This is a genomic window from Bacteroides sp. 51 (assembly GCF_010500965.1).
Lineage (GTDB): Bacteria > Bacteroidota > Bacteroidia > Bacteroidales > Bacteroidaceae > Bacteroides.
Genome location: NZ_QVMI01000028.1, coordinates 1 through 98,846, shown reverse-complemented (window position 1 = coordinate 98,846; position 98,846 = coordinate 1). Strand labels below are relative to the sequence as shown.

72 protein-coding genes, 2 tRNA genes and 3 pseudogenes are annotated in these 98,846 nt (G+C 43.2%); 34 read left to right on the top strand and 43 right to left on the bottom strand.

The window, feature by feature from the left end:
- Window positions 1–259 precede the first annotated feature (259 nt).
- Window positions 260–1,669, top strand: a complete 1,410-nt coding sequence (locus D0T87_RS18195; protein WP_163176671.1) for an alkaline phosphatase — start codon at window positions 260–262, stop codon at window positions 1,667–1,669.
- 48 nt (window positions 1,670–1,717) lie between these two features.
- On the opposite strand, the gene D0T87_RS18190 is transcribed toward D0T87_RS18195, so the two are convergent.
- The 3 genes from D0T87_RS18190 to radC all read right to left on the bottom strand — a co-directional run bounded on the left by D0T87_RS18190 (window position 1,718) and on the right by radC (window position 3,623).
- Window positions 1,718–2,482 (bottom strand): UDP-2,3-diacylglucosamine diphosphatase, encoded by a 765-nt coding sequence (locus D0T87_RS18190; protein WP_163176669.1) that lies wholly within the window; start codon window positions 2,480–2,482, stop codon window positions 1,718–1,720.
- A gap of 3 nt (window positions 2,483–2,485) precedes the next feature.
- Complete coding sequence (locus tag D0T87_RS18185; protein ID WP_163176666.1) at window positions 2,486–2,797, bottom strand: iron-sulfur cluster assembly protein; 312 nt, start codon at window positions 2,795–2,797, stop codon at window positions 2,486–2,488.
- A 124-nt stretch (window positions 2,798–2,921) separates the two neighbouring features.
- Window positions 2,922–3,623 carry a DNA repair protein RadC gene (gene radC, locus D0T87_RS18180; RefSeq protein WP_163176664.1) on the bottom strand — a complete coding sequence of 234 codons (702 nt, stop codon included), beginning with the start codon at window positions 3,621–3,623 and terminating at the stop codon, window positions 2,922–2,924.
- Between the two features lie 257 nt (window positions 3,624–3,880).
- Between radC and D0T87_RS18175 the strand changes: the two genes are divergently transcribed.
- Window positions 3,881–5,839, top strand: coding sequence for an LruC domain-containing protein (locus D0T87_RS18175; protein ID WP_163176662.1), 1,959 nt, complete (start codon window positions 3,881–3,883; stop codon window positions 5,837–5,839).
- 68 nt (window positions 5,840–5,907) lie between these two features.
- On the opposite strand, the gene D0T87_RS18170 is transcribed toward D0T87_RS18175, so the two are convergent.
- Both D0T87_RS18170 and efp read right to left on the bottom strand, forming a co-directional pair.
- Complete coding sequence (locus tag D0T87_RS18170; RefSeq protein WP_163176660.1) at window positions 5,908–6,897, bottom strand: glycosyltransferase family 2 protein; 990 nt, start codon at window positions 6,895–6,897, stop codon at window positions 5,908–5,910.
- 118 nt (window positions 6,898–7,015) lie between these two features.
- The gene (gene efp, locus D0T87_RS18165; protein ID WP_163176658.1) at window positions 7,016–7,582 is read right to left on the bottom strand and encodes an elongation factor P; all 567 of its coding nucleotides are present in this window, start codon (window positions 7,580–7,582) and stop codon (window positions 7,016–7,018) included.
- 168 nt (window positions 7,583–7,750) lie between these two features.
- On the opposite strand from efp, the gene rpmH reads away from it, so the two are divergent.
- The 5 genes from rpmH (at window position 7,751) to D0T87_RS18140 (ending at window position 11,964) form a co-directional block, all read left to right on the top strand.
- Window positions 7,751–7,912, top strand: a complete 162-nt coding sequence (rpmH, locus tag D0T87_RS18160) for a 50S ribosomal protein L34 (protein WP_163176656.1) — start codon at window positions 7,751–7,753, stop codon at window positions 7,910–7,912.
- A 127-nt stretch (window positions 7,913–8,039) separates the two neighbouring features.
- Complete coding sequence (locus D0T87_RS18155) at window positions 8,040–8,672, top strand: PASTA domain-containing protein (RefSeq protein WP_163176654.1); 633 nt, start codon at window positions 8,040–8,042, stop codon at window positions 8,670–8,672.
- A 26-nt stretch (window positions 8,673–8,698) separates the two neighbouring features.
- Window positions 8,699–9,769 (top strand): RluA family pseudouridine synthase, encoded by a 1,071-nt coding sequence (locus D0T87_RS18150; protein WP_163176649.1) that lies wholly within the window; start codon window positions 8,699–8,701, stop codon window positions 9,767–9,769.
- A complete protein-coding gene (locus D0T87_RS18145) occupies window positions 9,766–10,743 on the top strand; it encodes a D-alanine--D-alanine ligase (protein ID WP_163176647.1) in 978 nt (325 codons plus the stop codon). The genes D0T87_RS18150 and D0T87_RS18145 overlap by 4 nt, the downstream gene beginning before the upstream one ends.
- Before the next feature lie 72 nt (window positions 10,744–10,815).
- Window positions 10,816–11,964 (top strand): 1-acyl-sn-glycerol-3-phosphate acyltransferase, encoded by a 1,149-nt coding sequence (locus D0T87_RS18140; protein WP_163176645.1) that lies wholly within the window; start codon window positions 10,816–10,818, stop codon window positions 11,962–11,964.
- Window positions 11,965–12,197: 233 nt separating this feature from the next.
- Here D0T87_RS18140 and D0T87_RS18135 read toward each other — a convergent pair whose 3' ends face one another.
- Window positions 12,198–13,154, bottom strand: a complete 957-nt coding sequence (locus D0T87_RS18135) for an acetylornithine carbamoyltransferase (RefSeq protein WP_163176643.1) — start codon at window positions 13,152–13,154, stop codon at window positions 12,198–12,200.
- Between the two features lie 131 nt (window positions 13,155–13,285).
- Between D0T87_RS18135 and D0T87_RS18130 the strand changes: the two genes are divergently transcribed.
- A complete protein-coding gene (locus D0T87_RS18130) occupies window positions 13,286–13,750 on the top strand; it encodes a hypothetical protein (RefSeq protein ID WP_163176641.1) in 465 nt (154 codons plus the stop codon).
- Between the two features lie 7 nt (window positions 13,751–13,757).
- Here the strand turns inward: D0T87_RS18130 and D0T87_RS18125 are convergent, their stop codons facing one another.
- The 10 genes from D0T87_RS18125 to ribD all read right to left on the bottom strand — a co-directional run bounded on the left by D0T87_RS18125 (window position 13,758) and on the right by ribD (window position 24,705).
- A complete protein-coding gene (locus tag D0T87_RS18125) occupies window positions 13,758–15,008 on the bottom strand; it encodes a glutamate-5-semialdehyde dehydrogenase (protein WP_163176639.1) in 1,251 nt (416 codons plus the stop codon).
- Window positions 15,009–15,015: 7 nt separating this feature from the next.
- Complete coding sequence (proB, locus tag D0T87_RS18120) at window positions 15,016–16,098, bottom strand: glutamate 5-kinase (protein WP_163176637.1); 1,083 nt, start codon at window positions 16,096–16,098, stop codon at window positions 15,016–15,018.
- Between the two features lie 126 nt (window positions 16,099–16,224).
- A complete protein-coding gene (locus tag D0T87_RS18115; protein WP_163176635.1) occupies window positions 16,225–16,497 on the bottom strand; it encodes a DUF2007-related protein in 273 nt (90 codons plus the stop codon).
- A gap of 154 nt (window positions 16,498–16,651) precedes the next feature.
- Complete coding sequence (murI, locus tag D0T87_RS18110) at window positions 16,652–17,494, bottom strand: glutamate racemase (RefSeq protein WP_163176633.1); 843 nt, start codon at window positions 17,492–17,494, stop codon at window positions 16,652–16,654.
- A gap of 76 nt (window positions 17,495–17,570) precedes the next feature.
- Window positions 17,571–18,086: an OmpH family outer membrane protein gene (locus D0T87_RS18105; protein ID WP_163176629.1), complete on the bottom strand. Its 516-nt coding sequence runs from the start codon at window positions 18,084–18,086 to the stop codon at window positions 17,571–17,573.
- A 61-nt stretch (window positions 18,087–18,147) separates the two neighbouring features.
- Window positions 18,148–18,663, bottom strand: a complete 516-nt coding sequence (locus tag D0T87_RS18100; protein WP_163176678.1) for an OmpH family outer membrane protein — start codon at window positions 18,661–18,663, stop codon at window positions 18,148–18,150.
- 24 nt (window positions 18,664–18,687) lie between these two features.
- Window positions 18,688–21,324 carry an outer membrane protein assembly factor gene (locus D0T87_RS18095; RefSeq protein ID WP_163176627.1) on the bottom strand — a complete coding sequence of 879 codons (2,637 nt, stop codon included), beginning with the start codon at window positions 21,322–21,324 and terminating at the stop codon, window positions 18,688–18,690.
- Window positions 21,325–21,356: 32 nt separating this feature from the next.
- Window positions 21,357–22,073 carry an isoprenyl transferase gene (locus D0T87_RS18090; RefSeq protein WP_163176625.1) on the bottom strand — a complete coding sequence of 239 codons (717 nt, stop codon included), beginning with the start codon at window positions 22,071–22,073 and terminating at the stop codon, window positions 21,357–21,359.
- Between the two features lie 8 nt (window positions 22,074–22,081).
- Complete coding sequence (locus D0T87_RS18085; protein WP_163176623.1) at window positions 22,082–23,524, bottom strand: DUF6242 domain-containing protein; 1,443 nt, start codon at window positions 23,522–23,524, stop codon at window positions 22,082–22,084.
- A 134-nt stretch (window positions 23,525–23,658) separates the two neighbouring features.
- Window positions 23,659–24,705 carry a bifunctional diaminohydroxyphosphoribosylaminopyrimidine deaminase/5-amino-6-(5-phosphoribosylamino)uracil reductase RibD gene (gene ribD, locus D0T87_RS18080; RefSeq protein WP_163176621.1) on the bottom strand — a complete coding sequence of 349 codons (1,047 nt, stop codon included), beginning with the start codon at window positions 24,703–24,705 and terminating at the stop codon, window positions 23,659–23,661.
- A 47-nt stretch (window positions 24,706–24,752) separates the two neighbouring features.
- Here ribD and prmC point away from each other — a divergent pair, with 47 nt between their 5' ends.
- The 7 genes from prmC (at window position 24,753) to D0T87_RS18045 (ending at window position 29,860) form a co-directional block, all read left to right on the top strand.
- Entirely contained in the window at window positions 24,753–25,586 is an 834-nt protein-coding gene (prmC, locus tag D0T87_RS18075) for a peptide chain release factor N(5)-glutamine methyltransferase (RefSeq protein ID WP_163176619.1), read from the top strand.
- On the top strand, window positions 25,583–26,050 hold the full coding sequence (locus tag D0T87_RS18070) for a regulatory protein RecX (RefSeq protein WP_163176617.1): 468 nt from the start codon (window positions 25,583–25,585) through the stop codon (window positions 26,048–26,050). Before prmC ends, D0T87_RS18070 begins: the two co-directional genes overlap by 4 nt.
- 83 nt (window positions 26,051–26,133) lie before the next feature.
- Window positions 26,134–26,772, top strand: a complete 639-nt coding sequence (pyrE, locus tag D0T87_RS18065) for an orotate phosphoribosyltransferase (RefSeq protein WP_163176615.1) — start codon at window positions 26,134–26,136, stop codon at window positions 26,770–26,772.
- A gap of 99 nt (window positions 26,773–26,871) precedes the next feature.
- The gene (locus D0T87_RS18060; RefSeq protein ID WP_163176613.1) at window positions 26,872–27,282 is read left to right on the top strand and encodes an SRPBCC family protein; all 411 of its coding nucleotides are present in this window, start codon (window positions 26,872–26,874) and stop codon (window positions 27,280–27,282) included.
- Between the two features lie 114 nt (window positions 27,283–27,396).
- Complete coding sequence (gene argH, locus D0T87_RS18055; protein ID WP_163176611.1) at window positions 27,397–28,731, top strand: argininosuccinate lyase; 1,335 nt, start codon at window positions 27,397–27,399, stop codon at window positions 28,729–28,731.
- A 19-nt stretch (window positions 28,732–28,750) separates the two neighbouring features.
- Window positions 28,751–29,737: an aldo/keto reductase gene (locus D0T87_RS18050; RefSeq protein ID WP_163176609.1), complete on the top strand. Its 987-nt coding sequence runs from the start codon at window positions 28,751–28,753 to the stop codon at window positions 29,735–29,737.
- 50 nt (window positions 29,738–29,787) lie between these two features.
- Window positions 29,788–29,860 (top strand) — tRNA-Gly (locus tag D0T87_RS18045).
- 534 nt (window positions 29,861–30,394) lie between these two features.
- On the opposite strand, the gene D0T87_RS18040 is transcribed toward D0T87_RS18045, so the two are convergent.
- Both D0T87_RS18040 and D0T87_RS18035 read right to left on the bottom strand, forming a co-directional pair.
- Complete coding sequence (locus tag D0T87_RS18040; RefSeq protein ID WP_163176606.1) at window positions 30,395–30,856, bottom strand: transposase family protein; 462 nt, start codon at window positions 30,854–30,856, stop codon at window positions 30,395–30,397.
- Window positions 30,857–31,115: 259 nt separating this feature from the next.
- Entirely contained in the window at window positions 31,116–31,835 is a 720-nt protein-coding gene (locus D0T87_RS18035; RefSeq protein ID WP_163176604.1) for a hypothetical protein, read from the bottom strand.
- Between the two features lie 251 nt (window positions 31,836–32,086).
- Between D0T87_RS18035 and D0T87_RS24700 the strand changes: the two genes are divergently transcribed.
- A complete protein-coding gene (locus D0T87_RS24700; RefSeq protein ID WP_163176602.1) occupies window positions 32,087–33,124 on the top strand; it encodes an IS1634 family transposase in 1,038 nt (345 codons plus the stop codon).
- Window positions 33,094–33,609, top strand: a complete 516-nt coding sequence (locus D0T87_RS18025) for a transposase (protein WP_239063757.1) — start codon at window positions 33,094–33,096, stop codon at window positions 33,607–33,609. Before D0T87_RS24700 ends, D0T87_RS18025 begins: the two co-directional genes overlap by 31 nt.
- A 442-nt stretch (window positions 33,610–34,051) precedes the next feature.
- Here the strand turns inward: D0T87_RS18025 and D0T87_RS18020 are convergent, their stop codons facing one another.
- From D0T87_RS18020 to tnpA, 11 genes and pseudogenes are all read right to left on the bottom strand, one after another.
- Complete coding sequence (locus D0T87_RS18020; protein WP_163176598.1) at window positions 34,052–34,489, bottom strand: hypothetical protein; 438 nt, start codon at window positions 34,487–34,489, stop codon at window positions 34,052–34,054.
- A 13-nt stretch (window positions 34,490–34,502) separates the two neighbouring features.
- Window positions 34,503–34,979, bottom strand: a complete 477-nt coding sequence (locus D0T87_RS18015) for a DUF805 domain-containing protein (protein WP_163176596.1) — start codon at window positions 34,977–34,979, stop codon at window positions 34,503–34,505.
- A 5-nt stretch (window positions 34,980–34,984) separates the two neighbouring features.
- Window positions 34,985–35,707 (bottom strand): hypothetical protein, encoded by a 723-nt coding sequence (locus D0T87_RS18010; RefSeq protein ID WP_163176594.1) that lies wholly within the window; start codon window positions 35,705–35,707, stop codon window positions 34,985–34,987.
- 65 nt (window positions 35,708–35,772) lie between these two features.
- Window positions 35,773–37,125: a hypothetical protein gene (locus D0T87_RS18005; RefSeq protein WP_163176592.1), complete on the bottom strand. Its 1,353-nt coding sequence runs from the start codon at window positions 37,123–37,125 to the stop codon at window positions 35,773–35,775.
- 12 nt (window positions 37,126–37,137) lie between these two features.
- Window positions 37,138–38,106, bottom strand: coding sequence for a hypothetical protein (locus tag D0T87_RS18000; protein WP_163176590.1), 969 nt, complete (start codon window positions 38,104–38,106; stop codon window positions 37,138–37,140).
- Window positions 38,107–38,131: 25 nt separating this feature from the next.
- Window positions 38,132–39,211 (bottom strand): hypothetical protein, encoded by a 1,080-nt coding sequence (locus D0T87_RS17995; RefSeq protein WP_163176588.1) that lies wholly within the window; start codon window positions 39,209–39,211, stop codon window positions 38,132–38,134.
- A 1,521-nt stretch (window positions 39,212–40,732) separates the two neighbouring features.
- Window positions 40,733–41,875: an IS256 family transposase gene (locus tag D0T87_RS17990; protein WP_370526906.1), complete on the bottom strand. Its 1,143-nt coding sequence runs from the start codon at window positions 41,873–41,875 to the stop codon at window positions 40,733–40,735.
- 304 nt (window positions 41,876–42,179) lie between these two features.
- The gene (locus D0T87_RS17985) at window positions 42,180–48,239 is read right to left on the bottom strand and encodes a DEAD/DEAH box helicase (protein ID WP_163176586.1); all 6,060 of its coding nucleotides are present in this window, start codon (window positions 48,237–48,239) and stop codon (window positions 42,180–42,182) included.
- Complete coding sequence (locus D0T87_RS17980; RefSeq protein ID WP_163176584.1) at window positions 48,236–51,397, bottom strand: hypothetical protein; 3,162 nt, start codon at window positions 51,395–51,397, stop codon at window positions 48,236–48,238. The genes D0T87_RS17985 and D0T87_RS17980 overlap by 4 nt, the downstream gene beginning before the upstream one ends.
- A gap of 66 nt (window positions 51,398–51,463) precedes the next feature.
- A complete protein-coding gene (locus D0T87_RS17975; protein ID WP_163176582.1) occupies window positions 51,464–52,474 on the bottom strand; it encodes a YafY family protein in 1,011 nt (336 codons plus the stop codon).
- A 266-nt stretch (window positions 52,475–52,740) separates the two neighbouring features.
- A pseudogene (gene tnpA / locus D0T87_RS17970) lies at window positions 52,741–53,180 on the bottom strand (IS200/IS605 family transposase).
- Window positions 53,181–53,291: 111 nt separating this feature from the next.
- Here tnpA and D0T87_RS25170 point away from each other — a divergent pair.
- Window positions 53,292–53,423, top strand: coding sequence for an ORF6N domain-containing protein (locus tag D0T87_RS25170; protein ID WP_370526909.1), 132 nt, complete (start codon window positions 53,292–53,294; stop codon window positions 53,421–53,423).
- Between the two features lie 579 nt (window positions 53,424–54,002).
- Here the strand turns inward: D0T87_RS25170 and D0T87_RS25165 are convergent.
- Window positions 54,003–54,314, bottom strand: a pseudogene (locus D0T87_RS25165) (ATP-binding protein).
- Window positions 54,315–54,563: 249 nt separating this feature from the next.
- Here D0T87_RS25165 and D0T87_RS17955 point away from each other — a divergent pair.
- The 4 genes and pseudogenes from D0T87_RS17955 to D0T87_RS17940 all read left to right on the top strand — a co-directional run bounded on the left by D0T87_RS17955 (window position 54,564) and on the right by D0T87_RS17940 (window position 62,572).
- A complete protein-coding gene (locus tag D0T87_RS17955; RefSeq protein WP_163176580.1) occupies window positions 54,564–60,611 on the top strand; it encodes a hypothetical protein in 6,048 nt (2,015 codons plus the stop codon).
- 742 nt (window positions 60,612–61,353) lie between these two features.
- Window positions 61,354–61,437: transfer RNA gene (locus D0T87_RS17950), tRNA-Leu, on the top strand.
- A 369-nt stretch (window positions 61,438–61,806) separates the two neighbouring features.
- A pseudogene (locus D0T87_RS17945) lies at window positions 61,807–62,394 on the top strand (hypothetical protein).
- Window positions 62,395–62,404: 10 nt separating this feature from the next.
- Window positions 62,405–62,572 carry a hypothetical protein gene (locus D0T87_RS17940; RefSeq protein ID WP_163176578.1) on the top strand — a complete coding sequence of 56 codons (168 nt, stop codon included), beginning with the start codon at window positions 62,405–62,407 and terminating at the stop codon, window positions 62,570–62,572.
- Window positions 62,573–63,090: 518 nt separating this feature from the next.
- On the opposite strand, the gene D0T87_RS17935 is transcribed toward D0T87_RS17940, so the two are convergent.
- Both D0T87_RS17935 and D0T87_RS17930 read right to left on the bottom strand, forming a co-directional pair.
- Entirely contained in the window at window positions 63,091–63,951 is an 861-nt protein-coding gene (locus D0T87_RS17935) for a hypothetical protein (protein WP_163176576.1), read from the bottom strand.
- Window positions 63,952–64,030: 79 nt separating this feature from the next.
- Window positions 64,031–66,034 (bottom strand): HAMP domain-containing sensor histidine kinase, encoded by a 2,004-nt coding sequence (locus D0T87_RS17930; protein WP_163176574.1) that lies wholly within the window; start codon window positions 66,032–66,034, stop codon window positions 64,031–64,033.
- Between the two features lie 197 nt (window positions 66,035–66,231).
- Here D0T87_RS17930 and D0T87_RS17925 point away from each other — a divergent pair, with 197 nt between their 5' ends.
- The 8 genes from D0T87_RS17925 (at window position 66,232) to D0T87_RS17890 (ending at window position 77,013) form a co-directional block, all read left to right on the top strand.
- Window positions 66,232–66,900 carry an ABC transporter ATP-binding protein gene (locus D0T87_RS17925; protein WP_163176572.1) on the top strand — a complete coding sequence of 223 codons (669 nt, stop codon included), beginning with the start codon at window positions 66,232–66,234 and terminating at the stop codon, window positions 66,898–66,900.
- Between the two features lie 14 nt (window positions 66,901–66,914).
- A complete protein-coding gene (locus D0T87_RS17920; RefSeq protein ID WP_203558726.1) occupies window positions 66,915–68,204 on the top strand; it encodes an ABC transporter permease in 1,290 nt (429 codons plus the stop codon).
- Between the two features lie 2 nt (window positions 68,205–68,206).
- Window positions 68,207–69,466, top strand: a complete 1,260-nt coding sequence (locus D0T87_RS17915; RefSeq protein ID WP_163176570.1) for an ABC transporter permease — start codon at window positions 68,207–68,209, stop codon at window positions 69,464–69,466.
- 54 nt (window positions 69,467–69,520) lie between these two features.
- Window positions 69,521–71,227, top strand: coding sequence for a helix-turn-helix domain-containing protein (locus tag D0T87_RS17910; RefSeq protein ID WP_163176568.1), 1,707 nt, complete (start codon window positions 69,521–69,523; stop codon window positions 71,225–71,227).
- A 132-nt stretch (window positions 71,228–71,359) separates the two neighbouring features.
- Complete coding sequence (locus D0T87_RS17905) at window positions 71,360–73,462, top strand: fimbrillin family protein (protein WP_163176566.1); 2,103 nt, start codon at window positions 71,360–71,362, stop codon at window positions 73,460–73,462.
- Between the two features lie 27 nt (window positions 73,463–73,489).
- Window positions 73,490–73,729, top strand: coding sequence for a hypothetical protein (locus D0T87_RS17900; RefSeq protein WP_203558725.1), 240 nt, complete (start codon window positions 73,490–73,492; stop codon window positions 73,727–73,729).
- A gap of 615 nt (window positions 73,730–74,344) precedes the next feature.
- A complete protein-coding gene (locus D0T87_RS17895; protein WP_163176564.1) occupies window positions 74,345–75,706 on the top strand; it encodes a sigma-54 dependent transcriptional regulator in 1,362 nt (453 codons plus the stop codon).
- Between the two features lie 8 nt (window positions 75,707–75,714).
- Window positions 75,715–77,013: a PAS domain-containing sensor histidine kinase gene (locus D0T87_RS17890; protein WP_163176562.1), complete on the top strand. Its 1,299-nt coding sequence runs from the start codon at window positions 75,715–75,717 to the stop codon at window positions 77,011–77,013.
- 29 nt (window positions 77,014–77,042) lie between these two features.
- On the opposite strand, the gene D0T87_RS17885 is transcribed toward D0T87_RS17890, so the two are convergent.
- The gene (locus D0T87_RS17885; RefSeq protein ID WP_163176560.1) at window positions 77,043–79,910 is read right to left on the bottom strand and encodes a glycoside hydrolase family 2 TIM barrel-domain containing protein; all 2,868 of its coding nucleotides are present in this window, start codon (window positions 79,908–79,910) and stop codon (window positions 77,043–77,045) included.
- A 300-nt stretch (window positions 79,911–80,210) separates the two neighbouring features.
- Complete coding sequence (locus tag D0T87_RS17880) at window positions 80,211–81,485, bottom strand: acetylxylan esterase (RefSeq protein WP_163176559.1); 1,275 nt, start codon at window positions 81,483–81,485, stop codon at window positions 80,211–80,213.
- A 183-nt stretch (window positions 81,486–81,668) separates the two neighbouring features.
- Between D0T87_RS17880 and D0T87_RS17875 the strand changes: the two genes are divergently transcribed.
- On the top strand, window positions 81,669–83,285 hold the full coding sequence (locus D0T87_RS17875; protein ID WP_163176558.1) for a beta-N-acetylhexosaminidase: 1,617 nt from the start codon (window positions 81,669–81,671) through the stop codon (window positions 83,283–83,285).
- Window positions 83,286–83,392: 107 nt separating this feature from the next.
- Here D0T87_RS17875 and D0T87_RS17870 read toward each other — a convergent pair whose 3' ends face one another.
- The 9 genes from D0T87_RS17870 to D0T87_RS17830 all read right to left on the bottom strand — a co-directional run bounded on the left by D0T87_RS17870 (window position 83,393) and on the right by D0T87_RS17830 (window position 92,007).
- Window positions 83,393–83,584: a DUF2007-related protein gene (locus D0T87_RS17870; RefSeq protein WP_163176557.1), complete on the bottom strand. Its 192-nt coding sequence runs from the start codon at window positions 83,582–83,584 to the stop codon at window positions 83,393–83,395.
- Between the two features lie 526 nt (window positions 83,585–84,110).
- The gene (locus tag D0T87_RS17865; RefSeq protein WP_163176556.1) at window positions 84,111–85,772 is read right to left on the bottom strand and encodes an AMP-binding protein; all 1,662 of its coding nucleotides are present in this window, start codon (window positions 85,770–85,772) and stop codon (window positions 84,111–84,113) included.
- Between the two features lie 91 nt (window positions 85,773–85,863).
- Window positions 85,864–86,418 carry a helix-turn-helix domain-containing protein gene (locus D0T87_RS17860; protein ID WP_163176555.1) on the bottom strand — a complete coding sequence of 185 codons (555 nt, stop codon included), beginning with the start codon at window positions 86,416–86,418 and terminating at the stop codon, window positions 85,864–85,866.
- A 117-nt stretch (window positions 86,419–86,535) separates the two neighbouring features.
- Window positions 86,536–87,315, bottom strand: a complete 780-nt coding sequence (proC, locus tag D0T87_RS17855) for a pyrroline-5-carboxylate reductase (protein ID WP_163176554.1) — start codon at window positions 87,313–87,315, stop codon at window positions 86,536–86,538.
- A 99-nt stretch (window positions 87,316–87,414) separates the two neighbouring features.
- Window positions 87,415–88,539 carry an aspartate aminotransferase family protein gene (locus D0T87_RS17850; protein ID WP_163176553.1) on the bottom strand — a complete coding sequence of 375 codons (1,125 nt, stop codon included), beginning with the start codon at window positions 88,537–88,539 and terminating at the stop codon, window positions 87,415–87,417.
- A gap of 120 nt (window positions 88,540–88,659) precedes the next feature.
- Window positions 88,660–89,628, bottom strand: coding sequence for an N-acetyl-gamma-glutamyl-phosphate reductase (gene argC, locus D0T87_RS17845; protein ID WP_163176552.1), 969 nt, complete (start codon window positions 89,626–89,628; stop codon window positions 88,660–88,662).
- Window positions 89,625–90,827 (bottom strand): argininosuccinate synthase, encoded by a 1,203-nt coding sequence (locus tag D0T87_RS17840; RefSeq protein ID WP_163176550.1) that lies wholly within the window; start codon window positions 90,825–90,827, stop codon window positions 89,625–89,627. Before D0T87_RS17840 ends, argC begins: the two co-directional genes overlap by 4 nt.
- Before the next feature lie 24 nt (window positions 90,828–90,851).
- A complete protein-coding gene (locus D0T87_RS17835) occupies window positions 90,852–91,451 on the bottom strand; it encodes a GNAT family N-acetyltransferase (RefSeq protein ID WP_163176548.1) in 600 nt (199 codons plus the stop codon).
- Between the two features lie 88 nt (window positions 91,452–91,539).
- Window positions 91,540–92,007: an arginine repressor gene (locus tag D0T87_RS17830; RefSeq protein WP_163176546.1), complete on the bottom strand. Its 468-nt coding sequence runs from the start codon at window positions 92,005–92,007 to the stop codon at window positions 91,540–91,542.
- Window positions 92,008–92,788: 781 nt separating this feature from the next.
- On the opposite strand from D0T87_RS17830, the gene D0T87_RS17825 reads away from it, so the two are divergent.
- The 3 genes from D0T87_RS17825 (at window position 92,789) to D0T87_RS17815 (ending at window position 98,690) form a co-directional block, all read left to right on the top strand.
- Window positions 92,789–95,254: a glycoside hydrolase family 9 protein gene (locus D0T87_RS17825; protein WP_163176543.1), complete on the top strand. Its 2,466-nt coding sequence runs from the start codon at window positions 92,789–92,791 to the stop codon at window positions 95,252–95,254.
- Window positions 95,255–95,294: 40 nt separating this feature from the next.
- A complete protein-coding gene (locus D0T87_RS17820; protein ID WP_163176541.1) occupies window positions 95,295–96,107 on the top strand; it encodes a ThuA domain-containing protein in 813 nt (270 codons plus the stop codon).
- Between the two features lie 111 nt (window positions 96,108–96,218).
- Window positions 96,219–98,690, top strand: coding sequence for a CotH kinase family protein (locus D0T87_RS17815; protein ID WP_163176539.1), 2,472 nt, complete (start codon window positions 96,219–96,221; stop codon window positions 98,688–98,690).
- Window positions 98,691–98,846 lie beyond the last annotated feature (156 nt).

Sequence of the window (98,846 nt, the reverse complement as noted above, 5' to 3'; positions counted from 1 at the left end):
ACATGCAACTCAATTTTATGCTAATAATGTCAAAGAACTATGGAGGATAATAACCTCAAATACAAAATATTACAAGAAAACTTAACAGCCCTGCCTCCAAAGGGGGATAAGCTGCGCTATAAAGCGGTACCGCAAGGTATCCCCCTTTGGAGGGGGTAGGGGGAGGATAGTTAAAACAGCTTTTTTGTTTATTAAATCTGGCATGTGCAAACAAAATCACTACCTTTGTTACTCATGACTTAATAATTAACATAATATTATGAAGAGAACTATTCACGTATTATTGTTTGCCGTACTCGCCACAGCGGTGTTTGCACAAGGAAAGGCAAAGTATGTATTCTATTTCATTGGCGATGGAATGGGTGTTAACCAGGTAAATGCTACCGAGATGTACCAGGCAGATGCCGAAGAGAACCGTATCGGGATAATCCCTTTGCAATTCAGCCAATTCCCAGTGATTAACATGGCCACGACCTTCTCTGCGAATGCTCCGGTTACCGACTCGGCAGCCGCTGGAACTGCCCTGGCAACAGGCGAGAAAACCTATAACTCTGCTATCGGAGTTGATGAACAAAAACAACCCCTGACTTCGGTTGCCGAAATGGCAAAACGCTCCGGAAAGAAGGTCGGAGTGACCACCAGTGTAAGCGTTGACCATGCCACTCCATCTGCTTTTTATGCGCATCAACCCAATCGTAGCATGTATTACGAAATAGCACTCGACCTGCCTAAAGCAAACTTTGATTTTTATGCCGGTGGTGGATTTCTTAAACCCAATACAACATTCGACAAGCAAGAAGCTCCAGGTATTTTCCCAATCTTTGAGGAAGCCGGTTATACAGTAGCAAGAGGATATAATGATTTCAAAGCCAAATCTTCTTCTGCCAAAAAGATGATACTGATTCAGGAAGAAGGTGCCAATCCGGGATGTTTATCTTATGCAATAGACCGTAAGGAGAACGATTTAACCTTATCGCAAATCACAGAAAGCGCTATCTCTTTCCTTACTAAGAATAACAGTAAAGGCTTCTTCCTGATGGTAGAAGGCGGAATGATCGACTGGGCATGTCATGCTAACGATGCTGCAACGGCTTTCCATGAAGTAGCTGATATGGATGCTGCAATCAAAGTGGCTTATGAATTTTATAAAAAGCATCCGAAAGAAACCCTTATCGTAGTTACTGCCGACCATGAAACGGGTGGTATTACCCTGAAAGGTGGAAAACAAGGTATGCAGTTAAAAGCATTGAAACACCAAAAGCAATCGCTGGGAACTTTATCAGCCCGCATCACACAATTGCGTAAACAAAAAGAACATAAAGTAAGCTGGGAAGAGATCAAAGCACTTCTTGGTGAAACGATGGGATTCTGGACCGAACTTCCAATGAAGTGGGAACATGAAAAACTACTTCGTGATAGCTATGAAGAATCTTTCTCAAAAGCCGGCAACCTGGCTATGGAAGAAAGCCTGTATACCAAGCTCGAGCCGATTGCAGCTAAAGCAAAAGATGTAATCAACGATATTGCCGGACTGGGATGGAGCACAGGTGGCCACTCTGCCGGATATGTTCCTGTATATGCCATCGGCGCAGGCTCCGAACTGTTTAAGGGCAAAATGGATAATACCGATATCCCAAAACGTATTGCAAAAGCTGGCGGCTATAAATAGCAGCCCGCATGGAAACCTCGCAGCGGCACATTGCCGCTGCCTCGTCCCCTAAGGTTGGGTTTCTCCTTCGATGTATTCTTCGAGGAAAAGGTTTTCTCCGTCGAAGACGGCATAGGAGAAGTATGAGATCCAATCGCCTAGAATCATCATGCGTGCCGTTCTGCTTAACATCAGGTCGAGCATGATGTGGCGGTGTCCGTAGATGAAGTAATTAATATTGGGGTGAGCTTTAAGGTACTCTTTCGAATAAAGAACAAGGAATTCCTTATTCTCCCCCATATATTCGGGCTCTTTACCATCTTCGCGTTTCAGCCGGCTGTGCTTGGCCCAGTTTAAACCCCATTCCAGCGTCCAACCGGGGTGAATAGCAGCAAATATCTTTTGTAATACAGGGTTACGAAATGCGGAGCGGAGAAATTTGAACGTCTTGCCCGGGTCGCCCAAGCCATCTCCATGAGCCAGGTAGAACTCCTTGCCGTGTATCTCGGTGGTCAGTGGCTCATAGTGCATAATGACACCACACTCTTTGGTGAGATAGTCCTTGCACCAGATGTCATGATTGCCAATGAAGAAATGCACTTCCACCCCCATATCGGTCAGCTCGGACAACTTACCCAGGAAACGGGTATACCCTTTGGGTACCACGTTCTTGTACTCGTGCCAGTAGTCGAACATATCGCCCAGCAGATAAACAGCCGATGCTTTATGTTTGATACTATCCAGAAAGTTCACAAGGCGGCGCTCTTGTGTACGTCCCGATTTAATGGCCCTTGACCCCAGGTGGGCATCCGAAAGGAAATAAATGTTCTTCATCCGCTATAAAAATCCGAGTTCCAGTTTGGCTTCTTCACTCATCATGTCTTTGTCCCATTCCGGCTCAAACACAAGATTGACGGTGGTAGATGTCACTCCCTCTACCGATTCCACTTTCATGCGTACGTCTTCCATGATAAAATCGGCTGCCGGACAGTTGGGAGCAGTCAGAGTCATGTCGACAACCGTTGCTCCGTCTTCCGATACATCAATCTTATAAATTAACCCCAGGTCGTAAACATTAACCGGGATTTCCGGGTCGAATACTGTCTTTAGTACTTCGACTATCTTTTCTTCAATTTCGAATGTAGTCATACTTAAAATGCTTTATTAATGCAAAGATAGTTTTTAAATTGAGAATTGAGAATTGAGAATTGAGAATTACGATGCCGATCTGGTTTTATATTTGTCATCCGCATGGTAATTCTCAATTCTCAATTTACAAGAGTTCTCCTTTATCTGCGAAACTATAATACTCTCCATCACAAATAATAACATGATCGGAAAGGCGAATGTTCATCGTTTGTGCTCCCTGGGAAACGGCAGTTGTAAGTCTTTTGTCGCTTACACTTGGTGTAGGGTTGCCCGATGGGTGATTATGGATCAGCACAATTCCTGTGGCTCGTTGCAGTATAGCCTCGCGTAGAATCAGGCGTACGTCGGCATATGTTCCGTCTATTCCTCCGGTACTTATCCGTACTTTATCAATGACCTTACTGCTTTGGTTGAGAAGAAGAATCCAGAACTCCTCTTGTGAAAGATCGCACAAAAGAGGGTGGAATATCCGGTAGATATCTGTCGAGCATGTGATCTGGGTACGCTCCTTGATTTCCTGCATCTTTCTTCTTTTTCCGAGTTCCAGTGCAGCCATGACTGTTGTAGCCTTTGCCGGGCCAATGCCCTTAAAATCGGAAAAGTTGCGGTAAGTCCACTTGCCCAACTCATTCAGGTTGTTATCACAAGCCAGAAGGACTCTGCGCATAAGTTCTACGGCGCTTTCTTCTGTATTGCCGGAGCCAATAAGAATGCCCAGCAGTTCTGCATCGCTGAGTACATCTATGCCCTTCGCTATCATTTTCTCGCGTGGGCGGTCTTCTTCTGCCCATTGGTTGATGCTGGGCTTTTTGTTCGTCGTATACATTTGGGTTTGTGTTTTTAGAGCGGCAAAGGTAATGAAATTGTTTGGTGTAACTCGATGTGGCGTTGATAAATATTTTTCTAATGAGGATTTACGCCTTGTTTGTAATTGCATAGAAATGAGCTCATAATGAATGAAATTGCAAACGATTGCATAGAATTTACTATCAAAAGTTGTATATGTTGATCGGCTGTACAAAAGATTGTGCATAGATTTGTCGATAAAAGGAGACTATATTGTATAACTTTAATATTGATGCTATGAGAAAGAGAAGTGGTAACTTTTTTGCAATTAGCTGTCTGCTAGCTACAATTTTTTTTCTAACCGGCTGTCAGGACAAAGACTATTATGAACCTAAAGTGCCCGGGGAAACTGTAAATTCTAACCCCTCGCTGGCTGAATTCTCGACTACCCGGACCGTGACATTAGACTTTTCCTATCAGGTGCCCGATGGATGCGGAGCAGCGTTCGACCTGTATGCAGAGAATCCGTATACGTTCCCTGAAAATGGTCAGCCTGTCCTTCAGTCTGGTGCGGAACCCATTGGGAGTGGTATATTTGTAGGCGGTGCGAATCGTTTAACCAAGATGCTTCCTTCGTACGTGGAGGAACTGTATGCATATTCGGCGAGTCCGTTGGTTCCCAATCTGCTATATGCTAAGATTGTGGATGGAGTTGCTTCTTTCGAGAGGGTCGAAGCAACAGCTCAAAGAACGACCTCGCGTGCTGCAGGTGATTTCTGGAACAGAGACGCAAGTCTCTTCCTGGGTCAATACGGCAACCGCTTGGATGTAGATGCCAAACACCGGCCCAATTATATTGCATATGCCAATGCAATTCCTCAGTCAACGTTGACTCGTATTGCGAATACGTTTCCCGAAAAAGTACGTGCCGGTGAGGAGTATTACACTGATGCTTCCATGTATCTTCAGCAAGATGCGAAAGTCTGGGTAGGGATTATCGGGAATGGTGCATGGTGGGATAATACCCTTAGTTATTTCTGTTATAAAGGAAAGAAGGAGGATTTGCAAGCCATGGACCGGATGGATGTGACCGAGGTCGTTGCTATTCCTTCTCTGGTTCTTCGCGATGGTGGCTTGCAGATTGGCGATTATGTGCAGTTGAAGTATTATAATGCTGAAACCGGAATGCTCGAAGAAGAGTTCCCGAAAGGAACGACTATTGGTTGGATGTTGCGCTCACAGAGTTATAACTCGGCCAACCAAACGCTGGTGCAATACCCTTATGGTATATTTTACTCTGTAATAGGTTGGAATGTGGAAAACGATAAAACTCTCCGTAACCACACAATGGCTTTTAACGCAGGTACTCAGCAGAATCCTTTTATTTGTTTCGGCTTTGAAGATGAATATAATGATAATGGAAAGGGCGACCGTGATTGCAATGATATAATCTTCCATGTGGCAACAGACCCTCATGATGCCATTAATCCTCCTCCTGTTATTGATCCGGTAGATGATATTATCACTTATGACAATAGCTTGGGAGTGGTAGCATTTGAAGATTATTGGCCTAGAAAAGGAGATTATGATTTGAATGACGTAGTCGTGAAATATACCTCATCGGTAAAGTTGGTTAAAACGGCTAATGAAGCTGTGGCATATGCAACAGAGATTCAGGATTGCTTTGGCCTGATTCATACAGGTGCCGACTATAAGAACAGTTTCTCTTATAAAATTCCTTTTGCGATGTCCGATATTGAAAGCATTGAAGTAGATGATGTAGAGTCATCCTATACAGACGATGGCGATGGCGTTATTATTGATCTGTGTAAAGATGTGACTGCCGCAATAAAGCCATACCAGGACCCGGTTACGCCTAAAGTCTATAACATAACTGTTAAACTGCGGAATAACCGTATATCCCAGGAGGTGTATAATCAGAATCCGGCTCCTTATAACCCATTTATCTCTCCGGCGGCGGGGGTAGAGGTGCATCTGCCGTTCTATAAACCGACAAGTAGGGCAAATATCTTGCTCTTCGGAACGGAAGATGATCGGTCAAACCCAAGTAAAGGTCTTTATTATGTAAGCGGCGAAAACATAAACTATCCGTTTGCGATCCATCTTTCCGGTATCGGAGGATTTGTAATCCCAACAGAGACGAAGAGTATAGACGTAACTTATCCGGATTATACGAAATGGGTAGAAAGTGGTTTTGAGAGATACTTAGATTGGTATTCCCATCCAAACAAATAAGGATTATAAAGCAAGGTTAATTTCAAAAAGGGGTATGGCTGCGGGATGCAATCATACCTCTGTTCTTTTTACTTGTAGAAGTTCTTGTTGAATGCGGAAAACTCATCTTTGCCCAACACGCACCTCTGCCACCAGGCACGCAAGAATCCGGTGCCATATCCGATGAGTTGAACGAAAGAAGCGGCCACGGCATACATCCCGATAATGAGGCTCTTGTTCTGTATAGAAGCATCTATGGTCACTAATAAAGCATAGCATGCAATAGGAAGAAAGCTATATAGGCAAAATATAGCGCCGATAAGGAAAAAGGCAACGCCTATGGTAAATGCAGCGGGAAGCAAATGCACCAGTTTAAGTGATTCGGGATACTTCTTGTATAGATTAATCCGGGCTATTCCCGAGTTGTGCACCTGTTTGAAGAACTTCCTCAGGTCGGTGCGGCGTTTATGGTATACCCATGCATCTGGGAACAGCCGGCATGTGTATCCGCCTTTGAATATGCGAATGCTGAAATCAATATCCTCGCCAAACCGCATATTGGAGAATCCACCCAACGCTTCGTAAACCTCTCTGCGTATTCCCATGTTGAAACTCCGCGGGTAGAATTTATCCATTTTCTTCTTCCCGCCACGGATACCGCCGGTGGTGAAGAAGGAAGTCATTGAGTAATTGATTGCTTTCTGTATACGGGTGAAAGATTCGTGCGCCTTATCCGGGCCACCAAATGCATCGGCCTCACTCCTTTGCAACTCTTTCTCTATTGCTTCAAAATAACCCTCCGGAAGAATACAATCCGAATCAAGTATAATGAGGTATTCGCCCTGGCTTCTTTCGGCTCCGTAGTTGCGCGACTGTCCGGGGCCGGAATTGGGCTTGGTAAAGTACTTAATATCTAAAGTTGAAGCGTATTTGTCCACCACATCCTTGCATGGAACGCTGGAACCGTCTTCCACTACAATCACCTCAAAATGGGTATACCGCTGTAATGTGAGGCTATGCAACAATTCATCCACTTCATCGGGACGATTGTAGACGGGGATGATGATGGAAAATTTCATGGAATGAAATTTTCAGTTGACAGTTAACAGTTGACAGTTGACAGTTACCATGCGGATGAATTAAAAATAAGAACCTGCATAGTAACTTTCAACTTTCAACTTTCAACTTTCAACTGAATTAACCTTTTACTCTTCCCTGGTAAGAGCCGTCTCTTGTATCAATTTCGATCAGTTCGCCTTCGTTGATGAACAATGGAACGCGTACGGTAGCACCGGTTTCGAGCGTTGCAGGTTTCGTTGCGTTGGTTGCTGTATCACCTTTAAGTCCTGGCTCGGTGTAAGTTACTTTAAGGGTCACTTTTACGGGAACTTCGGCGTAAAGTACAGTTTCTGATTCAGCATGTGATACTACATCTACGATATCACCTTCTTTCAGGAAGTCAACACCTGTGATCAGTTCTTTAGCGATAGGAATTTGCTCGAAGGTTTCCTGATTCATGAAGTTGTAGCCCATATCATCCAGATACAGGAATTGGTAAGGACGACGTTCGATGCGAACTTCTTCAATCTTCACGCCTGCGTTGAATGTTTTTTCAAGTGTACGTCCTGTAGTTACACTTTTCATTTTAGTGCGAACGAAGGCAGCGCCTTTTCCGGGTTTTACATGCAGGAATTCCGTAATGAAATAATAGTGACCGTCGAGGTCGATACACATACCGTTTCTGATGTCTGAGGTAGTAGCCATAGATTTGAGTTTATAAGTTTTTGAGTTTATTGGTTGCAAAATTAATGTAAATCGGTAAAAATCACACTATGTTTTGACTAAAAAAGACTTAACTCTTGGTTTATTTGAAAAAAGTACCTATTTTTGCAACCCAATTCGTGAGAATAATAACGTAAACAATATATAGTAATGAAAAGAACATTTCAACCCTCTAACAGAAAGAGAAAGAACAAACACGGTTTCCGTGAAAGAATGGCTTCTGCTAACGGTCGCAGAACATTGGCTGCGCGTCGTGCTAAAGGTAGAAAGAAACTAACTGTTTCTGACGAATACTGCGGAACCAAGAAATGATTTTCCGAATAGGCCTGATATGATAGGCTTATCGCTGAGAAATACAAGGAAGTGAAGGTTTTATTAAGATTACCTTTACTTCTTTTGTTTTTTATACTATCTTTGAAGCACATAAGCTACTATAGTTATGACAATAAAAGAATTCTTCTCTTTTAAAAAGAACCGCTTCTTTTGGATAAACCTTCTGGCTATGATCATCGTGGCCGGCGTGTTGGTGTTTGTTGTCCTGAAGGCGCTCGATTCATATACCCGTCATGGTCAGGCAATTATCGTACCTGATGCCAAGGGGAAAACCGTACATGAAGCACAAGACCTTTTCGGTGCTGAAGGATTGCAATGCATCGTAACAGACTCGATGTATGTGAAAGAAAAACCCGCAGGGAGCATACTTGAACATGTGCCTTCGAGCGGACAAAAGGTGAAAGAAGGAAGGGTGATCTATCTTACCATTAACACGTTGAACGTTCCCACGCAAATCATTCCCGATGTGGCCGATAATAGTTCTTTGCGTCAGGCTGAGGCTCGCCTGCTGGCGGCCGGTTTTAAACTGACCAAGCATGAACCGACCCGGGGCGAGAGGGACTGGGTGTACAACATTAAGTATAAAGGGCGTGTTCTGGCGGCGGGTGAAAGAGTACCCGTAGGCTCAACCCTGACCCTGGTTGTGGGCGATGGTGCCGGCGAATCTTTTGAAAGCGACAGCACAGTGGAGGCACCCGTAATAGACGATGGTGGAGCAGCCGATGAATCCTGGTTTTAGTAGACTAGCAGACAAAGAAACAGCACATGGTTGAAGAATATTCGGACGATATAGATAATGATCTTGACGATATCGAATCCGTAGGCGGTACCGGCGAGCTATACGAGCACTTTCGGGTGGTGGTAGATAAAGGCCAGGCCATGACGCGGATAGATAAGTATTTATTCGAACGTATCGTCAACGCTTCGCGCAACCGGATTCAGAAAGCGGCCGAAGCAGGTTGTGTGATGGCCAATGGCAAGGCGGTTAAGAGTAACTACAAGGTGAAGCCGTTGGATGTGATTACACTCATGATGGACCGTCCGCGTTATGAAAACGAAATCATTCCCGAAGATATTCCGCTGGATATAGTCTACGAAGACGAGGCGCTGATGGTGATCAACAAGCCGGCGGGGCTGGTTGTGCATCCGGGGCATGGTAACTATACCGGGACGCTCGTCAATGCCATTGCCTGGCACCTTAAGGATAACCTCGATTATGATGCTAATGACCCGCAGGTGGGGCTGGTGCATCGTATCGATAAGGATACTTCCGGACTATTGGTGGTGGCCAAGACGCCCGATGCCAAGACGAGTCTCGGCTTACAGTTCTTCAATAAAACCACCCGCCGCAGATATCGGGCGCTGGTATGGGGAATTGTTGAAGAAGATTCGGGAACAATCGTGGGCAACATTGCCCGTAACCCGCGCGACCGTATGCAGATGGCCGTATTCTCCGACCCGGAGATCGGGAAACATGCCGTAACCCACTATAATGTAATTGAACGTATTGGTTATGTAACGCTGGTAGAGTGTATTCTGGAGACGGGGCGCACGCACCAGATTCGTGTGCACATGAAATACATTGGCCATGTATTGTTCAATGACGAGCGCTATGGCGGGCATGAAATCCTGAAAGGAACCCATTTCAGTAAATATAAGCAATTTGTAAATAACTGTTTCGACATTTGCCCGCGACAGGCATTGCATGCCATGACGCTGGGATTTAAGCATCCGGTGACCGGCGAGGAGGTGGACTTTACATCGCCGCTGCCCGAAGACATGACCTTGCTTATCGACAAGTGGAGAGGCTACATTAGTAATCGAGAATTAGAATGAAACGTATTATAGCTATCGTTGCGGGAGGGGATTCTTCCGAACTGCCCGTTTCCCTGCGTAGTGCAGAGGGCATTTACTCCTTTATTGATAAGGAGAAATATGAGTTATATATTGTAGAGATGCAGGGCCTCCGCTGGGAAGTCCGCCTGCCCGATGGTATGGCGCCGGTAGACCGTAACGATTTTAGTTTCACGCACGATGGCGCGAAGGTGAAGTTCGACTTTGCTTATATCACCATTCACGGTACCCCGGGCGAGAACGGGTTGCTGCAAGGCTATTTCGATATGATACACGTGCCTTACTCCTGCTGTGGCGTGTTGCCTGCTGCGCTGACCTTCAATAAGTTCGCCTGCAATCAATACCTGAAAGGTTTTGGCATTCGCGTATCCGAGTCGCTGATGCTTCGCCGTGGTTTTGAGATACTGGACGAGGAGGTGATCGGTAAAGTCGGCCTACCCTGTTTCATTAAACCCAACCTGGGCGGGTCTAGCTTCGGAGTATCGAAAGTAAAGACCGCGGAAGATATACAGCCGGCCATCGAGAAGGCGTTCGAAGAAGCCGACGAGGTGATGATCGAGGCGTTTATGCAAGGTACGGAAGTAACTTGCGGCTGTTATAAAACAAAAAAGAAAGAAGTTGTGTTTCCTATAACAGAGGTGGTGACTAAGAATGAGTTCTTTGATTACAGTGCCAAATACAACGGCGAATCGGACGAGATCACGCCCGCCCGTATTCCGGACGATGTGGCAGAGCGTATCCAGTTGCTCACCTCGGCCATTTACGATATTCTGGGGTGTTACGGTATTATCCGCGCCGATTATATTATAACCGAAGGAAACAAGATCAACCTCCTGGAAGTCAATACGACTCCCGGAATGACGGCCGCCAGCTTTATCCCCCAGCAGGTACGGGCCGCCGGAATGGATATTAAAGATGTAATGACAGATATAATAGAAGATAAATTCAGAAGCTAGAATTCAGTAGCTAGAAGTAAGTTACTACTAGCTTCTTACTTCTTACTTCTAACAACTCAAAACCCATAACTTATGAACACAGCTGAATTTGATGAAATCCGCCCTTACCATGACGAAGAGCTACCCCAGATCTTTGACGAGCTGCTTTCGGACCCTGCTTTCAGGCAAGTAGCTGCAAGCGTTTTCCCGGAAATCCCTTTCGAATTGCTGGAAAAGAAAATGCGTGGCAGCAAAACAAAGAGAGACTTTCAGGTAGCTTTCAGCTATACGCTGATGTGGAAGCTGGCTAAAGCGCATTCCGATGGGTTAACGTTGGATCACTCCGCCCTGAAGGATAAGACGAAGGCGTATACCTATATCTCTAACCACCGGGATATTATACTGGATTCCGGATTCCTGTCTATCCTGCTCCTGGACGAGGGAATGGATACGGTGGAAATCGCCATCGGCGATAACCTGCTCATCTACCCCTGGATCAAGAAACTGGTGCGGGTAAACAAGAGCTTCATCGTTCAGCGGGCGTTAACGATGCGTCAGATGATGGAGTCGTCGGCCCGCATGTCGCGCTACATGCATTATACGATTGCGCACAAGAATCAGTCCATTTGGATTGCACAGCGCGAGGGTCGTGCCAAAGATTCCAACGACCGTACGCAAGAGAGTGTACTGAAAATGCTGGCTATGGGCGGCGAAGGCGATGTGGTCGACAAGTTGATGGAGGTCAATATCGTGCCTCTTGCCCTTTCATACGAATATGATCCTTGCGACTTCCTGAAAGCGCAGGAGTTTCAGTTGAAACGCGACATCGAGGGGTATAAGAAAACCGTGCAGGACGACCTCCGCAACATGGAAACGGGACTGATGGGCTATAAAGGCCGCGTTCACTTCCAGGTGGCTCCTTGTTTGAATGACGAACTGGCGCGGCTGGACCGCTCGCTGCCTAAAACGGAATTGTACCGGCAAATCGCTTCGTTGATCGACACGAATATCCATCGCAACTACCGCATGTATCCGGGCAACTATATCGCGCACGATCTGTTGGAAGGCGCCACCGCCTTTGAATCTCACTATAGCAAAGAGGAAAAAGAGCGTTTTGAGCTTTACCTGAAAGGGCAGTTGGATAAGATTGAAATAGCCAATAAAGACGTACCTTACCTCTATAATAAGCTGCTGGCGATGTATGCCAATCCGTTGAAGAACCATTTGGAAGCATGCAAATGATGCGGAAATAGCGCACGCTTTTCTTTGTGAGATAGGCGGGAATTTATTTATGTGACGGATAAACGCTAAAATGCCAGTTTCTTATGCTTGCTGACACCCGGGTGTGAACCCTGCTGACACCCGGGTGTCAAGGCCATTCACACCCGGGTGTCAGCAAGCATAAGAAACCGGCATTTTTTATTATTCAAGGTTCTTTTTAAAACCAGCGGCGGTTGCAATCAACTTTCCGTGGACTATTTCAGCCCTTCCAGCATTCTTTTCAGCACCACCGTTGCCGATATTTCGCGGTTGGCCGCCTCGGGAATAACGATAGACTGCGGACCTTCAATCACCTCGTCCGTAACAATCATATTGCGGCGCACAGGCAGGCAGTGCATGAAATACGCATTGTTGGTAACAGCCATCTGCCGGTCGCTTACCGTCCAATCGCGGTCTTTACTGAGGATCTTTCCGTAATTCTCGCCCGAGTAGGCCGCCCAGTTCTTGGCATAAATGAAATCTGCCCCTTCGAAAGCCTTCATCTGATCGTACTCCACCTTAGCCTTTCCCACGAAGGCCGGATCAAGTTCATAACCTTCGGGATGAGTAATGACAAAGTCGTAATCCGTTTCGTTCATCCACTCGGCAAAAGAGTTCGGTACCGCCTGTGGTAGCGGACGTGGATGCGGCGCCCAGGTCATTACCACCTTCGGGCGGGCTGTTTTCTTATATTCTTCGATCGTAATCAGGTCGGCAAAGCTCTGCAACGGGTGGCGCGTAGCGGCTTCCATCGAGAACACCGGACGTCCGGAAAGCTCGATGAACTGATTGATAATCGTTTCCTGGTAATCAAAGTCACGGTCTTCAAACCGCGCGAAAGCACGCACACCGATGATATCGCAATAACATCCCATAACCGGAATGGCTTCGCGGATGTGCTCGGGCTTGTCGCCATCCATGATCACTCCTCTCTCCGTTTCCAGCTTCCAGGCACCCTGGTTGATGTCGAGCACAATCACATTCATACCCAGGTTCGTTGCCGCCTTCTGCGTGCTCAGACGGGTGCGGAGGCTGGAATTAAAGAAAATCATCATCAGGGTTTTGTTCCGCCCCAATTCTACGTATTTAAAACGGTCGTTCTTGATCTCGAAAGATTCTTCTACGGCTTTCCTCAGATCGCCAATATCATGTACGTTTGTAAACTGTTTCATGCTTATTTAAATTAAAATGGACGGCAAGTTAGACATAAAGTGTTATATTTGCAAGACATGCATTAAAATAATGAATATGAAGAAGCTAGCCTATAAAAGGTTCACTACCCGAAGAGTGCCCAATAGGTTCTATGGTCTATGCATTTACCGTAGACTATACCACGAATGAATTCCTCGGCGGCTACACCGTGCCGTTCCCTGCCGGAAGCAAATCTTTAAAGATGGCCTACGACTACAAGTCGCCAGGTGATTTCGGTAGCGTAAGATGGTACGACGAGCTGAGTGGAACCGACTTGTTTGCCGGAACCATCGTGTGGATGGGAACAGGCAAGCGGACTTTCCCCGAGAATATCTCTCCCGCCAGTGACTTTGCCAAAGTAGACAAACCTGCTGTAATGCCTTCCGTGTATCCCCTCTATCATGGTGATGCCCTGGCCGAGTACAAAGACTATGCTCCAATCTGGAAAGCCATAGCCAACCTACAGGCAGTAAGCTGGGTAGAAGAAACAACCCCGACTTACGCCTATTTGTACGCCCCAAGCGTAGGCGAAGGCGATCCGAAAGAATGGTACTGGGTGTTCTTCCTGATACACTAAACGATACTTAGCTGCGTATCTGCCCCTCTCCCTCGATAATCCATTTATACGAGGTGATTTCTTCCAACCCCATAGGGCCGCGCGCATGTAACTTCTGGGTGCTGATACCGATTTCGGCACCCAACCCAAACTGTGCTCCATCCGTGAATGCAGTCGATACGTTCGTATAAACACAAGCAGCATCTATCAACTGCTCGAACAGGTGCGCATGCTCCTTGCTTTCGGTGACGATACATTCGCTGTGCTTTGACCCATGCTCGGTGATGTGACCGATGGCTTCTGCCAAGTCCCCGACCGTCTTTACAGACATGGTGTAGGACAGAAACTCCGTGCCGAAACTCTCGGGCGTGGCAGGCTGTAGCCATTCTGCCGGATAATGTCCATTCAGCGCCTCATACGCTTCCGTATCGGCATAAATCAACACATTGCTTTCAGATAACTCGCGGCACAAAGCAGGCAGGTCAGCCAGCCGTTTCCTGTGAATAATCAAACAATCCAGACTGTTGCATACGCTGACCCTGCGCGTTTTCGCATTATTAATGATCGGTGCACCTTTGCCGGCGTCACCATATTCGTCGAAATACGTATGGCAGATGCCCGCCCCCGTCTCAATAACCGGAATCGTGGCATTCTCGCGCACGAAGTTGATCAGATTGCTGCTGCCACGTGGAATAATCAGGTCTACATGCCCAACCGCATGCAATAGCTGGCTCGTAGCTTCGCGGTCGGGCGGAAGCAAAGTTACAACAGCAGGATTTACACCAAACTGTTCCAACACCGCATGTATCACACCGACAATCGCTTTGTTCGATTCATAAGCATCTGTACTTCCTTTCAATACACAAGCACTTCCGCTTTTGAAGCAGAGCGAAAACACATCAAAGCTAACGTTAGGGCGCGCCTCGTAGATAATGCCGATCACTCCGAAAGCCACACTGATCTTCTTAAGCCGCATGCCATTAGGCCGTACCGTTTCCCGCAGCACGCGTCCGAGTGGAGAGGGTAGGGTAGCTACGTTCTTCATATCATCGGCTATTCCCTTCAGACGCTCTTCGGTAAGCATCAACCGGTCGTACTTGGGGGCGTTCTTGTCCATGCGGGCAAGATCCTTAGCGTTCTCTTCCAGGATATAAGCACTGTGGCCCACTGTAGCATCGGCTACGGCAACCAGTATTTCATTGATCTGCTTGTCGGTAAGGAGTACCAACTTGCGGCTTGCCTCGCGGGCAGCGACTAGTATTTCGTTTATCTGTTTCATGCGGATATTACTCTAAACAAAGATAATCATAATGCACAATGGCCTTCTTGCCATGTTTGCCTATCAGCGTGCGAGCTTGTTCCGAACTGTAACTTGTCCGTCCTACGCCAATCTGCTTTCCTTTATCATCCATAATGCGGACGATATCGTCTTTCTCAAACTCGCCTTCAATCCGTGTCACCCCAACGGGCAGAATACTGACGGCTTTATCCGAGTTCATCACCTCCGTAGCGCAACTGTTGATGTGTACCTCTCCTTTGGCAAACCCTTCGCTGTGTGCAATCCACTTCTTTACGCTCGAAGCGGCTTCTTTGGCCGGGATAAAGCGCGTGCAAATCGTTTCGTCCGGACGTTGCAGAAGATCCACCAGGATATTATCTTTCTTACCATTGGCAATGATAACCGTAATTCCCTCATCGGCCACCTTGCGGGCAATGTTTGTTTTCGTAATCATTCCCCCGCGGCCAAAGCTGGAACGGGACGTTTGTATATAACTCGACAAGTCTTTGCCTTGCTCAATCTCGCGTATAACAGATGTGCCGGGCTCGGATGGCGGGCCATCATAGATACCATCAATGTTGCTGAGGATAATCAACGCCTGTACGTCCATCATAGCGGCGATCAGTCCGGAAAGCTCATCATTGTCGGTAAACATCAATTCCGTAACCGAAATCGTATCATTCTCATTGACAATAGGAATGACGCCATTGTCGAGCATCACAGTCATGCAGTTCCTTTGGTTGAGGTAATGCCTGCGGGTACCAAAGTTCTCTTTTGTTGTAAGCACCTGTCCGACGGGAATTTCATGCTCGCGGAACAACTCATAATAACGGTTGATCAGCTTGGCTTGCCCTACTGCGGAGAACAGTTGGCGTTGATCTACACTATCCAGCTTCTTGGGTGTCTTAATCTCACTGCGTCCGGAAGCCACCGCCCCCGAAGATATAAGAATAACCTCCACGCCGTTCTTGTACAGCTCTGCCACCTGATCGGTAATGGCCGACATACGCGTAACATCCAGTGTCCCATCCCGGCGGGTAAGGACATTGCTTCCTATCTTAACTGCGATTCGTGTAAACTGTTGATCCATTTCTCTAACAATTTGAAAGCGCAAATATAGTGTTTTTTGTCGAATAGCGGCACCTTGCCGCAAAACAATGAACCCGAAACAAGTCGAACTTGTTCCGGGCGGGTATAGGGTTATTTCTCTAGTCTCTTATTCTAATTCCAGATCAACTTCTCCCTCTTTTTCTTTTTCTAATTCTCTGTTTCTCTCCTGGCTCTTAATGATTTCCGTAGCAGACTCATAATCGTCTTCATTTACCAGAATAGCTACTTCCGGACTGATATATGGTGCAAGCGTACCCATAATGCCATCCTTTACTATAGCTTCAATTCCACTACTTTCCAACAAACCTTTTGTAATTTCGGCTTCCCATGGAGAACCGGTAAATACTTCAACTAATAGGGTATCGTCTTTTCCTTTCATAAGCGTATGTATTAATCGGTTGCGTTATATACAAATATAACAAAATCCCGATACATATTGTTGCATCGGGAGAAAAATAATTAATAAAACAAAGGTTATCATCTCGCTGATGGTTTGCCACCCGCATGGAATCCTGCCAGTGGCGGCTCGCCACTTATTCAATGGTAATACGTTGTGCCGTTATTCTTTCGTTCAGGAAGATAGATGCAGATTCGCGGAATTTATCTTCTGACTCGGTGGTATAGAACCGGCATGAACCACCTTTGGTGCACTTCCCATCCATTTCGGGATGCCGGTGCAGATAATCTTTCAGGCTGGCTGCAACATATTCACCCTGCGAAACAACGGTCACACCATCCGGAACGAATCGCTTGATTTTATTTGCCAGCAAAGGATAGTGCGTACACCCCAGAATGATTGTATCTATCTTACGGTCTTTGTACATCAGGCTATCTATATCCTTCTGCACGAAGAAATCCGCTCCCAAACCATGTGCTTCGTTGTTCTCTACCAGAGGAACCCACATAGGACATGCCTGTCCATGCACTTCTATATCCGGGAATAACTTATGAATCTCCAAAGGATACGATTCCGATTTAATTGTTCCCGATGTGGCCAGTACCCCTACATGGCGGCTGTTGGTAATATTGCCGATGCATTCTACCGTTGGGCGGATAACCCCCAATACCCGGCGTTCCGGATCAATGCCCGGCAAATCATTAATCTGAATGCTTCTTAACGCCTTGGCCGATGCGGTATTGCAGGCCAGTATAACCAGATGGCACCCCATCTCGAATAGCTTGTTTACCGCCTGTAGCGTAAACTCATATACGATCTCGAATGAGCGCGTTCCATAAGGCGTGCGTGCATTATCCCCCAGATAAATATAGTCATACTCGGGCAATGCCTGCCGGATCTTACTTAAAATAGTAAGTCCACCATAGCCGGAATCAAATACTCCGATAGCACCCGGAAGTTTGGATAATTCTTCTTTCATAGCTTTAAAGAAAAACGCGGATGGACGCTGATTCGCTCCATCCGCGTTCTCCGCGTAATATATAATTAGCCTCTAATTATTTAATACCAACTCTGGTTTTCACTTTCGTTGTGATGTCAACGCTAAGCTTGTCATTAACGAAAGGAATATATGTTCTTGACAAGTCAAATACATATACCATACTTTCTTCCTGACCAACAGCTTTGATAGCATCTTCTACCTTCTTAGAGATAGGAGCCATCAGCTCTTGAGAAGTTCTTTGTAGTTCCTGATAAGCATCTTGTTGGAACTGCTCGCTTCTTTCTGCCATGTCTTGAATTTCTTTTTGTCTTCTCTCCTGGATATTTGCAGGCAGGCTACCTTCCTGTACAGCTTGTTGGAATTCCTGGTATTTCTTTGTCAGTTCTTCATTGGTTCTCTGCATCTCATCTTTGTATTTGTTTTCCAAAGCCTGGATATCAGAAACAGCTTTAGTATATTCAGGCATCAGAACGATAATTTCCTGAGAATAAACATGACCGAACTTAACAGTTTGTGCAAACACACCCATTGGGATAATAAGCATGATTACGAGCGCAATTTTCTTTAGCATAGTCTTATAATTTACTTTTTTAATGATAATGTTCTTAATAACAGCGTACAAATGTATGAAATTAATTTGAATATCCTAATTTTGATAGGACTTCATTGCTTATATCAATACGTGGCGAGGCAAAGATAATACTTGTGGCCGTAGCTCTGTCAACCACAACCGAGTAGCCTTTCTGTTCGGCTATCTCTTTAACCGCTTCGTAGATATCATCCTGAATGGGTTGCATCAGCGCTTGCTGGCGTTTGGTCAATTCACCTTCAGGTCCAAAGTATTTGCGTCTGAGTTCGCTCACACCCTTTTCTTTCGAAATAACCTCTTCTTCCTTTTTGGTTCTTTGCTCGTCGGATAAAGAAGCATATTTGGACTGATAATCTTTATAGGTATTTTGCGCTTCCTGAGACACTGTTTCGATTTCGTTCTGCCACTTCTGTGACAGTTCATTCAGTTGCTCATTAGCAAGTCCGTAAGCAGGTATCTTTTCCAAGATATATTCCATGTCAATCAATGCATACTTCTGTGCGTTTGCTGTAACACTTACGGCAAACATAAGAAGGAGGAACAGAATAGATTTTCTCATCATGTTTAGTTTTAGTGATACAAATTAGAATTCCTGACCTAAGATAAAGTGTAACTGCGAGCCGCTATATTGCTTGCTGCCGTTGATCTTGTCGAAACCATAAGCCCAGTCGATACCCATCATACCGATCATTGGCAGGAAGATACGAACGCCGACACCAGCCGAACGTTTCAGGTCGAACGGATTGAATTTACTTACATCGCTCCATGCGTTACCCGCTTCAAGGAAACCAGACATATAGATACTTGTTGTAGGTTCCAGCATAAGTGGGTATCTCAGTTCAAGTCCGAGGCGGGAATAAGCGTAACCCATTGAACTACGGTTAGGTGTCAAAGCACTGTTTTCGTAACCGCGTAGCGCAACACTTTCAGTTGCATAGCTGGAATACCCTGTCATACCGTCACCCCCTACGTCGAAGGTTTCGAAAGGAGATTTCTTATTCTTATTATAGTGTCCCAGCAAACCGTATTCTACGCGTGTCATGATAACCAGTGGCTTCTTGGCAGCACTCAATGCAGTATATGTTTTGGATTTGAATTTCCATTTGTGGTATTCAACCCATTTGTGCATCTTGTTAACGTCTTCCTGTTTCGAAAGGTCATATTTGCCATAGTCTACTCCATCAAACAAAGAATAAGGAGGCGTTGCCTGTACAGAGAATGAGAACTCAGAACCGCTACGTGGGAAGATCGGGTAGTCAATAGAACTTCTGCTCAACGTAAAAGCCAGACTGATATTGTTACAGTTACCATCTGTTACAGGGAAATAAATCCATTCACTCAGAATGTACTTCTGGTAAGAAAGCTCGGCAGATAAAGTAAAGTAGTCATCCGGCCATTTCAGACGTTTACCCCAGCCCAATGCAAGTCCGAACATCTTGATTGATTTATCCGGGTCGTAATAGTTCTCATAGTTATTATAACCATAGTTATATGAACCATATCCACCGTATCCGCCATAGTAGCTGTTGTATGCGTTATTCATATAAGCATCGTTATAATAACGGCTACTGATATCAGATTGCAATGAGAAGAATGCCGATACAGAGAATGAGTTCGGACGTTTTCCACCAAACCAGGGGTCGAAGAATGAGATACTATAAGATTGATAGTAGTCGGCATTCGTTTGTCCGCTGATGGTTAATGTTTGTCCGTCTCCCTGTGGCAAGATACCACGGTAGTTGTCGGTTTTCTTCACCAGGTTGCCTATAGAGAAGTTGGTGAACTTCAAACTTAACTTACCGATAATACCTGTCTGTCCCCAACCCGCAGAGAATTCTACCTGGTCGTTTGCTTTGGAAACAAGGTCATAGCCAATGTTTACCGTACCGTTAACCTGGTCAGGTTGGATGTCGGGTTGTATGTTTTCCGGGTCGAAGTGTCCCATCTGCTGTATTTCACGCATAGAACGCATCAGGTCTTCCTTGCTGAAGAGTGCTCCCGGACGGGTACGAAGTTCACGACGCACAACGTTTTCGTACAAACGGTCATTACCATTTATCGTGATTTTGCTGATTGTAGCCTGATTACCTTCGTAGATTCTCATTTCAAGGTCGATGGAGTCGCCTACAATATTCACTTCTACCGGATCAAGGTTGTAGAACAGGTATCCGTTATTATAATATAGGTTACCAATCGCATCATCGTCTGTGCTTATACGTTCATCCAATAATTTCTGGTTGTACACATCGCCTTTCTTCATACGAAGCAGGTAGTTCAGTTGATCCGATGGGTACAATGTATTACCTACCCAGGTGATGTTGCGGAGATAGTATTTATCGCCTTCTTCCAGTTCCAGGAATACATCTACTGTTCTATTGTCATAGTTGGTAACACTATCTACTATAATACGTGCATCCCGATATCCCAACTCATTATATTTATCAATAATTCGTTGTTTATCCGCTTCGTAGTTTTCGTTTACGAATTTCTTGGTACGGAAGAAGTTCACCAGTTTACCTTTTTCGTTGGTTTTCTTCATCACCCTCTTCAACTTGGAAGTCTTAAGAGCTTCATTACCAACGATTGTAATCTGGTTTACTTTTACTTTCTCATGCTTATCGATATTAACATCTACAAGAACCTGGTTCTCATTGCTTGGATCGTCTTTCTGTGCAATCGTTACTTCGGCGTTCTTAAACCCTTTATCGTCGAAATAGCGTTTGATAAGCGTTTTTGCACGGTCTATAAGGTTCGGCGTAATCTGGCTGCCTTTTACCAGTCCGAGGCGGGCTTCCAGATCCTGGCGTTCCGATTTCTTCACCCCGTTATAGCGGATGTCTGAAATACGTGGGCGTTGCGCCAACTTAATCTTGAGATATATCTTATTGTCTTCAATCTTCTCGGCGGTGATTTGTACGTTCGAGAATAACCCGTGGCGCCAGTAGCGTTTGATCGCCTGGGTGATTTCGTCACCAGGTACGGTAATGGTCTGTCCAACCGAAAGGCCCGATAGCCCGATCAGGACGTAATCTTCGTAATTCGTGACTCCCTCTACACTAATGCCACCAATTTCATATTTCTTAGGTGTACCCGAGTATAAAATGACCGGTTTAGGTGTTTCGTCGTCAGTAGTCGCCTCTACATCCTGTGCGGTTGCCGTAGCGGCAAAGCAAAACAGGCAGATGAATGCTACGAATATAAAAGAATAACGATAGTGCATCTATATTATGATTTTAGTTACTATGCTTTTGATTAATTGACTTGCTCACTGGTTTTACCAAAACGGCGTTCACGGCCTTGATAATCTTCGATTGCCTTATAGAAAGCTTCTTCTTTGAAATCAGGCCAGAACGTATCACAAAAATATAACTCGGAATAAGCACATTGCCATAATAAATAATTGCTTAACCGTAGTTCTCCGCCAGTCCGTATTAATAGGTCGGGGTCTGGCATGAAGCTAGTGCGGAGGTGAGATGCTAAAATATGGCTGTCTATGGCATCGACAGACATTTTTTCTGCTTGTACCTCACGTGCAATTTGTTTTGCAGCCTCTGTAATTTCCCAACGTGAGGAATAACTTAAGGCTAAAACCATGCACATGCCATCATTGTGGGCCGTATTCTTTATGCAGGAATTAAGGCTGTTCTGTACATCGGCCGGCAATTTGTCTATCTCGCCGATCACCCGGAAGCTTATGTTGTTCTTAAGGAAGATTTCTTCTTCCAAAGAATTGACCAGTAGGTTCATTAGTGCTGAAACCTCATCTGAAGGGCGGTCCCAGTTCTCTATTGAAAATGTATAAAGCGTAAGGTATTTGACTCCTAACCTTGCAGCAGCTTCGGCTATTGTGTGGACGGTTTCTGCACCAGCCTGATGACCAAAACTACGTTCTTTCCCACGCTGTTTCGCCCATCGGCCATTACCATCCATGATAATTGCGATATGCTGAGGTATACGGTCTAAATCCATGCCGGTTTTTACTGTTTGTCGAAGGTTACTCTGTTCAGCTTACCTCTCCAGACTTCATCTGAATAAGAATCTCCCTTTCCCCAACCCATCCAGATGTAGTTGTCCTTATCAAGGGTTATTGCATATCCTTTTCTTCCTTTAAACTTGCTTACGCCCTCATCATTGGGAAATAGGAATCCTCTTTCGATTTTTGTCCACACCATTCCGTTGATTGATGTGTATATGGTAGAAAAGTCATTCTCGGAATCCGAACCATATGCACCACCAAAGGCGTAAAGAGTATTTCCATAATATAATATGGTGGGTTCTTTCCATTTAGGTAAGGAGTATTTTTCGGTGGTTTCCAAAGGTGCCCAGTCTGTACCATCTTCACTGAACCATGGGGTAGTGGCGGTGGCATCATCTGATGGAGTTCCAATCAGCATTGCTTGTTGTCCGCCTGTAAGAGTGGTAAATGATTTTGTAGCCGATAGTTTACCTGCCGGGAAGCCTGGTGAGCCATTAAGCGGTTTTGGTACAATTTGTCCTCTTTCCCATATGAGATTTCCTGACTCATTAAGTGTGGCTGTGGCAAATGACCTGCCATGTTCATCTTCTATAATTCCTGCAATCGTCTTATCTGCCTCTTTGTTATTCTTATCGGTGAAGACCGTGATGAATGTTTCTATGGAAACAGGTGACGAGAATTTTTCTGATGGGAACTGGCTAGGTACGGATGTCCAGGTGGCGCCATCTTCAGAACGATATGTCGTTTGTCCGTCTGTAGTATAAAGTGCATCTTTAAATACAAGGGTAGATTCAATATTCAGCCCTGTATTTGGTAAACCTGTATATGAAATAGACTCCCAGTTGTTTGTCGATGGGCCCTTATATATCTGTAAATTTGCACCATCAGATGCGAACATCAGAACATTGCTGCCTAAAGAAACCATTTTAGTTCTTTGGGTGCTGCTAACCTGTCCTCCCGAGAATGAATTAGTGTAAGATGTTGTTCCCCATACCAACGAGTCCGGATCAACCTGATGTCTATTCACCCAGATTTTATAGGTTTTCTTTGTTTCCCCATTTTCGGCATGTACCTCAAATTCAAGTGGTTTTACGGTAATCCTGCCATCTTCATAAACCATTGTTTGTTTGAAATCTACAGAGTCATTCGGATTAAATATGGTATCACCTGTAAGAATCCATGGCGTATTAGCCGACATTGTTGTAACCAATATCTTATTGATAATGGTGTCGGAACCGTAAGGTACGGAGTCTTGATTGTAAATCTCTCCTTTAATCTGGTCAATTGTAAATTTGTAACTTACGCCATAAATCTTATCTATTCCGAACGCTGTAATTGTATCGTCCGATCCTAATTCATAGTTATTGTCTGAATCCAGGCATGAAGTGATTGCAAGCGATAGGATGAAGAAACTTGCGATTATAGCTAAAAACTTTATTTTCATTTGGGGTGACTATGTTATTTACAAGGTGCAAAAATAGGAACATTTTTCTCTATATTAAACAATGCAGGCAAGTTTTATATAAAATTATAGATAATACGGGCGATTTCCTCGATGAAAAGTATAATATAAGGGGGTTATCGGGCATTTTCCCTGGTATAATGAAGCGTGTAAATACCGAAAATCTTTTCAATAAAATAACGGTTCGGGGAGCCGATTTTAGGTGATTTAACACCTGATACCAACTCGCTTTCGCTTCTTTCTACATAGATTTCATCCCAAAGTTCATCGTCAATGAATGACTGTAATAGCCGACTGCCTCCTTCGACCAGCAGTGTTTGTATCCGCCGGTGGTTGAGATCGGCCATGATTTGGGGAAGTAGGGGCTTTTCATGGTTCAATGTGAGATATTCTACATGGGCTGTGTCCGGATGTTCTTTTAGTGTATAAACCAGTGTGGGTATATTCCCATCAAAAAGATTCAATGATCGTCTCAGACTCAGATGTTTATCAAGTACAACGCGAAGTGGGTTTTTGCCGTACCAGTTGCGTACGTTGAGTGACGGATTGTCTAGTGTTGCCGTATTGGTTCCTACCATAATGGCGTCTGCTTCGGCTCTTTTTTTGTGGACCAACATGGAGGTATGGTCTGTTGATAGTTTGGCAGCCGTTCCGTCTGTGCGGTTGATGTCTATAAATCCGTCAGCAGATTCGGCCCATTTCAGTATGATGTATGGGCGGTGGAGCGTGCTTGCTGTAATGAAATGACTGATGAGTTTGCGGCATTCCTCTTCCAATACGCCCACAACAACTTCCCGTCCGGCTTCCCGCAGCTTTTGTATGCCTCTTCCGGCTACTTTTATAAACGGGTCCTGGCAGCCGATTACAATTCTTGGGATTTGCTTTTCGATGATAAGGTCAGCGCAAGGCGGTGTTTTACCGTAGTGCGAACAGGGTTCGAGGCTTACATATATGGTCGATCGTTTCAAGAGTGATTCATCTTTTACGGACCGGATAGCATTGACTTCGGCGTGTGCTTCGCCACATCTGATATGGTATCCTTCGCCGATGATTTTACCATCACATACAATAACCGCACCTACCATGGGGTTGGGTGAGACGTTGTTCTGCCCGTTTCTGGCTAGTTGAATGCAGCGCCGGATGTAGATTTCATCTTCTTTCATCTGTTCTATTCTTGTAAAAGAGTTATCTTTGTGATTCGAAAATCAAAATGAACCATATTGTAGCCTATATTACTGATTCTTTGCAGGGGCTTTATCCTCGCCAAGAGTTGCAAAGCCTTGCTATGATCGTCTGTAAGGACCTGCTTGGTCTGGATGATATAGACATCTACTTGCGCAAAGATATTAAATTATCCGATAATCAGCAGTGCTTGCTGGAGCAGACTGTTAAACGATTAAAAAATCATGAGCCTATCCAATACATACGTGGAACGGTTGATTTTTATAGATTATCTTTTCATGTAGAACCGGGCGTACTTATTCCCCGGCCTGAGACGGAGGAGCTTGTTGACCTTATCCTGAAAGAGAATTCCGGTCCGGTTCGGGTACTTGATATTGGTACGGGCAGTGGTTGTATCGCTATCTCACTGGCTAAGCATTTGCCCGATGGGCAGGTGGATGCCTGGGATGTTTCTGATAAAGCACTGGCTGTCGCCCGGGGTAATGCCGGCCGTTTGGGCGTTTCTGTAAACTTTGCTCAGGTAGATGTACTTGGCGTTGAAAATGAAGATGATAAGTATCACATCATTGTTAGCAACCCTCCTTATATTGCTGAAAAGGAAAGAGGGACCATGGATAAGAATGTGTTGGATTGGGAGCCGGACCAAGCATTGTTTGTTCCCGATCATGATCCTCTATGTTTCTATCGCCATATTGCACAACTCGGATTGAATATGCTTGTGTCGGGAGGCAGGCTTTATTTTGAGATCAATCAGGCGTATGGACCCGAAACATCTGAACTGTTGAATGCATTAAATTATAAAGACGTTCAACTAATAAAAGATTTATTTGGAAATAACAGAATGATAATAGCAACCAGATGAGTACAATAACAGAAGAAGCGGCATTAAGGCGTATGGCTAGCTATTGTGCCAAAAGTGAGCACAGCCGTACCGATGCGTATGAGAAATTTAAAAGATGGGGATTTAGTGGTAAAGTCATCGACGGAATGTTGGAGGCTCTGGAAACCGGTGGTTTTATTGACGACGAGCGCTTTTGCCGGAGTTTTGTGAACGATAAGTTTCGTTTTAACAAATGGGGCCGTCTGAAAATCGGGCAGGCATTAGCTCTGCACAAAATCCCATCCGATATTGCCCACCGCTATTTGAGCGAGATTGACGAAGAAGAATATGTGAATGTTCTGCAAAAGTTGATCAATACTAAAACGCGTAGCGTACAAGGTAAAAATGAGAGGGATAAAGATGCTAAACTAATCCGCTTTGCGGCCAGCCGTGGCTTCGAAATGCGATATATTAAACAATGTTTAGGAGCATTGGATGATGAGTAGTCTAAAAAAGATACGTTTTTTCTTTTCCCAATTCATTCTATTTCTTTATTTTTGCATCTAATATTATCATAGTTCGATTAGTTATGAAGAATTTAGAGAGAATTTTTGCAGAGAAGTTATTGAAAATTAAAGCGATAAAACTTCAACCGGCCAATCCATTTACCTGGGCTTCCGGATGGAAATCACCGTTCTACTGTGATAATCGCAAAACACTTTCTTATCCCTCTCTTCGTAATTTTGTGAAGATTGAAATTACACGCCTCATATTAGAACGATTCGGACAGGTGGATGCTATTGCTGGTGTGGCAACCGGTGCTATCCCTCAGGGGGCTTTGGTGGCCGATGCTTTGAATCTTCCGTTTGTGTATGTTCGTTCTACCCCTAAAGATCACGGATTAGAGAACCTTATCGAAGGCGAGCTTCGCCCCGGAATGAAAGTTGTGGTTGTTGAAGACCTTATCTCTACCGGCGGAAGTAGCCTGAAAGCTGTTGAAGCTATTCGTCGCGATGGTTGCGAAGTGATTGGTATGGTGGCTGCATTTACGTATGGTTTCGATGTTGCAGTAAAAGCTTTCAAAGACGCTAAGGTGCCTTTGGTAACGCTAACCAACTACGAAGCTGTTCTTGAGGTTGCTTTACGCACCGAATACATTGACGAGGATGATGTAAAAACACTGGAAGAATGGCGTAAGGACCCTGCTCATTGGGAACCGCGCAATTAATAGATATAAAATAAACGTTTTGCATAGAGGCACATAGGCACAGAGTTACTTCTCGGAACCCTGTGCTTGCGTGTCTCTCTATGTTTTATAAAGATTATTATGAGTAAATTCGAAAGTAGTGTCAAGGTCATTCCGTTCGGTCAGGAACGTGTGTATGATAAACTGTCTGATTTGAATAACCTGGAGTCTGTAAAAGACCGGATTCCGGCAGACAAAGTACAGGATATGAGCTTTGACCAGGATACCCTGACCTTTAATGTATCGCCCGTAGGTGAGATCACACTAAGAATCATTGAACGTGAACCACATAAATGCATTAAGTTTGAAACAACGAAATCGCCCATGCCTCTGATGCTATGGATACAGATTGTTCCAGTTTCAGAAGAGGAGTGTAAGATGCGTTTGACCGTTGATGTAGATATCAATCCTTTTATGAAAGGCATGATTCAGAAACCATTGCAAGATGGGCTGGAAAAGATGGCCGATATGTTGGCTTTGATACAGTATTGATTCAGTAGCTAGTAGCTAGAAGTAAGTAGTAAGGTTCTGTCTTTACCGTGCAAGAGCCATAAGCCTGACTTCTAGCTTCTAGCTACTAACTTCTAACTTCTAACTACTGAGAAAATGAAACTTTGGGAAAAGAATGTTCAGGTAAATAAAGAGATAGATCGTTTTACCGTAGGACGTGATCGTGAAATGGATCTATATCTGGCAAAACATGATGTTATGGGCTCTATGGCGCATATCACCATGCTGGAAAGTATAGGCTTACTGACATCCGAAGAGTTGCAGGCTTTGCTTGCCGGACTTAGAGATATCTACGCTGAAATAGAAAAGGGCGAGTTTGTTATTGAAGATGATATAGAAGATGTACATTCTCAGGTGGAACTTCTTTTGACTCGCCGTTTGGGCGATGTGGGTAAGAAAATCCATAGCGGACGTTCGCGTAATGATCAGGTTCTACTCGACTTGAAACTCTTTACCCGTGCCCAGATCAAAGAGATTGCAGAAGATGTAGAAACTCTTTTCCAGGTACTGATTGACCAAAGTGAGAAGTATAAGAATGTATTGTTGCCTGGATATACACATTTGCAGATCGCAATGCCATCATCTTTCGGGCTTTGGTTTGGTGCTTATGCAGAAAGCCTTGTCGACGATATGATGTTCTTGCAGGCTGCATATAAAATGTGTAACCGTAATCCTTTAGGCTCTGCTGCCGGATATGGTTCCTCGTTTCCGTTAAACCGTACGATGACCACCGAACTGTTGGGCTTCGACTCCATGAACTATAATGTAGTTTATGCACAGATGGGGCGTGGTAAGATGGAGCGGAATGTGGCCTTTGCCTTGGCCAGCATTGCCGGAACCATCTCTAAACTGGCATACGATGCTTGTTTATATAATAGCCAGAACTTTGGTTTCGTGAAGCTTCCCGACGAATGTACCACAGGTTCGAGCATCATGCCTCATAAAAAGAATCCTGATGTGTTCGAGCTTACGCGTGCAAAATGCAACAAACTTCAGGCACTGCCCCAGCAAATCATGATGATTGCTAATAATCTTCCGTCCGGCTACTTCCGCGACTTGCAGATCATCAAAGAGATATTTATTCCCGCTTTTGAAGAATTGAAAGATTGCCTGCGCATGACTGCCTATATCATCAAGGAAATGAAAGTGAACGAACATATTCTTGATGATGATAAATACCTGCTGATTTTCAGCGTGGAAGAAGTGAACCGTCTGGCTCGCGGAGGCATGCCATTCCGCGATGCATATAAAAAAGTAGGTCTGGATATCGAAGCGGGTAATTTCTCGCACGATAAACAAGTTCATCATACGCACGAAGGCAGTATTGGCAATTTGTGCAATGAGGCAATCAACCTGCTTATGCAGAATGTAATTGACGGTTTTGATTTTTGCCGTGCAGAACAGGCGGAGACAACTTTGTTAAATTCATAACTCATAACTTATAACTCCCATGTACAACCCTTCTGAAACCCGCTATTCCGGAAAGATGTTGTATCAATATTGCGGCAATAGTGGTTTAATGTTACCTCGTATTTCATTAGGTCTTTGGCATAACTTCGGCGATGTCGACGATTTTGGCGTTGCTACCGATATGATTAAATATGCTTTCGATAATGGGGTGACTCATTTTGACCTGGCCAACAATTATGGTCCCTCTCCCGGTTCTGCCGAAACAAACTTCGGGCGAATCCTGAAAGAAAACTTCTCCGGCTATCGCGATGAGATGATTATTTCCTCGAAAGCAGGGCACGAAATGTGGCCTGGTCCTTATGGCGACAGAAGTTCGCGTAAAAACCTTATGGCAAGCATTGATCAGAGTCTGCGGCGTACAGGTCTGGAATATTTTGATATATTTTATAGCCATCGTTATGATGGGGTGACTCCTGTAGAAGAAACGATACAGGCGTTAATTGATATTGTTCGCCAGGGTAAGGCGCTATATGTTGGTATATCTAAATACCCTACCGATAAGGCTCGTGTGGCTTATGAAATGTTGAAATCGGCTGGTGTTCCTTGTCTGATTCATCAGGACCGGTACAGTATGTTTACCCGTGAGGTGGAAGATGGTACGTTGCAGTTGGCGCATGAATATGGTTGTGGGTTTATTGCTTTCTCGCCATTGGCACAAGGATTGCTGACGGATAAATACCTGCATGGTATCCCTGAAGGTTCCCGTGCTGCCCGGTCTACCGGATTCCTGAAACGCGAACAGGTGACGGAAGAAAAGGTAGAGGCCGTTCGCCGCTTAAATGAAATTGCTAAACGCAGAGGGCAGACGTTGGCTCAGATGGCTTTGGCCTGGGTGCTGAATCATGAGTTTGTGACTTCCGTTATTATCGGTTCAAGCTCAGTCCGCCAGTTGTCCGACAATCTGGATACATTGAACAGACTTGATTTTTCTGCGGAAGAACTCCAGGAAATTGAGAAAATACTATAGAAAAGTTTGGCGGGTAAATGAAAACCTTTTATCTTTGCACCCGTTAAAACGCGAAAGTAGCTCAGTTGGTAGAGCATAACCTTGCCAAGGTTAGGGTCGCGGGTTCGAATCCCGTCTTTCGCTCGAACCTAAAAGGACATTTTAGAGAAAAATAAGGAAATAGCCTCCCAAATAGTTAATTTGAGAGGCTATTTTTTTATTTTTTCCATCCTAAAGGACAATAGAAGGTCATATAAAGACAATGGATGGATGTTAAATCGGTACCTGTTTAAATACAAAGAGAATAGTACCGATTTCCATCATTAGTCTTTCATTTGTCCTACCATGTATATGTAATATTTGCCTGTGTATCTGGAAATAAAAATAAAGTACCAAATGGGCGTGATACAACATATCACTAAATGGGAAAAATGCAGGTAGTCGAAATTTTCGACTACCTTGTAGTAGTTATTTCCTCTAATATTGCTTACTTAATGGATAAAAGGCAGATTTACAACTTTTGTAGTTCTTTCAAAGTTAGGTGGCCCATTGTCATCGCCTCCTTTTAATGGTTATTATATTTTTCATTCTGATTGGATACGTGAGAGGATTGAGCTATGCAGTCTTTCTTTAGTTACAAAGGATGATTTCGCTTTTTTATATTAGACATTATATAGATTAAAGTTTTACATACCTGATTCTTTGCGTTATTCTAAAGTTGTGTAATCCGCAAGCTAATAGAATCACCATATCTTCAAATTCGAATTTATGGCATCTAAATCGTTCTTTGACAATACGACATTTTTTCACTCCCCCGATAGCATGTTCCACTTTGATACGAATACCAGAAATACGTTTGTTTTCTTTCTTCTGTATCTCTGTGAGTTCTTTCCCTTTAGGTTTCTTGATAGGCATGCATACCTGGACTCCTTCGGGTTTGTGCCCGACGAACCCGGTATCCTGCCATAATCTATACCTTTGGGGAGATTTAATGGCTGTGTGCCCATATTTCGATTTCCAATAATGGAAACAGGATACGGAGTAAGCCTCATTCTCACAAAAGTCTTTGATGGTGAGTCCACTCTGTTGCTGGCGGTCAAGAATTGACAGAAAATCTTCTTTGCTCATTATGTGTCTCATGATCTACTTTTTTAATTGCAAAGTAAGAGACATCCGGACAGTAGGGCAACGGGTACTTTATCGGGTGCTTACGATATAACATTGATAAATAGTGATAAACCCAAGGTGGTCAAAATTTTCGACCACCTTGAAAAGCTAGCATTTTATCTAACAATTCTACACCAATGAGTGAAAGAATTCAGTATACATCAAGCCTACCTGATACGAATTATTAAGAGTATAAAAAGGGAAAAGTGGGTTCCATTGTTGATATATTTTTTTATTCTTCAGTCAGAGTTGGACTCATATCCCCGTCTTTCTTATTTTCTAATTCCACTTTAATTCTTTCATACCTTTTCTGTCTAAAAAACTTTTTTAAACAAATATACGTATATAATATTATGCTGAACATAATCAGAATAATCATGAAAGTAGCTATATATCGTACGAATTTAGAGAAATCTTTAAAAAATACAATATCAAATTTACAGTATCCGTTACTATCGTGAATATAAAATGCAAGTGAGTGACATGGGAAACGATTAATTACCCGACCCTTAAAATGTAGTGTTAGATAGTCTTCCTTTTCGAAGCTTTTATCTCCCGTTGGGAGTAGATGTTTTTTAGTTTCATTATTTATTGAATAATGAAACTGGTGATGATGCTTTTTTCGATCTTCAATATTACTTTCCAATAATATATCACATTTAAGAGCATGCCTTAAACTGTCGAAAGTAATTATTGTTTCACTTTGGTGTGTACCTAATGCATATTCATAATAAACCGGGATAATAATATCTGACGATATATCAAACAGTTCCGTATAGTTTTCTTCAAGCGGAAAGAACCTGCCATGTCTTTCTCCAAACCGACGTTTAAGGATCGGATAGATATTAATTTCTTTTCCTGTAGTGGGTGATATTTCATAATTTTTTCCTCCAAAATAATAAAAGGTATTGAAATACGGACTTTTATTGAACCTGCTGATAATATTTTCCAAGTCTTTTTTTGAAGTGGGAGTAATACTTTCATGTATATAATCAGAGAAAANATATATGAATAATGAGGAGATTTATTTATATTTACTGTCTGATCATTACAGCTATATTCTTCTAGAATATTTTCAAATAATTTTACAAAATCTGTTTTCCTGTTTTCGACACTTTGCTTTTTCCATTTTCCATCTATCTATAATACAGTCATTTAACTTTTAAAATTTGCTTATTTGGGTGTCCCGCCTTATTTTTGTGGATGTTTATCCGAAAGAAGAAGAATAAATCAGGCAGCACCAGTATTCAAATCATATCTAAAGAACGTGGTGGCTATCGAGTTTTGGAGAGTGTTGGTGTGGGTCGAAGCGAACAAGATATTTCCACCTTAATGCTTAAAGCCCGCAGCCTGCTGAAACAGCTACAAGGCAATCTCGATCTATTTGTTGACGAAGAAGAATCGGTCTATGAGTTGATATTATCCAACCTAAGCAATGATCATATACAAGTTGCCGGTCCAGAGTTGATTTATGGCAAACTCTTCGACAAGATAGGCTTTAACAAGATAGAAGAGCCAATGTTTCGTCATTTGGTTATAACGCGGCTCTATAATCCGGGCAGTAAACTAAAGACAATCGATTACTTGCGTAATTATTTGGGGATACACAAAGACATCCAAGAGGTATATCGATTTTTAGATAAGCTTAATAATCGTCTGAAGGAACAAGTCGAAGACATCAGCTATGCTTATACGACAACGGTTCTAAAAGGATCTCCCGGCGTTGTGTTTTATGATATGACTACTCTTTATTTTGAGGCTTCGGATGAAGATGATCTACGAAAGACCGGCTTCTCAAAAGACGGCAAACATCAATGTCCTCAAATCTTTCTGGGTCTTTTGGTAGGCTATGGAGGCAATCCCATTGGTTATGACATATTTGAGGGCAATATTTTTGAAGGGCACACACTCATTCCTGTCCTGGAAAAGTTCGAGAAACGCTTTTCTTTAAGCAAACCGATTGTAATAGCCGATTCGGGGTTATTGTCCAAATCCAACATCCAATTATTGGAAGAAAAGGGTACGAATACATCCTTGGTGGTCGTCCAAAAAACGAGACTGAGCGTGTTAAGGCGCAGATATTATCCTTGTGTTTATCCGATGGAGATTGCACAGTTATTAAAAAGACAGAAACGCAACGCATTATCGTCTCACTTTCGCAGAAACGAGCGGATAAAGACGCACATAACAGAAGCAAAGGGCTTAAGAGATTGGAGAAGAAAATCAGTTCGGGAAAGCTAACCAAGTCCAACATCAACAATAAAGGCTACAACAAGTACTTGAAAATGGAAGGAGAAGTCCTAATAAAAGTTGATTATGAGAAATATTACGCTGATGCCAAATGGGATGGATTAAAAACATTTATCACCAACACCAAGCTCTCATCGGATAAAGTAATAGAGAACTATGCACATTTATGGTTCATCGAAAGAGCCTTCAGGATGAATAAGACCGATTTAAGAATCCGTCCAATCTATCATCGTCTAAGGAATAGAATAGAGGCACATATTTGCATTTCATTTACGGCATACAGCATCTTGTTAGAATTGGAAAGAATATTAAAGGATTGCAAATCAAGAATATCATTAAAACATGCCGCTGAACTTACCAAGAGAATGTATCAAATAAACATAATGCTCCCATCTTCAGGAAAAACAAAACAATACCTATTAAATATGGACAAAGAGCAAAAAGAGCTATACGCAATTATACTCAAAAATTCATAGGGTGTCCCATTGGCGAAAACAGGAGGTATTGAAATACGGACTTTTATTGAACCTGCTGATAATATTTTCCAAGTCTTTTTTTGAAGTGGGAGTAATACTTTCATGTATATAATCAGAGAAAAAATATATGAATAATGAGGAGATTTATTTATATTTACTGTCTGATCATTACAGCTATATTCTTCTAGAATATTTTCAAATAATTTTACAAAATCTGTTTTCTGATTATTGTCTTTGTCATCTTCATATTCTTTTATAAAGGAAAAAATCTCTTCCAAAGTATATGGCTCATCTTTTTTAAATGTTTTAGACGTAATAGGGTTTTTACCAAAGCAAATAATGCTAATTTCGTATTTTTTCTCTACACTGGCTACAAAATCCAGCAGTTTAAACTTATAAATATCATATTCTTTTAATTGAGGATTAGTACCGTTGATAGGTTTTATTTTTCGCAGAAAACGCTTACAAGGTTGGGCCTGATGTGCTTATTAAATTCCTGTGAGATATCTACTCTGGATTCTTTTTTATAAATCCGTTTTAATACATTCTCAAGCTGCCAGTCTGATTGTGTAATAACATCATTGTCTATTGAAATTACCAATTCGGCTATGGCGGTTAATGGGAATAATTCCCAGTAATATCTAAATGCAATTTTTAAATTGAACGCCTTAAGGGTAAAGAACAAGAATAAAGAAACTACAAAAGATAAGATGAAAACAAAATAAAAGTTAGATGATTCTTTTTTCAACTCTGAAACAAGTATAAAACCAAAAATGAATATTAGAATAAGAAAGACAATTTTCCATACGGGATGCCCCCATTCAAGCTTTGGCTCGTTCAGGTTACGAATAGGGGGAGAATTCCATTGATCTCGTTTCATTATCGGGTATTTTCTATTTTTTGTTTTTCATTTGGTCGAAATACTGAACTACTTTCTGAGGTCTTGGGTCAATACCATAATTATTCTGACCATTGGTTCCGGGAATAAATGTTATTAAAATATTATATACAGGTAGGAGGAAATACCAACCGCTTTTGTTAGTGTCATGCATCCGTTTTGCTCCCTGTATCAACACGAAAATAATTGAGAGGACAGGCAAAATGATATTGTTGAATACCTCAAATATATTATATGTTATCAGGAATGTTTTGTTCCTTACCTCTCCTCCGCCAATTTCCAGCCAACGCAGATACTCAGGGAAAGCGTAAAACCCCATGATAAAATTGGAGATAATTAACAGGCTGATTGCAAAAAACAATCGTAAAAAAAAACTTCTCCTTCTTACCCGCCCTTTAGTAAGAAAATAGCTTACTTCATCGTTGCCCGATTTGGGTGTTTTATACTTGTAAATATTCTGAGCTTTTTCCATAATATTTAATAAATGCCTTTATCTTCATTGCCTCTGATTCTTACTTCCTTCTGGTCTTTTTTATCGACTTTACTGTAATACAAATCTTTAACAGCCTGATATTGTTTTCCCAAAGCTTCTGCACTCTGTTCACAGGTATTAATACTTATCGTAGAGAGGTGAAGCTCGTCTATACGACGGATAAGATTTCTCCTAACTTTCTTCGGCACCTGAACAGTTTTGCTTACATTGGTGGGTTTTTGCAGGATATAAACCGACACGTTGCCTTCATCGTAACCACTGCTTTCATTTCTCCACCAGTTTTTAAGCCTTAATATAAAAGTATGACTACTTTCAGGAGGTATATCAATATACCTTGTCGTTGGTTTTATATCGCTCCATTTCTCATTTTTTTCGTTATATTCCTTACCTGATATTCTTGCCGCAAAAGAGTTGGTATATTCTCTATTGTTATTTTTTATCGTAATAAAGTGTACTACCTCCTGTCCATTAATTTTTCCTTTGGAATCTTTTTTATATTCTCTTTTTAGCTTATGCTCCACTACCGAATAAGACACTAGTGTATCTACAAAAACGGTAGTATTGTCCATTGTATCCTTTGTTATATAGTAATCTTCGAAACGCGTTATCCATTCTGCTTTTTCTATTTCTACCTGTTTGCAGTCTCCTGCACAGGAAATTAATAGAAAAAGCGGAGATACGAAGATTAATTTGATTGCTGATTTCATTGCTGATTCCACATAATAATTATATAGTAAGTTGTATGTATAAGACCTGATTGTCAAACTTATTTTTAAGGCATTGCAATCGTATATTCTTGTTCGCCTAATAAATTATCATTCAGAAAAGCTTGAATAACAATTTTCGTATTTTCTCTAAGTTTTTGCCTTTCCTGTTGATTCACTACTAACTTTCCATTTTTCTCCATATATACCAAATTTGCTAGTTCATTTGGAATAATTTGAAATACAAGGTCACTTATTCTAGTCGTTGTACCTTTAGGTTTTATACTATCTTGTGATAGAATTGTATAATATTTTCCCATCTGATTAAGTGGTTTAAAATTTACCGTTGTGGCAGGCTTGGCAGTAGCCAGAGCATGAGTACCACTAGTACCAGTACTATTAACCACACCACCATCCCCAGACTCAGTGCTATCTTTTTTTTCTTCACCAGCACCTTTCTCTTTTTCTCCATCTTTATCAGCCTTTTCCTGACTCCCTGCCGTAGCTTCCGTAGGAGGTTTGCTGTTTTTGTTAAAGGAGATCCACTTATCCAGAGAGGTACTTGTACCAAAAAAAAATGCTATGAAAAGAATCATATAAACTGCCGAAGTAACTATAAAGATTTTAGTTCTTTGACTTACCTGTTTTGTCAGTTTATTAAGCTTATCATTTAATTCTTTTAAGTCATCCTTGTCTTTTGAAGTACCACCTGTAGGCGCACCACTATTCATTTGAGGTTTGGTTGCCATCGGTTTTCCCTGAAGTTTTTCGGATATTGGAGGTTCCTCTGCTTCAACCCCTTTTAACGCATGTATGCATTCATCTGCTTCTTCGAATGGTGCCCTGTTCAGTATATCTTTGAAAAGTTCTTTGTTTGTAGAGAAATAAATGTCTTTACAATTATAAATCCTATCATTTAAAGAATCTATTCCATTGAAATTTTCCAGATAAAATAAGGTCAGTTTATTATCGAGAGGTTTCGGCAATTGGTCAGAAGTCTGGAAGTTTGATAAAATCCCTACTACATCTGGTTTGTTTATTGTTTGGTCAAACTCAGTAATATCAATTAAATTGAGTGCTTTGAAACTCATATCCTGACCGGATAATGCAATCTCTTTAAAATCTTTGAGTAAAGATTGTAATAAAGAAAAGTTATCGCTAGACAACTTAATCGGTCTGTGAAACTTAACACATACGCCAATAACAACACCTTGTCTTACTGTCTGGTATGGATTAGCATAGCCATACAGTTCAAGATAATAGCTTCCGTTTTTGAAGAAGTAGTGTAATACTTCATCATTTACAAAAGGTATTTTAATACGAGGTTCGTACTGTACTTTATCGCTATACCCACTTTCCGTAATTTCATACCTTTCAAAACTCTGTGGCTTTCCGTAAAAAATAAGACTATTGCTTGTCATGCATTTCTTTTATTAATATCCGAATAATTTTGCTAACCAACTCTTTGAATCAAGTGATTTGTTTGTAGCCAGTTTGTACAAACTGCACCAGAAGTTATGCGGATAGTCGTTGGCAATACGTCTAATCAAAACTACCGGTTGACCATTTCTGTCTCTCGTATCTTCCAACACGCCAACAGAATATTCTCCGAATGCAAACTGATGTTTATCCCTTCCTTCAATTTCCGTGTGCAAGGCGGGTCTATGCGATTTGATATAAGATTCTGCATCTTCTTTTTTTGCGTTAATATTTTTATCCCATTGGGATACCACTGCAATGTATTTTGCCTGCTGATATAGCGGATTGAACCCGTTTTTATCTTCGGAGATATAACTCAGGAAGTTTGCAAACAAAGAGTTTTCCTCGGCATGCCCTAACCTCGAATCATAAGGTGTAATCAGGCAAAAGATAGGTTTGGTTAACCTGCATGCTTTGAATATGGCTGTAATTTTAGGATTGAGGTTGTTTCGCTTGTCTGCCCTAAAGTTTCGGAGGTCTTCACCAGCAAGATCAACAAAAGCAAGTTTTAATTCGGGCAACTTATTGCTACTTGGCTTGAGGTTGATACCAATTAGATCCAGAGTTCCCGATGCAGTAACAGGGTACGCTGCTTTATCATCGAAGTATTTTATCATAGTGTCTCTGGAAAGGTTTCCCTGCTCAAAAGGATAGGCAGACAATGAATTACCGTTCCATTTCTTATCCGAATTCCTTTCGGCATAGTACATTAGTGAAGACAGGAATAACGACTTGCCAGCAGCAGGAAATCCGATAGGAATAACAATCTGCCGTTTTTCTTTGATGAATTCATCAAAGATATTAATGATTTCGTTTTCACCTAAAGTATCCAGGTCAATCCTGAAAGTCTCCTGTTCGTCAACAACAGGAGTTGTCTGTTGCTGATCGCTTCCTTTTCTGAAAAAATTTTCTGAACTGCTCATCTCTCTCTATTTCTTTTATTAATTATCATTTATTAAAATTCCTGTTTTTTCCGAATAATTGTTCCCATAAAGTGATTTTTTCACCTTCGTCATCGTCCTTTCTTCTTATTAATATATATACAGCCAACGGTACAATTAAGTCTATAAACAGACACAGCAAAATCATTGCCCAAGTATCGATATGTCCGATACGCTCCCATATAGAACTAAGAGTATGGGCTATACGTCCCAAATTACGAGTTTTGGCTTCTTTCAATCTCGGATATATTTCCTTACCGCTTGCTTCGTTGATCTTGATAGTAGCATCGTCAAGGCTTGTCACCAGATTTTGCATTGTATTAATCTGCGGGTGTGTTTTTACCGCCTCTAATGGTATGCGCGAATCATCGGCTATAATTTCTTTCAGCAGTAGCGAATAGTTTTCGTTTACTACTTCCAGTTCCTGTATACCTGTATAAAGTTTATCGGCGTTCGATACATTTCCTGCGGCAACCTGCTGCACTACATAGTTGCGGATTTCTGCATCTAATAAATCACTGTATCTTTTTGCGATCTGGTCGCGCTCTTCTTGTGTACTGCCTACTACAAGGTTTTTTTTCAGCTGACCTCCTGTTATCGCGTTAAACTGATTTAAATAATCAGCAGCACGCGGTCCGAAACCTGCCTGCCCTTTTACTTCATCCAGTATCTGATCTTTCAGGGTGTACAATTTACTTACATTGGAAATTGTACCCGAGTTATCAATCATATTAATACGGTGTGTAAACGTGTGGAGCGTATCGTTCAGCGCAATAGCCTCTTCTTTTACCAACTGGCGACCTAGGTAGGAAGGATAAAAGTAGTTGAGGTTAAATACAATGAAAAATCCGGCACAGGCGAGGTAAAACACAAGGGCTATCTTTTTACCTGATACCGCAAAGAAGTAACAGATCAGCAGCAACATCAGAATAATTAGTGCAATAAAGATGCTTCCGTAATCAGATTCAAAAGGTCTCATCTCCTTTAAGCCTAAATGAGAATGCCAGAAACCAACAGCAAATGTTGTCAAACTCAATACTACGGCTCCTATACGTACAATAGGGGGAATTTGTTGTTTTGTTTTCATATATAGATAATTTGTTTTCAGATTTAAACTCCAGAATAATAAGAGATTAATGTTTTATGTTTTTCTTACTGTCAAAAGTAACGGTTATGTTCTTAAGTTAGAATTGACATTATTTTACTTTTATATGATTTCCATACTATATTTTCATTTCATTTAAAATGTAGCACTTAACCCAGGTTTTCATTATAGCCCAATTAATTAATAATTAGAAATAAATCACCAAATATATGCAAAAAAATAAATTATAACAATTAATTTATAAAATTTACTTAAGAGTCTGTTTAAATTTTAATGAAATAAAATAATAAAGGGCTTCTGACAGGTTGTTATTTGAAGTAACTAAACAAAAAAGAAATGTACCTAACAAACTCCCAACAGAAAAGCAAGGAACGGAAAAATGGAGTAATTGATTGACTATCAGAAACGATTGGTTTTGAGTGTATCGGGTTGTCGAATTGCAAAAATACCGTTTTGAGCGGATTGCGGCAAACAATCCGTCTCTATTGGCTTGTCTTATTTAGACAGTGTAATTGCAGATGAAGGCCTATCATTGGTTTCGACTGTACACTTTAAAATACATGATTTTATGTATTCACTATCTATAAGTAGGAGAAAGACCGGTTATAGGATAAAATTCAAAAACAATACTTATAAACCAAAAAACAACAATTTTGGACTTAACCGATGATAGAGCGTTAAGACTTACTTTGTGTATTATTAGTTATCCAACAACTGATAAACAAGGAAATGTATATATTAAAATGACAGATACTAATACAGTTTATGGATTTATGCTTGCATCTCAACAAATTTGTAGAAGTGAAAACGTAGAAATTAGCATCCAAAGCAACAAGAATTCTATGATTAACTTGCAACGGAAAAAATAGAAACCAGATAACAAAAGAATTGGGCATACTAATAAAGACATTTGTTAATCAATAATTTGGCAGATTGAAAAAAAGAGTGTAATTTTGAACCCGAAAAGTAAGACAGACATTAGATAACATCTGTAGGACAATTCGAGACAGAAAAAAGGTACTTAATCGGTACCTGTTCTTTGATAAAGTTTGAAATGTATTGTATACTAGCGATATAGCGTAGATGGGTCAAAGTCCCGTCTTTCGCTCGAACCTAAAAGGACACTTTAGAGAAAAATAAGGAAATAGCCTTCCAAATTGATTGTTTGGGAGGCTGTTTTTTTGCTTTTCTCCATTGTAAGGGACTATAGAGAGTCATGTCAAGGACAATGAATGAACATTATATCGGTACTTGTTTAAAAACAAAGAGTGCGGTACCGATTTCCATCACTGGTCCTTCATTAGTCCTACTATGTACTTAGTTAGAATATACACATGAAATGGTTCGCACATCAAATAAGTTGAAAAAAGCAGAGGTGGTCGAAACTTTCGACCAGGGCGTGTAAGTAGAACTGTGTCAGCATGTTTTTCTTTTTAAATCCTCACTGCTCGGGGATTGCCCCGCGGCAAGGGGCGGGAGCACCCGTCCCGACGAGCGACAAATTTACAGTATTCTAAACCGTTCTCCAAACTTAATGGCTAATTGTCCTGCAATTATGGCCCAGTTTGCCAAGGACATCGTCCATTTCTTACGTATATTCCTATAGGCTAAATAAACGAGTTTTTCCAATGATGTATCGTTCGGGAAAACTCCTTTATTTTTAGTGACCTTACGTAGCTGGCGATGATAACCTTCAACCGTATTGGTGGTGTAAATCATTCTTCGGATAGCTTCGGTATATTCAAAATAAGCAGATAAACGTTCCCAATTATCCCTCCAGGATTTAATGACAATAGGGTATTGTTCTCCCCATTTATCCTGAAGAGAATCCAGATTAACCTCTGCTGTTTCCTTATTAACTGCACGATAGACTGTTTTTAAGTCTTTGAGAAATTCTTTCTGATGCTTGCTGCCTACATATTTATAGGAGTTACGGATCTGGTGGACAATACAGAGTTGAACTGTGGTGTCAGGAAAAACACTGGATATAGCATCAGCAAAACCTGTCAGGTTATCAATACAGGCAATAAGAATATCTTCAACTCCACGGTTTTGAAGATCAGTCAGTACTGATAGCCAATAGTTAGCTCCTTCACTCTTAGAGATATACATACCCAAAACATCCTTATGACCATCCTTGTCAATGCCAATTATATTGTAAATAGCCCGGGAAACGGCACGACCCGATTCATCCATAACCTTATAATGGATAGCATCCAGCCAAACAATTGCATAGACGCGTTCTAAAGGACGGGAACGCCAGGACTTTATCTCGGGTAAAACACGATCGGTGATGGAACTTATCGTATCAGCAGAAACACGATTACCCAGGTTCTCTTCCATCCAGTCACTAATCTGCCGTGTACTATTACCTAAAGCATACAATCCGATAATACGATCAGCAACACTTTCTGCTAAAATAGTTTCGCGCTTCTTGATAAACTGAGGTTCAAAAGAAGAAGTACGATCACGAGGGGTAGAAACAGTAACCTCACCCAAAGGAGTCTGAACCTGTTTGTCCATCCTGCCGTTACGACGATTACCCAAATTACGCTCAGCATCGCTTAAGTGAGCATCCATCTCACCTTCTAAAGCTGCATTTAAAATACTTTCAAGTAAAGGAGCAAAAGCACCATCTTTACCCAATAAAGATTTACCAGACTTTAATTGTTATAAAGCCTTGTTCTTAATACTTTCAAAATCAAATTCTGCCATAAAAAAACTGTGTAAGCGAAGTTAATAATTTATTTCTTTGCTGACACAGTTTAAATTACAGCCTCTTCGACCACCTTATAATACTCTTTTCTCTAATATTTTTAACCAGTTTTTGACTGTATTTGATAATCAGATTAAGGTATGAGCCCTAATTCGATTATCTGTAAATTTTGAGGTTTACACAAAATTATGGATAGCCACTTTAATGGGAAGTTGAAATTATTTGGTGAAATATTTATTCACTCCCACACACCACACTATACAAAATACCATTATTTCCTTTTTCCCTATTATACAGTTTCACATCCATCTCCCAATTATCCTCAATATCGCTTATTTTTATATTCTCATCTTCCGGGGCAACACTCCAACCATTCTCAACACCACCATCAGGGCGAATAATCAGTTCAAACTTATCATTCTCTATTATTAGCTCCCTGTAATGAGGCAAACGGCCACCATTAATCTTCGGAGGGGTTCCAAGAAGATTCTCGGCACATTCTTCTATAAATTCATCCCGGTTTTGCACATAAGCGAAAGCATTGCTCAGTTCCGAATCCCAGTTCGTTGGCCTGCCCGTTGGGAATGCCAGGTTTAGTTCAAGATCTTGAACGGACAACTCGAAGGCAATTGCCAACTGATGAATCAAACGTATCAGCATTAAACATGCTAAAGGAGTCTTTAGATACCGGTCGGTGTATTTTACAGAGACGTTGCTTCCCATAACCTGTTGTTTTATCTTTTCCCATTGCTCCCGGTCGTGCGAGAATAGTTCGCCGGCAAAAGCATTGAGAGAAACGTTTGGTTTAGTGATTTTAAAGCTAAGCATTGTCCGACTGTTATCTGCAAAAGCCGACTTAAAATCAGGATTCCACGGAGCAATTGAAAGGGTCGGCATATTCCTGGACGAATAAACAACGGCATCTGAACTCCAATCCGCATTATATGGGCGCATGTCACTATCAGTAAAATAATCCACTGTTTTTTTATCATCGGTAAACCAGGCGGATAAGAGTGGATATATACCCCGAGGCTCATCTTGAACAAACCCAAGTGAATACTTCATTTTACATTCCAGAAGCAGGCTAACATCACTTACCGAAAGTTCATTTAACTTGATATTTTTATGGGGCATCACAAAATTGACGCGTACTCCCCGGGCATTCAACGAGGCTAAACTCTTGGCGTAAGGCCATTCCGAAGGTGTCCAGGTCGACAATTCGTTCGAAACGAATACCGTAACCTCTTGCAGGGAAGGGTCGGTGAGAACATTGCTGAATTCAGCTCTTAAGTTGGCTGTTACCCGCCCTGCATCGGGAACGACTGATTTAACTGCTTCCGGGATTTCCTTGCGGCTTTCCCTTTCGAATTCCAACCATTTAATAGCTTCCTGTTTGTCGAGTTTTTCCATGAACCATTGTGAGTCGCGGTCTATCAGGCAGCTGGTACAAGCTTTGGGACAGTCACAAAGTTTCAGTTCATTATAAGCCAAATCCAATATATCATCCCTATAAAGTGGGAACAGGGTAGAGTATCCAGCTCCGCCTAAGGCGGTATCGAAAATAAATACGGAGTTGAATTGCTCATTGACTCCAAATTTTATTTCAGAGCGGTTTACGCCTATATAATCGGCCAGCTTGTTAGTTAATACTACACCCAGGCTATAGAGAGCTGACCCCTTCAATGGATTACCGTCTTTATCGCGGAAGCGCAATTCTACTAAATCTGTTTGATACCGCCCTACGAGCAATACATTGCGCCGCACAGGTGTAGCTCTGTCTTCATTGCCGGCACAAATACCGCCTATTGACAGATGTTTATGACCGGCCAGCGGATTTTCCAATGGCTTATCTCCATGTTGGTCTTTTTCTTTCTTCATCTTTCCGCAGACAGTGCAAAGGGCATACCCTTTTCTATCTCCCACATTATAATATAGGATTTCGGCTTGGGGCGTACCCACGCGAAGATCAAGTATGCTATTCTCACCTTCTTTCCAGGGTTCCATTTCCAACAACGCGGGATAAACCATTGCCGATGGATTTTGTTTCATCTTGCGGGTTGGCTTGTAGCTTACATCTGTTTTAAAACCGGCCGGTTCGATGGTTTCGGTAAACGGGCTCATTTCCGGAAATCCTTTTACTCCCTGAAGCTTCCGCGCGGGTCCACAATAAGGACAGCTCTCCAGATGTTTACCCATTCTGATGGTAGAATATCCGCAGGAAGGACAATTTTGCAAGTGAGAACGGCGACTTTCACTCCATTTTCCTTTCATTTCAATACCGGCTGATTCGTATGTCCACTCATTGGCTACAATCCGATTGCCGGGGGCATACTCGGAAATGGCTACACTCAAATGCCTGCTCAATGGATGAGCGGGGTTGTCAAACTCAATCAGTCCTGTTGGTATGCCGGCGCTGGGAATGAAATTGTTTTCGGCCAAAAATCCAATGAGGTTCTCTCTCTTTAGCTTTTCCAACTGGCTTTCAAACAGTTTTTTTCGACTGATTGATTTTACATCCGCTTTGTTTTGTTCAATTACTTCTATCTTTGAATTAAGAGTTATATAGATCGAGTTGATTTGTGTAAGACCTTCCCGGGCCATCGTTTCCAGAGGTGTATTTTCTTTAATCGTACCTTTTGTCAGGCGCCGATACCCCTCTACTATTTTATCGTTTGATGCTACATTTTCCAGAAAAATCCTGAAATCGCTAAAATGCTTCCCACTGTGTTCATAGAAAAAATCGTCTATTGATTCTTTAATTTCCATGCCACCACGACGGGCTATGTACTGAGACAGCAAATAGGAGTTCACATTGCGCTGCACCAGGATATGGCTTTCCATACGTATCAAAGGCATGGCAATTTTGTGGTCCAATGCCCAGGTGGGATTACTAAACGTATTGGTACCGATGGGAGTCGGGGCACAGATGGTAAACGCAAGAGATTTCATCTCTCCACGACGTCCTGCACGCCCTGCACGTTGCAGATAGTTGGCCGGTTTGGGCGGTACATTTGTCATCAGCACTTCGGAGATACCACCAATGTCTATCCCCATTTCCATGGTTGTAGAGCAGGAAAGTATATTTAGCTCGCCTTTGTTAAACTGATTTTCGTATTGCTCTAAGGCTGCTCTTTTCAATTGTGCCGAGTGTTCGGCAGCAATGAATACAGGGCTTTTTAAGAGGATATTTTCGTATATATCCGACCATATACCGCGTTCTTTTCTGCTATGGAATGCTTCATTCATCCATTCCAGTATTTTCTCTTTAGATACGGTTTCTCCGTTTTCATCTTTTCTGTAAGCATACGGAAAGTGGGAAAGAGATACGGGAGGGGTATCAATCCTAAAACGCTTGTATGTGTCCGCATTTACATATCCGGTTATTAATGGGCTGTATGACTTGAAGTTCACATCTATCAGCGAGTGATGAACGGGACATATCCATGACTGGGCACTGAGCTTGATTTGTACTTTCCGATCATCAAATAAATCCAGTTTGTATCCATCGTATTTTATTCCGTTAATTGTTTTGTCATTTAAGGGGGATAAAACCTTAGCTGCCAGTATTCTCCAGGCTTTTCGCAAAATTTCGTCTATATCATCTTTTTGATCTTCAGACATTAAACCTACATCTGTAATTCCCATTGCCGCGCACAATAAAAGAACGATTCTGGGTTGTTTCTCGGGAATGTTCTTCCCGGTTCTTTTCAGAAGGGGCCACTTTTTCAATGAACGATCGCTCCTTGAGTCCTTTGTTCCGGCTGGTAGTTCCGATCCATAAACAGGGTCGGAAAAATAACTTTGCGGCAAATATACATTTGCTTTTTCGGGGATGTAATAATGCATATTACGCCGTAAATGATAGTCGAGGCATATTTTTAGGAAATCTCTCCACTCGTTATCCGTAAAGCCATATTTGGTAAAGAGGTGAGGCGCCTTTTCATCGGCCATACCCGGATAATGAAGGCTCACCAATCCCATAGATTCCAGTGCGTTACCACGGCGGGGACGCATTCCAAGCGCATCCAGCAACAAGGCTTTCAGATAGTCGCGCTTCTCTTCCCGATGTTCCGAAGAGTTCTCGTTTTTTATCGCATTTTTGCGTGCTTCACTCAGGTGAATAAACAACTTATTCAATTCTTCATCTTCTTCCAGAGCGGCTACAACCTGGCTTAATGAAATGGGCTGAATATCAGGCTTGCCTACAGAGTCTTTCTTATTTTGGAGTTGCTTAAACATTCCTTGTAGAACCGGTGGGAGTGCCCCTGCCATTTGCTGTTCATAAAAATAATTATAGGATGTTTCCTCTTCCGGGGTAAGGCCTTGCGAAGAATCTCCCCTGCCCCTGTCAGATAGAAAATGGAAAACAGATGCACGGGTCCAGTTTCTTTCCGTGGCAATGTTTTGCGCTAAAGCACCTTTTGCGGTGCCCTGGCGGTTATCGGTAAAAGTGATAAATTTACGCCCTTCATACATGGTCTTTCTATCGGTATTTTCCATCGGCTGCGCCTCTTCCAGCAAGGTGGGGGCGAGCATACGGCTTATTAAGGCGGAACTTGTATTAGCATAGTTAGCGTATCCTACAGATTCTCCGCATTTGGGGCAAAGTGGCTGGAGGGTATCTTTATGATAACAATAATCAAAATTGTTCTCGCCAGAGGCATATTTGAATTTATCTTTATCCTGCAAACTCAGTCCTTTGAAGGAAGTAGCAGCTTTATTATGGGGTGCCACCTCACAGCCTTTGGTTAAGTGCAGAGGAGCCCAAAACGACTGGTTAGCTGTAGGTTTGTTTTTGTTTTCATTTCCATCACCTTCTTCTCCTTCCATATCCAGTTCTTTATCCAATTCGAACAGGGTGGTTTCGGATGCAAATGAGCGAGTTGCCATCCGGTATTCATGTGTTTTTTCATTAAACTCACCATTAATCAGCAGTTCCCCGCAGGAATTGCAGATCTTTACTTCCAGCAATTTGGAATGGCAATCAGTACATTCCGTAGCCGGTTTGGTGGTTAAGGAACCAATGGGTAACCGCTTGTCTTTGTCAATCTTGCAACCCGGGTTGGTACAGGCATAGAGTCCACCTATGCTGCGTGCAAAGAAGTGTCCTTGTGTAGGAAGTATCCCTTTATCACCCAGGCGATCTATAAGTGCCAGTTTTTGTTCTATGGTACCTGTAAGCCCCGTAGCCTCGGCAATCTGGTCTGTGCTCAATGCGGGATTGCTGTTGAGCTGTTGGCGCAAATTGTGAGCATCCTGGCAAGTGAGTTTGAGACCAAATTCTTTGTTTATTGCATCAATTTCGGTTTGAAGTATCTGGTTGTCCATATCGGGAATGATACGTTCACCGTTTACAATTTCTATGTCATCGGTTTTCTTCCCTGTAAGGCGTGATATAAATTCAATGAGTTCCTGTGGATTTTCGCCAATGGTAGCCGATGTGGCGGCAAAGTTTACATCATCTATGCCCACTCCGAAGGCATCCAGCACCCGGCGAAGCTGCAAAGCAAGCTCGGCAGCAGATGAACCACTGTAAGAGTGGGTTTCATCCAACAATATCCAGCGTAGCTTTCCTTGTGATTGTTGTAGTATGGCCTGGTCTGAATTTCGCAGCAGCATATATTCCAACATGGTTGGATTGGTAAATAGTATCTGAGGCGGATTCTTGCGCACAGAATCTCTGCATGTGATTTCGGGGAAAGAGGCTTTTTGCGTTATACTATTCATTTCGTTCGGCGTGTTGCCGTTGAAAATGGCATAGCTTATCTGTGGGTTGAGGGCTTCGCACCAGGCATGTATACGTTTTCTCTGGCTGTCCATCAAGGCATTGAGCGGATATAGAAACAAGGCCTGAACGCCCTTGCCTCTGCCTGCTTTTTTCTCTCGCAAGAGGTCTTGCAGAACGGGTATCATAAAGCATTCTGTTTTTCCGGAACCCGTGCCGCTGGTTACAACGATTGTTTTCTTGCGTTTAAGCATGTTCTTCCAACTCTCTGTCTGGTGGCTGTAGGGGCAACGGTCGAGGGGGAAACGAAACTTTTCATCAGCATCGTTAAGCGCGTCTACAAAGTCTTCGTCCAGAATTCCGAGCTGCGAAGCATGCTGGCCGAAAGTATGTTCTGAGTTTTTCCACGGAAACACAGAGCGGAATACGGGTGATGCCAATAAAGGCTCTTTTTCTTCCAGCACGTAGCGTAAGTAGTTTTGTTCTTTTTCTTTGCCCGAAGCCCACATCGAGAGTAAAGCATCTGTAAAACGGCGTTGTGTATTGGTGTATAAATTTCTATAATTCATAATGTTTGTTGTTTTTGTGTGTAGTTAATAAATTTCAATGTATGTAATAAGATTTGTCCGTAGACATCGGGCAGCACTACCCGGTAAAAATTGATAATACGCCTTAGTTTTTTCGCTTCATGGTCGTATTGCCACAGTTCACCGGTAATTCCCATCAGGTTTTCTGCCGCCTTCACCGGCGATAAGAGACAGGTAACCTGATAGCCGGGTATGCCATCGATCTTGAAATACTTGCCGGCGGTGATTTCTATTTTCGGCAAGTCTGCATTGTTGTCGGTTCTACCGGAAATCTTTCCGCGTATTTCCTGAATATCCGCATTCAACAATTGAGGAGGATTGCCGATTACCTTTTCGTCACTAAAGGCATATTCTTTTAATTGGGCAAGGTCTGCCTGAATCGTTTCTTCCAATACACTATGTTGTGCTTGAATGTAGGTAGGCATTAGATTTAGATGCGGATATTCTGCACTCATAAAATACTCTAAGCCTTCATTCCATGTTTCTGCGTTTATCCAGTGCCATGCCACGGCAAATTCTTGCTCAAATCGCACGAGTTGTGATATCCGGTTTTTATCGTCGCCCACATCGAAACATTTCAATAAAACCAGCAACCGTATCATCAATTGTGGAGAATGGGCAATGGCCTTGAAACAATTGAATGTGCGGAAAGGCAATTCATACTGAACGGTTAAATCGAAATAGGTGAGCACTTTCTCCCATTCTTCGCTATAAATAGATTGATAGGTAAGTTGGGTAGCCAACTGACTGATGCTGTCTGCTGCGAAAGCCTTTCTGGATTCGATATCAATGTCGTCATCTTGCCCGAAATCGTGATATTTAGGTATGATCCTGTTGTCTTCCGATACATCGGAAAATACGATTCCCTGCTTGTAATCTGCCTCCGGCGGTAAGGTGTATCCCTGCTCCTGCTGCTCTAATTGACAGAGTTGGGGTTTGCCCTCTACAGTTACAAACCATATTTTACCGGGATTATTCACTATCGGGGGGTTACCGTCTGAGTAGTGCCGGGATGTGCAAACATACATCCTTCCGTTCTCCATCACTGTATCCAGATCAAAACGTCTCACTGCAATTTGTTTGCGGTATGAGCCACTGCCAAAGTTTAACTGTACACTGCAATTGCGGCTGAATGTATTGAAGCCATACAGCAAAAAGAGCTGTTCGATATATTGGCGGAAAGTACTCAGGGAGTAAATTCCTTTCTTCTCTTTGAGGCGCAGTTTCACTGATTTGGGTTCATTGTCTTCCAGATAAAGTATTTCTATTGGAACAGTATCAAACCCTGATATGATTACTTTGTATTTATAGAGCATATCTATGGTGATGATTTTCCCGTGGGTATCTATTTCACCGTCGGGCCCGGTGAGCACGATATCTTTGAGCGGGGGAAGCACCTCCATATCAAGCGAAGGATTGTCTGCAACCCGGAACCTGAATGCACACGTTTCGGCGGCATCACCTCCGTGTTTAGAGCGGGCTACTCCAAAGGTGTTTCCTGCTTCTCTTTCAAACGAAAACTTATCGGAAGTAAGTGGGTTGATGTTTCCTTCGGGTATGCTCCAATTTACCAGTCCGCCCTGTTCCACATTATAAATGTGTTCACAATGCAACTTGTGCACATGATAAAAGCGCTCGATATGGAAGGTTCCATCGGGAAATTCTATCTTGAAATCAAGCAAACCGTTGGGCAAACCTCCTGCAAAGAACGTATGCCACTCCTTGCCGCAGTAGGGGCGGTAAAATACCTGATAATTACTTTTGCGTATGATTTCGTTATCCGCATCGAACACGCGTATATGTGGCGCGCGGGTAATTAGTTTATAATTGGTTTTTTCCAGCCAGTGGGGCGATTCGATACGAAACTCAGCGTAATACCGTGTAGGCTGGCTGTTGAAAGACAATTTTTCGCCATCCGCTCTATGCAATGTAATGTTTGTATCAAACGGATAGAAATTGTAACTCTTCTCCCCGATGGTGATCGTTTCGCAGCCAGCAGCTTCCTGCACCTGCCAATCAGCGTCGGCAAGTACCGCGTTTTGCTCCGCACTTTTACCGGGACGTTTGAGCAACCATTGATTGTTTTGTCGGGTAAATACCTGCGGAATATCAAGTTCCGGGGCATGAGCGGAAGGCAATACAATATCGTGTACTTCGTCATTATCTGTTTTTATCTGAACAGACACGATTTGTTGTCCTTCCCAAACAAATGTGTGGGGATGAATAACTCCGGTTGAATAATAATATTCGTTATCATTTCCTGCCTTGCGATAGGAAATAACAAAGGTATCATTTACATATAAAGAGAAAAGCTGTGTTTCTTCATCTTTTGTTAAATCAACAATGTCCTGAATTTTGATTTTGCGCGGATATTCAATGGAGTAAATTAATCTCGACTTTCCACCACTCTCTTTTGCTTTCTTCAACTCCCAGTTAACGGAAAGGAAAGCGCGGGGTTGCCTGTTATACTCTTTCGTAATAGTTTCTGCCAAATCTTTAAATCCTTCCTCATCTGCATCATAGGGTAATAAATCGGGTTTGTCCTCAATGATAGCCCGTACTATCTGCATACTCAAATAGTAAATATTAGGATTATTGAATGTTTGGGGCAGATACTTTGTTATGGGCAGCCCGGAAACATACTCGGTATCTTCCCAATCTACTTCTACTTGTTTCAACTCTTTAGCCAACTGTACCAGAAAGTGCTTGTAGTTGTTGAAATCAATACTTTGAATGTATTTAATCGGCAATCCTCCCTGATTGAGCAAGGTACGAAAAGAATGCGTATGCCCCTGAGCATTACGAATGGGATTGATTCCAAATTTTTTGAGTCCTCTCAGCGCAGCGTCGTAAAATTCATCTATCCGGTAATCGCTTATCCTCAAACTATTGGCAATGGCTTTTTTTGAGGGATGAGCATTTCTTTCGTCTGGATATTCCCTTCTCCACCATTCGGCAAAGTAGAGCGCCACTTCCCTATCATATAATATACTGGGCGGAGTGCTTTGAGACCACAAACTTTTGAGCGTAATTCTCAGCAATTTGTACTCTTCATTGGTAAGCCGCAATTTCCACAAAGGTAGGGGCACACTATTTCTTCCCCGCTTCTCCAAAATGTCTTTAATTGTAAAATTTTCCATAGTGATCTATTTTTTTAATTTGAATGATGCAAAGTAAAAGCCCAAGTGTGCAGTGAGTGCGCACAATCAGAAAGAATATTTAGAATGCATCTCAGAAGCCTCTGTGGCAATGGTGTTTCGTAAATGTTCGGGTGCAATCACTTCCATATCGTTGCCAAATGATAGTATAAGTGATTTCAATTCGCGGTTAATATATAATTTTAGCCGGATGGCGGTGAACTCTTCTCCTCTTTCCCGGATGGTTTGCGATCCGTGTAGCGGTTTTGTCTCTACATATTTCCATCTGTTATTGGCAATCCGTAAAATCACTTCTTCTTGTTTGCTTCCTTCGTAAATGGTAACACCTATCATATCATCAAAATATTCATCGAAATCCATATCGTCTACAGGTACGTAGGTGTGCTTGCTTGGTTGAATATCGACTATTCGATCGAGCGCAAAGAGAGAGGTTTTGCTACTATATTTTTCTGTATATCCAATAAGGAACCAACGGTTGTTGTATTGTTTGAGATAGTAGGGACTTATTACAACCTCATATTCCGGTTTGGCAAATGGCTTGTATTTGATTTCAATGGTAGATTTGTTGACAATGTATTCATAGAGCTCGGAAATATATTCGCGCCCCACATAATCGGGATTGTCATAAAAGCCGATTACTTTTTCGGATGCTGCCAGTCCAAACTCCTGAGTCAACCGTGCCGATATTTCTTCCACCCATCCAAACTGTGGCATTCCCCTGAACCGCGTGAGGGTTTGCAATGACTCGCGCAGCTGGCTGGCTTCCTGCTGGTTGAGGGGTCTTTTGTTTATGGAGAAATCAGGGTCGGAGTAGCGGTAATACATCCTCCTGTTCTCTCGTTTTCTCTCAATAGGAGCCTCGTAACCCTGCGAATCTTCCATAAACCGGATGTCTTCAAACAACTGTCGCCGCTGGATACCTGATGATTTTGGATTCAGCTCTGTAAGGGCCTCGTTGCAGGCATCTAAAAGGTCTTCAAAAAAGAATTTCCGTCCCTGGTTTCGAAAACATTTATCAAGGGCGATATATCGTATTACTGCATTCTCGTGTTTTGACATAGCTTACTTTTCAAATTTTATACAAATCTACATATTACTGATATTTAGTATATAGAAGTGACCAAACTTTTAATACCTTATCATCATTTGCACAACTTACATGCAATATTCGCAAAATTTCTCAACATTTGCAAGCAGTTTTCTGATAATCTGGTAAATGGACATGGCAATATCCCTCGTACGGGAGCTGTTTTCCGTTTTTTGATTTAGAAGTAGTATCTCTTAGTCTTAGGATGAAATCTATTGGTTTGGATAGTGAGAACTATCTATTTGTCGAAATCATATATCTTCTTGTACTTCTTTTCCGTACCCTGATTTGAAACATATGCTTTTATCACATCACGACTCCCATACAAATCTACTGCATTCGCATAATAACCGCTTGTTCAAAACTACCACCCCATAACTACTTCTTTATTTCAGGGTGTAAACGAAACAATTCCCGAGCGGTCAAACTCTTGAGCTTTGTCACAATATCTGATACGGAATAAGAAGGAACACTCTGCAACAAGAAATGGACATAATCAGGCTCATAACCGATTTCCACAAAAACAATTTCATAGAGATCCGAGATTTCCATACAAACCCCTTGTAAACTTGATCCAATCATATCCGTTACAATCTTTCTACGATACTTGATAGGGAGAACAATATGATAAAGGAGAAGCGTCTTATTATGTCGTTTATAGATATGGTCATCGTCCATGAAAACAAAGATAAACTTTTTCAGAAACCTTATGTTTATTTACCCAGTGGCAAGCCTCGAGAAATTCTTTAGATTAAAAGTTGAATTGTAACTATACAAGCATAACAAGTAATACTTGATAGTGATGTGGCTGAATTATACAGTGTAGAAACTAAACATATTAATGAAGCAGTAAAGAACAATCCTGATAAGTTTCTGATGAATACATTATTTCATCACAGCAAAGAGACTGGGAAAACTTGAAGTCGAAAATTTCGACTTTAAGTTGGATAGTTTACGGGTACCTCTCCAACGTTTTTAGCGAAAAAGGCTTATAATGTTAGTGACTATCCTAAAATTTCCAAAAGCAATGGAAATTACTATCGCTATCATTGAAACTTTTACAAAAGTGCGAGAGCTTTCCCGTACCATTCCAAATATGGGACAACATAACCCTCAAAATCAGAAGGATATGTTGTAACAAAACGATGAAATAATATCAGATATCATTGGGGCGGATTTGAGACTACTGATACAAAAATTACAATTGAACTTAATCTGGCAGTAGTTTCAATGAAACATACGATTAAAAGGACATCAAAAAAAGTAATGATGGAACGAGGATATATAAATATAACTGAGAATGAACAGCATGAGTCATGGCTGAAGCTAATTGATAGAAGGAACAGTATGGCTTTTGGAGTAGCAAATCGCTTCTATTCTTTCTGTTCAGTTAATTGTGCCCAATATGAGTTTCATTATCATTCCACATAATATTATTAATTGTGCATATTTCGGTGATACCCCGTTTCTTTTCTGTTGACCAGGTTTGTTATTACAAAGTTATACTTTCTTTTTTAAACTCTCTCCTTCTAGATCAAATCTGTGGGACGTATGTACAATTTTATCCAGTATTGTATCTGCAATGACCCAATTTCCAATGACGTCATATCCCTTACTGACGGGTAACTGGCTCGCAATAATAGTGGCTTTCTTGCGTGCCTGTCTTCAGTAATTTCCATAAAATCTTGTCTCTAGTGTCTTCATCCCAAAGTCATCAATAATCAATAGATCCGTCCGTTGTAACTGAAATAGTAGTTTGACTATTGTCCCTTCAATGCGTGCCAGTTTGAGTTTGGTTAGTAGTTTCTGCATTCCGAAGTAACATCAATCAAAATTTGGCGGTTTCAAAAAAAGTGTAGGTTTTTGTTTCATTGTTTCAATCTAAAAACACCAAAGTTTTATGGAAATACAGAGGGTATGTTCTTCATTTTTATTAAACGCACTTATAAATCAAACTTTTTATGTAAGTTTGCGGAATAACTGGTAGCTATTAATTATCAATATGATAGTAGCTTCTTTATTTTTCTAATGCAAAAATTAGTCTTGTGAAAAATGATGCGAATGAGGAACACAACAAGTAAAAAAGAGGAAAAAAGGAATCGCTATTTGTCGAAATATTCATCTAAAATATCGCGGATATATCTCGAAATCCATAATTTTAATTTCAGGCACGGGGTTTTCGAAGGAAATGATGAGAACTTTATTGGTCGCAATGACATCAGGAACCGTCTGAGGGCTATTTTTACGCAGAGTGACGGCAAATCGGGCACGTACCTGATAACCGGACAACGGGGGGTGGGCAAAACGAGCCTTATTAATAAGGTTATAACCGAGCTGTCGGGCAAAAAAGGAAATGGATTTTGGCAGTACGTTTTACAGTACTTTTTCCTGTTGGCATTCATCTTTTTGATAACATTGCTCAATAGGTATGTAAAATATGATTTATTTAATGAGTCAGATGTTACCATACAAATAGTCTGTTGGGTGGCGGTGGGGCTATTGTGGTTTGTATCTGCCTTCTATGTGGGTAGACATAGCCTTTACCGGAAAATGAAACAGCAGCGAAAGACGAAACACCGGAAGATAGTACAGTGCTGGAGGCTGAAAAAGTATTGGAGGCGGGAGAGGTACCGGAAAGGGTTGAAATTGGCATGTGGAGAAATGATGTATAAAGTTTGCCACTTCTTTGGTCCATATATAACGGAGATGGTGAGGTTTTATAAAGAAAGGAAGCAAGAGAACCAGCTGATGAAGTATGCCAAGTATGTGAGCATCGTCACACTGGTAATGCTGATTGCCAAGCTGTTTTGTAATTCCAATTTTATTCAGGTATATCTGGGGTATGGAGTTGTGCTTTTATTCTTCTTTGTGATGAATAGCCTCAGGAAAATGTTTATCGGCAGAAAGGCTGATGAAGAAGAAGAATTATCGAAAGCGTACCGTAAAATTATTTCTTCAAAGAAAAAACCAAACACTTATTCTTTTCTTTATCCGTTGATTTATACATTCTTTCTTTTAATAGGTATTTTGCTTATCGTGGCTCTGTTTTATTACTTCCATATACATCTTATTCTTAAACTTATAATTTCCATTTTCGTAATTCCTTCGTTATTATATTTAATTTTATGGGGGATATGCCGGAATTACGAGCTCTACCGTATCTCTTCCCAAAAACTGTCGATATGGTTTCAGAAGCATCGTACCCTGAAACGGTTTTTTGACCGCACGAAATATATAAGCATCAAAATTAATCTGGGGTATGATAATTTGCGGAACCTGGATGTGTTGAAGCTGGTTTCGCACAACATCAACAAGGAGTACAGGACTTTTGTGAGCACAGGGTATGTGTACTGGATGCGTCTGGTGTTGCTGTTGGCTTGTAGTGTGTTTGTTGCTTTTTTTGTATATTCGCTTACGGGGATTACCATGGTAGGCTTTGCTACATCATTCGAAAAAGATGATTTCACCGACTCTGTGGTGGTGGTGGATCATGTGGGAAAAATGAGAAGGGTAGAGGATAGCATACGGCCTTCTGTTCATAAAAATATAATCGTGGAGAATTTGTCGGTCATGGAAAATGGGATCAAGAAAGATACACTCAAGAATCACGCTTATAACAAACGGATGATAGCCAGTGCGGCGGGTCGTATCAGAAAGCAGATACCATTTGTGGACAACCCTTACGCGGCTTCTGTGCTTGAGACGGAACTGGATGAATTGAAATATGAACACCGCATTGCTTCTTTATTGAATACCCGGGAGGGGATAAAGGAAAAGGTGAAGGTGCCCCTGTTGATTACCGCACGGTTGATTGGTAAAACTGTTACTTCGCGTACTGCCTCAGACTCGATACCGACGGATTCATTACGGATAAAATATTTGAATTCCCTGCAATCCAAATTTGAAAGTACCGGAAAGATGAGCAGCGCTGATAGTGCTAAGTTCGTGAGGTATTATACGATAACCAAAGACGAAATTTTGTATGATTTAGAGGAGAAAAAAGCTAATAAAACCGGTGCGGGTACCGGGTTAGGGAATAAGAAGAGGGCGATGATGTCATCTGTGTTCCAGATGTTTTTCTCGCCCACTTTCTGGCTTACTTTCCTTGTTGTGTTTTTCCTGTTACGTTATCTGTTCACGCGTAGGCAAAGGCGGGTATTGAGGCAGTTGAGGCAGTTGGAAGAGTCTATCGCGGCAGATATAAAGAAAGAGGAGTTGACCGCGGCAGGGATTTCGCCCTATAAATCGCCGTTGGTGGTCAACCATAGCAGGCGGAAGGAGAAGAATTACCCCCGGTCTGACGTTCATGATATCGAAAAACAGCTGATAAGTATTCTACAGGAGATTTCGCGCTTGCACACAATAGCTCATCCGCAGTTTATTGTAGTGTTCGATGAGCTGGACAAGATTGAGCCTGACGACACGAACAGCGTGGCTAACCTGAAAACGAATTCTTATTCGCCACAAAATACCCGTAGCCGGCAGCAGGCGGTGTTTAGCTTGCTTTCGGGGCTTAAGTATTTCCTTACCACGGCACAGGCGAAGTTTATTTTTGTGGCCGGAAAGGAGATTTACGAGGCTTCGCTGGCGGATGTTGCCGACAGGAATTATTATGTGAGCAGTATTTTTCACGACGTAATCAATGTGCCGAGTTTTATGTCGGATTTTTCGGATAAGAAGATTACTGATATTTGCAGCATGACGGAACAATATGTGTGCAGGCATCTTTTCCCAGGTAATTATATTGTGGCGGAATATAACCTGGCGGAATATAATAAGTACCTGAAAAAGATAGATGAATCGGAGCGAAAAGGAATGTCGAAGCAGGCAGAGCGGGAATGTAAGAGGGAGCAGGATATTGTTCGGCGCAAAATTATGAATTTGCTGGACAATTTTATTCTCTACCTTACCCATGTGGGCAAAGGTGCGCCTAAAAAGATGATATCGCTTTTCGAGCAGTCGGTAGAGCGGTATATGCCTTATGCTTTCGACCAGAAAATAGAGGAATATGAGCGTGTGGTGTGTAAAAAAACGCAGGCGAATACGATCTATTTCCTTGTTTTCGACTTTTATAAGCAGTATAGTATCAACCTGATAGCTTCGCTGGTGAACCCGGTTATCATTCGGTTCAACAGTACTAATGTGCAGAAACATGGTGATAAATTGTTGGTGGCCGGGCTGTTTTTCCTCGATCATTTATACAAATTCCACCGGCATGCCTTTAGCTGGCGGGCGCTCGAAAGTTCGCCCGAGTTGATTGATATTAATAAGAATCCCGAACTGAGGATGTATATCAAGGATCATTTGCATTATTTGTCTCAAAACCACATTAAGCAGGTGGATAATGGATTGTATCATTTCAGGTTTTACAAGAAAATAGCGCACGAGATTGCTTTCCTGGCCCGGGTGTCGGAGGAGTCGTCGGCCATTTATAATTTCACGCTCGACGAGTCTTACAATATCAAGCAATACTACCAGCAGCTACAGAAAAAAGTGCACGAACAGTTGAAGGCAGAGGATTTAGGGGTGCACAAGGCGGTTACTACGCTCAGTTCGCTGCACTTTACACTGGGTGAATTGTATCTCTATGATGAGGAGGTGGAGGAGGCGATCATTGAATTTAATAGTACTATTTCGTTGTTGCTGACCATAAACCCGGTGGATATGACACCCGAACAGATCATTATCCTTATTAAATCCATGTTGTGTCTCGGTATCGTTTACGAAATGAAGAATCTCAACGATCAGGCTTTCCTTGTTTATTCTGAGGTGGTGAAGTTGCTGATATCGTCTCGGGATATAGATATTAAAAAGCTAGGTTTGCGCACGTGTGAGGTGGATGGGCAAATGAGGGTGGTGTATGATTCCCAGATCAATGTGGAGAATGAGAGTGATGAACCGGGAATCTTTTTTAAAGATATTCATACATGGGAACATCTCACGTGTCTGCTGGATGGGGTGAATCAGCTGCATCCAAAGATACAGGAGATTCTGAACCGAATTACTTCTTACGAGGGGCTGAGGATATTTTACCTGCCGCTGTTAGCCCGGTTTCAGGTGCTCGAAAAATCGCAAATGGGCGGTATCCGTGTGATGGATGTGAAGCGGTTGATAAAGGAGTTTGTTTTCCTTACAAATATGGTCAACAAGGATAATTATACGCTACTCTTTGCCGATTTTTACGCCCGGTTGGGGGATATCCTGTATTATAAAAATTCTTCTTTCGTGAAGCATCTACCGGCTTTCAGCGAGTTTTTTCCTTATGATTTTACTTCGCCACTCAGTGATAATGGTGAGCCCGTCCGGTTTGATGATGATGGGGTATGGCAATTGAGAAAGCGCATGGGGTGCATTCGTGAATGCGGAAAATGTCAGGGGATGGACAGAATATCTGAAAAGGAAGGACGTAAAGAAAAAGTTAAAGACGCGAAGGTTTTCCCGTGTGATGCGTGCCATTTCTATAAGTATTCAATCTTATTGTTGCTGGAGAAATCGGATAATAAAGAGGGTATATCGCCAAAAGAAAAGAATCCAATTAGTGACAGGGACAATTGGGTGGAAGTAATTTTGGACAGGCTTACATCGCTGAGAAACGATGGCTATCCCGGTTGGGATGATGCGCGTTTCAACCTGCTGGCGCGGATATTATCAAATCTGGGAGATTGTATGTTGTCGTGCCATACATTTCCTCGCTTCGACCCGTTGATAAATTATTTGAATGAATATATACAAAAACGGTCTGAGAGAGGTAGCAATGAACTTAAATATATAAAGGATACTTTTGACAGTTCTTTGAAAAACGGAGCTGGTGGAAAAAGATTTATTGAAATTGCAGCTTTATATCTCTTATCCTCTCTTTTCTATAAGAAAGCTACCGCATATAATATGACCAGCCAGCAATATCTGAAAGTGCTTGCTTTCATAAAAGATATAGCTAAATCTACCAGGGGCCGGGTTAAATATTCCCAATTGGAAGAGATCAACAAATTCTTTGCATACCATGCCATGAAATGCCTTTCGAGCGCTTATAAAGATGTGCATTTTGTGGAGATGAAGCAATTGGAATATTTGTTTACTGACGAAAACGCGAATTACAGGAATCTGTTGCTGACAAATGATTGTTTCGAAATCATCCTTTTTTATATGGTGATAAAATACAGGTGTATGCAACCGGATACGGAAATTCATTCGGAAAGGCCTTATCGTTTACTGGAAATTGATAGAATGTTTACAGGGATGAGCAATGCGTTGAATTCGAGTATACACAACCGTATCATCATGTTGACTTTTAAAACGAAGGTGAATAAAAACGAGTTTTACCGGCTGTGGATGCGGGATAATAAAACAGCGCCGACGGCTGACGGGAAGAGAATAAATGCGAAGGAATTGATGAGGAGGATACAGTATTTTGTGACCGACTCTATTTTCAACCTCAAAGAGATTATTAAGTTTTCGCATATTTATGGCGAAACGTACCTGTTAACCAATCTTTCGATAGCCGAGGCGCATAAGGAATTGATGTTTTGGTGTGAGTTTAAAGAAGAGTTTGAGAGCCTGATGGGGTGGCTCCGGTTCAAGGGGTGTGCCGTTGAAAGCTGTCCGTTCCTTGAAACTGAAAGCAAATACCGTGTGATAGTTACCCTTGCGTGCCGTCAATATAGCAGGAAGATAAATAGTATATTGCAAAGGTGGCAATGGAAGGAATGTGATGAAGATAACCTTATACTTGTGAGGAATAATATTGAATTCCTGACTACGGTGTGCGAAGATGAAAAGCTGGCTGAAATGGTGGGCAAAGAAATTGGTTTTGAGGCCAGTGCCCGGCTATCGTCAGATCAGGAACGGGCAAATGCACTGCGCGCTTATTACAAAGCACGGGAAATGCATACGGAAGGGCGCACGTATAAAAATATGATTGAGCGTGGCTGCTACCTGAATGATGAGTACAACGACCGGAAGTTTCATTTCCTTACGGCTGCGGAATGCAATAAAACGAATATTAATTTTAAAAAATACCGGGCGATGGTGGAGGTGATCTGCTACGGTTATAAAGAGCCTTCGTTGTACAACCCGGATATGTATCTGTATTTGGAAAATGATGGGGAGTAGCCCCGTTTTTCGGGTACTTGTTATGCGGATTTTACGGTTTCGAGGGAGTAAACCGTGTCATTTCGTATCATTTACGACTCTATCTTTATTACTTATCAAAAGTATTATTGATCAAAATTTAAACAAATCAAACCAGTGTATGCTGATTTGCTCAAAAGGCAGAGTAGTAAGTGATACATATACGATGTAAACCGTTAGGTACTATATAGGAGATGACCGAAAGGAAACTATTGATGATGCATCGAAATGCAAGTAGATGATGCTAAAACCGGGTTGATGCAAGAAATTCGAATCAGTGTAGTGATGAAGTTGCTGTAATGGTAATGGAGCGAAAAGGGCAGTTTATCCGGCGTATTTGTAATAACGGACAACATTTATTAGGGAAAAATCGTAGTGTCCAAAATGGAACGAAAAAAATGAAAAGGACTATTAATCAAGAAAATGCAGGGTAGAAGGTGCAATTCACGTACGGTTCTGTGAGAGGCTTGGATTAAGATGTCCAAGCCTACTCGACCTTGAAAAAGACATTTATTTATCAATAATTTGGCAGTTTCAAAAAAAGAGTGTAATTTTGAACCCGAAAAGTAAGACAGACATTGGATAACATCTGTAGGACAATTCGAGACAAGAAAAAGGTACTTAATCGGTACCTGTTCTTTGATAAAGTTTGAAATGTATTGTATACTAATGATATAGCGGTGACGGGTTAAAGTACCGTCTTTCGCTCTTTCTTTGAAATGTTGCTCGGATGGTGGAATGGTAGACACGAAGGACTTAAAATCCTTTGGCCATAGCGGCTGTGCGGGTTCAAGTCCCGCTCCGAGTACTCGGCTAATTCTCTGTAAGTCAATGATTTGCGGAGAATTTTTCTTTTGTGTGGACTACTCTTTTTATATCTCATCATTTTCCTTTCTTTATATTTTTTCGTTGGTTTTTACCTAAAAGTTAAACCGAGAGTTAAACCAAAATTCACATGAAGACAACGGTTAACGTCTTGTGTTACAAATCTAAAGTACTTAATGAAAGTATTTCAAGAGTTAAGCCTTGTGTTGGAGATAGTGACGTAATATGTAGAGGGGTATATAAGTAAGCCTTTCAATGTTTTATGTCACTTCATATTTAAGTATCAATTCGAATCACTATATTTGCAGAAACCATTTACAATTATGGAATATATTAATGAATTTCACAAACAATGGATAGAGCGAACTCGCAAATCGGTGGAATCCTGGAAGAAGCAGCCAGTATCGTTAGAAGATGCAAAGAAGCAACAGGAGATGCTGAATAAGCAGAGAGCTATAAGAGAGAGCAAATCGAGAGGCTAAAAGAGTATGCCAATTCGAAAGGGTTTTGGATTAATATTCAAAGTCTATCCACTATTTACCTCGACAAAGGAGGTGAGAATGAAGTCTACTACGATGGTGATTCTACCATATACAAGCTGAATAACTTTGAGTATGCAGGTGAAGATTTAATTAATTTCTTCACGAGAATTGATGCGCATAATCTCTTCTTTGGCAACGTCCATTATGATATGATTGGTTTTTCCTATAACAGCCAGAATGAGTTTTGTGCTGTTCTCATCCAACCATATATACAAGCCAAGCGTGAAGCTACAGAAGATGAAATTGCTACTTATATGGAATCGTTAGGTTTTACTATGGATTCCATAGATGAATTCTATAATGACGAATATGAGATATTCGATGCAGTACCCAATAATGTGCTTTGTGGTATAGACGATGATTTATATTTCATTGATACGCAGATTAAGATAAAATAAATTACAGGATTTGGGAACAGTATACGATATACAAGAATACGCTAAAGAAAATATCGTGTTTATCCGCAAAGAAGATATCTTGCGTCTAGCACAAAAGGAACTGCCTATAAACAATGTTGTTAGAGGAATTAATAAAGAGGCATTTGGAGCATGGGTTTCTCAGAACAAGAGAATATGAGATAATTAGGTGGACTAGTAAATTATCTCTTTATTTTATTCCTAAAAAAGGTCGTTGCCATCCTAGTAGTATGCCCTAGGCAAACCATTGGGATGCCTAGGGCATCTCAACCGGATAATAACGATATAATAATTAGCAACCTACTTTTTTACTTGACCCAATAATCCTTTAGCTCTTACATTTTGTCAATCCAATCTAAAACTCCTTGCAAACGCTCACCTTTGGTCGTCAGGTCAAAAACACTCTGCATTTTTCATTTTAAAAATGCAAAGTGATAATAAATCCTTTAAACTGGCAGAAATAGTATATTGCACTATTTAAATAAATAGCTTCAATCTAAAAAAACATCATTTGAATGTATCTTACAGTCTTTCAGCCTTACAGATACATTAGATACTGGTTTCTTATATCGAATTTGATCTCTTATATCGAACTTACACTAATGTACAAACTTACACTAATGTACGAACTTGCATTAGTGTACGAACTTGCATTAGTGTAAAGTGATATATAAATACCTAAATATTCATATTAACTCTATGTTCTATAAAGTTCAAAGAATCAATTGTTGAAAGATCAAGGCCATTCTCAGAGATAAGTTTAAGGAGCTCATTAAATGAGACATGAACATCATTGGTGATCGTTAAATTTCCTTGTTCTTCATAAGCTTCGGGAAGGTAAATGAAAAATGAATCTTCATTTCTAAATGCCCCTATCTCAGTATCTCCACTACTGATTTTATGATCTAAATGAAATATATAATCGAACATTGGGTTTGTTTTATGATTAGCAAAACCAATAGAATATTCGGGGATATCCTGAGTGTTTTCATAACCCTGAAGCCAGCCGACCAGATTATGATAAGTGAAAAAGTCAATGGATTCTCCGACTTTAATAACATACCAGTCTTCCGATTGAGCTAACCAGAAACTATGGGTTTCAAATTCTTCATTGCCCGATAACTCCCCAAATTCAGTGATCATGTCTATCAGGTACTTATCGGTTGTGTTTTTAGTTAGAATTAGTCTTGTGTAGTCGCAGCTTTGGATGTTGTAGAGATTTCCCGAATAGAGCGACAGATCCTCCGATTGTAAAGGTGTGGTGGAATTATTGTCAGCCACAACTTCCGGCATGCCGTATTTATCAGTCCCTATTCCTATTTGATCTCCTTCTTTAAGCCGCTTGTATAGGTCTTCTTCAACCTCATATCTATACAGCCCATTGTTAACTCTGGCAGTGATGAACCATCTGCCAACGGGTTTCATGCGCTGGCCAAATAACTTCGGGAAAAGATCACCTAAAATAGGTATATGCAATGAACCACTTCCTGCTTCATAATCTGTTATAGCTTCCTTTTCTACTACAATACCTGTTTCCATATATTCTATTGATTGATGTATCCATCCAAATATAATGATTTTATCAATAGACTATTTATCAATACAACTTTTTTATAGTTTATTGCAAAGGTATTCCAAAAACAAACTGTGTTCCCAGTGCATATTCCTTGTTAATCGTCAGATAACCATTTAGCTTCTCTGCCGAGAGGCGGCAAATAGACAGCCCCAATCCGGTGCCTTGCGAGAATTCATTCAGTTTGACGAAGCGTTCAAAGACGTTTTCCTGCTTATCTGCCGGAATACCGATACCGGAATCTGTTACGATGAAGCGAACTTCTTTTTTATTCCTGTCTACCTTTATTGTCAGTGTAATACCTCCGGTGTGCGTAAACTTTGCCGCATTACTCAATAAGTGGTTTAATACCTGCGTCACCAACTGTTTGTCGGTGTGTACAACCGGATCACCATATAGTGAAGTAAAAGACAGTTCAACATCTTTAGCTAAGAACGGGCGGACCTCCTCTATCGCCCGGTCGCCACATTCATTCAGGGAAACCGGAGTGTATTTTATTTCCCTGACCCCACGGTCAAGATCTGAGATCTCGATAATATCATTGATCATCTGCAATAGCAACTGACTATTCTTTTCAATCGTATCTGCATAAGATCTTACCTCCTCTGTGGGGCATGCCTCCGAAAGTATGGTCGTGAATCCTACAATAGAGTTGAGCGGAGTACGTATCTCGTGCGATATATTCTGGATAAATATATCCTTCATTTCGCTGTTCTTTTCGGCTATTTCTTTGGCTTTGCGTAGCTCTTCTTCGGCCTTAAGCAGTATGATGTTTTTTTCGTTAAGCGTATCGCGTGATTTCTTCAATTTCCGGTTGAGTCGCCGTTGGCGGTACAGGAAATAAATTACAATCAACAAGATAGTACTTAACAGTATGATAATGATTGCTGTATATTGCAATTGCCTGTCTCTTGTTAGCTTTTCGAGTTCCCTGTTTTCTGCACTAAGTTTCTGAACGCTAAGCAGAGTCGCTATTTCTGCCGTTGTAATTTCTTCATTTTGCTGCTTTTCATCCTGGGTTAAATCAACATACTTCCGGTACATTTCGGCGGCATCCCTTTTTCGATCCATATCCCAGTATAGATCAGCTTTCTTCAGATAGAGATTGGGCAAGGATACTTCCTGCTGTCGCGATTGAATGGTTTTTTCCCACGCAGCCAAAGCTATTAATGCTTTGTCATATTCTTTGGTGGCACCGTAATAATCAATTTCGGTCCGGCGCAGTATCTCATCCCTTACTTCAAGAGAGGCTTCTGTTGCGTAGATATGCTGTGCTTCCGCCAATACCTTGCCGGCAGATTGAAGCTTCCCCATGGAGATATAGCAATTTACGCGGTTTAATTTGATACATGCTTCGTGATAGGCGGAGTTTACATTTTTCTCGCCTTTGGCAAGATACTCTTCCACTTTCTCAGGCTCCCCGTTTGCAGCGTAGTATTCGGCTACATTCCCATATTTTAGTGTAATGTTATACCTGTCCAGGTCATATTTCTCAAAAAGTTCAATCTCTTTCAAATTAAACTCAAATACCTGCGCGTTAAGCCCTTTGGCCGAGTAGATGTTTGACATCGTTACATAACAGTCGGCAATTCCCTCCTTATAATCTTCTTCCTGCGCCTCTTTCAGCATTTTCTCGGCTTCAAGTAGGGCGATGTTGTATTCTTTCCGGTATAGGTGGTGGCTGACAAGCCTGGCCGACCATACGAAATAATAATATTTAGGCTGATTGGTTTTCCTGGCAAAATGCTGTACACGCTTTACCCATGCAATGATACTATCCTGTTGATGCTCCATATTACTATTGTAGTAATAATGGTCCAACTTTGTGCACAGTGCTACCGCTTGCATGCGTTGGTCACCCGTATGTTCGGCCATCCGGTAAAGCGTATCGGCCATAGAAATAACAATAGGCTTGGATAGCACCTTCTGGCACTCCTTATAATAAGCCATTGTTGTACTATCTACTTCGGCTATTTTCTGATTCTGGGAAGAAGCTGTTCCTGCTACTAAAAGTAAGATAGTAAATAAGAAGGCTATCTTTTTATGCATAATTATACCCTAAAGAGTTGTTTCGTAATTTTCCGTAAAGATATGAAAGATTATTAAGAATCAAGGCGTTTGGACAAAAATGTCCGTTTCCGTACACCTTTTATTTCTCTTAACCTCCTGATTATTAGCATCCAGCAATTGTGGCATCCTACTTGCATTATTGGAGATAAACCATTATTTATTTTAAACTAAACATCATGGGAATTATTCATTTAGAAGGAATTACTAAGATATACCGTACGGAAGAAGTCGAAACCATTGCCTTGGAGAACGTCAACCTGGAGGTAGAGCAAGGTGAGTTCCTTTCCGTTATGGGGCCGTCGGGTTGCGGAAAGAGTACGATGCTGAATATTACCGGACTGCTCGACCAGGCTACCGGAGGCAAAGTCCGGATAGACGGCATAGACACCACCGGTATGAAAGACGGTGCCATGGCCGAGTTCCGGAACAAAACCCTGGGATTCGTATTCCAGAGTTTCCACCTCATCAACTCACTAAATGTATTGGATAACGTAGAGATGCCTTTACTCTATCGCAACTCCACCGACAAAAGCCGTCGCGAGATGGCGAAGGCCGTTCTCGAAAAAGTAGGACTGTCGCACCGCATGAAACACTATCCTTCGCAGCTATCGGGCGGACAGTGCCAACGCGTAGCCATTGCCCGCGCCATTGTCGGTAATCCTAAAATCATATTGGCCGATGAGCCTACCGGTAACCTCGACAGTAAAATGGGAGCCGAGATTATGGACCTGCTTTTCAAACTAAATGAGCATGGAGCAACCATCGTAATGGTGACTCACGACGAGCATATCGCCCGCGAAACCAAGCGCATCATTCGTTTCTTTGACGGTAGAAGAGTAGAATAGAAGGAGGACAGAAGATGGGAAACATTGGAATCAGGAAAATATACGTAAAGCAGGCCGTGCACATGCTTAAACAGAATAAGTTTATGAGCATCATTGCCATTCTGGGTACGGCGCTGGCCATTATGATGATCATGACCATCATTGTGGCAGAAGAAGTAAAGAACGTAAACGTTGCACCCGAGATCAACAGGTACAGAACATACTACGCCGATGGCTACAGCCTAAGCGATTCGGTGAAAAATGTAAGAAATTCATGGGTCGGAAGTGTAGGCTACGACATTGTGCATGATTACCTGCAAGATTTAGAGACGCCCGAATTAGTCTCTGTTTATGGCTATAGCAACATGCAGAACGCAACGGTCGACACAGGCGGTAAGAAAGAATCAGTTGCCATTGGAAGAGTACGGAGCACAGATGCCAACTATTGGCAGCTATTCTCTTTCTCCTTCGTCAAAGGAAGAGCCTATACACAAGAAGAATTCGAATCGGGCATGCCCTACGCTGTTATTTGTGAGGGTGAAGCCCGGACACTCTTCAAAGGAGAAGAACCTTTGGGTAAGACTATCGAATTGAATAAAAAAGAGTATCAGGTTATTGGCGTGGTGAAAGATGTTTCCCCCGTGTTCAGACAGGCAAGTGGCAAGCTGTGGATTCCTTATACCTCGGTAAGTGGTTATGACAAGAACAATTCTTACCTTGTGGCCTTTTTGGCAAAAACCACCGCCGACTATCCTGCTATTGCTGCTGAAATAAGAAATGCCGAGAAAAGGCACGGAATAGATAAACAACCGGAGGCTTTGTACGTACGCGGACCTCATAACCACAGGGTGTTTGTATCTGATATATCCGGATATAGCCCTGAAGATGTTGAAGAAAGCATCAATGTAATGTATCGTAAACGAGTAGTTATCCTCCTCATTTTGCTTCTTGTTCCCGCTCTGAACCTTTCGGGCATCAGCCTTTCGCGCATCAAGAAACGCACAACCGAGATCGGAGTGCGAAAGGCTTTCGGCGCCAAGAAGTACGTTATCCTCGTACAGGTTCTATATGAGAACCTCATAACCTCTCTTATCGGTGGCGCTCTGGGACTGATTCTTTCTTATGTAGTTGTTCTTTGGATGAGAACATGGTTGCTTGGTTTGTCCGATGATGCCGTTATACCTCTTGCCACATTAGTTTCTCCGGTCACCTTTATTGCCGTATTCGTGGTCTGCCTCATTATCAACCTTCTTTCGGCCGGACTGCCTGCATACAGGGCATCGAGGGTAAGCATAATCAATTCAATCAACCAAAACGAAAAATAAAGATGATGCGCCATATAATTAAAGTAATCTGGAATGAACGCAAATCGAATGTGTTGATCTTTCTGGAATTTATCGTAGTGTTCTGTGTGTTCTGGTTTTGCAGCGATTATCTGTATTACATCGGCAGCCGCTATTTCGAACCGTTGGGGTATGACATCAAACATACCTATCTGATAGAGATGCGAATGAACGCTGATATAGAAGAAGCTAAAGACGATCGTTATGGTCATACCATGATATTGCAAGAAAGATTGGAGAAATACCCGGGCATCGAGGGTGTCAGTATTTCGAGGGCTGCCATTCCTTACGGAAACTCGACATCGTCTCAGGGGCAGTTGGTCAATAACGACTCTATCGCCTATACGGTATTGGTGAAACAAGTTAATCCGGGATATTTCGATGTGTTTAAGATGAATCTTGAATATGGTCGCATTTTTAACGAAGTAGATGTTACAAACGAGGATAGAGTTGCCCTGATTAGCCCCAACCGTAACGGTTATTTCCAGGACGAAAAGAATCCGGCGATCCCTATCACTGAGGTGAAACAACTTAGACGCGATAAAGATGACGATAAGCCATATACTGTGATTGGAGTAACCGGGAAACAGAAAAGATCGGCCTTTAATGGATATGACTGTGCGATGTTTAAACCCTTGACACGCTCACAGTATGAAATTAAATACTGTGAGACCGTTGTCCGTGTAAATCCGGATGCAGCAGAGGGCTTTATGGATCGGTTCAGGAAGGAAATGAAAGATCAGCTACTTATCGGACCTTATTACCTGGACAACGTTACCTCTCTGGAGGAAAGAAAAGAGCGTTATGATGAAGGTGATACGGGCGATGAAATAAAGAGTGTATTGGCTATCACGGCTTTCCTCTTCATCAATGTATTTCTTGGCATTATCGGTACGTTCTGGTCGAGAACAGAGTCCAGAAGAAGTGAAATCGGCCTTCGCCTTGCATTGGGTTCTTCCAAGCGGAAGGTACAATGGCAAATGTTTACGGAGACAATGATACTGCTTCTTATCGCCAGTCTTATCGGAGCTTATATCTGTGTCAACCTCGGACAAAGCGAACTTCTGGAAACCATAGGTATTCCTCTTGCCGATTACAAACAAGCAGGGTTTGGCAGCGGACACTATTTCTTAAACTACGGCATTACTCTGCTGTTCCTTGCCATCATCTCCGGCTTTGCCGTATGGTATCCTTCGCGGTTGGCTTCGCGGATACAACCGGCCGATACTTTGCGCGCTGAATAGTGGAAGCTGTGTATATTTTTACTATCTTGCGGACCTTTTCAAAAGAACACTGCTATGAAACGTTTCTTTCTAACATATCTTTTACTGCTGTCCGCCCTGATCGGCACCCGTGCTACGGCTTCTACACCCTTCGACAGTATCAATGTCCGCATATCCGAACTAGAGGGGCAGGAAAAACTCGATGCCTATACCGCCTTGCACGGCGAGGCGCAACAGTTGGACATGGCCACTGAGCTTGCCGTGCTCCGTCGCTATGTCGACGAGGCACACCGCCAGCGCAATGTGCACGAGGAAGCCTACGCCCGCATGTCGCGCATCCAGTGCTTTGCCAATTACTATGAGATAGACAGCCTGCAAGCCGAACTGCCTTCCACGCTCCATTTTCTGGAAAAGAACGGATCGTGGAAGTTTTACTACTATTGCCGCAGCTTGTATGTGGAATCTCTGCTCGATGTAGAACGCGTAGAGAGTGCGCTGCGCGAGTCGAACGCCATTTACGAAACCGCCACGCAGCAACAGATAGATCTCGGCATTGCCTTTGCCAATATGTGCATGGCGTTCACCTACCATCGCCTGGACCGTTCGCAGGAAGCTATCGAGTACACCCAGAAAGCGTTGGGCCAGTTTAAGAGCTATCCGGAGCATGACGACCGTTCGTTGCGGCTCTACAATCTGCTTTGCCGGCTTCTCTACCGCGCAGACCGTGTCGAGGAAGGACTGGCCGAGTCGCTGAACTTTGCGGCTTTGGTCACTACCAGTCCGCTGGCAAATATATTCGATGAGTTCTACTGCCAGCTCGACCTCGCCTTGGGCTATGGCATGCTGGGGCAAGCCGCTCCTGCCGACTCCTGCCTTGTCCTGGCCGAAGAGATCGTTATGAAGATACCCTCCCTACAGGTGAACTACATTGATTTCCTGATGCATGTAAACTACTACACCGGGCGTTACGAGCGTGCCCTTGTGGCTGCCGATAGTCTTGTGATGGCGAACGACTCTCTGGCAGACCATTTCAGCCAGATTCTTGCCCTCGAGTCTCGTATCAAGATACTCCGTGGCCTCGACCGTGGCGACGCTTCCTCTATCGGCTATGTCCGCCGTGCCCTCGACGATTATGAACGCATGGTGCCCATGACCGACTCACTACGTACCACCACCTGGGATGCCCATTTGAACGACCTGCACACCCTCTACCAGGTAGATGCACTGGAAGCCCAGGCAAACCTGAACCTGCTCAAAGCCCTGATTGCTATGGGCGGGTGCGTATTGCTGCTTATCATCATCTGCATATACATACGCTATTCGGCACGCCTGCGCCAAAAGAACCGTGTTCTTTACGAGCAGATACAGGAACATCTGCATCAGGTTGAGGCTGCCGATAAGATGCCTACGCCTGTCCGCGAAGAAGAGCTCACGCGCGAACAGATACTTTTCCGCAAGCTGGAGCAACTGATGAAAGAGGAAAAACTATATATACAACCCAACATAGACCGCAAACAACTCGCCCTTCATCTCAACACCAACGAGCGCTATCTGTCGGATGCCATTCAGGCTGCTACGCAACTAACGGTGGCTGCCTACATCAACCGGCTCCGTCTCGAACATGCCCTCCGTTTGATGTCCGATGAATCTAAAACCACCATGCACACCATAGCGATGGATGCAGGGTTTACCTCATACGACCCCTTTCTGAAAGCATTTACACGAATGTACGGAATGACCCCGTCCGACTACCGGAAAATGTTGAAGAAGAACGCCTCCTGACGCAGGGAAGCCTACTTTTTCCGGAATCAATGAAAAGTTTTCCAGAATCAATGACACTGCTATATCGCCCTGATATACTTTCGCAGAAAGTTTTCAGGACAATTCATACATCCTATGATATAAAGCGATATAATGATGAAAAAAGAAAAGAAAAACTGCAATTTCTTCTATGCCGTTGTAGGCTTCTGTGCATTAACTGCCTGTACCCAGAATGAACCGGAACCAATAATTCCGGATACCCCCGATGCCCCGCCGCTGACTATAACCGTGCGTGCCGGTATGCCTGCTTCCGATTCTTCTACCCGCCTTAGTTATGAAGAAGACAACAGCGGCCAATACATCGGGCTGACGGTGAACTGGAAAGAAACGGGGGAGGAGTTCTATGTGTTGTATAATCGCTCTTATTCTACTAATAGGGAGACTTTTACCCAGGCAGGCATTCACTCTACTAATAAGAAGTTGGCAACCTTTACCGGTAACCTTGACGGAGGTTTGACAGGGGGTCAAATGCTGTATGCTGTTTATCCCAGTCCTACTTCTTCTTCGGGCGCTGAACAGGTAACCTTTGCTTTGGACAAACAGACCGGTAAACTGGAAGACCTGCGTTTATGTATGTATGCTTTTACGAAGTATGATCCAAATACCGAACCGGCTTTTTCGTTCCGCTACTTATCTGCTGCGGTAAAATTGACTTTAGAGTTGCCCAATGGAGTGACTTCTGTGCGCCAGGTGATGCTGAATGGGGAAGGGATATATTATTCTTTGACGGCAAACCTGACTCAAGAAAATCCGGTTATTAGGTATGTTGGCAAAGAGACAATTACTACTTCCAACGAAAGTTCATTTCCTGTGACGGACAATAAGACCACGGTCTACCTTTCTCTCCCTCCGGTTGAGCTATCCGAAATCGAGGTGCAAGCAACAGACGATGCTGGGAATATATATAAAGGTTCTCTTCCGGATGCTACGCTCGAGGCGGGAAACCTCTATAATGCAAGCGTCACGTTGACGAAAGAGAACGATACATTCAGTAATGAAGGTGCCCCCGACATAGATGGCTCTACTGCCGACAAGGCTTACGAAATAGCCAATGGTGCTCAACTGAAACTGTTGGCAGATCGTTTGAACGGAGTGTCGAAACAGAACTATGTAAATAAATACTATAAGCTAACTTCGGATATAGACCTTGGTGCGGAAGGAATATGTGGCGATGCCGCCACTATGGGGGGCACAGCAAAGAACTGGATACCGATAAATAGTAGCAGTACTTCAATTTCTATAGCTTTTGATGGAGGCGGACATACAATCAAAGGGTTGTATATAAATGCTCCGAATGCTTATTATCAGGGGTTATTTGGTAGTATTAATGGAGCTTCTAATAAATATGGTATTAGCAACCTTACATTGGAGAATCCGAAGATAACCGGAATAGGTCATGTCGGTGCATTGGCAGGTTGGATATCAGGTATGTCCGGATTGTCCGGTTGTAGTGTTACGGGTGCCGAAGCCGAGATAAAGGGGTGGCCAGATGGTTTTACCGGTGGTTTAGTAGGCTCTCTCGTAGGAACCCCTGCTATAGCCTGCCATTCTTCAGCAAAAGTTAATGGCTCAACAAATACAGGTGGTTTGTTTGGTGAAGTTAATGGTTCCAAAGTGGTAGGCTGTTATGCCACAGGAAGTGTAACCGGAGCAGGCTGTGACAATGTTGGCGGTTTGATAGGGATAATTTACGGTGAAGGTAGCATGCTGGCCGGTTGTTATGCTACGGGTAATGTTTCAGGAAAATATAGGGTAGGTGGTTTGGTAGGAACCGTTTATTCTCCCGTTTTGGGTTGTTATGCCACAGGCTCGGTTTCGGTTACTCTTACTTATGAATGGGGTTGTATCATTGGCATAGTAGATGGCGGCAGCATTCAATATTGTGCCTCAACGCAGAATCAGGTTACTGTAGCAGGCAACCTAACGAATGATTTTGATGGTATGGGCGGTTCTGCAACCGTAGAACATAACGGAACAGGTATTACCTTATTCTCTACATTGCGCTCTACTTATGTAGCAGCCGCAGGCGCCCAAACCGCATGGGGAGAATTTAGTATCCATGATAATGGTGCCACCCCACCTACGTACACCATAGAAGCAAATAAAACGGGGCGCATTCTTGATGGAACCGATGCTACCGGTAGTATCTGGAAAGATGCCGGTTCAGATAACCTGAAACTCTGGTGGGAACAATAACCCGCAGAGAATAACAACTTTGATCTAATGAAATATAATAATACAATGCTGAAGAAAGAAAAACAAAGTTACATCGCCCCGGCTATAGAGGTGATGCACATGGAGCCGGAAGGCGTAATAGCTACCAGTGGTAATGTATCTAATGTGCCGGGTAAACCCTGGGGGGCGAACACCCGCAGCTATGGCAAGGTACATAGCAACAGCAGCCCTACGGAGTTGAGCGATCTGGAAGACCTGATTAATGACATCTTAACTATGGAGAACTAAGTATCAGTCAAACGGCAGCCTGCTATAAGGGAAACCACGCAAAGAAGTCACTATGGCCTCATTGTGCCAATGGGTTAACCTTGAATACACCCGGGTGTACCAGTCCGAAAGACCCGGGTGTAAGGATCGGAAAGACCCGGGTGTATTGATGCAAAACACCCGGGTCTTTCAGAACTTACCAAACTTGCAAAGGATATTCTTTCCTATACTATCCGGGAGTCAACCTTTGCTTTTAACAAACGATTGATGGTTGCATATGCAAACACGATTAGTATCTTATTCGCCCGCATCTTTTAGTTTTCCGTGTTACTTGTGATAGTAGAATGAGACTTCTGTACGAAGCACAATATTCTAAAAATCCCCTATTCATCAACCTTTCGGAAGGGCGTGTTAGATGTGACAGATTTTTCGCAGAAAATCTTATGTAGTAGTAAGAAAGGAGATGGAATATAAGTATTCTAACAACCCAACTTGCTTTTCTGTTTGATCCATTTTTCCTGCACTCCCCCTCCCTCTGCACCCAATACTTTGCGCGCTGAATAGCGGCGGTTATTCATATTTTTACTATCTTGCAGCCATATTCGATCACGAAAAACTATCCATAATCTTTGCCGTATGATACTGATTTGCGATGATGACGCTACCGTTCGCTCCTCCCTGACCCTCGTCCTGAAACGTGCAGGGTATGAAGTGGCAACGGCAGCCAGTCCGAAAGAAACCATAGACTTTGTGCGCTCTACTTGTCCGGAGTTGGTATTGATGGATATGAACTATACCCATACCACCACCGGACAGGAAGGGCTTGAGCTGCTTGCCAAGGTACGGATATTCTGTCCCGATGTTCCCGTGATCCTGATTACGGCCTGGGGCTCCATCGGCTTGGCCGTTCAGGGCATACGTGCTGGAGCGTTCGATTTTATCACCAAGCCCTGGAACAATATGGCGCTGCTCAACAGCATTGCTACGGCCATTCAACTGAGCAATGAAGAGAGTAAAGGAGCAGGAAACGATGCTTCCGGTTCGGAGGCGAACTTCATACACAATAAGATTATCGGCAAATCGCCGCTGCTGCGGCAGGTGTTGAGTACCGTGTCGCGCATTGCCCACACCAATGCCCCTGTACTGATTACGGGAGAGAGTGGTACGGGCAAGGAACTAATTGCCGAGTGTATCCACGAAAGCAGCGACCGCAACCGGAAGCCTTTCGTTAAAGTAAACCTCGGCGGTATCTCCCAATCCCTGTTCGAGAGCGAGATGTTCGGTCATAAGAAAGGCGCCTTTACCGATGCCAGTCACGACCGCGTGGGACGCTTTGAACTAGCCAACAAAGGAAGTATATTCCTCGATGAAATCGGCGAACTGGACCTGGTGTGCCAGGTTAAACTCTTGCGCGTATTGCAAGACCAGACCTTCGAGCCGCTGGGCGACAGTAAAACCCGGCAGGTGGATACACGCATCATCAGTGCCACCAATCGCAACCTGCCCGAGATGGTGGTAAACGGAACCTTCCGCGAGGACCTCTTCTATCGCATCAACCTCATTACCGTCCGCGTTCCGGCATTGCGGGAGCGAATAGAAGATATTCCGTTGCTCGTGAACCATTTCGCCCGCCGACAGGCCGAATTGAACCGTCTGGGAGAGGTTGAGGTGACTTCCGAGGCCATCGGCTACCTGAAGCGGTTGCCTTATCCGGGCAATATCCGCGAACTGAAGAACCTGGTAGACCGCACCATCCTGGTTTCGGGAAAGAGCAGGATTACGGATACGGATTTTAAGGAACAATACATCGAGATTCCCCTGGCGATGGATACGACGGGCAGTTCTGTGCATTCGCTCGAGACTGTAGAGCGGAACATGATTCTGCGTGCCATATCCCTGTATGGAAGCAACCATTCCAAGATCGCCGCCGCTCTGGGGCTGACCCGGCAGACGCTATACCGCAGGTTGGAGAAGTACGATATTAGGCTACCCGAATAACCCCGGCTATGAAATCGAAACTGGTTATAGGCGTCACTCTGCTTTTCCTCTCGGGCATTCTTCTGGGAGGATTGGCGGTCTATTTCTGGTATGAGTCCAAGCCGTTATGGATTCTACCCGGGGTACTCATCTTACCTGTTGCCCTATACTTCTTCCTTTATTCCAAATTGGTTAAGCCTTACTTACAGATACTCAGTGGGATGAGGCTGTTGAACGAGCAGGACTTTTCCACCCGCCTGCGGCCGGTGAAGAACAAAGAAGCCCGCGAGATGGCTACCGTATTCAACCGTATGATGGCCAACCTGCGCAACGAACGCTTGTCGGTTCGCGAGAAGAACCGCTTCCTCGATTTGCTGATCGAAGCATCGCCGCAGGGTATCATCATTCTCGATTCGAACGAACGGATTGCAGACATCAACGCTGCCGGACTCCGCTTCCTGCAAATACCGGACGTGGAGGGGGTGAAGGGGCAGCGAATCGGCAACACCGGACTTGAGCTGGCCGATGCTTTGGCGTCGATGGAGAAGGGGGTGGAGTTGATTGTCCGTCCCTCGGGCGGATACAGCTATCGCTGCACCCGGTCTTCGTTTACCGACCAGGGCTTCGAGCATCCTTTTATCCTGATCGAGGAGCTGACGCGCGAGCTGCTGAAGATCGAAAAGGAATCGTACGAACGGATCATCCGCATGATGTCGCACGAGGTGAACAACTCGGTCGGGGCTATCGGGTCGACGTTGCACGTGGTATCGGATATTATCAACGCGGGCGAGCAGGATGCGTGGGAGGATGTGTTGCCGGCTGTCGATGCCTCGTCCGACCGCTGCAAGCACCTGGCGCAGTTTATCAGTAACCTGGCGCATGTGGTGAAGATTCCCCAACCCGCGTTTGCCTACATCTCATTGAACGAGCAGGCGCGCGCCGTAGATGCCCTTACCCGCATGGAGTGCCAGCGCAGGGATATCAAACTGACCTTGCAGCTTTCGCCCGAAGACCGGCAGGTGTATGTGGATGGCATTCAGTTTGAGCAGGTGTTGGTCAACGTCATAAAGAATGCCTATGAATCTATTGGGCAGGGTGGCGAGATCCGTATCCAGACTTCTGTTTCTCCCTTGTCCATTACCATTCAGGACGATGGACCCGGCATTACGGATGAGATTACCGAAAAGCTGTTTACGCCTTTCTTTACTACCAAACCGTCCGGCCAGGGCATCGGGCTGATGTTCGTCCGCGAGGTGTTGGTGAACCACCACTGCCGGTTTAATCTTTATACCGCCGGCGGTTGGACGCGGTTCGAGATCTACCTCTAGCCCTAATCTTACCCTTCCGCATGGAAACCTCACAGCGGCACCCCTCCGCATGGAAACCTGGCCGCCCCGCCTCGGGGCCGGAAGTCGAACCAGAGCTCCATGTGTACACCTTCGTCGCCTTTCTTTATGCGGATGTTGGAAGGCTGGCTCTTTGGTCCCTGTTGAGAGATGGGCTTGAAGCATCGCATACCCGGTATTTCGTAAAGGAATGAGATATCTCCTTCGGGGAACTCCGGGTTGGCGCTCCAGTTCGTCTTGTTATCCTTCGGTTCCTCCGGGGTGAATACGCGCATGAATACACCGTCGCTTCCACTGTATACCGTAAATGGACTTTCGGTCGTGTTCAGCGTGCTCCAGTACATATTACCGTGATACCCTTTAAACTCCGGATACACCAGATTGCTGTAATCGGCTCCCGTAATCGTATTGTTATACTCCTTCTCCCACACCCCATAGTTTGCCCCGCGGATGCGGTTGCGCCATACGCGGTACGGACCGCGGCCGAACCACTCCATGCCCTCCACCTTTTCTTCCGGATAGGAGAAGGTAAAGCCGAAGTTGGTGATATTATCTTCGAATATAGCCTCGTCGAAGCCCTGTCCGCCGCTACCTCTGTTCAGGGTAACAGCATGCATCCTGATCAATCCCGCAGGCGACATTTCCCAGCGGATAGAGTCTACACCCCCCAGATAATAAGCCGTAAATACCGCGGTGTTACCTTCCTGGCGGTGCTTCACCTCCTTCAAACGGGCTTTCATACCTACCGGAATAGGGCCGTTATTGAATGATACAATGCCTTTATCGTTCTTTACTTCCGTAATCAACCCGTTTGCGGTATTGAAGCTGATGCTTACGCCCCCGGCCGACAGCGTAACCAGATTGCCCGACTGCGCTACCTGCGCCTTTCCGCTTTGGGAGGCTTTGGCTATTTGTCCCTTTGTATATTCTCCCGCGTAGTGGATAGGCCATGTCCAGGTGCAAATCTCGTTGTTATGCCTGTCCCATGCCTTGATTTCAAGTATATCGCCTTCGAAGAAGTTTGCCGGCACCTGCATACGTGCCTTACCGGCCTCGCGCGGATCAATGGCAGGCAGAGACACGCTTCCCGATGCAATAACTTCGGATTTATTCTTGCTCAACGGCGATGGTGCGGTACATACGCGGTACTCCATCCGGCACGTATTCAGGTTAGAGAACAGGTAATCGTTGCGTACAATAAACTCGCCCTTAAACGATGGAGTGATGTATTGCTGTTCGAACTGAATCGGCGCCCAGATATCGCGCACGGTATAGTAGCTACCCTCCTTCTGGCGGTAAGGCCCCAGGATTCCGTCCGTTCCGTTGGAGCCGTCCGAGTCGAGGATACCACCTTTGTCGGTACGCTTTACGGCATTGTCCGAGAAGTCCCACATGAAACCACCGGCAAACAAAGGGTGCGCGGTGTATTGCGCCCAGAAATCTTCCAGTCCGGCGCCATGCCCCTGATCGTACATACCGTGCTGGAATTCGGCAGGCATAAATACCTTGTACCCATTCGTGAAACGGGCAACTCCCGTCAGGTAAGTAGGGTAGTGGTGCGTGTCGAGGTTGTCAAAGTCGGCCCAGGCATGGATGATATGCCGTTTCTGCGGGTCGTATTGATGATACACCGGAAGCAGATCGTAGTTGAAACCACCTTCGTTGCCGTTACTCCAAAGAATGATAGACGGATGGTTGACATCGCGCGTAACCAGTTCCTTTACCCGTTTGGTACCGATCTCCGTGCCGTAAGCGTTCTGCCATCCCGCTAACTCGCTGACAACAAAGATGCCCAACGAGTCGCACACTTCCATGAAGTGCTTGTCTGGTGCATAGTGAAAGCGAACGGCGTTGATATTCATTTCTTTAATCAGTTTGCCGTCCATAATGCTGATCTCTTTATTCGTGGTGCGCCCTCCGTCCGGGTGGAAGGAGTGACGGTTGATGCCTTTCAATACGACTTTGGTGCCGTTGACGTAGATGCCGTCTTTCACACGGAACTCGACGGTGCGGAAACCGATGCGTTCATTGTAAACGTGTACTAGCTTTTGGTTCTGATCAAGCAACGTCATTTTCAGGTTGTAGAGATTAGGAGTCTCTGTGTTCCAAACCTCTACGTTATCCCACTGGAAACGTACGGCGTGTTCGGTGCCGGCTGTTAGTTTGCTGGTTTCCTGCTTTATGTTTTGTTTACCCGAAGGCTTAACTGGCTCTATGCTGGCACTTAGTGTATATCCCTCTTCCAGTGGTGTGGTAAATACATCGGCATAGAGTGAACCGTCGGCTTTGGCGTCGACAGCAATACGTTCAATATTTACCAGTGGTTTAGCTTCTAAATATACCGGGCGGTAGATGCCTCCGAATATCCACCAGTCGGCTTTGCGTTCGGCTGCATTGACCAATCGGTCGGATGATTCTTTGCTGACTATGACTTCCAGTTCATTCTTTCCAGTCTTAATCTTATCTGTGATGTCGTAGGAGAACCGGTTGAATGCACCCTGGTGGATCTCTCCGGCTAGTTGTCCGTTAACCTTTACCTCGGTGTCGGTCATTGATCCTTCAAATATGATCGTGATCTGTTTTCCTTTCCAGGCAGAAGGGATGTTGAATGTGGTGCGGTAAGTGCCGGTTTCCATCGGTGGTTTGGCTCCTTTGATGGTGTACCATCTGCCGTAGCAATATTCGCCGAAACCTTGCAATTCCCATTGCGAGGGGACTTCGATTTTGGTCCATTTGCTGCTGTTCCTGCCCTCGCTGCAATGAAACTTCCAGGTTTTGGTATCGCCCAGCCCTTTGCCGGACAGGTAGAGTGTTTCGGTTTGTTGCGCAAAGGCAAGTAAAGGACACAGAATGGCTAAGATAAGAATGAGTCTTTTCATGGTTATATTTGAGTTGTTTCTATTCTGACACAAAACAAATAAAATATTGTGGAACATGAAACAGAAGCCCGTACAAAAGGCTGGAATATTGTACAGGGATGAGGGCAAAGAGGGAAGCTTGCTGAAAGGTTAGTGTATAATGAGGTGGAAATGAATGATTAGCTGTAGGGGCGGTTCGCGAACCGCCCGAAAATGGTTTCTTGTGTATTCTGTGCATTGGGCGGTTCGCGAACCGCCCCTACAGCTAACCATTAACTTTCCATCAAAACCCTACAAAAAGGAATGAACTTAATAATGTTTTTATCTACCCAATTGTTTATCTATCCATTCCTTGAATAAATCTCTTTGTTCGGCATACGTCCAGTGGCCCGTATCCAGATAAAGTTTCAGTTCCTTATTTCCCGGAATAACATTGTATGCCGCATACATAGAAGTAGGAGGGCATACCGTATCGTTGAATCCCCAACTGAATATTCCCGGTGCTTTCACACGACTGGCAAAGTTTACGACATCAAAGTAAGCTAATGTCTCCACTTCGTTAGGCTGAGGCGTTGCATTCCGGTAATAATGCGGCCAACCGCCTGCCCGTTTGTTCAGATAACCCGCAAAGTCGCACATAGCAGGGTAGTATGCTGCAAGGAATTTGATACGTGGGTCCAGTCCTGCGGTAACAATAGATAACGCACCTCCCTGGCTTCCGCCTGTAACTCCCACACGACCATCGAACTCGGGCAATGAATAGATGAAATCGACAGCGCGCACACATCCCAGGAATACCCGTTTGTAGTAATGGCTGTCGCGCTTGTTCATGTTCATAGACGGATACCCATTCAGCCCTCCGGCAGCAAGATTTCTGTAAACTTCATCCGGCAATGTAACCGGAATGCCATGTATACCGATATTTAATGTAATGGCATCTTCGTTAAATTCGGGGCCATAAGGACGAATACCCGCACCCGGTACGCGAAGAATCGCCGGATATTTACCCGCCTTCTTGGGGACAGTCAATATGCCGTACATTCTGGAACCATAACGTTCGTTCTGAAAGCTGATTTCGTATGCATTGTGCGTAGAACTACCCCTTTCGGCCAGTAAGATCATCTTGGCATCAAGTGGCATCTTCCGGGCCTCTGTTATGGCGTTCGACCAGAATGTGTCGAAGTCTTTTGGTTCGGGCGTAGTAGGGCGTATCTTCTCTACGGCATAACCTACGGTAGTCATGCCTTCGTACTTCCTGCCGTCTACTTTGGCCATAACTTTGCAGCGAAGAAAACCGGGCTCTTTCATCGAAGACTTCAATGTCAGTTCGCCGTTCTTTAATACCACATCTGCTTTCTTTTCGGTAGGGAAGAACTCGGGGCCTAGTTCGTAATCAACAGCAACGTTCTTTAGAAGCACATTGTCTTTGTATACCTGAACTTTGAAGGTTACATTCTCCTTTAGCTCATACTTCCAGTCGGCATGGTCTGGGGAAATAATTACTTGTACTAATTTCTGCGCCGGTTGTGCTTTGACCAGGGTTGTCATTCCCAGCAGGCAAACCAAAAGGCTGAATAATAAAACGTTCTTTTTCATGGTAAATGTATTTGTTAGGAATTGGAAAATACAAAGATATAAAACTTTGGCACATCGTTCTTTTTGTCTACATTTGTTTTTAATATTATATCTTGGGGGATAATAATAACTGGCTCGGGCAAGATTTATGGGTCCTGTCTCGCTATGACCAGTGTGTTAACCAGGACCCTTTGATATAATCCTATGAAACGTTATTTGCTTATGACTGCATTAGCAATGATGTGTGCAACTGCTCATGCACAAGAATCAACCCCATCTTTTAGTATTATTCCCGAACCGGCAGAAGTGATTGCTGCCGAAGGACAGTTTGCCATGACCCGCGAAACGCTGATTGCGGTTTCGGGCAAAGAAGTACAATCTTCTGCCGATTTCCTGGTAGATTATCTGGAACGCTACCTGGGCTATCCGTTGAAGACAGAAAAGAAAACGCGAAGTTCGAATTGTATTTCATTGGTGAATAAGAAGAGCGATGAAATTTCGGGTGGATACACACTTGAGGTTTCTGCAAACGGTATTCTTATTGAAGGAAACGATGCGGCTGGTGTTTTTTATGGCGTACAGACGTTAATCCAACTGCTTCCCACCCGTGCGGGTGTACTTCCTGTCTTGCAAGCGGTTAAGGTGCACGACTATCCCCGCTTTGCGTACCGTGGTATGCATCTGGATGTAGTGCGCCATTATTTCCCGGTGTCGTATATCAAGAAGTACCTTGATTATATGGCTCTGCACAAGCTGAACTATTTCCATTGGCATCTGACGGACGATCAGGCGTGGCGGATTGAAATGAAATCCCATCCCCGGCTGACGGAGTTTGGTTCTAACCGCGAAGGCGAGATTGAAGGCTTATACCCCGGGGTATATAAGGAGCTGCCTTATGGCGGCTATTATACGCAGGAAGAAGCAAAAGAAATCATCAAGTATGCAGCAGATAGGCACATCACTGTGATACCGGAAATTGATATACCCGGACATTGTATGGCGGTGTTGGCTACTTATCCACACTTCAGCACGACCCCCGATGAACCAAAGAAGGCTGCCCTGACGTGGGGAATATACAATAAGTTTAATAATGTGTTGGCTCCCACGCCGGAAGTGTTCCGGTTCCTGAAAGAGGTATTCTCGGAATTGTGCGATCTCTTTCCGGGGCAGTATGTCCATGTGGGAGGTGATGAATGCGCCAAGCGCTGGTGGCAGGAGTCGGAACAGGCGCAACGCTTTATGAAGGAGAAGGGAATAAAAGACGAACGGGCACTGCAAAGTTATTTCATTCATTATGTGCAGGATGTTGTGAATTCCAAAGGTAAAACACTGATTGGGTGGGATGAGATTCTTGAAGGAGGAATAGATAAGAACTGCATAGTTATGAACTGGCGGCGGGTGAATCATGGGGTGAATGCCGCAAAGAAGGGTAATAGAGTCATTATGACCTCTTCGGCTTATTCGTATTTTAATAAAGTAGAATCCCGCAGCCAGGCGGAGATCGGAGCGGGAGGAGTGTTGCCTTTAAGGAAGGTTTATGACTTCCAACTTGTACCCGAGGAGCTAACGGAAGAGGAAGCCGCGCGCATCTGGGGTGCACAGGGTTGCTTGTGGACAGAATATATTCCCACCACCTGGAAGGTAGAATTCTGCATCTTCCCCCGAATGTCGGCTCTTGCAGAGAATGCCTGGTCAACAAACGGAAAGAGTTGGGAAAACTTTGTACGTAAAATGGAAGCGCAGTTCGCCCGTTATGATTTGTGGGGAGCACGCTACTCGGAAACGTTCTTTAGAGTGAACGATGTGCCAAGGAAAAGGTGAGTGTTTCGTCATTGCGAACCGTAGGTGAAGCAATCCAGTCAACAAAATACATGAACTGGATTGCTTCACCTATGGTTCGCAATGACGAAACTAAATTATAACTACCTTTATTGCCTGGCACTAATAAGGCGAACCGCCTCAGCATATTGTTCGCTGGGGACAGATAGTTTAATATTTGCTCCCTCATCTTTAACATCCACCTGAATATAGGCCGCAGCAAGAAGTCCGATTATTGCGGCTACCTCCCAAGGGCTTCCGGCAAACACATGCACCTGAGAAATCTTTTTATTTGTAACCATCTTATTGTCTTTTAGTTATAACATAATCTATTCGGTACAAATATAGAGATTACTCTTTACCGGGATACTTCACAGAGGCTTTATCTGCAAATCAGGCTATGCAAACGTTGACGGTCACCTTTCGGAAGAAATAAGAAAAAACATTCACCACCCCGCCCGTTAGGCATTTCTAAACACACTGTAGTGGGATCAAATACGAACTACAGCTACCCTGTATACACTTAACGTTTAGCTTAGCGACACAGTAGCGCTGGCAAGTTTTTACTAAATCCGTATAAAGGATGAAGAATAGCGCTATTCTTCCTGAAAAACAGCGCTGTTCTTTGCGAAAAACAGCGCTATTCTTCATCCTTTATAGCGCTTGCGTGTCGACAGTATACGCATTGCGTACAAACTCTTTATTCGTAGAGTACAGATAGTACATTAATAAAAACGGTTGTCCGGAGAATTATTCTTTCTCCGGACAACCGTTAATAATATGGGTATGTATTTCTTTCCTGATTAGCCTCGATGCGGCTACTTGTCGCTAAGACGTTTTGCCGTCGCTTTCGCGGATTTCTACGCGGCGGATTTTACCACTGATCGTTTTCGGTAGCTCATCCACAAACTCGATGACGCGAGGATATTTATAAGGTGCAGTTACTTTCTTCACATGATCTTGCAGTTCTTTGACCAGTTCCTCGCTTGCACGCTCCTTGTATTCCTTTGCCAATATGATAGTCGCTTTAACAATCTGTCCGCGGATTTCATCGGGTACGCCGGTGATGGCACATTCTACTACGGCAGGGTGCGTCATCAAGGCGCTTTCTACTTCGAAGGGGCCGATACGGTAGCCGGAACTCTTGATTACGTCGTCTGTACGGCCTACGAACCAGTAATAACCATCTTCATCTCTCCAAGCCACGTCACCGGTGTAGTAAATACCATCGTGCCAGGTTTCTTTGGTGCGCTGCGCATCGCGGTAATACTCTTTGAACAGACCGATAGGTTTGCTTTTGTCGGTACGGAGAACGATTTCCCCCTGTTCGCCGGCTTCTACCGAGCGACCTTCATGGTCAATAAGGTCCATGTCGTATTGCGGATTAGGCATCCCCATGCTACCCGGTTTCGGCTCCATCCAAGGGAAAGTAGCAATGGTCAATGTGGTTTCCGTTTGTCCGAAACCTTCCATTAACTTAATGCCTGTCAGTTTCTTGAAACTCTCGAATACGGCAGGGTTAAGCGCTTCTCCGGCAATGGTACAATACTGCAATGATGAAAGATCGTACTTGGTCAGGTCTTCGCGAATAAGGAAACGGAAGATCGTAGGAGGCGCACAAAGCGATGTGATATGGTAATCGTGTATTTTCTTCAGGATCTCGGCAGGCACGAACTTCTCATGGTCGTACACAAATACCGTTGCTCCTGCAATCCACTGCCCATAGAGTTTTCCCCATACCGCTTTACCCCAGCCGGTATCGGCAATGGTAAGGTGGATGCTGTTCTCATGCAGATTGTGCCAGAAGCTACCCGTGGTGATATGCCCCAGCGGATAGGTGAAATCATGCGCCACCATCTTAGGCTCGCCTGTTGTACCCGATGTAAAGTACATCAACGAGATATCATCGTTGCTGTTTGCTTTCTCCGGGCGAACGAATGGCGCAGCACTTTCGATACCTTTATGGAAGTCCTTGAATCCCTCGGGCACGGATGGACCGATGCTAACCAGTTGTGTTACGCTTGGCGATTCGGGCATTGCATCGAGAATATGCTTGGTAATGATGTCTTCGCCGGCAGCAACGATCATTTTAATATCGGCAGCATTACAGCGGTAAACAATATCTTTCTTGGTCAGGAGGTGAGTAGCCGGAATAGCCACTGCTCCGATTTTATGCAGGGCGATAATGCTGAACCAAAACTCATAACGACGTTTCAGGACAAGCATCACCATATCGCCATGACCAATGCCAAGGCTTTGGAAATAAGAAGCCGTCATGTCGGTATATTTCTTCATCTCGGCAAAGGTGAATTCGCGGCATTCATCCTTGTCGTTAGTCCACAACAAAGCACGTTTGTCGGGGTTGCTGGCTGCCCACGAGTCTACAACATCATAACCGAAGTTGAAGTTCTCGGGAACGTTTATTTTCAGATTCTTCTTAAAGTCTTCTTGTGAAGTGAAAGTTGTCTGGGATAAAAATCTCTCTACCATATTTATTTAGTTGACAGTTGACAGTTGATAGTTGACAGTTGGCAGCCATATTTTCATAACTGTCAACTGTTAACTATCAACTGTCAACTAATTATAAGATTACTGCCAGGAACTTCACTTTCTTGCCATCAAGTGCTTTCATTCCGTGCATGAGTTTAGAATTAAAGTATATGCTATCTCCTTCTTCGAGGATAAGTTCTTTGCCATTGATACTGATAAGCATACGGCCTTCCAGTACATAGTTGAACTCTTGTCCGTTGTGACTATTGTAGTGCATCGGAACGCTTTCGTCTTTCGGTTCCACGGTTACAATGAACGGATCGGCATCACGGTCGATGAAACCCGAAGCCAGTGATTGATATTTATAAGCCTTTGTACGCTCTATGGATACCCCTTTCCCGGCACGGGTAAGGAAGTAAGACGACATTTTAGGCTCTTCGCCAAACATAAGCGCGTCAAGAGCTACGTTGTACCGACGTGCAATTTTCTGTAGCATACTTACTGAAATATCGTACTCTCCGGTTTCCGACAGGCGATATTCTTCTGCTGAGATGTCGCATTGGGCAGCAAGGTCATCTACTGTTAACTCCAAAACCTCACGTAAGCCACGTAAGCGTTCTGCTATTTGTTTAATTTGATCGTCCATATCTGATAAGTTATGAGTTTTGAGTTATGAGTTATGAGTTATGAGTTTCGGGGTGAAGTTATAGTTTTTAGCTTTTCTATGCAAATTATACTGCATGGAAAACTCATGGTTCATAACTCAAAACTCAGAACTTCTCTTCATCGCACGGATAATGGCAGACGTAAATCCGGCATGATCCAGTTCGTTGATTCCTTTAATTGTAATGCCTCCGGGAGTAGTGACCTTGTCGATCTCTACAGACGGATGTGTGTCATTATTCAGAATCAACTCCGCTGCTCCTTTAACGGATTGTGCAACCATCTTCATGGCATCTTTGGGGTAGATTCCCATTTCAACGCCTGCTTGCATACCTGCCTGAATGTATTTCAATACATAAGCTATGCCGCAGGATGTCAGGGCTGTTGTTGCCGGAATCTGCTTTTCGGGAATAAGCATGGCCAATCCCATCTCATCGAATAGGCTGATAATAAGTTTTTCCTGTTCCTTTGTAGCATTGTGGGAGGCAATCAGGGTCATGCTTTCCAGCTCGGAGATAGCGGTATTAGGAACCAAACGGAAAAGGATGGCCGACTCGCCTAACCAACTTATGTATTCGGAAAAAGGAATACCGGCAGCAACAGAAACAACGATCTGCTTTTTCAGGTCGATCTGAAGATTGGTGATTACTTCTTTTACTAACCAGGGCTTAACTGCGATCAAGATAAGATCAGCGTCAGTTATTGCACTCTGATTGTTGGTGGTTACCTGTATGTCCGGATTGAAAGCTTTAAGTTCGTTAAGCTTGTCTTGGGCAAGGTCTGCTACGGTTATGTCTTTAGGGGCAATTAATGTACCTTGTGTTAATCCGCGGGCAATAGCTCCTCCCATATTTCCGGCTCCAATGATTCCTATTTTCATATTCGTAGGGGCGGTTCGCGAACCGCCCTGTATTTGGGTTTATAATAATGACTTTACTAATGACGTGTGTTCAGGGCGGTTCGCGAACCGCCCCTACAGCTATGCCAAACAGGCTTTAAATCGGGCAAGGAACAGATTCGCTTCGTCCATACTTAAACAGAGTGGAGGAAGTAAACGAATAACATGCGTTCCTGTAACTCCGGTGAATACTTTATATTCAAATAATAGCTTGCTGCGAAGTTCTTTTACCGGTTCTTCAAATTCCAAACCAATCATTAAGCCACGTCCGCGAACATCTTTGATTTGAGGGAACTTTTTGAGTTCTTCCATCAGGTATGCACCTACTTTGGCAGCATTATCCACTAATTGATCTTCTTCTATCACGTCAAGAACAGCCAGCGCAGCAGCACATGCCAGATGATTTCCTCCGAAAGTGGTTCCCAGCATACCATAAACCGGAGTAAACATCGGGCTGATCAATACTCCGGCAACAGGGAACCCATTGCCAATGCCTTTAGCCACTGTAATAATATCCGGTTTGATATCGGAATATTGGTGAGCGAAGAACTTTCCGCTACGCCCGTATCCGCTTTGTATCTCATCCAGAATCAGGATAGTACCTGTTTCGGTACATGCTTTCCGCAGCTCCTGCATAAAGTTATCTTCCGGTATTTTGATACCTCCAACACCCTGAATACCTTCGATGATCACTGCGCAGACATCACCTTTAGCCAGTTCCGCTTTCATGGCATCCGTATCATTGAGCGGCAGATAAGTCACATGGCGGTTGTTATTGATCGGAGCAATGATCTTCGGGTTATCTGTAGCTTCTACGGCTAGTGATGTACGCCCGTGGAAAGCCTTGCCGAATGAAATGATACGCGTGCGTCCGTTGTGAAACGATGCAAGTTTCAACGCATTTTCATTTGCTTCAGCACCCGAGTTGATGAGGAATAGTGAGTAATCATCGTAACCGGAAATAGGTCCCAGGCGTCGGGCAACTTCTTCCTGTAACTTGTTAATCACTGAGTTTGAGTAGAAACCAAGTTTGCTTACCTGGTCGCTAATCATTTCCACATACTTAGGATGTGAGTGTCCGATGGAGATTACGGCGTGGCCTCCGTAGAGGTCAAGATATTCCGTACCGTTCTCGTCCCAGACGTAACAGCCTTTTCCCTTAACAATGTTAATGTTGAATAGGGGGTATACATCAAATAGATTCATAAGCCTCACCCCAACCCTCTCCAAAGGAGAGGGAGACAGGGTCTTTTATTTATGGTTAATAACTTTTTTAATATCCAGCGTTATTGTCCGCATGGAAGTTTGGCCGCGGCGCCTCGCCGCTTAAAACCCTGTGGGTTTTAGCCTTAATCCTACGGTTTCTTCGAGGTTGAACATGAGATTCATGTTATGAACGGCCTGTCCGGATGCGCCCTTCAGCAAGTTGTCTATGCAGGAGATGATGAGTAGCTTATCGCCATGTTTTTCCAGATGGATCAGGCATTTGTTGGTGTTGACTACTTGCTTCAGGTCGATGTTCTTATCGACGATGTGTACGAATGAGTCGCGGTCGTAGTACTCTTCGTATATACGTTTGATCTCATCGATTTCTACCTTGCATTTTACTACCAGTGTGGCGAAGATGCCACGGGCAAAGTCACCACGGTATGGGATAAAATCAATGCTTGAGTTGAAACTGTTTTGCAGTTGTTTCAACGATTGCTTGATCTCGGGTACGTGTTGGTGATCGAATGCTTTGTAGACACTCATGTTGTTATTCCGCCAGCTGAAGTGTGTGGTTGAGCCGGGTTTTACCCCTGCTCCCGTACTTCCGGTGATGGCATTAACCATGATATCATCGTTCAGCATCAGATGTTTGGCCAGCGGTAATAGTCCTAATTGGATACAGGTGGCAAAGCATCCGGGGTTGGCCACGTATTTAGCTTTGCAGATGGCGCGACGATTAAGCTCGGGCAGACCATAAAGGAATTCATGATCGTCGTTCTCTATGCGGTAATCCATAGAGAGGTCGATGATCTTTAAGTTTTCCGGAATGTTATGACTTTCCATAAACTTACGGGTATCACCGTGAGCTGTACAGAAATATAACAAATCAATCTCATCCAGAGGCATAGTATCGGTGAATGTCAGGTCGCATTCGCCGTATAAGCCACTATGAACATCGGTAATTTTGTTGCCAGCGTTGCTGGAACTGTTGATAAATACAATCTCTACGTCGGGGTGGTTGATTAATAAACGGATCAGTTCGCCCGCCGTATAACCGGCACCTCCTATAATACCTACCTTAATCATAACTTTCCGTTTTTCTTTTGGTTAGCGTAATATACACGTAGTGGAGTAGATAGAATCTTAGTAAATCCTTTGGCGTCTTCGGAAGTCCATCCTTTCTGGATTTCGCCGTACTCGCCCAACTCATTCTTAACAAGGTCGTATGCAGATTCAACGCCAACAAGCGTGTAGCTGTATGGACGCAGAATGATGCTTACCGTACCGTTTACATTCCGTTGCGAGCTTAACAACATCGCCTCAATATCTCTCATCACCGGTTCCAGGTATTGTGCTTCGTGCAGGAACATGCCATACCAGGTGCCTACCTGATCTTTCCAATAGAGTTGCCATTTGCTTAGTGTATGCTTTTCGAGCATTTTATGTGCATTGATAATCAACAGCGGTCCGGCAGCTTCGAAGCCAACGCGTCCTTTCAGACCGATGATGGTGTCGCCGATATGCATATCGCGGCCGATACCATATTTGCTACCGATTTCCTCTACCTTATTAATAGCTTTTATTTTATCGTTGAACACTTCGCCGTTTACGGAGTGCAGTTCACCTTCCTGGAATCCAAGTTTCAGGACTTCGGTTCCTTCAACGGTTACCTGGCTTGGGTATGCCTCTTCCGGCAGCGTTTGGTCGCTTTGCAGCGTTTCTTTTCCACCGATAGATGTTCCCCACAAACCTTTGTTGATGGAGTATTCCATTTTGGTGAAGTCGGCTACATAGCCGTGATCGCGCAGATAGTTGATTTCATATTCACGGGTAAGGATCATGTCACGTGTTGGGGTGATGATCTCAATGCCCGGAGCCAATACTTCGAATGTAAGGTCGAAACGTACCTGGTCATTTCCGGCTCCTGTGCTACCGTGTGCGATAGCATCTGCACCGATTTCTTTGGCGTAGTTGGCTATGGCGATGGCCTGGAAGATACGTTCCGAGCTAACTGAAATTGGGTATGTGCCGTTGCGGAGTACATTCCCGAAGATCATGTATTTGATGCTCTTGTCGTAATAGTCTTGTGTCACATCCAGCGTCACATGTCCTACGGCACCCAGTTTGTATGCTTTTTCTTCGATTGATATCAGCTCTTCCTGGCTGAATCCTCCTGTATTGGCTATGGCTGTGTAAACATCATAACCTTTGTCTTTAGACAGATACATGGCGCAGAACGAAGTGTCCAATCCACCGCTAAACGCTAAAACAACTTTCTTTTTCATAATATGTATATGTTATATTTTTATTTAGATATCTATATTATCGGAATCTTCCTCTTCCTCTTTATGTTCTTTCTTTTTAGTCTTTTCTCTGACTGCCGGATCGTACAACATGGCTGTGCAGATGCAATATTTGCGTTCCGTACGTTTCAGGACATCATGATTGATGCAGCCTTCGCATCCTTTCCAGAATGCTTCGTCGTCTGTTAGTTCAGAGAAAGGAACAGGAACGTATCCCAGCTCGGTGTTGATCTTCATCACGGCGCCACCACTTGTCAGACCAAATAGTTTGGCATTGGGCCAACGCAGGCGGGAGAGGGTGAAGGCCGCTTTTTTTATTCGCTTGGCGAGCCCTTGTCCGCGGTATTTCTCAACAACTATAAGTCCGGAGTTGGCAACGTATTGCTTATTCCCCCAACTTTCAATATAGCAGAAACCGGCAAAGTCATCACCATCGAGTGCAATGATTGCTTTGCCTTCTCTCATCTTTTGCGCCAGGTATTCGTGTGTGCGTTTTGCAATACCTGTACCTCTGACTTTAGCAGCAGCGGTAATCGTGTCTAATATGGTGTCAACGTAAATCTCGTGAGAGGCATCGGCTACCATAACATCAATCTGATTATCCATTTAGTGTTTCAAAAAATCTAAGTTCTAATTTTAGTGTAATATTTAAAAGACCCCATCCGCATGGAAACTTGGGTGCGGCACCTTGCCGCTAGTGGGGGATGATGAAAGATAAAAAGTTTCGGATAATTCTTTGGTCTACATCTTCGCGCAGGACAAGCATAATGGTATCGTCTCCGGCTATGGTTCCGATAATATCCTTGAAGTCGCGGCTGTCGATATCGTAAGCAATGCTGCTGGCATATCCGGGGCGGGTTTTGATTACGGCAATGTTTCCTGAGAACTGTAGCGATTTGAATCCGTTGTTCATCATCATATCGCTGGTGCTCTGGTCTACATTTCGTTTATACATAATATCGTTTGGTAAAACATACACGTACTTTCCATTCATGCTGGCGGCTTTGGCCACTTTAAGTTGTTTAAGGTCACGCGATAGCGTAGCTTGGGTCAGTTCAAATCCTTCTTGCATGAGTTCCTTCAACAGGTCCTCCTGGCAACTAATCTCCTTGTTGGAGATAATTAGCTTGATGGCATCCAGTCTGTTTGCTTTCTTCTTCATTTCGTATAATTATTCTAATTACGCTGCAAAAGTATGCAATTATTCGGATTTACTATGTATAAACCAAACATTTTTTGTATTTAAAATGATTTTAAGTGTATTTATGCAATATGGGTTTTGTTATTGTATACTCTTGTTCTCTTTGAGTTTCATTCAAACTTTATAAGGATAGGGGAGATTGGAAGTATAACTCTTTTAGATGATCTTGGTGAAAAAGCATAACATTAATTTTTCCAGCAAAGATCGTTTTGCGTTTGCTGCAAACATCAACTTGCGTTTGCAGCAAACGTAATTCGGTCTTTGCAGCAAACGCAAGTTGATGTTTGCAGCAAACGCAAAACACCCCATTCAGGAAGCGTGTGAGGCATGTAGTTGTTGCCTTTTCTGCATTTTAGAGGTTTTTAAGCGATAAGATGGGCGGGGAATAATATTTACAAGTAGGGGCGATGGGGTTCTATAACTTTGTTTTGCGAAAAACGGATTGGAAATGAATTAAAAGTAAATGGTTAACTGTAGGGGCGGTTCGCGAACCGCCCAATGCACAGAATACACAGGAAACCATTTTCGGGCGGTTCGCGAACCGCCCCTACAGTAAATCATTTACATCAAAACCCTACAGAAATACTCATAACCATCCAGAAATCCTCAAAACCCCTGCAAAATCCCCTAAAATCTACTTATTTTGTACTTCTGATAGCTTTTGGAATATTTTTACCGGATATTCAACCTCGCGCCGTCAAATAATGACTATTGTTGCAGTGAAAACCTAAATAAGTACTTCATGAAAATAAATGTAGCCCTTTTGACTATCTCTTTGTGTTGTGTGAACCCGGTATTTTCGCAGGTTCGTTTAGCACCAGACAATGCATTAGAACATCAGATATACAAGAGTGGGCTGATTCATAGCCCACTCCCTCTTGACCCTTCGAAATCTTACGAAACGATAGGTCTTCAAAAAACAATCCTACAAAGTAAATCCTTGGATATATCCTCCGACTTGTCTGGTTGGAGCCATTCCGGTTGGGGACAAATGACGTATAATACAGATAAAAACATCTCTGGCAAAGGGAGCCTCAAACTAGCTTTTGCCACTTCAACCGGAAAACGCGCCGTAGGTTCTCCCGGCGATCCGGACTATGCCACTTACGGCAATGCACGGGTAAGTTATCACGTGGGTGGTGAGAACTGGGAGGCATACAACCGCATCTCTTTTTCTATTTATCCCGATTGCGATGGTGCACGTGTCGTCAATATGAATCTGACATTTGAGAACGATCAGACAAATGACAAACCAGGCTATAACCGTCCGTCAGGCTCCCATCTGATCAACCTGAAAAATAAACAATGGAACCAATGCTTCCTCGATATTGATGAATATCAGCGAGATCATGTGATGCGAATCGGCTTTGATACCGCACTGAAAGGTCGGGATCGTACAACTGGCGATACGGCCGTATACTATATCAGCAGCCTTGAATTGCAGCAAATCGAAAACCCTGAAATTGTAAGCGGATGGATGCCGGCAGTGAACCGGATTGTATATTCAACTACCGGATATCTTACAGGTAGTCCTAAAACCGCTGTGGTGAATATAGATAAGGATAAACATAACGGAGCCTTCCAACTCATTAATACAAAGGACGAGAAGATAGTTTTTGAAGGAGCAATCAAACAAGAGCAAACAACACTTGGTACATTCAATGTGGTTGACTTTACCGCTTTTAACCAGCAGGGAGAATATCACCTGAAAGTTGGTGAAATCATTACCCCTGCATTCCTTATCCACGACCGGGTGTGGGATAATTCCCTCTGGCGTGTGCTCAATTATATCTTCTGTCAGCGTTGCGGCTATCCGGTTCCGGGAGTACACAGTACCTGCCATTTGGATCTCTGCTCCAGGCACGATGGCAAAATGATCTCCTATGCCGGCGGATGGCACGATGCCGGCGACCTCTCCCAACAAACCCTACAAACCGGCGATGTGACCTTTGCCCTACTCGAGTCTTATAATAAACTGAAAGAAACCAATATGCCATTGGCTATGCGTATGCTTGAAGAGGCCGAATGGGGATTAGAATTTATCCTGCGCAATCGTTACGGCGATAGTTACCGGGCAAGCAGCATGGGACTATTGATCTGGCAAGATGGAATCTTTGGAACGCAAGATGATATTACCTCGGTTCGTGTGCAAAACCTGGCATTTGATAATTTCCTGTATTCCGGCTACGAGGCTTATGCAGCCATGACCATTAACCGCGACCCCATGCTACAGGAATACCTGGTGAAAGTGGCAAAAGAAGACTTTGCCTTTGCTATGGAGAAATTCAAGAAAGACGGTTTCGGTGGCTTTATCCATTTCTATGAGCATACTTATAATACCTCCGAAAGCCAATATATGGCAACCATCTCCTGGGCAGCCAGTATGCTTTACAAATTAACAAAGGAATCGTATTATGCGGAAATCGCAGCGGAATACATACAATATACCCTGGATTGCCAGCGCAAAGAACCGTTGAAAGACCGGAATAAAACAAAAGGGTTCTTCTATCGGAATAAAACACGCCAGTCTATTGTACATTATATACATCAATCGCGCGAGCAAGTGTATATGCAGGCCATGGTCGCCCTCTGTGAAACCCAACCCCATCATCCCGATTATAGTAAGTGGGCCGAATCCATTCGTTTGTATGGCGATTATCTGAAAAGCCTGGTGCCTTATACTGCTCCTTATGGAATGATATCCAGTGGAGTGTATCATATAGAAGAATATAAAGATTCTGTTGGCTTTTACAATTTGCACTTGTTTCCGCCGGCTAATGCCAAAGAACTATATACCGAACAAGTAAAGAAAGGAGTGAAACTGGATAAAGAGCATTACTTAAAGCGTTTCCCCGTGTGGTTCAATATATTTAATGGCAATACGGCTATTCATCTTTCCGTAGGAAAAGCGGCTGCTATTTGTGGAAGGTTCCTGAATGATAAAGAACTGCTTGACATCGGACAGGAACAGCTGCAATGGGTAGTCGGCAAGAACCCTTTCGGGCAATCTCTTATCTATGGCGAAGGGTATAACTATCCGCAGTTAGATAGTTTCTCTTCCGGAGAAATTGTAGGAGCCATTCCGGTAGGAATCCGTACCTTGGGAAATGAAGATATTCCTTACTGGCCGCAGACGAATAATGCTTGCTATAAAGAAGTATGGGTAACCTCGGCCGGTAAGTGGCTGTCGCTTATTGCAGAGTATTAATAATAAGACAATAAGTTAATGAATTCAATAATAGAATAACATGAAAAAAATAAGAATCTACCTCTTCCTATTTATGGTTGCTTTCTTGCAACCACTGTTTGCACAAGTTCCCGATAATTATCCGGCCAACTATGCTCAAGCTCCCAGATTTAAAGCATTAGTGTTCTATACTCACCATGCCGAAGGCGCCCATGTTGAATTTGCCTTGCAGGGCGTCGAGTTCTTCAAAAAGCTAAACTATGGCGATGGATTTATACTCGACATAACCACCAACCTATCCGAATATCCTTACGATAGATTGAAAGAGTACGATATTGTCGTGATGCTCGATGGCTACCCTTCAACGCCCGAAGAACGCGCTACCTTCGAGCAATATATGGAGAATGGCGGCGGATGGATGGGATTCCATGTGGCAGCCTATAACGACAAGAACACGAACTGGCCCTGGTTTGTGAATTTCCTGGGCGGTGGTGCGTTCTATTGTAATAATTGGCCTCCTCAACCGGTATTGGTAGAAGTCGATAAAGTGGACCACCCGATTACCCGTAGCTTGCCTCAGTCTTTTGTTGTTCCCGCTAGTGAGTGGTATCAATGGAATCCAAGCCCCCGGAAGAATAAAGATGTAGAAGTCCTATTGTCGATCTCCGAAAAGAACTATCCGCTGGGAATAAAAGATGTCGTAAACTTCGGCGATTTCCCTATTGTATGGACGAACACCAAATACCGTATGATCTATCTGAATATGGGGCATGGAGACGAAGAATTTACAGACGCCACCCAGAATCTTCTTTTCATTAATGCGTTCAGATGGGTGGTGAGCACAAACAAAAAGGGTAATCCCTTTATGAAGTGATGCTTCAAACGTCTTTTTAGCATGGGTTGATTCTGCAACTTTTCAGATAGATAATGCAAATCTTAGATCTATTTTTTATCTTTGCGCCAAATTCAATTAAATGCTAATACCATGGTGAAACTAAGCAAATTATTCTTTGGCATACTAAGTATGCTATTTCTATTAAATTTGAGTGCATGTGAAGATCTGTCTGATGATGTTGATGATCTTAAAAAAACAGTAGCCGGACTTCAGGAAGCCATTAATGAATTGAAGAGTGCAAATAATAATGGTAAGGTAATAAAATCAGTAGAGCCTTTAACCGGTGCCGAAACTGGTTGGACTATTACTTTTACGGATAATACGAAGATTTCGGTAAAGAACGGAAAAGACGCAGTAACCCCATATCTGCAAATTGATGAAAACGGCTACTGGAGTGTCTCTTATGACAATCGGGCCACATTTAAACCAATCTATGATAAAGACGGAAACCCAGTTCTTGCAACCGGGCAAGGCACGGGAGCTGAAGGCGTCTCTATTCGTGTAGTAATAGATAAAGATGGCTACTATGCATACGAATTGTATTATGCCTCTAAGCCTAATGTTGTTTTGGAAACAATCAAAACTCCGACTTCTTCCGATCCGTCTACTGCCATATCTTCTATTAAAAAGAACGAACAAGATAATACCGTTACGTTGATTATGGGCGATGGAACGACGTTTGTTTTTAACCTGGACCCTAGTCAAGTCAGCGGAATCGTATTCTTGGTTAATAAGTTGAAGATGGTGTCCTTATCTACATCTACTATTGAATTCAGAGTGAATCCATCTAATTCAGTGTTTAACTATGATGTGGCGAGTTCGGGTTGCCAGATCCAACTGGACATGGTGGGCACTGTGACCCGTGCTTCGGCTGCTTCTTATGTAACCACTCCTACGAATTATAAATTAACCAAAATAGAGCCTGCCGTAAACGATAAAGGTGAAACCAAAGTAGGCCAATATAAGGCATATATAAATGATGAAGGGCGTTCCGATTCATACAATGAACTTATGGCTTTGGTTATTTCTACTAAGAATGAAAAAGGAGAACTAGCACAAGTATCTTCTTCCCCGATAGAAATATATAAAGACCCTTCTGACGGCAGTCACGTAGTGATGTTTACCACTTTTGATTTCAAGAATGCAAATAACAAAACAAACGGATTCGAGGTGATCTTGAACGTGCCCAATGCGGTTTCGATAGAGAGCAATACAGTAAATGTTGATATTCCTTATTATACGGATATCACGGCTCTGGCTGCTGACTTTACAGTAGAATCCGGCTATCAGGTGTTTGTTGGTGCAACGAAACAAGTAAGTGGAGTGACGAAGAATGATTTCACTAATCCTGTAATGTATCGAATCGTTTCTCCGGATAATACAGAGAAGAGCGTTAGGGTTGCCGTTCAACGTGTGGGACTCCCCGTTGTCTATATCGACACCCCAGGCCATTCTGAAATAACCAGCAAAGATATCTGGACCGAGAATAGTGATATGAAGATTGTGTTGGGCGATGGCACAATAGATTATGAAGGCAAAACAAGCATACGCGGAAGAGGTAACAGTACTTGGGGTATGCCGAAGAAGCCATATGCCATTAAGCTGGACAAAAAAGCCCCAATCCTGGGAATGCCTAGCCACAAACGTTGGGTGCTGTTGGCCAACTGGATGGACCGTACATTGATGCGTAATCATGTTGCTTTCAAGATATCCAAAGAAACAGGTTTGGACTGGACGGTCAGAGGCGACTTTGTTGAAGTGGTATTGAATGGCAAACACCAGGGCTGTTACTACCTGTGCGAACAAATAAAGGTAGATAAGAACAGGGTGAACGTAACGGAACTGAAAAACACAGTGGTAGATCCTCAGGAGATTACCGGAGGCTATTTGTTAGAGTTTGATACGAACTACGATGAAATTAATAAGTTCCGTTCTGCTTATTACAACCTGCCTGTAATGCTGAAAGACCCGGACGAAGAGAATATCAATAATACGCAGCTTGCTTATATTACCGATTTTATCAACAATACCATCGAAGGAGAATTCCAGAAAGCTGATTATGTAGCAACAAGAAACTACGAGAAGAATTTGGATGTAAACAGCTTTGTCGACTGGTGGATTGTCCATGAACTAACAGCCAATGGCGAAGCCAGACATCCTAAAAGCGTATATATGAGTAAGGACAGAGGAGGTAAACTGAAAGCCGGTCCGGTGTGGGATTTCGACTGGCAGACATTCACCGATCATCCGAATGATGGCAAGTTTGTTGCTAAAGATGCCGTTTGGTTCGATAAGTTATTTAATGACCCTGTATTTGTGAGTAAGGTAAAGGAGAGATGGAGCACATTTAAACCACAATTTACCAGGATTTCCAGCTTTATACGTGATGAGGCCGATCGTATTGAATACTCAGCGGATATAAACATTCAACTGTGGCCGCTTAAAGACCAGCCGAATATTAACTACGATGAGCAAAAGACATTCAAGGAAGCTATTACCCGAATGGTCAGTGAATATGAAAAACGATTGACTTGGTTGGATACGAGTATTAAAAACTTATAAATATATTGTTCAAAATTAATGGTTTGCTGTAGGGGAGTATAAATCGATAAATCCACTACGTCATTGCGAGTTGCCACTATATTAAAATATAGAACTATTTGATAATGACAATATCCACCCCCTGCCCCCGCCAGCGGGGGATACCTGCGGCATCGT

Bases quoted from the DNA above. Each gene is read 5' to 3' on its own strand.
- D0T87_RS18195 (WP_163176671.1), top strand. From the start codon at position 260: ATGAAGAGAACTATTCACGTATTATTGTTTGCCGTACTCGCCACAGCG.
- D0T87_RS18190 (WP_163176669.1), bottom strand. From the start codon at position 2,482: ATGAAGAACATTTATTTCCTTTCGGATGCCCACCTGGGGTCAAGGGCC.
- D0T87_RS18185 (WP_163176666.1), bottom strand. From the start codon at position 2,797: ATGACTACATTCGAAATTGAAGAAAAGATAGTCGAAGTACTAAAGACA.
- radC (WP_163176664.1), bottom strand. From the start codon at position 3,623: ATGTATACGACGAACAAAAAGCCCAGCATCAACCAATGGGCAGAAGAA.
- D0T87_RS18175 (WP_163176662.1), top strand. From the start codon at position 3,881: ATGAGAAAGAGAAGTGGTAACTTTTTTGCAATTAGCTGTCTGCTAGCT.
- D0T87_RS18170 (WP_163176660.1), bottom strand. From the start codon at position 6,897: ATGAAATTTTCCATCATCATCCCCGTCTACAATCGTCCCGATGAAGTG.
- efp (WP_163176658.1), bottom strand. From the start codon at position 7,582: ATGGCTACTACCTCAGACATCAGAAACGGTATGTGTATCGACCTCGAC.
- rpmH (WP_163176656.1), top strand. From the start codon at position 7,751: ATGAAAAGAACATTTCAACCCTCTAACAGAAAGAGAAAGAACAAACAC.
- D0T87_RS18155 (WP_163176654.1), top strand. From the start codon at position 8,040: ATGACAATAAAAGAATTCTTCTCTTTTAAAAAGAACCGCTTCTTTTGG.
- D0T87_RS18150 (WP_163176649.1), top strand. From the start codon at position 8,699: ATGGTTGAAGAATATTCGGACGATATAGATAATGATCTTGACGATATC.
- D0T87_RS18145 (WP_163176647.1), top strand. From the start codon at position 9,766: ATGAAACGTATTATAGCTATCGTTGCGGGAGGGGATTCTTCCGAACTG.
- D0T87_RS18140 (WP_163176645.1), top strand. From the start codon at position 10,816: ATGAACACAGCTGAATTTGATGAAATCCGCCCTTACCATGACGAAGAG.
- D0T87_RS18135 (WP_163176643.1), bottom strand. From the start codon at position 13,154: ATGAAACAGTTTACAAACGTACATGATATTGGCGATCTGAGGAAAGCC.
- D0T87_RS18130 (WP_163176641.1), top strand. From the start codon at position 13,286: ATGGTCTATGCATTTACCGTAGACTATACCACGAATGAATTCCTCGGC.
- D0T87_RS18125 (WP_163176639.1), bottom strand. From the start codon at position 15,008: ATGAAACAGATAAACGAAATACTAGTCGCTGCCCGCGAGGCAAGCCGC.
- proB (WP_163176637.1), bottom strand. From the start codon at position 16,098: ATGGATCAACAGTTTACACGAATCGCAGTTAAGATAGGAAGCAATGTC.
- D0T87_RS18115 (WP_163176635.1), bottom strand. From the start codon at position 16,497: ATGAAAGGAAAAGACGATACCCTATTAGTTGAAGTATTTACCGGTTCT.
- murI (WP_163176633.1), bottom strand. From the start codon at position 17,494: ATGAAAGAAGAATTATCCAAACTTCCGGGTGCTATCGGAGTATTTGAT.
- D0T87_RS18105 (WP_163176629.1), bottom strand. From the start codon at position 18,086: ATGCTAAAGAAAATTGCGCTCGTAATCATGCTTATTATCCCAATGGGT.
- D0T87_RS18100 (WP_163176678.1), bottom strand. From the start codon at position 18,663: ATGAGAAAATCTATTCTGTTCCTCCTTCTTATGTTTGCCGTAAGTGTT.
- D0T87_RS18095 (WP_163176627.1), bottom strand. From the start codon at position 21,324: ATGCACTATCGTTATTCTTTTATATTCGTAGCATTCATCTGCCTGTTT.
- D0T87_RS18090 (WP_163176625.1), bottom strand. From the start codon at position 22,073: ATGGATTTAGACCGTATACCTCAGCATATCGCAATTATCATGGATGGT.
- D0T87_RS18085 (WP_163176623.1), bottom strand. From the start codon at position 23,524: ATGAAAATAAAGTTTTTAGCTATAATCGCAAGTTTCTTCATCCTATCG.
- ribD (WP_163176621.1), bottom strand. From the start codon at position 24,705: ATGAAAGAAGATGAAATCTACATCCGGCGCTGCATTCAACTAGCCAGA.
- prmC (WP_163176619.1), top strand. From the start codon at position 24,753: ATGAACCATATTGTAGCCTATATTACTGATTCTTTGCAGGGGCTTTAT.
- D0T87_RS18070 (WP_163176617.1), top strand. From the start codon at position 25,583: ATGAGTACAATAACAGAAGAAGCGGCATTAAGGCGTATGGCTAGCTAT.
- pyrE (WP_163176615.1), top strand. From the start codon at position 26,134: ATGAAGAATTTAGAGAGAATTTTTGCAGAGAAGTTATTGAAAATTAAA.
- D0T87_RS18060 (WP_163176613.1), top strand. From the start codon at position 26,872: ATGAGTAAATTCGAAAGTAGTGTCAAGGTCATTCCGTTCGGTCAGGAA.
- argH (WP_163176611.1), top strand. From the start codon at position 27,397: ATGAAACTTTGGGAAAAGAATGTTCAGGTAAATAAAGAGATAGATCGT.
- D0T87_RS18050 (WP_163176609.1), top strand. From the start codon at position 28,751: ATGTACAACCCTTCTGAAACCCGCTATTCCGGAAAGATGTTGTATCAA.
- D0T87_RS18040 (WP_163176606.1), bottom strand. From the start codon at position 30,856: ATGAGACACATAATGAGCAAAGAAGATTTTCTGTCAATTCTTGACCGC.
- D0T87_RS24700 (WP_163176602.1), top strand. From the start codon at position 32,087: ATGTTTATCCGAAAGAAGAAGAATAAATCAGGCAGCACCAGTATTCAA.
- D0T87_RS18020 (WP_163176598.1), bottom strand. From the start codon at position 34,489: ATGAAACGAGATCAATGGAATTCTCCCCCTATTCGTAACCTGAACGAG.
- D0T87_RS18015 (WP_163176596.1), bottom strand. From the start codon at position 34,979: ATGGAAAAAGCTCAGAATATTTACAAGTATAAAACACCCAAATCGGGC.
- D0T87_RS18010 (WP_163176594.1), bottom strand. From the start codon at position 35,707: ATGAAATCAGCAATCAAATTAATCTTCGTATCTCCGCTTTTTCTATTA.
- D0T87_RS18005 (WP_163176592.1), bottom strand. From the start codon at position 37,125: ATGACAAGCAATAGTCTTATTTTTTACGGAAAGCCACAGAGTTTTGAA.
- D0T87_RS18000 (WP_163176590.1), bottom strand. From the start codon at position 38,106: ATGAGCAGTTCAGAAAATTTTTTCAGAAAAGGAAGCGATCAGCAACAG.
- D0T87_RS17995 (WP_163176588.1), bottom strand. From the start codon at position 39,211: ATGAAAACAAAACAACAAATTCCCCCTATTGTACGTATAGGAGCCGTA.
- D0T87_RS17985 (WP_163176586.1), bottom strand. From the start codon at position 48,239: ATGAATTATAGAAATTTATACACCAATACACAACGCCGTTTTACAGAT.
- D0T87_RS17980 (WP_163176584.1), bottom strand. From the start codon at position 51,397: ATGGAAAATTTTACAATTAAAGACATTTTGGAGAAGCGGGGAAGAAAT.
- D0T87_RS17975 (WP_163176582.1), bottom strand. From the start codon at position 52,474: ATGTCAAAACACGAGAATGCAGTAATACGATATATCGCCCTTGATAAA.
- D0T87_RS17955 (WP_163176580.1), top strand. From the start codon at position 54,564: ATGAGGAACACAACAAGTAAAAAAGAGGAAAAAAGGAATCGCTATTTG.
- D0T87_RS17935 (WP_163176576.1), bottom strand. From the start codon at position 63,951: ATGGAAACAGGTATTGTAGTAGAAAAGGAAGCTATAACAGATTATGAA.
- D0T87_RS17930 (WP_163176574.1), bottom strand. From the start codon at position 66,034: ATGCATAAAAAGATAGCCTTCTTATTTACTATCTTACTTTTAGTAGCA.
- D0T87_RS17925 (WP_163176572.1), top strand. From the start codon at position 66,232: ATGGGAATTATTCATTTAGAAGGAATTACTAAGATATACCGTACGGAA.
- D0T87_RS17920 (WP_203558726.1), top strand. From the start codon at position 66,915: ATGGGAAACATTGGAATCAGGAAAATATACGTAAAGCAGGCCGTGCAC.
- D0T87_RS17915 (WP_163176570.1), top strand. From the start codon at position 68,207: ATGATGCGCCATATAATTAAAGTAATCTGGAATGAACGCAAATCGAAT.
- D0T87_RS17910 (WP_163176568.1), top strand. From the start codon at position 69,521: ATGAAACGTTTCTTTCTAACATATCTTTTACTGCTGTCCGCCCTGATC.
- D0T87_RS17905 (WP_163176566.1), top strand. From the start codon at position 71,360: ATGATGAAAAAAGAAAAGAAAAACTGCAATTTCTTCTATGCCGTTGTA.
- D0T87_RS17900 (WP_203558725.1), top strand. From the start codon at position 73,490: ATGAAATATAATAATACAATGCTGAAGAAAGAAAAACAAAGTTACATC.
- D0T87_RS17895 (WP_163176564.1), top strand. From the start codon at position 74,345: ATGATACTGATTTGCGATGATGACGCTACCGTTCGCTCCTCCCTGACC.
- D0T87_RS17890 (WP_163176562.1), top strand. From the start codon at position 75,715: ATGAAATCGAAACTGGTTATAGGCGTCACTCTGCTTTTCCTCTCGGGC.
- D0T87_RS17885 (WP_163176560.1), bottom strand. From the start codon at position 79,910: ATGAAAAGACTCATTCTTATCTTAGCCATTCTGTGTCCTTTACTTGCC.
- D0T87_RS17880 (WP_163176559.1), bottom strand. From the start codon at position 81,485: ATGAAAAAGAACGTTTTATTATTCAGCCTTTTGGTTTGCCTGCTGGGA.
- D0T87_RS17875 (WP_163176558.1), top strand. From the start codon at position 81,669: ATGAAACGTTATTTGCTTATGACTGCATTAGCAATGATGTGTGCAACT.
- D0T87_RS17870 (WP_163176557.1), bottom strand. From the start codon at position 83,584: ATGGTTACAAATAAAAAGATTTCTCAGGTGCATGTGTTTGCCGGAAGC.
- D0T87_RS17865 (WP_163176556.1), bottom strand. From the start codon at position 85,772: ATGGTAGAGAGATTTTTATCCCAGACAACTTTCACTTCACAAGAAGAC.
- D0T87_RS17860 (WP_163176555.1), bottom strand. From the start codon at position 86,418: ATGGACGATCAAATTAAACAAATAGCAGAACGCTTACGTGGCTTACGT.
- proC (WP_163176554.1), bottom strand. From the start codon at position 87,315: ATGAAAATAGGAATCATTGGAGCCGGAAATATGGGAGGAGCTATTGCC.
- D0T87_RS17850 (WP_163176553.1), bottom strand. From the start codon at position 88,539: ATGAATCTATTTGATGTATACCCCCTATTCAACATTAACATTGTTAAG.
- argC (WP_163176552.1), bottom strand. From the start codon at position 89,628: ATGATTAAGGTAGGTATTATAGGAGGTGCCGGTTATACGGCGGGCGAA.
- D0T87_RS17840 (WP_163176550.1), bottom strand. From the start codon at position 90,827: ATGAAAAAGAAAGTTGTTTTAGCGTTTAGCGGTGGATTGGACACTTCG.
- D0T87_RS17835 (WP_163176548.1), bottom strand. From the start codon at position 91,451: ATGGATAATCAGATTGATGTTATGGTAGCCGATGCCTCTCACGAGATT.
- D0T87_RS17830 (WP_163176546.1), bottom strand. From the start codon at position 92,007: ATGAAGAAGAAAGCAAACAGACTGGATGCCATCAAGCTAATTATCTCC.
- D0T87_RS17825 (WP_163176543.1), top strand. From the start codon at position 92,789: ATGAAAATAAATGTAGCCCTTTTGACTATCTCTTTGTGTTGTGTGAAC.
- D0T87_RS17820 (WP_163176541.1), top strand. From the start codon at position 95,295: ATGAAAAAAATAAGAATCTACCTCTTCCTATTTATGGTTGCTTTCTTG.
- D0T87_RS17815 (WP_163176539.1), top strand. From the start codon at position 96,219: ATGGTGAAACTAAGCAAATTATTCTTTGGCATACTAAGTATGCTATTT.